Origin of the sequence: Marinobacter sp. MBR-99, from assembly GCF_040547575.1 — a bacterium.
Taxonomy (GTDB): Bacteria; Pseudomonadota; Gammaproteobacteria; order Pseudomonadales; family Oleiphilaceae; genus Marinobacter.
Window position 1 is genome coordinate 1 of the sequence record NZ_JBEPPY010000012.1, and the last position, 114,962, is coordinate 114,962.

106 protein-coding genes, 6 tRNA genes and 1 other RNA gene (1 of these 113 running past the window's edge) are annotated in these 114,962 nt (G+C 56.1%); 32 read left to right on the forward strand and 81 right to left on the reverse strand.

The genetic code is table 11. The features are described from left to right. Nucleotides 1-78: 78 nt before the first annotated feature. From ABIE59_RS20000 to umuD, 6 genes are all read right to left on the reverse strand, one after another. The gene (locus ABIE59_RS20000) at nt 79-255 is read right to left on the reverse strand and encodes a DUF7380 domain-containing protein (protein WP_502915352.1); all 177 of its coding nucleotides are present in this window, start codon (nt 253-255) and stop codon (nt 79-81) included. Between the two features lie 393 nt (nt 256-648). Next, nucleotides 649-1,263 (reverse strand): tyrosine-type recombinase/integrase, encoded by a 615-nt coding sequence (locus ABIE59_RS11600; protein ID WP_354447034.1) that lies wholly within the window; start codon nt 1,261-1,263, stop codon nt 649-651. A gap of 161 nt (nt 1,264-1,424) precedes the next feature. Further along, complete coding sequence (locus ABIE59_RS11605) at nt 1,425-1,739, reverse strand: HigA family addiction module antitoxin (RefSeq protein ID WP_354447036.1); 315 nt, start codon at nt 1,737-1,739, stop codon at nt 1,425-1,427. Nucleotides 1,740-1,751: 12 nt separating this feature from the next. Continuing rightward, a complete protein-coding gene (locus tag ABIE59_RS11610) occupies nt 1,752-2,030 on the reverse strand; it encodes a type II toxin-antitoxin system RelE/ParE family toxin (RefSeq protein WP_011786639.1) in 279 nt (92 codons plus the stop codon). Between the two features lie 284 nt (nt 2,031-2,314). Further along, complete coding sequence (gene umuC / locus ABIE59_RS11615) at nt 2,315-3,601, reverse strand: translesion error-prone DNA polymerase V subunit UmuC (protein ID WP_354447038.1); 1,287 nt, start codon at nt 3,599-3,601, stop codon at nt 2,315-2,317. Nucleotides 3,602-3,632: 31 nt separating this feature from the next. Further along, entirely contained in the window at nt 3,633-4,076 is a 444-nt protein-coding gene (umuD, locus tag ABIE59_RS11620) for a translesion error-prone DNA polymerase V autoproteolytic subunit (protein ID WP_354447040.1), read from the reverse strand. 128 nt (nt 4,077-4,204) lie between these two features. On the opposite strand from umuD, the gene ABIE59_RS11625 reads away from it, so the two are divergent. The 5 genes from ABIE59_RS11625 to ABIE59_RS11645 all read left to right on the forward strand — a co-directional run bounded on the left by ABIE59_RS11625 (nt 4,205) and on the right by ABIE59_RS11645 (nt 8,496). Then, nucleotides 4,205-4,363 (forward strand): hypothetical protein, encoded by a 159-nt coding sequence (locus ABIE59_RS11625; protein ID WP_354447042.1) that lies wholly within the window; start codon nt 4,205-4,207, stop codon nt 4,361-4,363. Nucleotides 4,364-4,920: 557 nt separating this feature from the next. Next, nucleotides 4,921-5,709 (forward strand): hypothetical protein, encoded by a 789-nt coding sequence (locus ABIE59_RS11630; protein ID WP_354447044.1) that lies wholly within the window; start codon nt 4,921-4,923, stop codon nt 5,707-5,709. Nucleotides 5,710-5,791: 82 nt separating this feature from the next. After that, nucleotides 5,792-6,181: a hypothetical protein gene (locus ABIE59_RS11635; protein WP_354447046.1), complete on the forward strand. Its 390-nt coding sequence runs from the start codon at nt 5,792-5,794 to the stop codon at nt 6,179-6,181. 171 nt (nt 6,182-6,352) lie between these two features. After that, nucleotides 6,353-6,835, forward strand: a complete 483-nt coding sequence (locus ABIE59_RS11640; RefSeq protein ID WP_354447048.1) for a hypothetical protein — start codon at nt 6,353-6,355, stop codon at nt 6,833-6,835. Nucleotides 6,836-7,254: 419 nt separating this feature from the next. Beyond that, the gene (locus ABIE59_RS11645; RefSeq protein WP_354447050.1) at nt 7,255-8,496 is read left to right on the forward strand and encodes a site-specific integrase; all 1,242 of its coding nucleotides are present in this window, start codon (nt 7,255-7,257) and stop codon (nt 8,494-8,496) included. Nucleotides 8,497-8,588: 92 nt separating this feature from the next. Here the strand turns inward: ABIE59_RS11645 and ABIE59_RS11650 are convergent. The 3 genes from ABIE59_RS11650 to ABIE59_RS11660 form a co-directional block, all read right to left on the reverse strand. Beyond that, nucleotides 8,589-8,662: transfer RNA gene (locus ABIE59_RS11650), tRNA-Cys, on the reverse strand. 54 nt (nt 8,663-8,716) lie between these two features. Beyond that, nucleotides 8,717-8,792: transfer RNA gene (locus ABIE59_RS11655), tRNA-Gly, on the reverse strand. Nucleotides 8,793-8,997: 205 nt separating this feature from the next. Next, entirely contained in the window at nt 8,998-9,729 is a 732-nt protein-coding gene (locus ABIE59_RS11660; protein ID WP_354447052.1) for a murein L,D-transpeptidase catalytic domain family protein, read from the reverse strand. 281 nt (nt 9,730-10,010) lie between these two features. Between ABIE59_RS11660 and ABIE59_RS11665 the strand changes: the two genes are divergently transcribed. The 4 genes from ABIE59_RS11665 to ABIE59_RS11680 are packed head-to-tail and all read left to right on the forward strand — an operon-like array spanning nt 10,011 to nt 13,572. Next, entirely contained in the window at nt 10,011-11,162 is a 1,152-nt protein-coding gene (locus ABIE59_RS11665; RefSeq protein ID WP_502915353.1) for an ABC transporter permease, read from the forward strand. A gap of 12 nt (nt 11,163-11,174) precedes the next feature. Next, a complete protein-coding gene (locus ABIE59_RS11670; RefSeq protein WP_354447266.1) occupies nt 11,175-11,990 on the forward strand; it encodes an ABC transporter ATP-binding protein in 816 nt (271 codons plus the stop codon). Continuing rightward, entirely contained in the window at nt 11,990-12,928 is a 939-nt protein-coding gene (locus tag ABIE59_RS11675) for an MlaD family protein (protein ID WP_354447054.1), read from the forward strand. Before ABIE59_RS11670 ends, ABIE59_RS11675 begins: the two co-directional genes overlap by 1 nt. Next, nucleotides 12,925-13,572, forward strand: coding sequence for an ABC-type transport auxiliary lipoprotein family protein (locus ABIE59_RS11680; RefSeq protein ID WP_354447056.1), 648 nt, complete (start codon nt 12,925-12,927; stop codon nt 13,570-13,572). Before ABIE59_RS11675 ends, ABIE59_RS11680 begins: the two co-directional genes overlap by 4 nt. Here ABIE59_RS11680 and pgsA read toward each other — a convergent pair. From pgsA to ABIE59_RS11705, 5 genes are all read right to left on the reverse strand, one after another. Beyond that, nucleotides 13,566-14,120: a CDP-diacylglycerol--glycerol-3-phosphate 3-phosphatidyltransferase gene (pgsA, locus tag ABIE59_RS11685; protein WP_354447058.1), complete on the reverse strand. Its 555-nt coding sequence runs from the start codon at nt 14,118-14,120 to the stop codon at nt 13,566-13,568. The two genes, ABIE59_RS11680 and pgsA, sit on opposite strands and share 7 nt — an antisense overlap. Nucleotides 14,121-14,127: 7 nt before the next feature. Then, nucleotides 14,128-15,987, reverse strand: coding sequence for an excinuclease ABC subunit UvrC (gene uvrC / locus ABIE59_RS11690; RefSeq protein ID WP_354447060.1), 1,860 nt, complete (start codon nt 15,985-15,987; stop codon nt 14,128-14,130). Next, nucleotides 15,971-16,630 carry a UvrY/SirA/GacA family response regulator transcription factor gene (uvrY, locus tag ABIE59_RS11695; RefSeq protein WP_354447062.1) on the reverse strand — a complete coding sequence of 220 codons (660 nt, stop codon included), beginning with the start codon at nt 16,628-16,630 and terminating at the stop codon, nt 15,971-15,973. The genes uvrC and uvrY overlap by 17 nt, the downstream gene beginning before the upstream one ends. 107 nt (nt 16,631-16,737) lie before the next feature. Then, complete coding sequence (locus ABIE59_RS11700; RefSeq protein WP_354447064.1) at nt 16,738-16,998, reverse strand: hypothetical protein; 261 nt, start codon at nt 16,996-16,998, stop codon at nt 16,738-16,740. Between the two features lie 73 nt (nt 16,999-17,071). Then, complete coding sequence (locus ABIE59_RS11705; RefSeq protein ID WP_354447066.1) at nt 17,072-18,691, reverse strand: methyl-accepting chemotaxis protein; 1,620 nt, start codon at nt 18,689-18,691, stop codon at nt 17,072-17,074. A 157-nt stretch (nt 18,692-18,848) separates the two neighbouring features. Between ABIE59_RS11705 and ABIE59_RS11710 the strand changes: the two genes are divergently transcribed. Then, a complete protein-coding gene (locus ABIE59_RS11710; protein ID WP_354447068.1) occupies nt 18,849-19,553 on the forward strand; it encodes an AzlC family ABC transporter permease in 705 nt (234 codons plus the stop codon). Then, the gene (locus ABIE59_RS11715) at nt 19,546-19,881 is read left to right on the forward strand and encodes a branched-chain amino acid transporter permease (protein ID WP_354447070.1); all 336 of its coding nucleotides are present in this window, start codon (nt 19,546-19,548) and stop codon (nt 19,879-19,881) included. The genes ABIE59_RS11710 and ABIE59_RS11715 overlap by 8 nt, the downstream gene beginning before the upstream one ends. 8 nt (nt 19,882-19,889) lie before the next feature. On the opposite strand, the gene ABIE59_RS11720 is transcribed toward ABIE59_RS11715, so the two are convergent. From ABIE59_RS11720 to ABIE59_RS11730, 3 genes are all read right to left on the reverse strand, one after another. Then, nucleotides 19,890-20,288, reverse strand: coding sequence for a DUF1330 domain-containing protein (locus tag ABIE59_RS11720; RefSeq protein ID WP_354447072.1), 399 nt, complete (start codon nt 20,286-20,288; stop codon nt 19,890-19,892). Nucleotides 20,289-20,444: 156 nt separating this feature from the next. Next, nucleotides 20,445-20,586, reverse strand: a non-coding RNA gene (locus ABIE59_RS11725) — RtT sRNA. Between the two features lie 31 nt (nt 20,587-20,617). Further along, nucleotides 20,618-20,708, reverse strand: a tRNA-Ser gene (locus tag ABIE59_RS11730). Between the two features lie 167 nt (nt 20,709-20,875). On the opposite strand from ABIE59_RS11730, the gene ABIE59_RS11735 reads away from it, so the two are divergent. Both ABIE59_RS11735 and ABIE59_RS11740 read left to right on the forward strand, forming a co-directional pair. Then, a complete protein-coding gene (locus ABIE59_RS11735) occupies nt 20,876-21,406 on the forward strand; it encodes an isochorismatase family protein (RefSeq protein ID WP_354447074.1) in 531 nt (176 codons plus the stop codon). A 19-nt stretch (nt 21,407-21,425) separates the two neighbouring features. Beyond that, nucleotides 21,426-22,079 (forward strand): cupin domain-containing protein, encoded by a 654-nt coding sequence (locus ABIE59_RS11740; protein ID WP_354447076.1) that lies wholly within the window; start codon nt 21,426-21,428, stop codon nt 22,077-22,079. Between the two features lie 73 nt (nt 22,080-22,152). On the opposite strand, the gene ABIE59_RS11745 is transcribed toward ABIE59_RS11740, so the two are convergent. The 5 genes from ABIE59_RS11745 to ABIE59_RS11765 form a co-directional block, all read right to left on the reverse strand. Continuing rightward, on the reverse strand, nt 22,153-22,518 hold the full coding sequence (locus ABIE59_RS11745) for a DUF7352 domain-containing protein (RefSeq protein WP_354447078.1): 366 nt from the start codon (nt 22,516-22,518) through the stop codon (nt 22,153-22,155). A 104-nt stretch (nt 22,519-22,622) separates the two neighbouring features. Further along, complete coding sequence (locus ABIE59_RS11750) at nt 22,623-23,510, reverse strand: LysR family transcriptional regulator (protein WP_354447080.1); 888 nt, start codon at nt 23,508-23,510, stop codon at nt 22,623-22,625. Between the two features lie 9 nt (nt 23,511-23,519). Next, on the reverse strand, nt 23,520-24,701 hold the full coding sequence (locus tag ABIE59_RS11755) for an MFS transporter (RefSeq protein ID WP_354447082.1): 1,182 nt from the start codon (nt 24,699-24,701) through the stop codon (nt 23,520-23,522). Nucleotides 24,702-24,704: 3 nt separating this feature from the next. Beyond that, the gene (locus tag ABIE59_RS11760) at nt 24,705-25,532 is read right to left on the reverse strand and encodes a CheR family methyltransferase (RefSeq protein ID WP_354447084.1); all 828 of its coding nucleotides are present in this window, start codon (nt 25,530-25,532) and stop codon (nt 24,705-24,707) included. Nucleotides 25,533-25,569: 37 nt separating this feature from the next. Next, nucleotides 25,570-26,499, reverse strand: a complete 930-nt coding sequence (locus ABIE59_RS11765) for a chemotaxis protein CheV (RefSeq protein ID WP_354447086.1) — start codon at nt 26,497-26,499, stop codon at nt 25,570-25,572. Nucleotides 26,500-26,691: 192 nt separating this feature from the next. Between ABIE59_RS11765 and flgA the strand changes: the two genes are divergently transcribed. From flgA to ABIE59_RS11780, 3 genes are all read left to right on the forward strand, one after another. Continuing rightward, nucleotides 26,692-27,393, forward strand: coding sequence for a flagellar basal body P-ring formation chaperone FlgA (gene flgA / locus ABIE59_RS11770; protein ID WP_354447088.1), 702 nt, complete (start codon nt 26,692-26,694; stop codon nt 27,391-27,393). Nucleotides 27,394-27,521: 128 nt separating this feature from the next. Further along, a complete protein-coding gene (gene flgM / locus ABIE59_RS11775; RefSeq protein ID WP_354447090.1) occupies nt 27,522-27,848 on the forward strand; it encodes a flagellar biosynthesis anti-sigma factor FlgM in 327 nt (108 codons plus the stop codon). Nucleotides 27,849-27,855: 7 nt separating this feature from the next. Next, nucleotides 27,856-28,326: a flagella synthesis protein FlgN gene (locus ABIE59_RS11780; RefSeq protein WP_354447092.1), complete on the forward strand. Its 471-nt coding sequence runs from the start codon at nt 27,856-27,858 to the stop codon at nt 28,324-28,326. 69 nt (nt 28,327-28,395) lie between these two features. On the opposite strand, the gene ABIE59_RS11785 is transcribed toward ABIE59_RS11780, so the two are convergent. Then, a complete protein-coding gene (locus ABIE59_RS11785) occupies nt 28,396-29,142 on the reverse strand; it encodes a cyclic di-GMP-binding domain-containing protein, MshE-related (protein ID WP_354447094.1) in 747 nt (248 codons plus the stop codon). Nucleotides 29,143-29,344: 202 nt separating this feature from the next. Between ABIE59_RS11785 and ABIE59_RS11790 the strand changes: the two genes are divergently transcribed. The 3 genes from ABIE59_RS11790 (at nt 29,345) to ABIE59_RS11800 (ending at nt 32,565) form a co-directional block, all read left to right on the forward strand. Continuing rightward, on the forward strand, nt 29,345-29,941 hold the full coding sequence (locus tag ABIE59_RS11790) for a peptidylprolyl isomerase (protein WP_354447095.1): 597 nt from the start codon (nt 29,345-29,347) through the stop codon (nt 29,939-29,941). 5 nt (nt 29,942-29,946) lie between these two features. Next, entirely contained in the window at nt 29,947-31,818 is a 1,872-nt protein-coding gene (gene mnmC / locus ABIE59_RS11795) for a bifunctional tRNA (5-methylaminomethyl-2-thiouridine)(34)-methyltransferase MnmC2/FAD-dependent 5-carboxymethylaminomethyl-2-thiouridine(34) oxidoreductase MnmC1 (RefSeq protein ID WP_354447097.1), read from the forward strand. A gap of 114 nt (nt 31,819-31,932) precedes the next feature. After that, nucleotides 31,933-32,565 carry a CBS domain-containing protein gene (locus tag ABIE59_RS11800; protein ID WP_354447099.1) on the forward strand — a complete coding sequence of 211 codons (633 nt, stop codon included), beginning with the start codon at nt 31,933-31,935 and terminating at the stop codon, nt 32,563-32,565. An 18-nt stretch (nt 32,566-32,583) separates the two neighbouring features. On the opposite strand, the gene ABIE59_RS11805 is transcribed toward ABIE59_RS11800, so the two are convergent. From ABIE59_RS11805 to ABIE59_RS11825, 5 genes are all read right to left on the reverse strand, one after another. Beyond that, complete coding sequence (locus tag ABIE59_RS11805; protein WP_354447101.1) at nt 32,584-35,271, reverse strand: hypothetical protein; 2,688 nt, start codon at nt 35,269-35,271, stop codon at nt 32,584-32,586. A gap of 151 nt (nt 35,272-35,422) precedes the next feature. Next, nucleotides 35,423-37,459, reverse strand: coding sequence for an NAD-dependent DNA ligase LigA (ligA, locus tag ABIE59_RS11810; protein WP_354447103.1), 2,037 nt, complete (start codon nt 37,457-37,459; stop codon nt 35,423-35,425). Between the two features lie 24 nt (nt 37,460-37,483). Then, the gene (zipA, locus tag ABIE59_RS11815) at nt 37,484-38,545 is read right to left on the reverse strand and encodes a cell division protein ZipA (RefSeq protein WP_354447105.1); all 1,062 of its coding nucleotides are present in this window, start codon (nt 38,543-38,545) and stop codon (nt 37,484-37,486) included. A 121-nt stretch (nt 38,546-38,666) separates the two neighbouring features. After that, entirely contained in the window at nt 38,667-42,158 is a 3,492-nt protein-coding gene (gene smc, locus ABIE59_RS11820; RefSeq protein ID WP_354447108.1) for a chromosome segregation protein SMC, read from the reverse strand. A 1-nt stretch (nt 42,159) separates the two neighbouring features. Further along, the gene (locus tag ABIE59_RS11825) at nt 42,160-42,840 is read right to left on the reverse strand and encodes a GntR family transcriptional regulator (RefSeq protein WP_354447110.1); all 681 of its coding nucleotides are present in this window, start codon (nt 42,838-42,840) and stop codon (nt 42,160-42,162) included. A gap of 284 nt (nt 42,841-43,124) precedes the next feature. On the opposite strand from ABIE59_RS11825, the gene ABIE59_RS11830 reads away from it, so the two are divergent. Then, a complete protein-coding gene (locus ABIE59_RS11830) occupies nt 43,125-44,051 on the forward strand; it encodes a GGDEF domain-containing protein (protein ID WP_354447268.1) in 927 nt (308 codons plus the stop codon). Between the two features lie 12 nt (nt 44,052-44,063). Here ABIE59_RS11830 and rluB read toward each other — a convergent pair whose 3' ends face one another. The 13 genes from rluB to sdhC form a co-directional block, all read right to left on the reverse strand. Next, nucleotides 44,064-45,086: a 23S rRNA pseudouridine(2605) synthase RluB gene (gene rluB / locus ABIE59_RS11835; RefSeq protein WP_354447112.1), complete on the reverse strand. Its 1,023-nt coding sequence runs from the start codon at nt 45,084-45,086 to the stop codon at nt 44,064-44,066. Nucleotides 45,087-45,125: 39 nt separating this feature from the next. Further along, complete coding sequence (gene scpB, locus ABIE59_RS11840) at nt 45,126-45,794, reverse strand: SMC-Scp complex subunit ScpB (RefSeq protein WP_354447114.1); 669 nt, start codon at nt 45,792-45,794, stop codon at nt 45,126-45,128. Between the two features lie 14 nt (nt 45,795-45,808). Beyond that, the gene (locus ABIE59_RS11845; RefSeq protein ID WP_354447116.1) at nt 45,809-46,636 is read right to left on the reverse strand and encodes a segregation and condensation protein A; all 828 of its coding nucleotides are present in this window, start codon (nt 46,634-46,636) and stop codon (nt 45,809-45,811) included. 36 nt (nt 46,637-46,672) lie between these two features. Beyond that, complete coding sequence (locus tag ABIE59_RS11850) at nt 46,673-47,887, reverse strand: tryptophan--tRNA ligase (protein ID WP_354447118.1); 1,215 nt, start codon at nt 47,885-47,887, stop codon at nt 46,673-46,675. A 195-nt stretch (nt 47,888-48,082) separates the two neighbouring features. Continuing rightward, nucleotides 48,083-48,955, reverse strand: coding sequence for a succinate--CoA ligase subunit alpha (gene sucD, locus ABIE59_RS11855; RefSeq protein ID WP_011784666.1), 873 nt, complete (start codon nt 48,953-48,955; stop codon nt 48,083-48,085). Next, nucleotides 48,955-50,121 carry an ADP-forming succinate--CoA ligase subunit beta gene (sucC, locus tag ABIE59_RS11860; RefSeq protein WP_354447120.1) on the reverse strand — a complete coding sequence of 389 codons (1,167 nt, stop codon included), beginning with the start codon at nt 50,119-50,121 and terminating at the stop codon, nt 48,955-48,957. The genes sucD and sucC overlap by 1 nt, the downstream gene beginning before the upstream one ends. A 196-nt stretch (nt 50,122-50,317) precedes the next feature. Next, nucleotides 50,318-51,760 carry a dihydrolipoyl dehydrogenase gene (lpdA, locus tag ABIE59_RS11865; RefSeq protein WP_354447122.1) on the reverse strand — a complete coding sequence of 481 codons (1,443 nt, stop codon included), beginning with the start codon at nt 51,758-51,760 and terminating at the stop codon, nt 50,318-50,320. Between the two features lie 35 nt (nt 51,761-51,795). Further along, nucleotides 51,796-53,013 carry a 2-oxoglutarate dehydrogenase complex dihydrolipoyllysine-residue succinyltransferase gene (gene odhB, locus ABIE59_RS11870; protein WP_354447124.1) on the reverse strand — a complete coding sequence of 406 codons (1,218 nt, stop codon included), beginning with the start codon at nt 53,011-53,013 and terminating at the stop codon, nt 51,796-51,798. A 25-nt stretch (nt 53,014-53,038) separates the two neighbouring features. Then, nucleotides 53,039-55,876 (reverse strand): 2-oxoglutarate dehydrogenase E1 component, encoded by a 2,838-nt coding sequence (locus tag ABIE59_RS11875; protein ID WP_354447126.1) that lies wholly within the window; start codon nt 55,874-55,876, stop codon nt 53,039-53,041. 316 nt (nt 55,877-56,192) lie between these two features. Then, the gene (locus ABIE59_RS11880; RefSeq protein ID WP_058091183.1) at nt 56,193-56,897 is read right to left on the reverse strand and encodes a succinate dehydrogenase iron-sulfur subunit; all 705 of its coding nucleotides are present in this window, start codon (nt 56,895-56,897) and stop codon (nt 56,193-56,195) included. A gap of 15 nt (nt 56,898-56,912) precedes the next feature. After that, nucleotides 56,913-58,685, reverse strand: a complete 1,773-nt coding sequence (sdhA, locus tag ABIE59_RS11885) for a succinate dehydrogenase flavoprotein subunit (RefSeq protein ID WP_354447128.1) — start codon at nt 58,683-58,685, stop codon at nt 56,913-56,915. 3 nt (nt 58,686-58,688) lie between these two features. Next, entirely contained in the window at nt 58,689-59,033 is a 345-nt protein-coding gene (sdhD, locus tag ABIE59_RS11890; protein ID WP_354447130.1) for a succinate dehydrogenase, hydrophobic membrane anchor protein, read from the reverse strand. Further along, complete coding sequence (gene sdhC / locus ABIE59_RS11895) at nt 59,027-59,401, reverse strand: succinate dehydrogenase, cytochrome b556 subunit (RefSeq protein ID WP_058091197.1); 375 nt, start codon at nt 59,399-59,401, stop codon at nt 59,027-59,029. The genes sdhD and sdhC overlap by 7 nt, the downstream gene beginning before the upstream one ends. Before the next feature lie 477 nt (nt 59,402-59,878). Here sdhC and gltA point away from each other — a divergent pair, with 477 nt between their 5' ends. Together gltA and ABIE59_RS11905 are read left to right on the forward strand one after the other, a co-directional pair. Then, nucleotides 59,879-61,153 (forward strand): citrate synthase, encoded by a 1,275-nt coding sequence (gltA, locus tag ABIE59_RS11900; RefSeq protein ID WP_061332175.1) that lies wholly within the window; start codon nt 59,879-59,881, stop codon nt 61,151-61,153. A 105-nt stretch (nt 61,154-61,258) separates the two neighbouring features. Next, nucleotides 61,259-62,128: an NAD(P)-dependent oxidoreductase gene (locus ABIE59_RS11905; RefSeq protein WP_354447133.1), complete on the forward strand. Its 870-nt coding sequence runs from the start codon at nt 61,259-61,261 to the stop codon at nt 62,126-62,128. Nucleotides 62,129-62,165: 37 nt separating this feature from the next. On the opposite strand, the gene topA is transcribed toward ABIE59_RS11905, so the two are convergent. The 3 genes from topA to fadB form a co-directional block, all read right to left on the reverse strand. Continuing rightward, nucleotides 62,166-64,805: a type I DNA topoisomerase gene (gene topA / locus ABIE59_RS11910; RefSeq protein WP_354447135.1), complete on the reverse strand. Its 2,640-nt coding sequence runs from the start codon at nt 64,803-64,805 to the stop codon at nt 62,166-62,168. Between the two features lie 264 nt (nt 64,806-65,069). Then, nucleotides 65,070-66,245, reverse strand: coding sequence for an acetyl-CoA C-acyltransferase FadA (fadA, locus tag ABIE59_RS11915; RefSeq protein WP_354447137.1), 1,176 nt, complete (start codon nt 66,243-66,245; stop codon nt 65,070-65,072). Between the two features lie 32 nt (nt 66,246-66,277). Next, nucleotides 66,278-68,425, reverse strand: coding sequence for a fatty acid oxidation complex subunit alpha FadB (fadB, locus tag ABIE59_RS11920; protein ID WP_061332171.1), 2,148 nt, complete (start codon nt 68,423-68,425; stop codon nt 66,278-66,280). Nucleotides 68,426-68,739: 314 nt separating this feature from the next. Here fadB and ABIE59_RS11925 point away from each other — a divergent pair, with 314 nt between their 5' ends. Then, entirely contained in the window at nt 68,740-69,558 is an 819-nt protein-coding gene (locus ABIE59_RS11925) for a hypothetical protein (protein WP_354447139.1), read from the forward strand. A 126-nt stretch (nt 69,559-69,684) separates the two neighbouring features. Then, entirely contained in the window at nt 69,685-70,116 is a 432-nt protein-coding gene (locus tag ABIE59_RS11930; protein WP_354447141.1) for a universal stress protein, read from the forward strand. 55 nt (nt 70,117-70,171) lie between these two features. On the opposite strand, the gene ABIE59_RS11935 is transcribed toward ABIE59_RS11930, so the two are convergent. From ABIE59_RS11935 to ABIE59_RS11955, 5 genes are all read right to left on the reverse strand, one after another. Beyond that, nucleotides 70,172-70,840 carry a DUF6901 family protein gene (locus tag ABIE59_RS11935; protein WP_354447143.1) on the reverse strand — a complete coding sequence of 223 codons (669 nt, stop codon included), beginning with the start codon at nt 70,838-70,840 and terminating at the stop codon, nt 70,172-70,174. After that, entirely contained in the window at nt 70,837-72,774 is a 1,938-nt protein-coding gene (locus tag ABIE59_RS11940) for an ATP-binding cassette domain-containing protein (RefSeq protein WP_354447145.1), read from the reverse strand. The genes ABIE59_RS11935 and ABIE59_RS11940 overlap by 4 nt, the downstream gene beginning before the upstream one ends. Before the next feature lie 5 nt (nt 72,775-72,779). Next, the gene (locus ABIE59_RS11945; protein WP_354447147.1) at nt 72,780-73,577 is read right to left on the reverse strand and encodes an MOSC domain-containing protein; all 798 of its coding nucleotides are present in this window, start codon (nt 73,575-73,577) and stop codon (nt 72,780-72,782) included. A 133-nt stretch (nt 73,578-73,710) separates the two neighbouring features. Next, nucleotides 73,711-73,786 (reverse strand) — tRNA-Gly (locus tag ABIE59_RS11950). Nucleotides 73,787-73,893: 107 nt separating this feature from the next. Continuing rightward, on the reverse strand, nt 73,894-74,496 hold the full coding sequence (locus ABIE59_RS11955; protein ID WP_354447149.1) for a DUF924 family protein: 603 nt from the start codon (nt 74,494-74,496) through the stop codon (nt 73,894-73,896). Nucleotides 74,497-74,588: 92 nt separating this feature from the next. Between ABIE59_RS11955 and ABIE59_RS11960 the strand changes: the two genes are divergently transcribed. The 3 genes from ABIE59_RS11960 (at nt 74,589) to ABIE59_RS11970 (ending at nt 76,063) form a co-directional block, all read left to right on the forward strand. Next, a complete protein-coding gene (locus ABIE59_RS11960) occupies nt 74,589-74,966 on the forward strand; it encodes a sirohydrochlorin chelatase (protein ID WP_354447151.1) in 378 nt (125 codons plus the stop codon). 28 nt (nt 74,967-74,994) lie between these two features. Continuing rightward, nucleotides 74,995-75,900, forward strand: a complete 906-nt coding sequence (locus ABIE59_RS11965; RefSeq protein ID WP_354447153.1) for a TIGR01777 family oxidoreductase — start codon at nt 74,995-74,997, stop codon at nt 75,898-75,900. Nucleotides 75,901-75,987: 87 nt separating this feature from the next. Continuing rightward, a tRNA-Glu gene (locus ABIE59_RS11970) sits at nt 75,988-76,063 on the forward strand. 30 nt (nt 76,064-76,093) lie between these two features. On the opposite strand, the gene ccoM is transcribed toward ABIE59_RS11970, so the two are convergent. Beyond that, nucleotides 76,094-76,243 carry a cytochrome c oxidase subunit CcoM gene (gene ccoM, locus ABIE59_RS11975; RefSeq protein WP_354447155.1) on the reverse strand — a complete coding sequence of 50 codons (150 nt, stop codon included), beginning with the start codon at nt 76,241-76,243 and terminating at the stop codon, nt 76,094-76,096. A gap of 256 nt (nt 76,244-76,499) precedes the next feature. On the opposite strand from ccoM, the gene ABIE59_RS11980 reads away from it, so the two are divergent. Genes ABIE59_RS11980 through pta form a run of 3 tightly spaced genes read left to right on the forward strand, consistent with a single transcriptional unit; the run spans nt 76,500 to nt 82,310 of the window. Next, nucleotides 76,500-78,920 (forward strand): bifunctional diguanylate cyclase/phosphodiesterase, encoded by a 2,421-nt coding sequence (locus ABIE59_RS11980; protein ID WP_502915355.1) that lies wholly within the window; start codon nt 76,500-76,502, stop codon nt 78,918-78,920. A 21-nt stretch (nt 78,921-78,941) separates the two neighbouring features. Continuing rightward, a complete protein-coding gene (locus ABIE59_RS11985; protein WP_354447159.1) occupies nt 78,942-80,129 on the forward strand; it encodes an acetate/propionate family kinase in 1,188 nt (395 codons plus the stop codon). A gap of 27 nt (nt 80,130-80,156) precedes the next feature. Beyond that, a complete protein-coding gene (gene pta, locus ABIE59_RS11990; RefSeq protein WP_354447161.1) occupies nt 80,157-82,310 on the forward strand; it encodes a phosphate acetyltransferase in 2,154 nt (717 codons plus the stop codon). Between the two features lie 36 nt (nt 82,311-82,346). On the opposite strand, the gene der is transcribed toward pta, so the two are convergent. The 13 genes from der to trmJ form a co-directional block, all read right to left on the reverse strand. Next, entirely contained in the window at nt 82,347-83,768 is a 1,422-nt protein-coding gene (gene der, locus ABIE59_RS11995; RefSeq protein ID WP_072677175.1) for a ribosome biogenesis GTPase Der, read from the reverse strand. A 63-nt stretch (nt 83,769-83,831) separates the two neighbouring features. After that, nucleotides 83,832-84,998: an outer membrane protein assembly factor BamB gene (gene bamB / locus ABIE59_RS12000; protein ID WP_354447163.1), complete on the reverse strand. Its 1,167-nt coding sequence runs from the start codon at nt 84,996-84,998 to the stop codon at nt 83,832-83,834. Next, nucleotides 84,998-85,654, reverse strand: a complete 657-nt coding sequence (locus tag ABIE59_RS12005; protein ID WP_354447165.1) for a YfgM family protein — start codon at nt 85,652-85,654, stop codon at nt 84,998-85,000. The genes bamB and ABIE59_RS12005 overlap by 1 nt, the downstream gene beginning before the upstream one ends. A gap of 42 nt (nt 85,655-85,696) precedes the next feature. Beyond that, a complete protein-coding gene (gene hisS / locus ABIE59_RS12010; RefSeq protein ID WP_354447166.1) occupies nt 85,697-86,977 on the reverse strand; it encodes a histidine--tRNA ligase in 1,281 nt (426 codons plus the stop codon). 44 nt (nt 86,978-87,021) lie between these two features. After that, nucleotides 87,022-88,140: a flavodoxin-dependent (E)-4-hydroxy-3-methylbut-2-enyl-diphosphate synthase gene (gene ispG, locus ABIE59_RS12015; protein ID WP_354447167.1), complete on the reverse strand. Its 1,119-nt coding sequence runs from the start codon at nt 88,138-88,140 to the stop codon at nt 87,022-87,024. 33 nt (nt 88,141-88,173) lie between these two features. Next, a complete protein-coding gene (locus ABIE59_RS12020; protein ID WP_354447168.1) occupies nt 88,174-89,154 on the reverse strand; it encodes a RodZ domain-containing protein in 981 nt (326 codons plus the stop codon). After that, the gene (gene pilW, locus ABIE59_RS12025) at nt 89,144-89,950 is read right to left on the reverse strand and encodes a type IV pilus biogenesis/stability protein PilW (protein ID WP_354447170.1); all 807 of its coding nucleotides are present in this window, start codon (nt 89,948-89,950) and stop codon (nt 89,144-89,146) included. The genes ABIE59_RS12020 and pilW overlap by 11 nt, the downstream gene beginning before the upstream one ends. 36 nt (nt 89,951-89,986) lie before the next feature. Then, entirely contained in the window at nt 89,987-91,096 is a 1,110-nt protein-coding gene (gene rlmN / locus ABIE59_RS12030) for a dual-specificity RNA methyltransferase RlmN (protein ID WP_354447172.1), read from the reverse strand. Nucleotides 91,097-91,158: 62 nt separating this feature from the next. Then, entirely contained in the window at nt 91,159-91,587 is a 429-nt protein-coding gene (gene ndk / locus ABIE59_RS12035; protein WP_011784632.1) for a nucleoside-diphosphate kinase, read from the reverse strand. Between the two features lie 66 nt (nt 91,588-91,653). Next, the gene (locus tag ABIE59_RS12040) at nt 91,654-92,802 is read right to left on the reverse strand and encodes an IscS subfamily cysteine desulfurase (RefSeq protein WP_354447174.1); all 1,149 of its coding nucleotides are present in this window, start codon (nt 92,800-92,802) and stop codon (nt 91,654-91,656) included. 20 nt (nt 92,803-92,822) lie between these two features. After that, on the reverse strand, nt 92,823-93,320 hold the full coding sequence (iscR, locus tag ABIE59_RS12045; protein ID WP_354447176.1) for a Fe-S cluster assembly transcriptional regulator IscR: 498 nt from the start codon (nt 93,318-93,320) through the stop codon (nt 92,823-92,825). Nucleotides 93,321-93,398: 78 nt separating this feature from the next. Beyond that, the gene (gene cysE, locus ABIE59_RS12050; RefSeq protein WP_354447178.1) at nt 93,399-94,178 is read right to left on the reverse strand and encodes a serine O-acetyltransferase; all 780 of its coding nucleotides are present in this window, start codon (nt 94,176-94,178) and stop codon (nt 93,399-93,401) included. Continuing rightward, on the reverse strand, nt 94,171-95,031 hold the full coding sequence (gene trmJ / locus ABIE59_RS12055; RefSeq protein ID WP_354447180.1) for a tRNA (cytosine(32)/uridine(32)-2'-O)-methyltransferase TrmJ: 861 nt from the start codon (nt 95,029-95,031) through the stop codon (nt 94,171-94,173). The genes cysE and trmJ overlap by 8 nt, the downstream gene beginning before the upstream one ends. A gap of 192 nt (nt 95,032-95,223) precedes the next feature. Here trmJ and ABIE59_RS12060 point away from each other — a divergent pair, with 192 nt between their 5' ends. Beyond that, the gene (locus tag ABIE59_RS12060; protein ID WP_354447182.1) at nt 95,224-96,024 is read left to right on the forward strand and encodes an inositol monophosphatase family protein; all 801 of its coding nucleotides are present in this window, start codon (nt 95,224-95,226) and stop codon (nt 96,022-96,024) included. A 90-nt stretch (nt 96,025-96,114) separates the two neighbouring features. On the opposite strand, the gene secF is transcribed toward ABIE59_RS12060, so the two are convergent. The 18 genes from secF to ABIE59_RS12150 all read right to left on the reverse strand — a co-directional run bounded on the left by secF (nt 96,115) and on the right by ABIE59_RS12150 (nt 113,973). Continuing rightward, nucleotides 96,115-97,068 carry a protein translocase subunit SecF gene (gene secF, locus ABIE59_RS12065; RefSeq protein ID WP_354447184.1) on the reverse strand — a complete coding sequence of 318 codons (954 nt, stop codon included), beginning with the start codon at nt 97,066-97,068 and terminating at the stop codon, nt 96,115-96,117. After that, nucleotides 97,061-98,935: a protein translocase subunit SecD gene (gene secD, locus ABIE59_RS12070; RefSeq protein WP_354447186.1), complete on the reverse strand. Its 1,875-nt coding sequence runs from the start codon at nt 98,933-98,935 to the stop codon at nt 97,061-97,063. The genes secF and secD overlap by 8 nt, the downstream gene beginning before the upstream one ends. Nucleotides 98,936-99,028: 93 nt before the next feature. Continuing rightward, the gene (gene yajC, locus ABIE59_RS12075; protein ID WP_502915357.1) at nt 99,029-99,391 is read right to left on the reverse strand and encodes a preprotein translocase subunit YajC; all 363 of its coding nucleotides are present in this window, start codon (nt 99,389-99,391) and stop codon (nt 99,029-99,031) included. Between the two features lie 42 nt (nt 99,392-99,433). Further along, nucleotides 99,434-100,555, reverse strand: a complete 1,122-nt coding sequence (gene tgt, locus ABIE59_RS12080) for a tRNA guanosine(34) transglycosylase Tgt (protein ID WP_354447272.1) — start codon at nt 100,553-100,555, stop codon at nt 99,434-99,436. 14 nt (nt 100,556-100,569) lie between these two features. Further along, entirely contained in the window at nt 100,570-101,655 is a 1,086-nt protein-coding gene (gene queA / locus ABIE59_RS12085; protein ID WP_354447188.1) for a tRNA preQ1(34) S-adenosylmethionine ribosyltransferase-isomerase QueA, read from the reverse strand. Nucleotides 101,656-101,695: 40 nt separating this feature from the next. After that, nucleotides 101,696-101,782: transfer RNA gene (locus ABIE59_RS12090), tRNA-Leu, on the reverse strand. Between the two features lie 82 nt (nt 101,783-101,864). Further along, entirely contained in the window at nt 101,865-103,112 is a 1,248-nt protein-coding gene (gene flgL / locus ABIE59_RS12095) for a flagellar hook-associated protein FlgL (RefSeq protein WP_354447190.1), read from the reverse strand. Between the two features lie 15 nt (nt 103,113-103,127). Continuing rightward, entirely contained in the window at nt 103,128-105,158 is a 2,031-nt protein-coding gene (flgK, locus tag ABIE59_RS12100; RefSeq protein ID WP_354447192.1) for a flagellar hook-associated protein FlgK, read from the reverse strand. 6 nt (nt 105,159-105,164) lie between these two features. Beyond that, complete coding sequence (flgJ, locus tag ABIE59_RS12105; protein ID WP_354447194.1) at nt 105,165-106,160, reverse strand: flagellar assembly peptidoglycan hydrolase FlgJ; 996 nt, start codon at nt 106,158-106,160, stop codon at nt 105,165-105,167. 8 nt (nt 106,161-106,168) lie between these two features. Next, the gene (locus ABIE59_RS12110) at nt 106,169-107,263 is read right to left on the reverse strand and encodes a flagellar basal body P-ring protein FlgI (RefSeq protein WP_354447196.1); all 1,095 of its coding nucleotides are present in this window, start codon (nt 107,261-107,263) and stop codon (nt 106,169-106,171) included. Then, on the reverse strand, nt 107,260-107,961 hold the full coding sequence (gene flgH, locus ABIE59_RS12115) for a flagellar basal body L-ring protein FlgH (RefSeq protein WP_354447198.1): 702 nt from the start codon (nt 107,959-107,961) through the stop codon (nt 107,260-107,262). Before flgH ends, ABIE59_RS12110 begins: the two co-directional genes overlap by 4 nt. 3 nt (nt 107,962-107,964) lie before the next feature. Then, nucleotides 107,965-108,753 (reverse strand): flagellar basal-body rod protein FlgG, encoded by a 789-nt coding sequence (flgG, locus tag ABIE59_RS12120; RefSeq protein WP_354447200.1) that lies wholly within the window; start codon nt 108,751-108,753, stop codon nt 107,965-107,967. 78 nt (nt 108,754-108,831) lie between these two features. Further along, entirely contained in the window at nt 108,832-109,584 is a 753-nt protein-coding gene (locus tag ABIE59_RS12125) for a flagellar basal body rod protein FlgF (protein WP_354447202.1), read from the reverse strand. 73 nt (nt 109,585-109,657) lie between these two features. After that, complete coding sequence (locus tag ABIE59_RS12130; RefSeq protein ID WP_354447204.1) at nt 109,658-111,559, reverse strand: flagellar hook protein FlgE; 1,902 nt, start codon at nt 111,557-111,559, stop codon at nt 109,658-109,660. Nucleotides 111,560-111,587: 28 nt separating this feature from the next. Then, entirely contained in the window at nt 111,588-112,265 is a 678-nt protein-coding gene (locus ABIE59_RS12135) for a flagellar hook assembly protein FlgD (RefSeq protein ID WP_354447206.1), read from the reverse strand. A 17-nt stretch (nt 112,266-112,282) separates the two neighbouring features. Next, on the reverse strand, nt 112,283-112,732 hold the full coding sequence (flgC, locus tag ABIE59_RS12140; protein ID WP_354447208.1) for a flagellar basal body rod protein FlgC: 450 nt from the start codon (nt 112,730-112,732) through the stop codon (nt 112,283-112,285). Between the two features lie 32 nt (nt 112,733-112,764). Then, nucleotides 112,765-113,163 carry a flagellar basal body rod protein FlgB gene (gene flgB, locus ABIE59_RS12145; RefSeq protein WP_354447210.1) on the reverse strand — a complete coding sequence of 133 codons (399 nt, stop codon included), beginning with the start codon at nt 113,161-113,163 and terminating at the stop codon, nt 112,765-112,767. 234 nt (nt 113,164-113,397) lie between these two features. Then, nucleotides 113,398-113,973 (reverse strand): nitroreductase family protein, encoded by a 576-nt coding sequence (locus ABIE59_RS12150; RefSeq protein WP_354447212.1) that lies wholly within the window; start codon nt 113,971-113,973, stop codon nt 113,398-113,400. Nucleotides 113,974-114,193: 220 nt separating this feature from the next. Between ABIE59_RS12150 and ABIE59_RS12155 the strand changes: the two genes are divergently transcribed. Beyond that, a protein-coding gene (locus ABIE59_RS12155) for an adenylate/guanylate cyclase domain-containing protein (protein WP_354447214.1) crosses the window boundary here: on the forward strand, nt 114,194-114,962 show its 5' portion. It continues 671 nt past the right edge of the window; only the first 769 of its 1,440 coding nucleotides appear in the window; the start codon lies at nt 114,194-114,196; its stop codon lies off the right edge, out of view.

Genomic DNA, 114,962 nt, shown 5'->3' on the forward strand with positions numbered 1-114,962 from the left:
AGGATCAATTAACCAACACCTAACCGCCAAGGGTGGGTCAGTTTTAAACCGGCGATATTGCCAAAAAGTGGGTCAGTTTTAACCCGACGTTGACACTTTAGCGTGATTTGGCTTTCCCGCTTCATCCATTTCCTTTGCAGACTTTTGCAGACAACTCATAACTGAAGAGTACCCATAGTGTTTCTCGGGGGATACGTCATAACTCCAGTTGCATTCAATGAATATTTCGCGAGTCATCTCTAAAGACGTTGCCATATATTCCCTTCCGTTCAGACCTCAAAGCTCAATCACACCGTGCCGCATAACAGCAGTCAGGCAGCGCGCTTGATCATTGCAGAAATTCGACTGCGTCATGATTATGGAGTTTGAACCATCCATCGCGCTGTACATAAATCGATAAAACAATAGCTTAGCCGAGCATGGCCCTCTCTGCCATGTAATCATTCAGCGTCCGCAATTTGCTCCGCCAATCATACTGGATGAAATGCCTGCGATTATCTTGGAGACTCTGGAGAAAGGCCCCGACTCGAATGTTCGCTTTTGTTTAGACAATGGAGGGGCCCTGGCCGAGCCCGAAATTGCTCATCGCCTGACTCCGAGAGAAGTTTCGATCACCAGTGATCTACGCTTGAGGGCAGCTTTACCCCATCAAATCTCAATACTCTCCGCGATCTCCAAAGCATCCTCCACCTCGACACCAAGGTATCGCACGGTACTGGACATATTTGTGTGTCCCAATAGCAACTGCACCGCTCGAAGATTCTTGGTCTTCTTGTAGATCAATGTCGCTTTGCTACGTCGCATTGAGTGGGTTGCGTAGACTGAAGGATCAAGTCCAATGCTGGTAATCCATTTTTTTACGAGACGGGCATATTGATGAGTAGTGATGTGGTCAAACTGTCTCATCCGACTCGGCCACAGATAATCCATACCTGTAAGACCGCGCAATTTGATCCACACCTCAACCGATTCGCGCGTCTTTTTCGTTATCTCAAACTGGACAGGTTGACTGGTTTTCTGCTGAATGACTTGGGCCCTATCCAGTACCTCTCCGTTTCTGGAAATATCTCGAACCAGAAGCTTAACCATATCGCAGGATCGGAGTTTGCAATCAATCGCCATGTTGAACATCGCCAACTCGCGGATGTTCTTTGCGATTTCTAATCGAATACGTATAGCCCAGATCTGTTCCAGTTTGAGAGGAAGCTTTTGGCCCACGAGCTTTCCCTTATTCCAGGGAGATTTGCCAATTGGAAATGTCATGGTGTAGCCCTCTTTTGAGGGATAGGAACCATAAGTATGGTTAAAAAGCCTGTTTTCTGCTGGCCAGGCTTAAGTAGAGGGAACCCCGATCAGCCAGCGCCGAAGGGAGAGCCTCGGCGATCGCTTACGTCTTGGAGACCAAGAGCGGCAAAGAGTAGAGTTCAGGCAGCGTGATGGTCAGGCTTACGAGGGGTAATCAGTTTATTGATTTGGTCGGCTTTCTCCTCACGGGCACGGCGCAAATCGTAGTCAGTCTGCAAATTGAGCCAAAACTGCTCGGTAGTCCCAAAGTAACGGGCCAAACGCATGGCCGTATCCGCGGACACACCACGACGCTCGCGAACAATCTCGTTCAGGCGCTGTGCAGGAACATAAAGTTCTTTTGAAAGCGCATTCACACTCATGCCAAGAGGCTCAAGGTAATCCTCAAGTAAAATCTCTCCTGGATGGATAGGGCGCATACCTACACTAACCATTGCGCGACCTCCTTAGTGGTAATCAACAATCTCCACGTCTTCCGCCCCTTCATCTGTCCAGCGGAAACACAACCGCCACTGGTCATTGATCCGGATGCTGTGTTGCCCCTCTCTGTCTCCAGAAAGCGGCTCAAGTCTATTCCCGGGCGGAGACTTTAAATCTTTAAGAGCTTCAGCGCTTAGCAGCTGCTGTAACTTACGCTCGGCCGTTCGCTGGATTGCATTGAAACGCCGAGTCTTACCTGTTTTTACAAGCTCCTCTGTGTGCTTGCACTTAAAGCTCTTGATCATGATTACCCACCTTATAACGCTGCACGTTAAACGTGAAATACGATTTGGTTATAATAACACAATTTTTTATAATATGTGGAATCACGAAACACTTGGCGGGGGCGTTGCAGTTTACCACGAAAACGCATCATCCGGTTGCACTTGCGAACCATACAAAAAGGCCCGCGAAAACGGGCCAAGAAAAAACAAACCAAACTTACCAGGCAGTAAGCGGTTCAATAATTAGGGGCAGGTCAATCGCACTGAGGACTTACCCCGGTCCACTGAATGTTCGCTTTTGTTTACTAACGAACCTTTGGCAAATCATCCCATCGAGTCGTATACGCCGGCGACAAATGCCTCCGCCGCATCGCATAGGCGGCAGGCCCGGCCTCTCTGGCCATGTAAACCGTAGCCCTGGATTTTCGGTTAATGGCATCCATCACGGCCATCAGGCGTTCCGATCTCGCAGCAGCCGGTGTCGATTCAGGGTTGAATTCAAACAGATCCTCCTGAATACCCGCCTCTTGCACCAGATCACCCAGCATGACCCCGGCTTTGGCGTAATCGACTCCATCCTTATACATCGGTCGGAGCAGGTTCAAGGCCTGCTGCACAATAACTCGGGAATCCTGGCTAGGTTGGATAAGCTTCACACTGGCGCTGCGTGAATACTGCGGTGCGCTGGCCTTGAATGGGTTGGTTCGGATGAACACCATCAGCTCTCCGGCATACTGCTCGCCTCCTCGAAGCTTCGCGGTAGCGCGTGTAGCAAAGTGCGCAACGCCTTCCTCCAGGTCGCTCAGCTTCTGCAGGGGCTGGCCAAAAGATCGGGAGCACATGATTCGCTTCTTTGGGGATGGCACATCCTCCCACGCCACACAGGGAATGCCGTTAAGCTCCTGGGCGGTGCGTTCTAACACGACAGAGAACTGTTTTCTCAGCGTCGCCAGATGGGTATCCGCTAGCTGTAACGCTGTGACAATGCCCATGGCCTGCAGCCTGGCACTGAGCTTTCGGCCGACACCCCAAACCTCCTCAACCGGTACCCTAGCCATCAACCGCCGTTGCCGCTCAGGATTCGTCAGATCGACCACACCTTCGGTCGCCGGGTATTTCTTGGCGGCATAGTTGGCCAACTTGGCCAATGTGCGCGTGGGAGCGATACCCACACAGACCGGCAAACCAATGTTCTGGTAAACAGTGTTTTTGACCTCCCGACCAAACTCCTCGAAAGAGGCCACCCGGTCAATGCCGGTGAGCTCCAGAAAGGCTTCATCGATTGAATAGACATCCACCCGTGGGGCCAGGGCCTCGAGTGTAGTCATAACCCGCCGGCTCATGTCGCCGTAGAGCGTGTAATTGGAGGAGAATACCTGGATGCCGTATCGACGAATCTCGGATTTGATGTGATGAACCGGCACGCCCATCTTGATCCCTAGCGCCTTAGCTTCTTTCGAACGGGCGACCACGCAGCCGTCGTTGTTGGATAACACAACCACAGGCGTATTGCGCAGATCCGGACGGAACAGCTTCTCGCAGGAGGCGTAGAAATTATTGCAGTCTACCAGCGCAAATACAGGCTGCCTCATTGCACCTTGGTCTCTCTCAGACACACAGACATCATCCCTGCCCTCCCCGCTTCAGTGACCGGATCACATTGGTCACCACCCCAAACACTTCCATCACCATATCACCCTCAATGGTGATGGGCTGGTACGCCGAGTTTCGTGGAAGGAGGCGAACGGGCGGAGGCGTCAGGTGCAATTGCTTCACCGTCATCTCACTCTCCAGACTGGCGATGATGATGTCGTCATGCTTCGCTCTCAGCGATCGATCCACCACCAGAACATCGCCGGGATAAATACCGGCGTCGATCATGGACTCTCCCTGAACCCGCACGAAAAACGTGGCGGCGGGATGCTGAATGCACAGCTCGTTCAGGTCGATGGTTTTCTCAACGTAGTCTTCCGCTGGTGACGGAAAGCCAGCGGAGACCCGCTCCAGAAACATCGGGATATTTAGCCGTGAGATGGATTGGTAGTCGCCAAGCAGAATGCAGGACATGCTTTACACCGGTTACTGGTTGAATATACAGTATTTTGGCGAGACAATATCAGCGGGTCAACCCAACATTGGGCACAATGCCCTATACTCGGAATAGTGCAGCTGCCAGGAAGGCGGGAGGAGTCTGTATGAAAAGCGTAATACTGATGTTTGTTGGGGGCTTGCTGGGCGGCCTGATCGGGCCAGTGACGGCGCTGGTGGGTGTGGCAGCCGGTTATGTGATTGGTCGCGCTCTGACGCATTCGGTTGCCCCGAAACCCTCAGAAGAAGGCTCTGCCTGCCGCTAACGTTAATCTGTTAGGCATCTTTCTTTTAATCAATCTACTACACCAGATCCGCCACTGGTGCCTCTACCCCCGCAGCCCGCATCCCCCTGCTTCACTCTACCCGTGAGTCGGCTTTTCCATCCCGAGAAGGCGCCCCGAGAGACACCGTCTCGCGGGTGCCAGGTAACATAAGGCAAACCAAGGAAAGGGAAGGAAAAGACAGGCGCCTTGGGTGCCGGCCATCTCAAAGGTTTCGGGCATGGTATTTTTGTAGGATTCCGTGGCAGATCTGGTGTAGTAAACATCACCATTTGTGGTCAGGGCTTGCGAGTATTTGAGCTCGATGAGGTAGTTCCAGCGAAGCCTGCCTGCCCCCTTGCTAATTCTGGGAGGCCGATATACTGGACGAGTCTTAGTCAAACAAGCCAGGTATTGCCATGCCAAGACAAGTCGACTGTAAAGCTCTGCCCCACGAGCTTATCTTCACTCTTTCGGATACCTTCCAGAAGATGTCAGAGCAGGGATTTGCTGTTGTATCCGCCCTCGAGTCCGACCACGTGGCCGGTTAACCAGTGTATGTGCCCACCTACGGAAACAGCGATACCGAGCACACCTCCCACGAGGCTCGACAGGTGGCAATTCGTTTGATGACGCAACTGACCATTCGGGCCAGCTCACACCGGATCCCGGACGCCGGGATTATCTGCAGTTCTCCGGAAACTGTTATTGCGAAAGGCGCCTACAACGCCGCTAAAGACGCCTTCAAGCAGGCGGTCCTGGACATCCGACAGTTCCATAAACGTAGCTCGACACCCGCAAGTCGGATTACCCGACTGATCGAGAACGAGATCCGGGATAAGGGTTATCGAAGCGAAACACTTCGCCGGGCGATGAACGCCGTGCGCATTGCCGACCTGGACCTCAAGCGGTGTTACACCCGCATACGAATCATGCCATCGAATCTCCAGGTCTTTAGCTGGACCTGGACGACTAAACATGCGCGGATCATCAAGTTGAACCACGAAGAGGCCATGCTGCTGGCGTCAGAATGGCCTGACCAGCGCACCGCAGCCATCGCTGTTGATCTGATTAACCGACGCTGCGATCCCGGCGCGCCGTTGGCCAGAAAAATCCCTTTACCAAATCAGCTACGGGCCAACTTCGCTTACCGCGAAGATGGGAAAATAGTCCGGGCGTCTGCGCCTATATCTGGTGTCGTGGTTGCACAGCAGAAGAACATGCCCAGGAAGCTCTGGCGTCCAGATCCAGGATCTTCCAATAGCCAGCCACCACGTCTCGCCAGACAGTCCAGCCTGGAGGCAACGCCCATTGTCGATGCACTATGTCTGTACCGCTATGTTCGATGATCCACTCCCGCCCCCAGGTACACAGGAAAAGGCTAGGTGCTATGGCGCTCGGGCGGCTTTGACTGTCGAGGCCACAACCCTGATGCAAAGAGGAACGCCGGTAGGTTGGACCGTAAATTTCGATGTGGCGCCCAGAAACGGGGATTCGATCGATTGGTGCCGCAAGATTACCTTGCAGCTCAGTGAAACCGAACTCCCAGTTCTGGCGGCGGTGTGTCTTGGGTATCTTCCCTTCGCCGATTTCAAGCGGCCTCAAAAAGGCCTTCATATCGAACGACAGCCCGGCAAACTCTATCTTTCCGCGACTCAGGGACCGGGTACCGCATACTCGCTACCAATTCCTACTGGCCAGACTTTTTTGATCGGCACTCTGGTTCTGAAGCAACTCAGTAAACACGTAAAAATGGACGACAGCCCCCTCCTTCTGGCATCGCTACGTGGCGCTGCGGCGCTGCACTCGGTGAAAGTTTAAAGGGGTATTTTTGATTGAAAACCGAGGCTCCGTGGGGCGCTTGGGCTTTTTGCTCACTGGGGTATGCTGTCAACGGTCGATCGTAAAAGTCAGACCTTTTCTCTCGATCAAAGGGACCGGCTATAGATTTGCCGGAGCCAACACCTAGAAATCAAAAGAGGTTCAAATCCGATGAGAACCATCATTTTAATAATCGCCGGCGCCGTGTTCGGTGGTTTAGAAAGCCCATTTTTTGCGATTATTGGAGGCATTCTGGGGTTTCTCATCGCCCGCTCCACGTCTTCATCAGTTCTCCGGGACAATCGGAGTTACTGCCACAGCTCATCCTCGGCGCATCTCCTGGATCCGCTTCATACAAATAGCTTCCCTGATGACGATGACTGGCAGCTGGATTCCTCGTATGACAGGCCAGACAACCCACAGCAGTTTGATACTGACCTGCATTCACCATTTTCTAACGATTCAGACCTAATGACCGACAGAGTTTCTCACCTGGACGTTTTTGACGATATAGGATCATCCATCAACCCCACCACCGGGCTTCCGATGATGGGTGACATCGAAGGCGGATTTGATGTCGGCGGGAACCTTTACGGTACGGGGGCAGATGACATGTTCAGCTCGTCTTTTGTAGATGACGATCCCATGCGATGACGCGGAACCCACGATTCGACGTCAAGGAACGCCCAATGTCGTCAAAAAACACAGCGCTACGCCGCCAAAGGCGTCACAACACCGGTAATTTAATACTACAAGAACGGGCAATAGCAGCTCGTTCGCGCAAACGGTTAAAAAGCAGGCTTAGCGCCGGAGGGTAAAGCCATGCGGCTGGTCTCAATCGAAACCTTTATTTCAATCGTCTACGGCGAGGACGACCATCCTCCCTCCGTCTCAACAATACGACGGCGCTGTCCCACAATTCCAGGGGCTTTTAGGGACGGCAAGCGTTGGCGAATTGACATCGACATATTCTTCTCGGTCATGCGAAGCCGTGCTTGGGGGGGCACAACTGAAGCAGAAGACGACGAAGACCTGGCAGTCGTCATGAAGATTGTGAAGCAGACGGGATAATTATGGCACGCCGTCGAACCCTCAAACACCGATCCCTGGCGCAGTATCCAGGGCTATACATTCGAGAAGATAATGGCGTCTATTATGTGCGCCATCCGATTACACGGATCCAGGCGAGCCTTGAAACCACAAATCGAAGTCTGGCTATTCGCCGTTGGGCAATGCTCCAGCAGATCTGGGAACAAGACCGAAATTCATACGACGTGAACGAGGTGGCACTAAAACTCTCTACAACCTCGCAGGTAGAAGCTGATCCGGAAATCACCCTCGCCAAATATCTGCGTAAATGGCGGACGGAGGTCCTCGGACACGGGTACAAGGACGGTAAAATGGTCTGGGGAGAGTGTCACGTACTCAGCCAGAGGGGGCGAAATCGCGGCAAACCAATCGCCTTGGCGTCACGCAGGGACTACGCAAGCGATGCCCAACAACTTGAAGCGAGGGAAGAGTCAGATTTCTTCCTCTCCGACCCACAGATTCTCAGGCGTATACGGCGATTGCTGTCTCCCTGGCTTACCAAACCAACGCATTACAACGGTCTTCGTAACACCCTCAGCCGGGTGTTAATGCATGCTGTCCAGGACGGGGTGATTGATCGAAATCCTATACGGGACATCGAGAAAATCAGCGAGCCAAAACGCGAGGTGCTGATCCCTGATGATGTATACGTCAAGATCACTGAACAGCTGTGCAAACACCGATTAAACAAACGAATCAAAGATGGCACATGGCGAGCCAAGATTTGCGACCTGATATACATGATGTCACAGCAACCCATTGACGTTTTCGGACTAAAGGAAGAACAAATAAAAGATGACGAGGGCGAATTTGGTGAAATTCACTTTGCCCGCCATAAGACTGGTGTCCCGATTGTAATTGAGATGAATAAAGAACTTAGCGACTTGATTGAATGGTTCCGGAATTGGAAGCGTGACCAGGAAATAATCTCACCATATTTGATGGTCTACCCACGTTATTTCGGCATGCGGAGCCGAACCAAACCAGTGCGTCACAAATTTATGCAGACCAGCTGGGCAGAGGCCTGTGAGGCAGCCGGATTTAAGGGCCTGTATCAGCTGCGGGATCTACGGAAGAAAGGTCTTACCGATGAGTTCATATCTCAGGGTGAAAACAATAAAGGCGGGCACGAATCGCCGCAAATGCGGAAACATTACCGATTGATCCGACCACCTGAGCGGTCAAAATCGACGCTAAAATCGCTGAGAGATACGGACAAATCATGAAAGGTTTGTCGCGAAATTGTCGCGGAATTGTCGCGACCAATACGCTGGTAAGGCTGTAACGATTATAAGCCATTGAATAAAAAGGGTAAAAATGGAGGCGCGGGTCGGAATCGAACCGGCGTACACGGAGTTGCAGTCCGCTGCATAACCACTCTGCCACCGCGCCGGGTAAGCCTGGATTCTGGCTTATGCTCTCAGGAGGCGTGAGAGACTCGGAAACTGGAGCGGGAAACGAGATTCGAACTCGCGACCCCAACCTTGGCAAGGTTGTGCTCTACCAACTGAGCTATTCCCGCTCTTCGTCTAGAGGCTTTGCCTCGTCAACGGCTGCGTATTCTACGGATTCCGCCGGGGGCGTCAACACCTTTTTTTCAAGTTTATGTTTTTACGGCAATTGTGCACAAACTTTAGTCAACACCCGACTATTCAACGAGCGCACCGCCGAAAGAACTGGTCGAGAAGCACAACCTGCACTTCCCGACCGGTGATTCCTAAACCAACTCAGCTATTGCCACCACGGGCCGCGCGGTTGCCGGCAACCTGGGTGGCACTGTCGCAGTTCAGGAAACTGGAGGTCTGCAGCCAGTTCTGGTCAGGGTAGTATTTGAAGACCAATTGGCCACCTTTGAGGTTGTCCACCACGGTTTGCACCACTTTCTGATCCACTGCCGGGCAGCCATGGCTGCGGCCGATGCGCCCGTACTGTTCTACCCAATTGGTATTCACGTAATCCGCACCATGTATTACGATGGCCCGCTGCCTCGCCAGGTCGTTGATACCCGGTTCAAGCCCATCCAGGCGCAGTGAGTAACCATGCATGCCACGGTAAGATTCACTGGCCTTGAACAGCCCGATGCTTGACTGGTGGCTACCCTCGATATTGGAAAAGGCGGTCGCCTCTTCATTACCTGAGTTTCTGCCGTGGGCAACAAGATCCCTCAACAGAAGCTCGCCCTGCTCCAGGTCAAAGATCCACATGCGCTCCTGACTGGAATGCAGGGAAAAGTCAATCACCGCCAGCCGCTCAGGCATGGCGACACCATTGGAAATGGCACAATGAGTGGCTTTGAATGCCGCCTCGAGCACTTCCGGGTTCAGCTTGGGCGCAACACTGGCAAGGCGGGCAAGCAACTGGTCATCCAATGACTGAGCCTGGGCAGGAACCGCAATGGCAAGTGAAACTGCCAGGCCTGAAAACAATGAAAAAAAGCGTCGATTGTGATGCTTGGGCATGCACGTTACCTCAGGGTTCAGGAAGATAAGCTACCTGCTTGAAAAGATGCCTTATTCTACCAGAGAATTTTGAGACGCCGTTCATTCCGTACAATTTTTAACCGTTCCCATACAAATACCGGGGGCTTGAACCTTCGTTACCATCGCATAGCAGGGGCCCAACGTCAGCGGCAAGATCATTGGCAACGTTATGGAAAACCAAAGATAGTGGCAGACCAGTTCCGGAATCTTTAAGCTTGAGAGTATCTTTTCTGCATACCGGACAAGGATTAACGGCACCTGTGGCGACTGATTCCGGCTATTCCACGACAGCACACCGCGACAACCCCGGTAAGCTTGACTGCAACGGTGACACCCTGACCGTATCCGGCAGTTGGACACTTTCCCATTATTCATTACTTAACCAGCGGGTAACCGAGCTTCAGTCCATTGGTGCCACGATCAACAACATTGAGCTTGGTAAGCTAAGCAGGGTTGATACCGCAGGCGCAGCGCTGATTGCCCGGTTAGTGGGCCCGGAACATCTTCTGAGTTTTATGGAGAAGGCCAGCCTGCCAGATGAGCAGCGGCAACTTCTGATCACCGTTGCCGAGGCGATGGCAGGCGCACCCTGGCAGCCCGCCAGGAAAAACGCACTGCTGGACTTTCTGGCCGACATCGGAGAGAAGGTAACCGCCATTGCCCGGCTGCTTTGGATGCTTGCAGGCTTTATCGGTCAAACCCTCGCCACCTTGTTTTATATACTGCCCCGGCCCAGGCGCTGGCGTATCACACCGTTTGTGGCTGCCGTGCATGATACCGGGCTGAATGCCCTGCCTATTGTTGCCTTACTGACCTTTCTGGTAGGCGCGGTTGTCGCCTTTCTTGGGGCGACTGTGCTGGAAGACTTCGGCGCGACCATCTATACCGTCAATCTCGTGGCATTCTCTTTTCTACGGGAGTTTGGCGTACTGCTGGCGGCCATATTGCTGGCCGGGCGCACCGCCAGCTCCTTCACTGCTCACATTGGGGCCATGAAGGTCAATGAAGAGCTCGACGCTATTCGTACCCTGGGGCTGAACCCGGTGGAATTGTTGGTCGTACCGCGTGTACTGGCCATGATGGTCAGTCTGCCAGTGCTTACCTTTATTGGCATGATCTCCGGAATGGTTGGTGGTGCGACCGTCTGCGCACTGGTGCTCGACATACCGCCAAGCCAGTTTATGGCCATCGTGGAACGGGATATTGCCCTGAAGCACTTTCTGGTGGGTATAGGAAAAGCTCCTGTGTTTGCCTTCCTGATTGCGGTCATTGGGTGCCTCGAAGGCTTCAAGGTGGCGGGCAGTGCCCAGTCGGTGGGTGAGCACACCACCTCCAGTGTGGTTCAGTCGATCTTTATGGTGATCCTGCTGGACTCCATAGCGGCGTTGTTTTTCATGGAAATGGGCTGGTAAATCATGGCGGAAATGAAGCCTTCGAGCGCCCAGAGTTCGTCAACACCGGTGATCCAGGTGCGGGGACTGTGTAACAGCTTTGGTGATCATGTGGTTCATGAGAACCTGGATCTGGACCTGTATCCGGGAGAAATTCTGGGCGTTGTTGGCGGGTCCGGCACCGGCAAATCGGTTTTGCTGCGCAGCATTGTGGGCCTCAATATGCCCTCAGAAGGCCACATCCAATTATTTGATGTCGATCTCACAGAACTTTCAGGCGCACAGCGGTCAATTTATGAGCAGCGATTTGGTGTGCTTTTTCAGGGTGGCGCCCTGTTTACCTCGCTGAACCTGGTGCAGAACATATCGCTCCCGCTGGTAGAGCATGCGGGGCTAACCCGCCCGGAGGCCGAGGAGTTGGCCCGAATGAAGCTTGCCCTGACCGGCCTGCCAGCGGATGCCGCGCTGAAATACCCTGCCGAGCTTTCCGGTGGTATGGTGAAACGAGCCGCCCTGGCCCGCGCCCTTGCGCTTGACCCAGAGATTCTGTTTCTGGATGAACCAACTGCGGGGCTGGACCCCATAGGCGCCGCAGCGTTCGACGAACTGATCGTAACCCTTAGAAATGCCCTTGGGCTGACGGTATTTCTTGTTACCCACGATCTGGATACGCTGTACACAACCTGTGACCGGGTCGCGGTATTGTCTCAAAGAAAAGTACTGGTGGCGGACACCCTTGAAAACGTGGCCAACACAGACGACAAATGGATACAGGAATACTTTCATGGCCCCAGGGGGCGGGCCGCAATTGATGCACACAACCGGCTGACCAGACAGGAGCCCGTTTAATGGAGCCAAAGGCCCATCATGTTATTATCGGACTGTTCACGCTGGCTGCAGTAACCGCTGCCTTGGTGTTTGCGCTCTGGCTGGGCAAATCGACTGCTGATCGCGAATGGGCGTACTACCAGATAGGCTTTGACCATCCGGTGGGTGGGCTGTCAAAAGGCAACCCTGTGTTATACAGCGGCGTTCCGGTTGGCGATGTGCTCGAATTGTCCCTGGCGCCAGACAACCCCGCCCATGTTCGGGTGCTGGTGCGCGTGGACAGGGGCATACCGATTCGGGAGAACACCCGTGCGGGGCTGGTTCTTGCAAATATCACCGGCAGCATGAGTGTCCAGTTTACTGGCGGCACAACAGACAGCCCGGTACTTCAGGGCAACCGTGATAACCCGCCGCTCATCGAAGCACAACCATCGGCCTTTTCCAACCTGCTGAACAACGGTGAGGCCATGATCTCCAGTGCTGAACAACTCTTAACCAGCATGAACCGCTTGCTCGCATCAGAGAACCTTGAGAACGTATCGGCTATTCTCGATAACACCCGTCTGGCCACAGAATCATTGCTCGCCAATCGGGAAGAGTTGCTTGCCCTGATGGCTCAGTTCGACACGGCCGCAACCCGCGCAGAGGAAGCGGCCATCAAGGTTTCGGATACATCAGACCGCGCCCGCCAAACTCTGGAGCAGGAAATTACACCGGTTCTGGAGTCCATGAGCCTGGCGCTATCCACGTTGCAGCCTACCCTCCACAGACTGGACCGGCTGACCGAAGACAACGAACAGATATTGGATGCCGGGATTCAGGGCCTGGGCGACATCACGCCGGTATTGCGGGAAATGCGGAACACCCTCCGCACCCTGAATTCGTTCACCCGCAGACTGGACGCAGACCCAATAGGCACCCTACGCGGCGGCCCCAACCTCCAGGAGTTTGAGCAATGATGATCCGGTTCCGAAGGTTGGCGGTTTATATTTCCATAGCCACACTCACGACTGCCTGCACAGTGTTCCCGACACCGGAGCCGCCCCGGGCACTGGATCTTGCCCCCTATGCCTCCCAGTCAATGCACGAGAAGCCCCGGCCGGTGTCACTGAGAATTGACACCCCACTGGCCTCAGACCCGCTGGACAGTGCAAGGATCTTGCTCAAACCTTCCCCCTACGAATTTCAGGCACTGCCAGCGGTAAGGTGGCGGGACAGCATTCCCGTGGTGGTCAGGGACTATGTGCTACAGAGTTTCCGATACAGCGGCGGTTTTGCCAATGTCGTTACCGACACAAGCCCGGCCTATGCGAGTCATACCCTGATCTCCGAACTGTCGGCATTTCATGCGGAGGACAGGCAGGGCGAAGGCGTGATGGTGGTAGCAGAGTTACATGCCGAGATCATGAGCAATCGAACCAGGCGGAGCTTATGCAATACAACCCACCGGGTGAACCAGCGCGCCAGAAACACCTCCGCGGACGATTTGATGGAAGCTTTCAGTGAGAGTTCCCACGCCCTGGCAGAAGCCTTGAATCGGTGGGCTTACGTCTGTCTGGCGGAAGCCAGTCCGGACGATAAGTCACCAAAGGCTGATCAGTGATCGTTGTCCGGGAAAAGATCAGGCCAGGCAGCCTGCAGGTACAACACCATTGACCACAGTGTCAGAACCGCCGCCAGATACAAAAGCCCTATCGAAACATACGCCAGCAACTGCCCCGGCGGAAACGCCAGCAGGCCAACAATGGCGACCATCTGGGCGGTGGTCTTTATCTTACCGATATAAGACACCGCCACACTCGCCCGACTGCCCATCTCCGCCATCCATTCTCGCAAGGCGGATATGACAATTTCACGGCCGATGATGACCGTAGCAGGAATCGTCAGAAGCACGGCTGCATGCTCCTCAATCAACACCGCCAACGCCACTGCTACCATCAGTTTATCGGCGACAGGATCAAGAAACGCACCAAATGGCGTGCTCTGATCAAGCTTGCGGGCCAGGTAGCCATCCAGCCAGTCTGTGATGCCCGCCAGTGCGAAGATAACGGCACTGGCCATGTAGCTCCATTGCATGGGCAGATAGAAAACAACCACGAATACCGGAATCATCACGATTCGGGACATGGTCAGTATGTTGGGTAAATTCATGGTGTTCCTATTCATCGTGCAATGCCGCGTAGATGGATTCAGCCAGTGATTTGCTGATGCCTTGCACTTTGGTCATTTCATCCACACTGGCTTTGCGAATTTCCTGTATGCCGCCAAAGTAACGGATAAGTTCCCTGCGACGCTTGGGCCCAACCCCTTCGATACCTTCAAGGGTAGACTGCCGACGTTTTTTATCCCGGCGAGCGCGATGGCCGGTGATGGCGAACCGGTGGGATTCGTCCCGAATATGCTGAATCAGATGCAGCGCCGGCGAATCCGCGGGCACCCGGAAGACATCACCGGTCATAGCATCAATCAACTGCTCCATTCCAGCTCGGCGGGTTACCCCTTTGGCGACGCCAATCAGAGGAATGTCAGAGATCCCAAGTTCTTCAAACACTTCCCGGGCAATGTTCAACTGCCCCTTACCACCGTCGATAAACACCAGGCTCGGGCGCTTGCCCTCACCATTAACCAGCCGGCGATATCGGCGAGTCAGCACCTGCCGCATCGCGGCATAATCGTCACCAGCAGTCACACCTTCGATGTTGTATAGCCGGTAATCGCTCTTCAGGGGCCCATTCTCGTCGAAAACCACACAAGATGCGACGGTATTTTCCCCGTGGCTGTGGCTGACGTCGAAACATTCCATGCGTGCCGGGGTTTCTGCCAGCTCCAGCAGGTCCCTCAGGGCAAGCAGTCGCCGGTAAACGGTTTCCTTACTGGCCAGGTGAGTCAGCAAAGTCTGGCGGGCGTTGGTCATGGCCAGTTCCAGCCAGCGCCGGCGTTCGCCACGCACATTGCCGCGAATACGTGTTTCGCGGTTGGCGGCCTCACTCAGTGCTTCTGCCAGCAGCGCCTCACCTTCAACCGCCACGGGCACCAGAATATCCCTTGGAATTTCCCGGCGGGTATCGCCGCCAAAATAGTACTGGCCCAGAAACGCCGCAAGCAGTTCACCTTCCGACTGCTCCAGGGAAAAACGAGGGAAATAGTCCTTGGTACCCAGAACCCGGCCACCGCGAACGATGACCACCACCACACACACCACTCCGGCATCCTGGGCGATCGCGATAACATCGGCATCGCCACCCTCACCGTCTACCGACTGTTGCTCCTGCACATGGCGCAGGTGGTTGATCTGGTCGCGGTAAGCGGCCGCTTTCTCGAATTCCAGGTTCTTCGACGCCGCCTCCATGGCATTCATCAGGTCATGTATGATCGCCGGGTTCTTGCCTTCCAGAAACATGGTTGCGTGGCGAATATCCTGCTGATAGTCCTCGGAGCTTATGTACTCGACACAAGGTGCGGTACAGCGGTTGATCTGATACTGCAGACAGGGGCGGTTTCTGTTCCTGAAATAGCTTTCACTACATGACCTTATACGAAAAACCTTCTGCAGAACATTAAGGCTTTCCTTGACAGCCCCGGAGCTGGGAAAAGGGCCGAACCAGGTACCACCACCCTTCTTGGTGCGCCCCCGCCGGAAGGTCAGCGACGGGTAATCACTGTGAGACGACAGATAGATATAGGGGTAAGACTTATCATCCCGAAGCAGGATGTTGTAGGGCGGCCGCAGGGATTTAATCAGGTTCTGTTCAAGCAGCAGGGCTTCGGTTTCGCTGCCGGTGATGGTGACTTCGATGGAAGCAATCTTGCCCACCAGAGCCTCGGTTTTCGGGGCCAGGCCGGTTTTGCGGAAATAACTGCTGACGCGTTTCTTGAGGTTGCGGGCTTTGCCCACGTACAGCACGCCACCGGTATCATCGTACATACGATAAACACCCGGGCGTTCGGTTAATTGCTTCAGGAAGTCTTTGCTGTCAAACATCCCGACAGTTTCTTCGGGTTCAGACCTTGTCGGCATCCAGCAATCCAAGCCGTACCGCCATCAGTGCCAACTCGACATCACTTGAGATCTCGAGTTTCTCGAAAATACGATAGCGGTAACTGTTGACGGTTTTCGGGCTCAGGCAGAGCTTGTCGGAAATGTCCTGCACTTTCTGGCAATCCACCACCATCATGGCGATCTGCATCTCTCGCTCAGACAACCGCTCAAAACGGGATAGCTCCCCGTCTTCCTCTCGGTCACCACCCAGCGTTTTGAGGGCCATTTTCTGGGCGATTTCCGGGCTGATGTATCGCTGGCCGGAGTGGGCCTTGCGGATAGCCCGAACCATCTCCTGAATATCAGCCCCCTTGGTGATATAGGCCGTAGCACCGCTCTGCATAACCCTGGCGGGGTATGGGTCATCGGCGCAGGCCGTCACGACGATAATCCGGATAGAATCATCAATGCGCAGTATTCGCCGGGTTGCTTCGAGGCCACCAATGCCAGGCATCCGAATGTCCATCAGGACAATATCCGGGCGGTCCTTGCGCACAAACTCAATCGCATCCTCACCGGATGAGGCCTGGCCAATCGCTTCAATATCGGGATTGTCAGCCAACATACGGGTTATACCGGAGCGCACCAGCTCGTGGTCATCAACAACCAGTACCCTGATCAAATGTCACCTCGCCATCAGGTATGAAAAAACAGACTGATTGTAACGTTTAGCAAAGCCTACGGGTAGGCACCGCTGGCAAAAGCCTGCCGACAAATCAAAAATAGCTTTCAGACTGCGGTGGGAGGGCTACCAAGGCCGGCCGTGTTTTCGACCGGATCAAACCAGACCACCAGATCACCACGGCGCACGGCACACAGCACACGTTCCCGCTCTGCCAGTGGATTTTCAGTGTCATTCAACCCATGGTAACGGGTGCAGTACTCCTCTGCCAGCCCTTGCAACTGGTCATCAGTGAGCAACTCGGCATCGACCACGAATTTCTCTTCCCGAGGGTCCGCTTCCGGCTGCTGTGCTGCTTCGTCACTCATAAAACCTCCAATCAGTCGCCGTATGTTACGGTTTTATGGCGGCAACCAGAACCCCCGTTGTTGGAGACACGTTCTATTGATTCGTGGAACGGGTTCGAAAGCCCGACGCCAACTGCCGCATAGACACAGATTCCTGCCTGAGCGATTCACTCACCTTCCGCGCGTTATCAACGTTCTCCGTCAGGGTGTCTGCGCTGGCAGACAAGGAGACAGCCCGACGGCCCACTCTTCCGATTTCCTCGTGCTGAAGAGCAATGGAGCTACGGATATGATCGCTGTGCTGCTCCAGCTCATCGAACTGGTTCTTCAAGCGCTCCAGGTGGGTTTTCAGCGCCAGGAGGTTGGTCTGATTCAACTCTCCCGCCTCTCGCATCTCTGCCAGCAGAGCATCGACACTACCAACGCCCATTACCAGGTCTTGGACCCACTGGCGAATGTTGCCGGTGGACTCGGCCGTCCTTCGCGAAAGCGTGCGCACCTCGTCTGCCACCACTGCAAATCCCCGACCATGCTCGCCAGCCCGAGCGGCTTCTATGGCGGCATTCAAGGCCAGCAGGTTAGTTTGCTCGGCAATATCGGCAATCACTCCGATCACCTGTTCGATCTTGCCCGTCGAGTCATTGAGGGCGTGAATCGATTCCGACACCCGTGCAATCACCTCAATCGTATGCTCTGCCGCCTGCTCACTGTTCCGCAGACCATCCTGCACTTCTGCGTTGGCAACCACGGCCTGCCGCACGGTAACTGCGGACATCTCCGTGGCTTGCTCGATACGAGACGCCTGATCTGCAATCGAGGTCATTGATGTATTGACATCACCAATTTGCTGGCCAGTTTGCTCTGCCGCACGCTGCAAGGCCTCAGCCCCGCCATCAAGTGCCGCGGAACGTTCATCCAGTCCTGCCGCTGCGCGTCGGATATCACCAATGAAATCTTCGAACCGACGCACCAGACCTTCGAGCGCGCCTGCAACACCAGCCACTTCGTCGCGACCTCCCAGCACCGGCGTTCGTGACAAGTCAGACCGGGATTCCATTTCCATCAATTCCCGCTCCATATATTGAAGCCTGAGAATGACCGAGCGCCGAAGCCAGAGCGTCATAGCCACCACCACCAACAGAAACGCCAATGAACCGCCGAGAAGAAGGATTCGCTGGCCGCCGAGGAAGGCGAGCAGATCGTCTGCCCCGGCTGACACGTCATCCCGGCTCGTGGCCTGCTGCTGGTTAATGGCAGCCAGCATTGGTTCTAGAGCAGGAAAAAGCTGAAAATCGACCACCTGGCCTACCCGGTAGTAACTTTTCTCCCGGATACCCTCCTCCATGGCGGCCATGAGGACCAACACCCGATCAAACTCACCCTGATGACTGCTCGCCCAGTCGCTCAAACGCTCAGCGTCACGCACACGCTTCCAGTGATTGCGCAACGCCGTATCCAGGTACTCAAACTCTGCCTCAATTTCATCCCACAACAGCAACTGCGCCTTTACCTTGAAAGCCAGGTCCTGAAGCCTGCGATGGTCATGCTCAAGGTCCATAAGCACCCAGGTGTCCTGCAGGTTGTTGCGCATAAGATTCTCCGAGGCATCCTCCGCCTTGAGAATGATCATCCACGACAGAACCGCCAGGCCGGCTACAGCGATAAGGGACAAAATGGCAAAAAACAGAATGCGGGAGCGAACGGTGGACAGCATGACAACTCCAGTGGGGTAATTACCCGTGGAGGGTATGCCTGTTTTATGACACTTTTATTGCGCCAAGCGCGTCAAATAGTTGAATACGCCATTAGGCCCACTTCAAAAGCCCGGCCCAATTCACTATCATCGCCGCTTTGATAACGTTTGGATGCTAATGAACCAGAACGCCTTCCGACTGACACTGCCGATCCTGTTTGGTTATCTGCCATTGGGCATGGCCTTCGGCGTGCTGTTCACAACGCAGCTGGACTATGCCTGGTGGGTTGCGCCCCTGATGGGTCTGGTTATCTACGCGGGATCTGGCCAGATACTCGCTGTCAGCCTGCTGGCCGCAAGTGCCGGACTGCTGGAAGTGGCTGTTGCCATGTTCGTACTTAACGCCAGGCACCTGTTTTATGGGCTTTCTCTTTTGGGGCAGTTCCGCGGTGCCGGCCGGCGCAAGGGCTATCTGATTTTCGGCCTTACCGATGAAACCTATTCCCTGCTTACCAGCCGGCCAAGGACATCAGACCGCCAACATGAACAGGCCGTTGATTTCAGGATTACGTTGTTCAACCAACTGTACTGGATAGCGGGCTGCGCCCTTGGTGCCCTGCTTGGTGAACTGGTCGCTTTCGACAGCACCGGAATTGAGTTCGCCCTGGTTGCGCTTTTTATCGTCCTGACGATTGAGCAGTACAGAGCCCTGGGCGAAACCTTTCCGCTCTGGGCGGGTGCATTGTCGGCTGGCCTGGCCATGTTGCTGGTACCGCCAGCCCATCAGTTGATTGCCGCCATCACCCTGGTAACAACCGCTCATCTACTCCATTACTGGAAGCACCACAAACGGACAAAGAGCAGTGAGGTCAGCCATGGCTGAGCAGTATTATCTGGCGGCCTTTATTGCCGTATCCGCCGGCGCAACCTTTGCGACCCGTGTAGTGCCATTCCTGTTCTTCGAGCGCCACACCGAACATCCACTGGTAAAGCACATCGGTCGATTTCTGCCGGCGGCTGTGATGGCGCTGCTTGCGGTAATTTTTCTTCAGCGGTCGGCAAACTGGAGCGCCAGCGCACCAGGGCTGGACGCCTTGCTGCCGGGGTGTCTGGTGGTGATCATCCACTTGTGGCGGCGCAATGCACTTCTCTCTATAGCGGCGGGCACTGCCGCGTACATGACCATTCAGCAGGCGGGCTGGCTCACTTAATTCAGGGCCTACCCTTCGACATTGGCCACCAGCCTGGAATCTTCCAGAGCCGCCGTGCGGTGCTTGACCACGCCCTTGTACTCCGGGCTTTCAATCATTGCCAGAAAGGCATTGATGGAGGGATAGCGTACCAGAAGAACCTGATCCCAGGACTCATCTGGTGGAGCGATCAGCGAGCCCACGGAGCGGCCTGACCAGATCACTTCAGCGCCAACGGTGCGAACACATTCTGCGGCTTCTTCCATATACCGCTTGTAGGCATCACGGCCTGAACAATCGTGCGCGTCATCCTGGTAAGCAGCCCGGTCACGGAACCGTAAAAGATTCAGCATTACGACGGGCTGATCTTTAGGGGTTTCCTGCAAAACTTTGCGGAGCTCTTCCTGAGATGGATTGATCGTCGCCATGCTTGTCCCTGTTCATGAGTGTGGAAACGTTACGGTACATCGAATCCGTGTTACGAACAGTAAACCAATTTACTGGAATATGCACCCGTTCTGGATTAGCGCGGTAACGACAACATGAAAACAAAAAACCCCAGCATTGCTGCTGGGGTTTCATATTGGCGGAGAGGGAGGGATTATTCGGCCCTTCGGGCCTCTCCCCCTTCGGGACCGTCGTCGCTTTGCTCCGACGTTCCTCCGGCTGCTACGCAGCCTACGGTCGAACCCGCGAGGATTCTCACCCGCCCTCACAGCCAATAAAAAACCCCAGCATTGCTGCTGGGGTTTCATATTGGCGGAGAGGGAGGGATTCGAACCCTCGATACGCTATTAACGTATACACACTTTCCAGGCGTGCGCCTTCAGCCACTCGGCCACCTCTCCAATAAACTGTTTCAAATCAGCGATGTCGTCGCTCATTTGAGGGCGCAAACTTTAATGGTTTTGGGGGCGTTTGGCAACTGTCTCCGGTTAGATTCCCGAAAAATTTGTTTGATCGGGGATAATTGCTCATTCTTGTAGTCAGATTCATTAATCCGGAGTGAATAACCATGCTGATGAAGGCCGAACAATCCACGCTGCTGCTTGTTGATGTCCAGGAGCGCCTGATGCCGGCCATAAGCCAGGGCGCGGAAGTAGCTGATCGTTGTACACTGCTGGCCACTATCGCCGGGCTGCTGGAGGTGCCAGTGGTTGGCACGGAGCAGCTACCCGAGAAGCTGGGGTCGAATATTGAGTCGGTGCGGGAGCTGTGCAACGTCACGGTGGGCAAGCATCATTTTGATGCCTGCCCGGATGGTCTGATCGATCAGCTACCCGAGGGGCGCCAGCAGATTGTCATCGGCGGCTGTGAAACCCACGTATGTATGCTGCAAACGGCGCTGAGCTTACTGGATGCCGGCTACAAAGTCTGGGTGGTGGCAGATGCCACCGGCTCCCGTAACGACTTCGACCGGGATGTGGCGCTTGACCGCCTGCACCAGAGTGGCGCCCGGATTGTCACCACCGAGATGGTGGCCTTCGAGTGGATGGTGCATTGCAAGCATCCCCGATTCCGGGACATTCAGGCGCTGATCAAATAACCGAACCAATGAGGCGTTCATGCTGAATATGGATTTCTCCCAACGCGTGGTGATTCGCACTGCCGAGCAACCCTGGGTTGCCAGCCCCGCCGCCGGGGTTGAACGCAAACCCCTGGCCCGGGAGGAAGCCGAACGGGGGCACGCGACCAGCGTGGTGCGTTATCTGCCGGGCTCCGCTTTTGCCCGCCACGAACACCCCCAGGGCGAGGAGATCCTGGTGTTAGAGGGAGTTTTCTCCGATGAAACCGGCCATTACCCCGCGGGCACCTACCTGCGCAACCCACCGGGTAGCGGGCATGCGCCATTCAGCGAACAGGGCTGCACTTTATTGGTGAAACTGCATCAGTTTGATGAACGGGATACGGCCACGGTTCGAGTCGATACCAACACCGCGGAATGGCTGCCGGGTATTGGTGGACTTCAGGTAATGCCATTGCATGAGTTTGAACACGAACACGTGGCCCTGGTGAAATGGCCCGCCAATGAGATGTTTCAACCTCACCGGCATTTCGGAGGCGAGGAAATCTTCGTGTTGAGTGGAGAATTCTGCGACGAACACGGGCGTTACCCTGCAGGCACCTGGATGCGCAGCCCCCACCTGAGCCAGCACCACCCGTTTGTTGAGCAGGAAACGGTGATTTGGGTTAAGACTGGTCACCTGCCCCTGGTTTGATCTAAACAAAAACGGCCCCTTGAGAGGGGCCAAAAGAGAGTGCTATCCCGACGACAACATCAAATCTGCCTGGTCAGGAGGCGTAATTCGCACGCCAGTCGGACTGACCATACGAATCGCTGCCGAACCGTTCGTGGCCGTTTCCAATCGCCATCCCCTCACCGGCCGGCACTTCAAATACGTGGTAAGCCTCTGGCCCAAAGGGATCGAGCGCGGTATCCAGATATTCATACGCATCCGGTACCGGGTCTCCGGACATGGCAACTCTGAATTGCCGCTCCACCGTAGGTACTGTGACACTCAGAGGCTGCTGCACCCAGAGAAAAACCGCCTTCTGGGCGACCAGATACTCACACCTGACCACTTTGAACCCCTCACGAAGGGTTAATGTGGTCGGCTCCTTTCCAGGCTCAAGACGGAACTTGTGAATGGTTTTCATGGCGGGACTCCTTCAGAGGTTGCCAGACACAGCTTCATAGTGCACCGCCATGAACCTCGATAAAATAAGATTTATTGAGCAAAAAACATCGGTATTATCGATGATCAGTCAAAACCACTGCAGATGGCCCGCACACCTTCATGGGCAACCTTCCGGCTTCGGGTAATGGCATAGAGCTGGTCGGTGACCGCCTTGACAGGAGCAATTTCCACCACCTGATACTGGCGACAGACTTCTTCTTTGATCGCCGTTGGCGCAGCAAACACACCCAGCCCTTCCCGCCCGAAAACCTTGATTAACGCGCTGTCGTCCACTCTCGCCACCAGATCCATCCTAACGTTGCTGATGGTCAGCCAGTTCATCAGTTTCTGGAAATAAGGCGCATCAGTGGCGTTGGCAAGTAACGGCTGATGATTGAGAGAGGCCGGAAAGCCGTCCCGGAGGCGCTCGGCCATATCCGGCGCGGCAAACAAACTTATGGTAGATGACGTCAGTGGATGGACGGCAAAGCGTTCGTTTACCGCCTCAGCCTGAGGCATCCGATCTGTCAGCACTACGTCCAGCTCTTTACGCTTGAGGCTGAGCAGCAAATCTTCAGCACGGCCAGTTCGGCAATCCAGGTTGACTTGCCTGTTCAACTTCAGGGCTGGCTGCAACAACTGAAAGGCAATGAGTTTATGGATCGATGCCGAGACCCCGGCCGCCAACCTCAGCGGGCGATCGGTAGGGGCCAGGCGTAAGGTTTCAGACAGCTCGCCGGTCAGTGCAAAAATATCGTTGGCGTAGGACTGAACCATCTGGCCCAGCTCGGTCAGGATCAAGCGCCGCCTTTCCCGGCTGAACAACTGCCCTCCGACCGATTCCTCGAAAGTGGCAAGCTGGCCACTCAGGGTTTGCGGCGCCAGGTCGAGCAGCTCGCTGGCTTTGGCAATAGAGCCCTCACGGCTGATGACCCAGAAATAATAGAGGTGCCTGAGATTAAGCTGATCCATGACGTAAACCTAGTTTGTGGTCGCTCTTCGTGACCGCAGCAACCAAACCGACATCAAAACACTGTGCAACACCAATAATGGTACCGCCACCAGTAGCAGGCCCGCCCAGCCAATCGAAGCCAGCACTGCACCGGCACTCAATGCGGCTGTTGCCTGCGCCGTGAACACCATCATGTCATTCAGGCCCTGCACGCGGAATCGCTCAGACTGCTCGTAGCCCTGGGGCAACAGCGTTGTTCCGCCAACAAACAGGAAATTCCAACCTACGCCAAGAAGCAGCAAAGCCCAAAGATAATGATGAAAACTGATACCGCTGGCTGCCAGCAGGATACAGCCCAGGTACGCCAATAAGCCCAACGCCATCATCAAAGGGATACCAACAACCCTGGTCAACCAGCCAGAAATCAAAGATGGAAGGTACATAGCCATGATATGTAGCTGGATAACCCGTTTTGCGGCATCCAGATCGTGCCCTGCCATTTCAGTCATGCTCAATGGGGTGGCGGTCATGATGAAGCTCATCACCGCGTAACCAATCGCCGCACCGCTGATTGCCGTCCACACCAAGGGACTTGCCAGAATCTCCCTGAGTGGCCGCCCCCCGCCAACTGCGGTTTCCGGTACTCGCTCTGCCTGTGCCTTGTAGCCGAGCGCAAGAATGACAAACGCCAGGGCCTGAACCACGGCCAACCCGGCCCAACTGTACAGAAACGGGTAGGCTTCAGACTGACTACTGCCCATGCCAGCCACTTCAGGCCCCAACCAGGCGGCAACAAGGCCACCGAGAAGCACCCTTGCAGCCGCGGAGCCTGCCATCCCTGGTTCAACCGATTCCATCGCCGCAAAACGATACTGGTGCACCACCGCCAGGCCCACACCACCGAGAACGGCAGCAAGACACATCAGGGCAAAGCCTGACTGCCAGGAAGCGTAGACGCCCAGCAAACCGGCAAGAACGCCCGAAACAGCGCCCACTAGCATCACCTGCTTACGCCCTATCCTCTCCATCAACCAGGTTGCTGGTTTGATAGCCACAACGGTACCAACCACCACTAGCCCGACCGGTAATGTGGCCAGCTCTGGTGCAGGTGCCAGCAGTCTTCCCTGAATGGAGCCAATAAATACGATGAAAGGCGCGGTGCACATGGCCAGCGCCTGGGCTGCCACCAGCACCCAGACATTCAATGGCATGGGCTATTTCTTCCTGTAGATGATGCCGGGGTGGCACTGAACCATTTCGTATAGATTCGGCAGGCCATTGAGGGATTCAGAGGCGCCCAGAATGAGATAGCCGCCAGGGTTGAGAGCCCCGTGCAATCGAGTCAGGATGTCTTTCTTGAGATCTGCGGAAAAATAGATCAGCACATTTCGGCACATGATGATGTCGAACTTGCCGAGCATATATCGCTCAAGCAGGTTGAGCTCCTTAAACTCCACCATAGCCTTGATTTGTGGTTTTATCTGCCAACCACCATTGGCCGATGGCGTGAAAAACTGTTTCTGGCGCTCAGGTGAAAGCCCCCGACCGATGGCGATCATCTCATACTCGCCCCGCCGAGCCACTTCCAGTACGCTTTTGGATATGTCCGTTGCGGTAATCTTCACGTCCCGCAATTTTCCCGGCCGATTACGCCGAAACTCATCCACCACCATCCCCACTGAGTAGGGTTCCTGACCGGTCGAGCAAGCGGCAGACCAGATACGAAGCGGCTGTAACGAGTTGCGTTCGGCAAATTCCGGTAACAGCTTGTCCTGTAGAATGCGGAACGGGTGATTGTCACGAAACCAGAGGGTTTCGTTGGTGGTCATGGCGTCAATGACCAGCTCACGCAACCCGCTGCGCCCCGCACGCTTCAGGCGATCAAGAAGTTCACCCAACGAATTGAGATTATTTTCTTCAAGAATCCTGCGTAATCGGCTCTTCACCAGGTACTGCTTGTTGTCACCCAACAGAATGCCACAAGCGTCCTGCAGGAATGTCTTGAAGGCTTCGTATTCCTGAGGCGTAATGTCCGCTTTCATTAGATCTCTATCGTGGGTAAGTCCATGAGCCGAGGCATCAGTTCTGGTCAATGATTTCCATTACTCGCTCGGCAAGTTCGTCCGGGCTGAATTTCGCCATGAAATCATCTGCGCCAACCTTCTTAACCATCGCCTGGTTAAAGACACCACTCAGGGATGTATGAAGCATCACATACATGCCGCTGAGCGCCGGATTCTCTTTAATTCTGGTAACGAGGGTGTAACCGTCCATTTCCGGCATTTCCACATCGGAAATGATCAATGACAAGTGGTCTCGGGCATTGGAACCATCCCCCGTGATCTCCTTGAGATAGCTCAACGCCTGTTTACCGTCATTTTTGGTGACCACTTCCATTCCGATCGCGGTCAGGCAGCGTTCGATCTGGCGCCTCGCCACAGACGAATCATCAACAACCAGTACCGGCAAATGCCCGGGAACACGCTCCGAGCTGCGAGTTTTCAGCTCTTCGGTGACATCTTCCCTGAGCGGAGAAACTTCTGCAAGAATCTTTTCTACATCTATGATTTCTACAAGTTTGTCATCAATCTTGGTGACCGCCGTCAAGTACACATCCTTGCCAGCCCCCTTGGGTGGCGGGAGGATATCTTCCCAGTTCATATTCATGATCCGGTCGACGCCAGTCACCAGAAAGCCCTGAGTTTTGCGGTTATACTCGGTAATGATAACAAAGCTTGTTGCCAGCTCTTCCTGTGGAATGCCTGCCATGCCAATGGCCATGCTCAGGTCGATGATGGGGATGGTCTCGCCACGGATATGGGACACGCCCCTAACCACCTGGCGGCTGTTAGGAATCGATGACAGCTTCGGGCATTGAAGAACCTCCTTCACTTTAAAAACGTTAATCCCGTAAAGCTGCCGCCCCCGCAAACGGAACAACAACAGCTCAAGCCGGTTCTGACCAACCAGCTGCGTACGCTGGTTAACGCTGTCCAACACCCCTGCCATAACTTTCTACTCCCGGCATGCCAACGATCGGCACAGAATTTGCTCAGTTATTATCAAACAACTTGCTTACGCGAACCCGGACCAAAACATTGACGCCCGGTGTCCAATCAAGGTTAACGGCCCAAACGCCATTTTCCTTAACGGAACTCGCATAAATAGGCCTAACTGACAGCATAGGACAAAGCAGTGCAGATGCGAACCATCTTTTTAGCGACATTTTGCCTATACAGCCTTAGCCTGAATACCGTCGCAGCGGCCACCACCGCAAGCGAGATACGGGATGCCGCAGCCGGTTTTCTTGAGGCCTGGGCCGAGGAGCAGCGCCAGGATCAGTTCGATGTCATCTTCACCATTGGCAACATTGACAGCAGGCTGAGCCTGGCTGCCTGTGAACAGGCTCTGGAAACCGAATTTACCAACGACCCCCTGCGGACAACATCACCATCGGTCATGGTGTCCTGTGTGGGTGAGCGCCCATGGCGCATGTATGTCACTGCCTCCGTCGAAGTGCACGGCCCTGCCCTGGTGGCAGCGCGGCCTCTCGCCCGGGGCGAGCGCATCACCACAGAGCTGGTTCAGGAAAGTCAGGTGCAGATCAACGCCAGCCGCAGAGGTATCCTCACAGATGCCGAACAGATATCCGGCATGCTGGTGCGGCGCCCCGTCAATGCCGGGTCGCTTCTCACCCCGGATCTGCTTGAGGCGCCGAATGCCGTTGAGCGGGGTGATCATGTTATCATCACCGCCAAATCCTCGGCGTTCGCAGTCAGCTCCCGGGGCAAGGCGCTGGCAAGCGCCAGCGTCGGCGAACAAGTGATGGTTGAGAATCTGCAGTCATCACGCACGGTTCGTGCAACGGTCACGGCCCCGGGCCGGGTGGAAATTGCCATGTAACGGCAAGCCAATGCCCGGCGGCAAAATTTTTCCGTTTTTTCCTAAAGGTTGGCTTAACGCTGCCGATAACGAGATATAAACCCGATTTCGCCACCTTTGAGGGTGGCCACAGGCAAGCAGGTATCCTTATGTCAGTTGACTTAAATGGAATTGGCCCCGGCCAGGTCAACACCACCAGAACCACGGCCGACAAAGCAACCGGCAACCAGAGCACGCCCTCCACGGCTGGAGAACAGGCGAAGGCTCAAAGCACGGCTGCCCGCGGTGATAACGTCAGTCTCAGCAATCAGGCCAAGAACCTGAAGCAGCTCGAACAGAAGCTGGGTGATTACCCGGAGATGGACGACGACCGCATTGCGCAGATTCGAGCCGCACTGGAAGATGGCACCTACAAGATTGATGCAGAGAAACTGGCCCAGAAAATGCTTGAGATGGATAAAAGCATTTTCGGGTGAGTAAAACATGGCTGCAATCGATGAATTGAAGACCCTTCTCTCAGAAGACATCCGCCAGCTGGAAACACTGGCGGACCTTCTAAACCGGGAAAAACAACTCCTGGCCTCCTCAGACATAAAACTGCTTCAGGAAGTCACCGTTGAGAAGAACGGCGTTCTGGCTGATATACGGGAGCGTGCAAAACAAAAGATTCGCCTTCTTGTCAGCATGGGGTATCGCCCGGATGCCGGCGAACCCTCCAGGTTTATCCGCGCCGGTGGCATGGAAGACCTCTACCAGCTCTGGAAAACCGCCGATGGGCGCCTACGTGCCTGCCAGGAGCTGAACCAGAACAACGGTCGTGTTGTCGGGCACCTCCAGAAGCGCCTGACCAGGCTCACCGACATTTTCCGTGGCGCCTCTGCCCAGCAGAAGCTATACGGTGCCAAGGGCGAGCAAACCAGCGTATCCAGCGGCAATATTCTGGCCAGCGCCTGACCGAGCCGGCAAACAAAAACGCCCGGATGAGCTGTCCGGGCGTTTTTCGTCAGAATCACCTTAACCGCATTAACGGGTGTAGATCGTCATCTGGGAATCCGGATGGAACTGTATGTTGTGAATACTGACGTTGCCCATGGAAGGGGCCTGGTTGCCGCTCACCCGGATATTATCCATACGGATCTCCTCAATCCGCTCAGGGAACGCCAGCCTCAAGGCGCCATCCTCTCGAATGGAATACCGTGGCTCGCCCTCCCGGTAGTGAACACCAGAGATGGTCAGATCGGAATCCAGGAAACTGAGCATTGGCACAAAAATGTTGGCTGCGAGTTTGATTCCCTCTACTGAGTCCAGTCCGGCGAGCTCCGGATCATCGACACCACCGACAGCATTTCCCGGCATTGCGGAAACCGTTTCGATACGCGCCAACAAACCCACACTGCTTTGAGCTGTTACGCCGGCCATATCGCTTTCAGACAGAGGCGCAAAGCCGCCCCCTTCATATAACTCACCTGCTTGTGCAGGCATGGATGCAGCACTGGTATTGCCGGCCGCCAGCGACACCAACGGCTGAAACGGCAGTGTCACCATGGTAACCAGCGCTGCCGCATTGCGATACCGGGCCTGGTGCTTGAGCACACGATGCAGTTCTTTGTCAGTCACCCAGCCAGAGGCAATCAACACCTCGCCCAGGCGCTGCCCGGTTTCCCGCTGCAACAGCAACGCCTGGTCCAACTGCCCTTCCGACAAATAACCACGATTGACCAACAACCGGCCAAGCCGGGACTTCTCTTCAAACCCCTTACGGATTCTCACTCGACTCCTCCCGCATTCACAGTGATCACCGTACAACCCGGCCCGGTATTGATAATGGTTAAAGCGTAGTCCAATCACCTCGCCTACGCTGTTCTGATTTGCACTTATTCAGGTAAGGATCTGTTAAGATCTTCGCTAATTTTGTTCTGTCCGGATTATCTCAGGATTCCCGATAACAACTGAAACTGTGAGAGCTTCTGAAATGACAAATATCGTAAAACCCACATCAACTGTGATGTCAGTCCTGTTTGCCGCAATCCTTGCCGTGATGCTGACCACCCCGATTCAGGCCGAAGAACTGCCGAAGGTTCGCTTTGTCACCTCTGAAGGGGCCTTTGAGCTTGAGCTGCGCCCTGACGTAGCCCCGAAAACCGTGGAGAATTTCCTTTCGTACGTCGAAGACGGGTTCTATGACGGCACGATTTTTCACCGGGTAATTCCCGGCTTCATGATCCAGGGCGGCGGGTTTACCGAAACCATGGCCCGCAAACAGACCAAAAACCCCATCGTCAACGAGGCCACCGCAACCCTGCCCAATCTCCGGGGCACCGTGGCCATGGCCCGCACCAGCTCCCCGAACTCTGCAACCTCTCAGTTCTTTGTTAACGTCGCCAAAAACGATTTCCTGAACGCTGGAGTGCGAGGTGCAGGCTACGCGGTCTTTGGCAAGGTCACCGAAGGCATGGGCGTGATCGACAAGATTGCCGGCGTCCAAACCGGACATCGCCAGGGCATGGCGGATGTTCCGGTTCAGGCCGTCGTGATCGAGAAAGTGACTCTGGTTAACACTGAAGACTGAGCACCATGCTTTCCCCCTGCCTGCCGCCGGCCATGGAGCCGGCAGAACTTGTCTGGCGCGACGGCGTGCCCGAATCCACCCGGTTTGGAGACGTATATTTCAGCAGGGACAACGGCCTGGCAGAAACCCGATACGTTTTTATCGGTCATAACGAATTACCAGATCGTTTCCGACAGGTGCCAGAGACCGGCCACTTTGTCATTGCAGAAACCGGTTTTGGTACAGGACTGAACTTTCTCGCCGCATGGGCCGAATGGTCGAAGCAGCGACCGGCCCCGGATAATGCCATCCTGCACTTTGTCTCGGTGGAACGATTTCCCCTGCGCCGCCAGGATCTGGAGAAAGCGCTGTCTTACTGGCCAGAGCTCCAGCCGCAGGCGGCGGAGTTGATTGAATCTTACCCGCCATTGATCAAGGGCACCCACCGGTTGGTACTGGCCGGTGGCCGGGTGCGGCTCACCTTGTATTTTGGCGATATCCTCGACGCCTGGAAGGATCTCACATTTACTGCTGACGCCTGGTTTCTCGACGGTTTCGCTCCGTCGTTGAACCCGGGCATGTGGCTGGACGATGCCATTTCATTGATCACTGGTCACAGCAAACCCGGAACCACACTGGCTACCTTTACCGCCGTTGGCCGAGTGCGACGCAGCCTGGCCGACGCGGGTTTCGAGATCGCCAAAGTGCCCGGTTTTGGCCGAAAGCGAGAAATGCTTGCGGGCGTTTACGCATCGGGGAAGGTGTCCGGGCAACCTCAGAGAGCGGGCATCGTCGCCATTATCGGTGCCGGGATTGCGGGAACCCTGCTTGCCCGCAACCTGGCGGACCGTGGCACTCGAGTGCTGCTGCTCGACCAGGCTCCCCACGCCGGCTCAGCGGCATCAGGCAACCCCCAAGGCGCCCTCTACGTGAAACTTGGCGTGGAGTACAACACCCAGACTGAGCTTGCCGCCACCGCCCTCAGCTTCAGCCAACGTTTCTACCGCCCCTGGCAAAACCAGTTCTGGCACCCAACAGGACTGCTGCAACTGGCAACCGATGATCAGGAAGCCAGTCGTCAGCAGCGTTTCTGCGATCGCAATGATTATCCGGAGGAATTGCTGGAATCTGTGGATGCAACCCGGGCGAGCGAACTGGCAGGCATTCCCGTTAATACCGGTGGCCTCTGGTTTCCCGGTTCTGGCTGGCTTGAGCCTGCGCAGGCATGCCAGCAACTTGCAGAGCACCCCATGATTGAAACACGGTTCGGTTACCAGGTCGCCAGCCTTCTGCCGTGCAACAATCAATGGTGTATTCGTAGCCACTCCGGAGAAGATTGCCGTGCAGACGCTGTGATTATTGCCGGAGGTCACGACAGCGCCGCGTTAGTACCTGTTGCGGATGAACTCCGCCTGAAATCGATCAGAGGGCAGATTACCGAACTGCCGGAATCAGACTTCAATCTACCCGAAGCCGTCATCTGCGGGACCAAGTACCTGAATCCCGTTCACGGTGGCAGCGCCGTCACCGGAGCAACCTTCGACTTAAAAGATAATACCCCGCACCCTACTCTAGCCGGTCACCAGGAGAATCTTGAAGAACTGCAGCGTACACTGCCCTCTGTCTCCAAGGGGGGGCTGCCTGACCCGGATCAGCTAAAAGGGCGAGTAGCCTTTCGTTGTACCACCCACGATTACCTGCCTGTGGCCGGGATCATGCTGGATACCGAAGGGAATCACCTGGAAGACCTGTATCTGCTAACCGGCCTGGGCAGCAAAGGCCTGGTCTGGGCGCCGCTGCTCGCAGAGTATCTGGGAGACGTTATCAGTGGCCAGCCTCACTGCCTGCCGATGCCACTGAAAAAGCGACTGGAAACCAGACGGCTTTATCGAAATTGACGCTTACCCAGGCGTAATGAAGCCGGTCTACAGTTTTCTGGTATTCAGCCGTTACCATTAGCGTAGCTGCTCTGCATTGGGGAGTTGCAGCAGTCAAATCGGAGAGGTACTGGAATGTCTATTCACGTCAGTGAGCCTGGGCGACCCATCGGCACCCGGCTGCCGGAAGCCTTGCGAAGCCGTCGCGTTGGCGACGTCACCGAGCTGACTGAGTCCGGTGCGATTTCACCGGGTCACAGCGAGGCAACAGACGCAGAGTTTCAGCAGGCCGCTAACAGCGGTCGACACCGTGCGCTGCAGGAATATGGCACGGCAGCAGCAGGAGAGCGGAGGGAAGAGCGCTTGTACCTGCCGGTTTCCGCTATTTGCTCTCCCGCACTGTATTCGGTGCCAGCCACGGCCTCCATGGGTGAGGCAATGTCCAGCATGGAAGACAACGGCGTGCACCACCTGGTCATCCTGGCCGAGCAAAACGTTGCAGGCCTTATTGACCTGCGCTGGCTGCTATCCTGGCTACACGACAACCCACCGCAAGCGGTAAATCAGAGCCTGTCTCAGGTTGAGCTGCCAGCGTTCCTGACCGCCTCTCCGGAAACCGACGCGCACCAGCTCGCGCGGCTTATGCTTGCACACCAATTGAATGCGGCACTGATCGTTGACGCGAAAGGTCAACCATCAGGCATTGTGACCAGCACCGACTACCTGAAGCTTTATGCCAGTGCCAGCCGGCACGAAGGGGCAGTCTGATCACGCCCATCCGAGCCTTTACGGACCGGTAGAGGTCAAAGCCCCTCCCTCCGGGCCAAACAGACGAATCTCCAGGTCACCATCCCGATCCACCAAGGCGGTAATTTCATCATCTCGGTAGTTTTTCAGCCTTAACACACTCAAGCCCTCAACCTCAGGCTGAGTACGCCAGCTCCGATATGCCGCCTCTTCATCTCCGCGATTCAGCCTTGCCAGGATACCATGACGGGTTGACGGGGCCCCGGACTCGCCAGCGAAAACCCCATCGGTGGAACCAGCAATAACGATATCGCCGTTGAACAGCAGGCCCTGGCTAAGCTCTACGGGGGCAGTGTCATTTTGATCATTGGCCGACAGCGCAGTACCTATGGCACCGGAAGTGCTGTAACCGAGAGCGAATCCGGCCCGGCTGTTCTTGCGCGTGCGTATCAGTTCGGCATCGTCATCTTCATTCACGTCCACCCGATACTCAAACGGCCCGTCACCGATCAGCCAGGCACTGCCATCGCCATAAAACCCGTGTCGCAGAACCTCAGCAGACTCCTCACCAACCTGATAAACCGACACAGCTCCAGCAGCACTGCCACTGAAGAAGAAGGGACCAGTAACCGCCGTACCGTCGATCGATGATGGGGCAAAGCCAAACAGTAGCGGACTGAGAGCAGCGACACTGCCGCCGACCACATTATCATCACCACCAGAGCCTACCTGTCGTGTCCAGGCGACTGTTGGTACCAGCGTATCGCCATCGGGTATGGTATCGATTCTGGTCAGGAATGCGTCGATACCACCAGCGGACGACTCGCCACTCCAGACGCCGTCGGTTTCGCCAGCAATTGCAACGTAGCCACTGCCCGGGTGGAGGCCTACCCACCGAACACGGTCCTGACCGGAGGTGCCCATCCGGAGCAGGTCATCCCAGCGCAACTGGTACTCGCCCTCGCTGAGTCGATAAACACCGACAATCACATTATTGCCGGCCCCGGCATCGCCGGAGCCGATCAGCTCGTCAGTAGTGAATGCCACGGCCATTTCATATCGGGTGACCCTGACCGTGTCCTCAGTCACTCGGCGCTCCGCCACATCCACGAATACGTCAGGGCGTGCTGAGACATCCGCAAGACCGGCAACAACCAAAGGATCGCCCAGCAAGGCTCCCGTCTGGTCATGAATGCGCACCTGAACCTGGCCGTTTTGAGTCCCAGCCACAAAGTACCGACCGCCATGGCCGATGGCAAAGTCCGTCGGCACAAACCCGTCGTCCCAGACAACAGGCGATTCCAGGCGATTGAAACTGAGCCTGAGCAGGCTATCGCTGGCCCCTCTGGCGTAATTCTCCCGGCCAGCCTGGAACCGGCTGTCCACCGCCAGGTTCGCAAGCCGGTCGTGCAGGTCCTCCGGCGCTGAATAACTCTCACTGGCACGAACATCGAAAAGCAACTCATCCTGACCAACGGGGAAGCTCAAGGTATTGTTCTCAACCCCGTCCTGCTCGATGACAAACTCGGTTCCAAGCCGGGCCGTGGAACCCTGGGCATGCGTCAAACGCACCATGACCGTGTCTGCCCGATCACCAGACAGCGTGGCGCGATACTGCCTTGCTGCTCCGGTGTTGAGAGTATCCCTCTGGCCGCCTTTCAGGGTTTCGATGGCCACCACCGGTTCATTGTCTTGAATGGTCAGGTTGGTGCGCACACCATTGTTTGAAGCGCCGAGGGAAGCTATGCCCGTGCGCACTTCCGTTAGATGAAGCTGCGCCAGTTCTGAGGGTTCAGGAATGGTGTCGTCGATGACTTCCAGTGGAATGTAGCACTCGGTAATACCCGGCTCGAGGATAATCAACCCTCTGTCCAGAATGCCGGCGTCATTCTCGTAATACTCAATGTACGTGAGTTCCTCGCCCTGCTCGTCTACCGGGAACGCGCTGTTGCTGCCCCGGGCCACAATGTCGTTACCGATGATGGCACGGCCGAGGTTATCACTGCTGTATTCGCACCTCTGGTGCGAGGGAGTTTGCTCATCGTCGCAGTTATTCTCATCGAACTCGGAACGCAGCTCGAACGCGATCGATACCTGTGTCACCGAAGGTTGGTCCAAAAGAACCTTTGCGAAGACACGATGGGTTGGCGAGGTGACTGCCTTGGTCTCCTTGAACGAGCCATCGTCGTTGTACAGGTCAATCTCATAGTTATGCTCCCCGACAACGTCCAGTGCTGGCAGTTCGCACCGGGTTCGGGAGCTGTCGGGTATTTCCGGGCTTTCGCCCTCAGTGAACGCCGGCGCTTCCAGCGACACTACGTTCCGTTTGACCTCGATATCAAAGGGCTGGAACCCAGCCATGCGGCCATCGGTGGTGACGATATCGATATTGTCGTTTCGGCCCAGGTCGGCTTCACCTCTCGCCCCACCGGAAAGACCCGGAACACCGCGCATGATGATGCCCTGCCGGGCTTTGTTGCTGGTATCTTCCAGCGCGAGCCAGGACGGCGCGTTCGTCAGTGAGTAATCGAGAATACTTTCGCCGCCATAGGCGCCCCAGTTGTAGTAATACTCCACACCCAGGTAGGCGTTGGTGGGCGGCGCGCCAAGCAGCGTGGGCTGGTCGGGGTCCTTCTCGGTTTTACAGCCGGCAGACGCCAGTACGATCAGGGCCAGACCCAGGAGCCGGCCAGAAAAGAAGGTGCGAGGGAGCAGATCGGCGCGCATGCAAAAATCCGTTTCATGACGTTGTTGTTATGGCGGTGCCACCGGGGATTTAAGCTCCCGGTTTACACACCGTTACAGATCAACGCCATGGTAGCCAATTTGTGCCCTGCCGGATCTGCGCGAGTTCTCAGATTCACCTGCCGGGCCCGTATCAGCCTGCCACACCATGTTCTTTCAATAACGCGAAAAGCCCGTCTTCATCCAGGACAGGCACTCCCAGTTGTTCCGCCTTGGCCAGTTTGGAGCCAGCAGCCTCACCGGCCACCACACAGGCGGTTTTCTTCGAAACGCTGCCGGCAACCTTGGCCCCCAGCTTCTCCAGCTTTTCCTTCGCCTGGTCCCGGGTCATCTGCGACAGGGTGCCGGTCAGTACCCAGGTTTCGCCGGCCAGCGGTTGAGCTTCGGCCGGGACAACCTGTTCTTCCTGCCAGGTCACGCCTGCGTCTTTCAGGGCCTGCAGGGTTTCCTGGTTGTGGGGTTGGTCGAAGAAACTACGGATATGGCCAGCCACGATCGGCCCAACATCAGGCACGGCCTGCAGAGCCTCCTCCTCTGCCTCGGACACGGCTTCCAGCGTGCCGAAATGAGAGGCAAGCGCCTTGGCGGTGGCCTCTCCGACTTCCCGAATACCCAGTGCATACAGGAAACGCCACAACACCGGCTGACGGGAGCGGTCAATCGCGGCAATCAGATTGGCGGCCGATTTGTCCCCCATCCGCTCCAGGCTGGCCAGTTGAAACCGGGTTAGCCGGTACAGGTCCGCCACGGTAGTGACCATGCCTTCATCCACCAGAACTTCAATAAGCCGGTCGCCCAACCCTTCGATGTCCATGGCCTTGCGAGAAGCATAGTGGCGGATGGCTTCCTTGCGCTGGGCCGGGCAGAACAGACCGCCAGAGCAACGGGCGACAGCTTCCCCTTCTATCTGGACGATATCCGAATCACAGACCGGGCAATGGCTGGGCATGACCACTTCAGTTGCGCCCTCAGGGCGTTTTTCCGGGACCACCTTCACCACTTGCGGAATGACGTCTCCGGCCCGGCGGATGAACACCGTATCGCCGATGTGCACATCCAGCCGGCGAATCTCGTCCATGTTGTGGAGTGTCGCGTTGGAGACAGTCACGCCACCCACAAACACCGGCTTGAGCCGGGCAACCGGCGTGACGGCTCCTGTTCTGCCTACCTGAAACTCCACATCTTCGATAACGGTGAGCTCTTCCTGGGCGGGGAATTTGTGGGCAATGGCCCACCGGGGCGCCCTGGACACAAAACCCAGCTGCTGTTGCAGATCAAGTCGATTCACCTTGAACACAATGCCGTCTATTTCGTATGGCAGGGTGTCGCGCTTGGCCATCAGCTCCTGGTAAGCCTCAAGGCAGGCATCAACTCCCACGGCTTTACGCATTTCCGGGTTGATGCGGAATCCCCAGCTGCGAACCCGCTGCAGGCTGTCCCAGTGGGTATCAGGCAGCAGGCTTTGGTCGGTGACCGCCATGCTGTAGGCGCAAAGCTCCAAGGGGCGCTTGGCGGTGACTGTTGATTTCTTCTGGCGCAGGCTGCCGGCAGCGGCGTTCCTGGGGTTTACAAAGGTCTTTTCGCCTTGCTCGGCAAGCCGCTGGTTCAGTTGCTCGAACCCGGCCTTGGGCATATAGACCTCGCCCCGAACCTCCACCAGGTCCGGGAAGTTGTCGCCCCGTAAGGTCAGGGGGACCGACGGAATGGTGCGGATGTTGGCGGTGATATCCTCACCGGTATAGCCGTCACCGCGGGTGGCCGCCCGCGTCAGTACGCCCTGCTCATAATGCAGGCTGACTGCAAGACCATCAAGTTTGGGCTCGCAGACATACTCCACCAGGTCTTCGGTTGCCAGTCGATCCCGCACACGGCGATCAAAATCGCGCAACTCATCGTCACTGAACGCATTGTCCAGAGACAGCATGGGCAAACGATGGGTAATTTCTGCAAAACTGGTTTCCGCGGCGCTGCCAACGCGCCGGGTGGGCGAGTTGTCCGAAGCAAGTTCCGGGTAGTCTGATTCCAGGGACTGAAGTTCCCGGAACAACCGATCGTATTCGGCGTCGGGTATCCTGGGGTCATCAAGAACGTAATAGTAGTAGTTATGATCGTCCAGGGCTGCGCGCAACTGCTCCACGCGCTGCCGGATATCTGCAGAAACCTGGCTCATCGGATCGCTTGTCCTGATTAAATGTTATACCCGATGGGAACGCTGTTTACGTTCAAATTCACGGATACGCTGCCGGCAATGCTCAATCGTCTGGGGAGTCATTACGCTGCGGCGCTCATCTTTCAGTTCACCGCCCATATTCCGTACAACGCATTGAGCTGTTTCGAGCATGAATTCGAATGCCTGCATGGCATTGGAGGGCCCAGGCAGGCTCATGAAGAAACTGATCCCGGGGGTGCTCATGGTCGGCATGTCCTGGGGCCGGAAGGTTCCTGGCTCTACCGCGTTGGCAACACTGAACTGAACGGGTGTGGTGGTGTCAGCGCCTTCATGGCGGTGGTAGATGTCCATGTCACCATATTCAAGACCACAGGCCTCGAACAGCTTTTTCAGGGTCGTTCCCGGGAACTGCTCTCCGTTACGGGCCAACACGTTAATCACCAGCACTTCCCGGGCTTCCGGGCGATTAGCGCCGGCCAGAGGTTGATTCTTGCGCGGGCTGGGTGCCGCTTCCCGACGCGCGGTGTCCTCCTCTACCTCGGTGGTCACCACCGGTGGCTCATTCACTTGAGTTCTCGCAGCGGCCACGGGCTCTGGTTCGGGTTTGGGTTTGGGCGCCTGCTTGGGTTCTGGCTTATGTTGGACCTCAGATACCCGGGGAGGAGAGGCTTCCGCATCGTAAGCATCCGGCGCCTCATCTGGCACGGGTTCCGAAGCGCGCTCTGCTCGGCTATTCACAACTCTGGCCTCGCCCAGGACGCCGTCGTCAACGCTGTCGTCAGTAGCGCCCCAACCCGACTCGAGCGTAACGTCGTCGTCATCCGAACTGCCGAAATGTTCAGATGTGTCCCGCTTAAGGTAACCGCGCTCTTCGAGGGTGCCCCTGGATACGGTTCGAGCTCCACCGTTGGGGAGTTCGGGATTGTAATCATCGTCCAGCGGTGAATCTTTGAGATCATCCGCCCCCATTCCCGAGGAGATTGCCATGGATTCCTTACGGGCGCGGCGCATCCGCCGAACACCGTCAATGACGATTCCAAGAATAACCAGGGTACCTATGGCAATTAACCATTCCCTAAGTGACATAGTGCTGCTGTCCTGTTTGCAGTTCGGAACGTTGCTACTCTAAGAAAAGCCCGTAATGAATACAACGCACTCCGGGCCGAGATGGCGTTATTGTCATGGTTGACGGCTTTTTCGCCAACCCTCAGGCCTCCGCCAGGGCCGCCGCCTCGTCTACATCCACAGACACCAGCCGTGAACAACCCGGTTCGTGCATGGTTACACCCATCAACTGGTCCGCCATTTCCATGGCAATCTTGTTGTGGGTAATGTAGATGAACTGTACCTGTTTGGACATTTCTTTCACCATATTGGCGTAACGGCCAACGTTGGCATCGTCCAGCGGGGCGTCCACCTCATCCAGCATACAGAAAGGCGCCGGATTGAGCTGGAAAATAGAGAATACCAGGGCTATCGCGGTCAACGCTTTTTCGCCACCCGATAACAGATGGATGGTGCTGTTCTTCTTGCCCGGTGGCCTGGCCATGATCGCTACACCGGTTTCCAGAAGATCTTCACCGGTGAGCTCCAGGTAGGCATTACCGCCACCAAACACCTTGGGGAACAACGCCTGCAACCCACCATTGACCTGGTCAAAGGTTTCCTTGAAGCGCTGGCGGGTTTCCCGATCTATCTTGCGAATAGCGGTATCCAGCGTTTCCAGGGCTTCCATCAGGTCATTGTGCTGCTCGTCCAGGTAGGTTTTGCGCTCACTCTGGACCTGGTATTCCTCAATGGCTGCCAGGTTAATGGCCCCCAACCTCTGGATGCGGCTACCGATCTTCTCCAGTTCTTCGGCCCAGGTTTTCTCATCGGCATCTTCCGGCAGCTGGCCCAGCACTTCCTGGAGCTTTACATCCAGCTCCTTGAGCTGCTCGATGTGGTTACCGGACCGGATTTCCAGTGCCTGGGATTCCATCTTGAGCTTTTCCAGTCGGGCCCGTATCTCACCTACCACATGCTCGGTGCGGCTGCGGCCTTGCTCTCGCTCCCGTACTTCGCGGTCAATATCTTCCAGGGCGTCCCTGGCGGCTGAAAGCTTCTCCTCCTCCGCCAACCGGCGCTCCAGAAGCCCCTCGAGTTGAAGCTGCAGGTCTTCCAGTGGCTCTTCAGCGCTCTCTCGGGTCTCCCGGAGCATATCGAGGCGCTCTTCCAGCCGTTCCTTTTGCATTTGCATGCGTTCGATGGTCTGTTTCAAGCCATCACGCTGGCTTTGCAATGACTGCAGTTGCAACTGTAGCTGATGGGCATGGTCCCGATCGTGGCGGGCTTCCTGGCGAAGCCTGTCCAGGCTTTCCCGTAGGGTGTCACGCTGCTCCAGCAGGCGCTCTTTCTCTTCATCACTGTCCTCGGTTGAGGCCAGTGCCATGTCCCACTCTTCCCGGGCGGATTCGAGGTCCTCTTTTTGCTGCTCAAGGCTACCGACCACATCTTCGATGTCATCCCGGATACGGGCAAGACGGGCATCAATCTGTTCAGCCCGGGCTTTCAAACCACTGACTTTTGAAGACAGCGCACCGAGCTCACGCTCAGCGTCACTTAAGCGGCTCTGGGCCTCTTCCCTCGCCGCCTCGGCACGCTCGCCCTGTTCCTGGAGCAGTTCCAGTGATTCCAGCGCTTGCGCAAGTAACTCTTCCGCCTCTTGCAGGCTTACCTCAAGCTCACTCACTTTCTTCTGGCGCTCAATGACACCGACCTGTCCGGCGTCGGAATCGGGCATCAAAACCCAGTTGCGGGCAACCCAGACCCCCTCAGGTGTAATCAGGCTGTCACCGGCCGAAAGTTGGGCCCGGCGGGCGAGTGCATCACTGGTGGAGTCTGCTGTATCAATTCCGGTAAGCAGATGACTGATGGCATCCACGCCATCCACCTTGGCCGCCAACCCGCCAACCCGCCTTGGTTCAGCGCCCGAAGACACCAGCGCAAGGCCTTTTGGCGCGCTGCCCAGGGCTTCAACAAGGTGGTCAAATCCCGGCAATGCAAGCCCTTGGCTAAAGCGGCCAATCACCTGCTCTACGGCAAACTCCCAGCCATCCTCAATACGCAACGCGGCGGCGACCCGGGGCGCATCCGACAAACCGTTGTCCCGCAACCAACCCTGCAAGGTGTCGTCATGGCCACCCATCTGTTCATCCAGCAAGGCCGTCTGGGAGTCCAGGGCGGCTTTCAGGCTGTGCACCTGTTGCCGCCGTTCGGCAACAGCCTGCTCTGCTTCACGCAGTTTCTGCCGGCTCTGGTATACGTCGTCCTGCAGCGCCTGAATGCGCTCCGCCGCCTCTTCTCGCTGTAACTCCAGGGTTTCCTGCTGTTCCAGCAGCTCATCGAGCTCCGCACGGTCCAGTTGCTCTTCCAACAGTGCCTGCTCGTCCAGTAGTTTGCCGTGGCGGTTCTGTAGTTGGGCTATGGCGTCTTCCAGCGACCGGATTCGGGATTGAGCAAGTTCTGCCTGGCGCCGCGCGTCGGATGAACGGGTGCTGAACTCCTCCCACCGGTGCTGCCAGTCACTCATGGCGTCTTCAGCCAGCTGGAGTTTTTCTCCAGACTCTTCAGAACGCACGGCCAGGGCTTCCTGCTCCGGCTCGATCATATCGAGCTCTTCCTGAATGCCCGCCAGCTTTTGTTCATCCTGCTCAAGCTCACGCCCCAGTTCCCGCTGGTTGGCCATGGCCTGATCCAGCTCTGCGGCGGTCTGGCGGCTGCGCTCCCGCTGGTGCTCCAGGCTTTGTTCGATACGGGCAATGTCGGCGCCGGCTTCGTAGTAGCGGGCCTGGGCCCGATTGAAATGCTCGGTGCGCTCGTGGTGGTCTTCCCGGAGCGATTCCAGGGAAGTTTCGAGGTTGACCCTCTCGGTCAGCAGTTTTTCCAGCTCGAGCTCGGTATCCCGAATCTTTCCGCGCCAGGACTGTAGATCATTATCCAGCGCCTGCCATCGCAGCACGGTGAGCTCTGCCTTTTTCTGCCGCTCTTCCTGCTTGTAGGCCTTATACTTTTCAGCCGCGGCCGCCTGCCGCTCCAGATGCTGCAACTGGCGACCCAACTCTTCACGCAGGTCAGTGAGCCGCTCAAGGTTCTCCTGGGTGCGCTTGATCCGGCTCTCGGTCTCGCGCCGCCGTTCCTTGTACTTCGAGATCCCCGCGGCTTCCTCGATATAAACCCGCAATTCTTCCGGCTTGGCCTCAATCAACCGGGAAATCATGCCCTGCTCAATAATCGCATAGCTGCGCGGGCCAAGGCCGGTGCCCAGGAACAGATCGGTGATGTCCCGGCGGCGGCACTTGGCGCCGTTCAGAAAGTATTCTGACTGCCCCTCCCGTGACACCCGGCGCTTTACCGAAATCTCGTTGAACTTGACAAATTCACCAGGCGCGGTGCCGTCACTGTTGTCGAACACCAACTCAATGGACGCCTGGCCGACAGGCTTGCGGGCACTGGAGCCATTGAAGATGACGTCCGTCATGGATTCGCCCCGCAGATACTTGGCGGAGCTCTCGCCCATCACCCAGCGCACGGCGTCAATGATGTTGGACTTGCCGCAACCGTTAGGCCCCACCACCGCTGTCATATTGGACGGGAACGGTACCGTGGTCGGGTCAACAAACGACTTGAAGCCAGCCAGTTTGATGGACTTCAGCCTCATATCAGGCGTTCTCCTCCGTGAGAATGCTTAGGACCTGTGCTCTCTGATGTTCACCGAAATCCTGGATAACACGCTCCAGAAGCGCCGAATCGCCTTTCACTGCAGCGTCTGCCAGGTGCCGGAAGAAAGTGCCGGTTTCGGCAATCTCACTTCGGAAATGCTCAAGGGCGACGTAGTAGGTACGACTGATGGCGGGCCGAAAGTTTTCGAGCGTTTCTTCAAGAAACGGGTTTTCAACCAGCCGGAAAGCGTAACGCATAACACCAAAGCCGGCGTCGATCACCTGCTCCGCCGCATCACTTGCATTGGAATTGAGAGCATCAATCACCGCCTGCATTTCCTTGACCTGGCTCATCACACCACCAAGTTCGGAACCCGACCAGCGCTCAAGCACCTTGCGCCCGAGCATGCACAGTAGATCAATGTAGATATCGTAGAGCGCGTTAACCGAGTCCGGCGTCAAATCAGACACCACCGCCCCCCGCCGTGGAAAGATTTCCACCAGATGCCGACGCTCAAGAATGAGTAACGCTTCGCGCACCGAGCCACGGCTGACGTTCAGCTCACCGGCCACTTTCAGCTCCTGAATCCGCTCCCCCGGCTTGAGATCACGAACGATGATCCGTTGGCCGATATGCTGCGCGATCTGCTCTGAAAGGCTCTCCGGTGCCTGAAATCTCATAAACCTGATGCTCTCTTGTTATGACAGGACATGGTCAAGCGCAGAAGTTTATCACAGCCTCCAGCCAGCCCCACCCCTTGTCTGACATTTTGATTGCAGGTTTTGCACCAGCGGCAACGACCTGCCGGAAAATTGGCGCTTTCGGACAATCACACCACCAGAATCTCAAACAGAAATAAAGAAAACATTATATCTAATTGTTTATATTGAACTTATATCCGATGGCACAGTTCATGCTGGTTACACCGAAACTATACCCGTTTCCTGAAGCAGAGCGAGCCATTGTGAAAAACCTGACTTCGATTCAGCCGTCAAAGACGCAGCCGGCCCGACTGGCCGCCCTGAAGCAGTCGTTTCATGACTGGAACCAGTCACCTGATGTGCTCTCCAGGCTCGCCAAGCGACTGTCCACCAGCCTGTCACTGGAAACCCAACTGGGAATTATCGCGGAGGAAATCGCACAGACGATCCCCTTTGATGCCCTCAACTACCGGCACCGGATTGCCAGGCAAGACTTTGTATTTTCAACCGGCATGGGCGGACCCCATCGATGTGAATACCGCCTCACGCTTGAAGGTAGTCACTACGGCACACTCTCCTTCCACCGCCGGCAAAAGTTTACGGACGAGGAACTGACAGGGCTTGAGATGATGCTGTCCGCAGCCATCTGCCCACTGCGCAATGCCTGTCAGTTCATTGCCATTGAGCAGGCCGCATTGACGGACGCCCTGACCGGCATTGGCAACAAACGCGCCCTTGATGAAGCCCTGTTCCGAGCCAGAGCTCTCGCCGACCGGCATGGCGCTCCCTGGAGCCTGATCCTGTGCGATCTCGACCACTTCAAACTGATTAATGATAACCACGGGCACGTGGTTGGGGATCATATTCTGGCCAAGACGGCCGAAAAGCTGGAACAGGCAATTCGGAATTCCGATACCGTTTACCGGTTTGGTGGCGAAGAGTTCGCCGTATTACTGCCACACACCACTGAGCAGGAAGCACGGGATGTTGCCGAGCGCATTCGCCTGGCGATCGAAGGGATTCGGGTGGATGGTGGTGAGACGCCGCTGACGGTTACCGGCAGCTGTGGTGTGGCTACGCATCTGGTTGACGAGGCTCCGGAGCAGTGGCTGGCACGGGCGGATGAAGCGCTATACCGGGCAAAAGCGCAAGGCCGCAACTGCACCCGCGTTTTTGCCAGTATATCCTGACCCAAACAAAGGTTATTGGCCCCGATTGTTGCGGGCCGGCTTACTTGATCCAGCCTTTGTCTTTCGATCGTCGCGCTTCGGCTTGGCCGGCGCAGAGTCACTCACCTGCCAGGTCCCCTTGCGAGCGCGCTGCAGGGATTTTCCAGGACTTTTCCGGCGCTTACGATCGTGGTCGGCCTGCTCCCCGGGGGTCTTTTGCGGAACATCCACTGTAGAAAGCCCAACGGCTTTACTCAAAGCATCCACACCTTTCTGATCCAGTTCCTCCCACTTGCCCAGAGTCAGGCGACTTGGCAAGAAGATGGGCCCGTAACGTACTCTCTTGAGCCGGCTGACCCGAACTCCCTGAGACTCCCATAGCCGCCTGACTTCCCGGTTTCTCCCTTCCATCAAAGTAACGTGGAACCACTGATTGATGCCACTGCCGCCGGCTGGTGCCAGATCGGAGAACCTGGCCATGCCATCATCCAGCAACACACCTTCCAGCAAACGCTGCTGCATGGCGTCGTCTACCTCACCAAATACCCGCACGGCATATTCCCGGTCAATCTGGCTCGACGGGTGCATCAGCCGGTTGGCAAGCTCGCCGTCGGTTGTAAACAAGACTAGCCCGGTGGTATTGATATCCAGTCGTCCGATCGCTATCCAGCGCTGGTCTTTCAGACGCGGCAGCCGGTCAAACACGGTTGGCCGGCCTTCGGGATCTTTCCGGGTGGTAACTTCGCCTTCGGGCTTGTTGTAAATCAGCACCCTGCGAACCACCTGGGCGGCGGCGGACACATCCAGCTGCTTTCCATCCAGTTCGAAACGGTCCTCCGTGGTGGCCTTCTGGCCCGGCTCCGCTGGCTGGCCGTTAACCTGCAACCTCCCGGATTCCATCCACCCTTCAATCTCTCGGCGAGACCCAACACCCGCTCTTGCGAGCAGTTTCTGAATGCGTTCAGGGCCCGCCGTCAGAGCCTTATCTCCCTGAGATGCTCGGGTTCTCGAACCTGGTTTTCCAGGGCCTTTTTTTCCGGGGCTAGATGCCGCCATGTAATACGTCCTTACCGATTAACCAATGTCTTTTTGACATCAGTGAAGTGTCTGTTCCGATTCAGCAGCCCGACCGTTTCCGGATTCCCCGGGGCCATCACTGCTGTCATTCCGGGAGGATTCAAACTGAATCTCTCCCTGTATGTTCTGTTCAATCTCCCGGCCAATTTCTTCGAGATCACGCACTTCTGACAGCGGCGGCAATTCGTCCAGCCCTGTCAGGTTAAAGTAATCCAGAAATTGCCGGGTGGTGGCATACATTGCCGGCCGACCTGGCACATCACGATGGCCAACCACCCGCACCCACTCTCGCTCAAGCAGGGTTCGGATGATATTGCTGCTTACCGTAACGCCGCGAATGTCTTCAATCTCACCTCGGGTGATGGGCTGCCGATAGGCGATCAGCGCCAGGGTCTCCAGCAGTGCCCGGGAATACCGCTGGGGTTTTTCTTCGAACAAACGCCCAACCCAGGGTGCCAGCTCTTCCCTCACCTGAAGTCGATAACCGCTGGCCACCTTCTTCAGCTCAAACCCTCTCCCCTCGCAGGCTTTGTCGAGCTGTACCATCACATGCTCCATAACCTGACGGGATGGCCGCTCCTCTTCAACAAACAATTCTCTGAGCTGTTCCAGGGAAAGGGGTTTTCCAGCCGCCAGCAGAGCTGCTTCGGCAATCGCCTGAATACGCGCAAGATGTTCTTCGTTCATAATCTGGCCATCCCCTAGCTGGCAGACCGGGCGCGCACGTGAATCGGGCCCAGAACCTCTGCCTGTACAATTTCAATCAGCTGTTCTTTCACCAGCTCGAGCGTTGCGAGAAACGTCACCACTACACCAAGACGCCCCTCCTCAATGGTAAACAGGCTTTCAAACGTGACAAACCGGTCTCCCTGGAGCACTGAAAGAATATGAGACATTCGCTCTCGGGTAGACAGCCGCTCTTTCTCAACATGGTGACTGGTGAATAGATCCGCCCGCTTGAGCACCCCATGCAATGCCAGCAACAGCTCATTCATGTCGACTTCCGGGTGCGGCTGTGACGAAGGCAACTTGGGCAAGGCGGCAGAAGCCGGGAAGGTATCTCGCTCCATCCGCGGCATTCCATCAATGTCTTCAGCGGCCTTCTTGAATCGCTCATACTGCTGAAGCCTGCGAATCAGCTCGGCCCTGGGGTCGACTTCCTCATCATCGTCCGTTTCGTGGCGGGGCAGCAGCATTCTGGACTTGATTTCCGCCAGCGTGGCCGCCATCACCAGATATTCCGCCGCCAGCTCAAATCGCATGGCTTCAACCGCACCAATGTAGTCCATGTACTGGCGGGTGATTTCACTCACATCGATATCCAGGATGTTCATGTTTTGCCGGCGTATCAGATACAGCAGCAAATCAAGGGGCCCCTCGAAAGCCTCAAGGAAGACCGCCAGGGCGTCTGGCGGAATGTAGAGATCCTTGGGAAGGTCAACCAACGGCTTACCGGAAACCAGAGCCAGCGGCACCTGCTCGCCGACCTCAGCCGGGGCGTGTGTCAACTCGTCAGTCTCGTCGGTCATGGCCTCTCCAGCCGTTGCAGTGACTACCGGGCGAACTCAGCGGTAGCTGAGGCCCATGGCAGCGCGTACTTCTTCAAGGGTATCCCGGGCCGCATCCCGTGCATGCTCACGGCCTTCTTCCAGAATCGAGCGAACCACATCCGGGTTCTTCTCATAATCCCGTGCCCGATCGTGAAGCGGTCGCTGTTCTTCAATCACTGCATCGATCAGCGGCTTTTTGCAATCCAGGCAACCAATGCCGGCGCTGCGACAGCCCTGCTGTACCCAATCACAGGTCTCGGCGTCTGAGTAGACCTTATGCATACTCCATACCGGGCATTTCTCCGGGTCACCCGGATCGGTGCGCCTTACCCGCTGCGGGTCTGTCTGCATGGTGCGGATTTTCTGGGAAACACTGTCTGGCTCTTCCCGCAGGCCGATGTAGTTGTTGTAGGACTTGGACATTTTCTGGCCATCCAGGCCCGGCATTTTCGACTCCGGGGTTAACAACGGCTGGGGCTCCGGCAATATCACCTTACCACCACCTTCGATATAGCCGTACAACCGTTCCCGATCACCCAGTGATATGTTCTGCTGCTCTTTCAACAGTGCCCGTGCGGTTTCCAGGGCGTCCATGTTGCCCTCTTCCTGATACCGTTTCTTCAGGTTGCGGTAGAGTTTGGCGTTTTTCTTACCCATTTTGACGATGGCCGCCTCCGCCTGCTCTTCAAAACCGGGCTCGCGGCCATAGATGTGATTGAAGCGGCGCGCAATTTCCCGGGTAATTTCCACATGGGAGACCTGATCGGCACCCACGGGCACTTTACCGGCCCGGTACATCAGGATATCCGCGGTCTGAAGCAGCGGATAACCGAGAAACCCGTAAGTTGCCAGGTCTTTCTCCCGCAGCTTTTCCTGCTGATCCTTGTAAGTAGGAATGCGCTCCAGCCAACCCAGCGGCGTAATCATAGAGAGCAACAGGTGCAGTTCCGCATGCTCCGGCACCTGAGACTGAATGAACATGGTCGACGACCCCGGGTTGACGCCTGCCGCCAACCAGTCAATAACCATGTCCCAAACGCTTTGCTGGATACCGGAGGTGTCATCGTATTGCGTGGTCAGGGCATGCCAGTCTGCCACGAAGAAGAAGCACTCATACTCGTGCTGGAGTTTCACCCAGTTTTTCAGCACACCATGGTAGTGGCCGAGGTGAAGCTTGCCGGTCGGTCGCATACCGGACAAAACCCTTTGCTGGGAATCTACAGAACTCAAAGCACGAACTCCTTATTTCTGTTTATTAGGCGCCTGATTTCACCACTGGAGGTGGCTCGGGAAATCAGGCTGACCGGGCATTATAGTCTTTACACCTCGCTGCGTTAAGCAAAGCGATATAAAACGCCGGCGCCATAACGCAAAACCCCCGGAATTCTCGCGAATCCGGGGGTTTTGGTGAAGGTTATGGCAAGCTTACCAGCCAGTCACTTCCTTCAGGGCCTTACCAATCTCGGCCAGGCTGCGCACGGTTTTAACGCCGGCATCTTCCAGGGCAGCAAACTTCTCGTCTGCAGTGCCCTTACCACCAGAGATGATGGCGCCCGCGTGGCCCATACGCTTGCCAGGAGGTGCAGTGACACCAGCAATGTAGGAAACCACCGGCTTGGTGACGTTCTCTTTGATGAACGCAGCCGCTTCTTCCTCAGCGGTACCACCGATTTCGCCGATCATCACGATGGCTTCGGTTTCCGGGTCTTCCTGCAGCAGCTTCAGAATGTCGATGAAGTTGGAGCCAGGAATCGGGTCACCGCCAATACCGATACAGGTAGACTGACCGTAGCCGAAGTCAGTGGTCTGCTTGACCGCTTCGTAGGTCAGGGTGCCGGAACGGGATACGATACCAACCTTACCCTTCTTATGGATATGGCCAGGCATAATGCCGATCTTGCACTCGTCCGGAGTGATTACACCCGGGCAGTTCGGTCCGATCATGCGAACGCCTTTACGGTCAACGTATTCTTTGGCGTACAGCATGTCGATGGTCGGGATACCTTCAGTGATACAAACGATCAGCTGAATGCCGGCATCGGCCGCTTCGATGATGGCGTCTTTACAGAACGGAGCCGGAACGTAGATGACGGTCGCTTCTGCACCGGTCTTCTCTACCGCTTCACGTACGGTGTTGAACACCGGCAACCCCAAATGCTCAGTGCCGCCCTTACCGGGGCTGACACCACCAACCATCTTGGTACCGTAGGCAATAGCCTGCTCAGAGTGGAAGGTACCCTGTGCGCCGGTAAAGCCCTGGCAGATAACCTTGGTGTCTTTGTTGATCAGGATGCTCATTATTTACCCCCTGCGGCTTTAACGACTTGCTCTGCGGCGTCCGCCAGACTGGTAGCGGCGATGATGTTCAGGCCACTGTCCTTGAGCACCTTGGTGCCCAGTTCGGCATTGTTGCCTTCGAGACGAACCACAACGGGCACTTTCACGCCCACTTCCTTGACCGCACCGATGATACCTTCGGCGATCATGTCGCAACGAACGATACCGCCAAAGATGTTGACCAGAACGGCCTGCACAGCGTCGTCAGACAGGATGATCTTGAACGCTTCGGAAACGCGCTCTTTGGTCGCGCCGCCGCCTACGTCCAGGAAGTTAGCCGGCTGGCCACCTGACAGCTTGATGATATCCATGGTACCCATGGCGAGGCCGGCGCCGTTTACCATACAGCCGATGTTGCCTTCCAGTGCTACGTAGTTCAGTTCCCACTTGGCCGCTTCGGCTTCGCGAGCATCTTCCTGGGAAGGATCACGCATTTCGTGGATTTTCTTCTGACGGTACAGTGCATTGCCGTCAATACCGATCTTGGCATCCAGGCAGTGCAGATCGCCAGCCGGAGTGATCACCAGCGGGTTGATCTCTACCAGCGCCAGATCGCGCTCTTCAAACAGCTTGGCCAGGCCCAGGAAAATCTTGGTGAACTGGCCAATCTGCTTGCCTTCAAGACCCAGCTTGAACGCCAGTTCACGGCCCTGGTAAGGCTGAGCTCCAACCAGAGGATCGATTTCGGCTTTCAGGATCTTCTCGGGAGTCTCTTCAGCAACCTTCTCGATTTCAACGCCGCCTTCGGTGGAGGCCATGAAAACGATACGACGGGTGCCACGATCAACAACCGCGCCCAGGTAAAGCTCCTGATCGATGTCAGTCAGGGATTCAACCAGAATCTTGCTTACCGGCTGGCCATTCTCGTCAGTCTGGTAGGTCACCAGTTTCTGGCCCAACCACTTCTGGGCGAACTCACGGATGTCTTCTTTGTTCTTGACCAGCTTTACGCCGCCGGCCTTACCGCGGCCACCCGCGTGAACCTGAGCCTTGACAACCCATGCGTCACCGCCAATTTCAGTGGCGGCGTCAACAGCTTCTTGAGGCGTATCGCAGGCAATGCCCTGGGATACTGGCAGGCCATACTCAGCGAAAAGCTGCTTGCCCTGATATTCATGCAAATTCATAGTTAATGTCCCGTCTATTGATGGAGGATAACCACGTACGGAAATGAACCCGCTGGCACGCCGCCCTTGGCATGCCAATCGCGAATTCGTTCTGGCGGGCAAGGGATCGCCTGAACCCACCGGTTACGCACACAGAAAGCTGCCTTTGTGATGGCAGCGGGGCGCCGACATTGGCGCCCCGGATTCCGGTGTTGCGTTACTTCTTCTTGCGACGGTTAGCGACGTGAATCGCACCGCCAGCAACAGCCAGGGCCGCTTCGTGCACTGACTCTGACAGAGTCGGATGCGCAAAACAGGTCAGGGCCAGATCTTCTGCACTGGAACCGAATTCCATGGCAATGACGCCCTGGGCAACGATCTCAGAAGCCTGAGGACCAACAACATGGAAGCCCAGGATACGATCCGTCTTCGCATCTGCGATGATCTTGACCATACCGGCGGCCGCATTCGCCGCCATAGCACGACCGTTGGCCGCAAACGGGAAGCTGCCCACGTTGTATTCTTCACCTTCAGCCTTCAACTGCTCCTCGGTCTTGCCGACCCAGGCCACTTCCGGGAAGGTGTAGATCACGTTCGGGATGCAATCGTAATTCACCTGCGGCTTATGGCCGGCAATGCGCTCAGCAACCATCACGCCCTCTTCAGACGCTTTGTGTGCCAGCATCGGGCCACGAACAATATCACCGACCGCCCAGACACCCGGCGCTTCGGTTTTACAGTGATCATCTACAAAAATGAAACCGCGCTCGTCCATGGTCACGCCGGAATCCTCGGCCAGGGCGCCATCAGTGTATGGTCGACGGCCAACAGCAACGATCAGCTTGTCGAACTTTGCTTCCTGCTTGCCCTTGGAATCTTCGTAGCTGACGTTCACCAGTTTGCGCTTCACCTCAGCACCGGTCATACGGGCACCGGTAATAATGTTCAGGCCCTGCTTCTTGAACTGCTTGAGCGTATCTTTGGCGACCTGCTGGTCCACCGCCGGGAGGAAGCTGTCCTGAGCTTCAAGAATAGTCACCTCTGAGCCCAGACGAGCCCAAACGCTACCAAGCTCGAGACCAATCACACCGGCACCAATAACGCCCAGGCGTTTGGGTACTTCAGTGAACTCCAGCGCACCTTCGGAATCAACGATGTACTCGCCGTCAAAAGGAGCAGGCGGAATCTCGATCGGCTTGGAACCGGTCGCCAGAATGACGTTGTCGGCTTCGTAGGTCTTGGTTTTGCCATCCTTGTCGGTAACTTCCACCTTGCGACCAGCCAGCAACTTGCCATGACCGTGAATGGAGGTGACACCGTTAGCCTTGAACAGCCCGGCAATACCGCCGGTCAGTTGCTGCACGATGCCGGACTTGCGCTCCATCATTTTCGCCACATCGATATCGACACCTTTGGTCAGGATACCCATGGACTCGTAATCGTGGCTGGCTTCCTCAAACTTGTGAGTCACCTCAAGGAGCGCTTTGGACGGAATACAACCCACGTTCAGGCAGGTGCCGCCGAGCACCTGGCTCTTACCGTCTTTGCTTGTCCAGGACTCCACGCAGGCCGTCTTCAGGCCAAGCTGGGCCGCCTTGATCGCAGCAACGTAACCGCCGGGGCCGGCACCAATGACAATAACATCGAACTTATCGGACATAATCTTTCCTGTTATCGAATTCGTTGAGTGTCAGCTTACACATCCAGCAGGATACGGGCCGGGTCTTCCAGCATTTCCTTGATTGCAACCAGGAACTGCACCGCTTCCTTACCGTCGATCATACGGTGGTCGTATGACAGCGCCAGGTACATCATCGGAAGGATCTCGACCTTGCCGTTCACCGCCATCGGGCGCTCCTGGATTTTGTGCATACCCAGAATCGCTGTCTGCGGCGGGTTCAGGATCGGCGTGGAGATCAGTGAACCGAAGATACCACCGTTGGTGATGGTGAAGGTGCCGCCGGTCATGTCTTCGATGGCCAGCTTGCCTTCCTTCGCCTTGGTACCAAACTCGACAATCTTCTTCTCGATATCAGCCAGACCCATGGCGTCGGAATCACGAAGTACAGGCACCACCAGACCACGATCCGTGGATACGGCAACACCGATATCCTGGTAGCCGTGGTAAACCATGTCGTTGCCGTCGATAGAGGCATTCACCGCCGGGAAGCGCTTGAGCGCCTCGGTGGCCGCCTTGGTAAAGAACGACATGAAGCCCAGCTTGATGCCGTGGCGCTTCACAAAGCTGTCCTGGTACTGCTTACGCAGCTCCATGATGGGCGCCATGTTCACTTCGTTGAAGGTGGTCAGCATGGCTGCTGTCTGCTGGGCATCCACCAGACGCTTGGCAATACTGGCGCGCAGGCGGGTCATCGGAACACGCTTCTCCGGGCGCTCACCCTGGGCTACATTTATCTCAGGCATGGTAGCCGGCTTGGCTGCGGCGCCACCGGAAGCCTTACTGCTGTCCACATGGTTCTGCACGTCTTCCTTCGTCACGCGACCGTCTTTGCCGGTGCCTTTCACCGCAGCCGGATCCACGTTGTTCTCTTCCGCCAGCTTACGTGCCGCCGGGCTCAGGATGGCATCGCCGGAAGTTGCAGCCGGGGCTTCTTCTTTCGGTGCCTCAGCCTTGGCTTCAGGTTTGCTCTCTGCAGGCTTGGATTCACCCGCAGCGCCTTCCTTGAATTTGCCGATCACCTCACCGCTTTCGCAGGTGTCGCCTTCGCCCTTGAGAATTTCTTCGATGACACCATCAGCCGGCGCAACCACTTCGAGCACAACCTTGTCGGTCTCGATATCGACAATCAGCTCGTCACGGGAGCAGGCCTCACCGGGCTGCTTGTGCCAGGTCGCGACAGTGCCTTCGGCGACCGACTCAGGGAAAACGGGGGCTTTAATCTCTGTTGACATTACGGATCCTTAGTTCGGTAGCTCGTCAGATTTCAAACGCGTCGTTAACCAGTTTCTTTTGCTCTTCGATGTGAACAGACATGTGTCCACAGGCAGGAGCAGCAGAAGCCTCACGACCGGCATACTGAAGGTATAATTTGGGGTTCAGGCGCTGCAGCGCGTTACGCATATGATGCTGACTGCAGTACCAGGCACCCTGATTCATCGGTTCTTCCTGACACCACGCCACATGCTTGAGCTTGGGGTACTGGGCCAGGAGCTCGTCCAGATCATCACCCGGGAATGGGTACAGCTGCTCGATCCGGACAATAGCCACGTCGTCACGCTCATCCGCTTTCTTCTTTTCCAGAAGATCATAATAGACCTTGCCGCTGCACATGATCAGACGGGTAACCTTCTTGGGATCGGAAGGCTCCTTCTCGGGCAGTACGGTCTGGAAGGTACCGGAAGTGAGATCATCGAGGCCGGAAATGGCTTCTTTGTGTCGCAACAGGCTCTTCGGCGTGATGGCCACCAGCGGCTTACGCAGCGGGCGCTTAACCTGCCGGCGTAGCATGTGGAACACCTGAGATGGTGTCGTGGGCACGCACACCTGGATGTTGTGCTCGGCACACAGCTGCAGGAAACGCTCCAGACGGGCCGAGCTATGCTCTGGCCCCTGCCCTTCATAACCATGCGGCAGCAGCAGCGTCAGACCACACAGGCGGCCCCACTTGTGCTCACCGCTGGTCAGAAACTGATCGATAACCACCTGAGCACCGTTGGCAAAGTCACCGAATTGCGCTTCCCAGACAATCAAAGCGTCCGGCGTGGTGGTCGAATAGCCATATTCGAATGCCATCACGGCTTCTTCAGAAAGCAGCGAGTCGTAGATATCGAACTTGGGCTGGTCGTCTTTCAGGTTCTGCAGCGAAATATGGGTGGACCCGTCTTTCTGATTATGCAAAACAGCGTGACGGTGGGAGAATGTGCCCCGCCCTACGTCCTGACCGGTCAGGCGAATAGGATGACCTTCGTTCAGCAAGGTGGCGTAGGCCATCATCTCGCCATAGCCCCAGTTCAGTGACAGTGCACCGGCGGTCATCTTTTCACGATCGTTAACGATCTTTGAAACCTGGCGCTGAATACTGAAACCCTCGGGCACTTCAGTCAGCTTTTTGCCCAGCTTCTGAATGGTTTTCAAAGCCACACTGGTCTTGCACTTGGCGGTCCACTCATGGCCAAGGTACGGAGCCCAATCCACATAGAGTTCTTTGTTGGGCTCTTTCACCAGCGACTTGACCACGTGATCGCCCTTATCGAGCGCATCGCGGTAGTCGGTTTCCATTTGCTTGGCTTCGTCTTCCGTGATGATGCCTGCTTCAACCAACTTGTCTGCATAAATGTTACGAGTGGTTTTCAGCTTGCGGATCTTTTCATACATCAGCGGCTGGGTAGCGGCCGGCTCGTCGGCTTCGTTGTGACCACGACGGCGGTAGCAAACCAGATCAATGACCACATCCCGCTTGAACTCATTGCGGTAATCCATGGCCATCTGGGTAACAAACATCACCGCTTCAGGATCGTCTGCGTTTACGTGCAGAATCGGAGCCTGAACCATCTTGGCGACGTCTGTGCAGTATTCGGTGGAGCGAGCGTCTTCCTGCTTGCTGGTGGTGAAACCAACCTGGTTGTTGATCACAATGTGAATGGTGCCGCCCACGCCGAAGCCCCGGGTCTGGGACATCTGGAAGGTTTCCATCACCACACCCTGACCAGCAAACGCTGCGTCACCGTGCATGACAATCGGCACAACCTTGCTGCCATCGGTATCGCCACGGCGGTCCTGACGGGCGCGCACAGAACCCACCACGACCGGAGATACAATTTCCAGGTGCGACGGGTTGAACGCCATGGCCAGGTGCACTTCGCCACCCGGAGTCATCACGTTGGACGAGAAGCCCTGGTGGTATTTGACGTCACCTGAACCGGAAGCCGCCAGCTTTTTGCCCTCGAATTCGTCAAAGAGCTCTTTCGGATTCTTGCCGAGGGTGTTAACCAGCACGTTCAAGCGGCCGCGATGCGCCATACCCAAAACGATTTCTTTAGCGCCATAGGAGCCTGCACGCTGGATAAGCTCATCCAGGCATGGAATCAGGCTTTCACCACCTTCCAGGCCGAAACGCTTAACGCCGGGGTAACGGGAGCCCAGGTACTTTTCAAGACCTTCAGCTGCAGTCAGGCGCTCCAGAATGTGCTTACGGGTCTCAGCTTCGTATTCAGGGCGGGAGCGCACCGGCTCCATACGCTGCTGGAACCAACGTTTGATGCGAGTGTCCACCACGTGCATGTATTCGGCACCGATGCTCTCGCAATAAGTCTGGCGCAGGCCTTGCACGATGTCGCCGAGCTTCATCGCTTCGGAGCCGAAGTTCAGGGAACCGGTCTGGAATTCCAGATCAAGATCCGACTCGCCCAACTCGTGGAAAGACGGCTCGAGATCTTCAACAGGCTCACGCTGCCAGACCCCCAGAGGGTCAAGCCTGGATTCCTGATGCCCGCGGAAACGGAACGCGTTAATCAGTTGAAGAACACGAATCTGCTTTTTATCGGCATCCGAGGTGGCACTGGCAGGTACGCCACCGCTGGCCAGGAAACGCTGATTACGGGAGATATGTTCAAACTGTTCGCGGATGGTCGAGTGGACAATGTCGCGGCCATGATAGCCATCAACACTGGGAAGCTTGTCGAAATAACTTCGCCACTCTTCAGGAACGGCGTTGGGGTCTGTCAGGTAGGTTTCAAAAAGCTGTTCAACATAGGCCAGATTGCCACCTTGCAGGTGGGAAGTCTGCCATAACTGCTCCATGATGCTTTCGTGCATTTTGAATAGCTCACCTTGGGCTGGTGCGGGGGAGCCGGTATGGTCGGCCAGGGGTAATTCACAGTCAATACGGGTTATTACGGCATGACTTTGGCCACCACACCCAGCAAGGATGTTTTCCGTCCCCAGTGATTTTTATACTCGGCAACACTGCCCGGCATCCTGGATAAGTCGACCGAAGCAGCGGGCCTAAGTTTGCACCCCGTTAAGACCTTTGACTATAAGCCTTTGGTTGAAGGCCCCGCATAATGCGAGGCCTTCGGGGTACTAACTGGTGTCGAAACACCAGTATAGCTGGTGCTACAGAATTTGCCGCTCAGGTAGCGCGCTGCAGCAACAGATTCCGAATGTGGCCAATTGCCTTTGTGGGGTTCAGGCCTTTCGGACATACACTGACACAGTTCATGATACCCCTGCAGCGGAATACGCTGAACGGGTCATCCAGGTTGGCCAGACGCTCCGCCTGGGCGGTATCACGGCTATCCGCCAGGAAGCGATAGGCCTGCAGCAGGCCGGCCGGGCCGATGAACTTGTCCGGATTCCACCAGAACGACGGGCAGGACGTGGAACAGCATGCACAGAGAATACACTCGTATAGGCCGTCCAGCTTCTCACGATCTTCCGGAGACTGCAGGCGCTCAATGGCGGGTGCCGGGGTGTCATTCACCAGGTACGGCATCACCTTTTCATACTGCTTGTAGAAAAGGCTCATGTCGACCACCAGGTCCCGGATCACCGGCAAACCAGGCAGCGGGCGCAGAACCAGCTTGTTGTTCTTGACCACATCCGACACCGGAGTGATACAAGCCAGGCCGTTCTTGCCATTCATGTTCATGCCATCAGAGCCACAGACACCTTCCCGACAGGAACGGCGATAGCTCATGGAAGGATCCCTTTCCTTCACCAGGTTCAGAACATCAAGGACCATCAGGTCTTTACCTTCCGGAATCTCAACCTCTACATCCTGCATGTAAGGGGCATTATCGGTTTCCGGATTGTAGCGATACAGGCTTACCAACATTTTCAGGATACCCCCTTAGTAGGTCCGGACTTTCGGCTGGAAAGTCGGAACCGTTTTCGGTGCAAAGTTCACGTCACGCTTGCCAACACGCTTGTCCAGCGGGAAGTACATGGAGTGCTTGAGCCAGTTCTCGTCGTCACGCTCAGTGAAGTCGTTACGGGCGTGGGCACCGCGACTTTCCTTACGTTCGATCGCAGACTTGGCGGTGGCGTATGCAACTTCGTACAGGTTATCCAGCTCGAGCGCTTCAATACGCGCGGTGTTGAATGCCTTGCTGGTATCGGCCAACTTGGTTTTACGTACACGCTCGCCGATTTCTTCCAGCAGCTTGATACCCTTCTCCATGCTGTCGCCATCGCGGAACACGCCGAAGTAGAGCTGCATGCAGTTCTGCAGATCCTTACGGACCTTGGCCACATCCTCGCCTTCAGAAGCGCTGTCGAGACGCTCCAGACGGGCCATGGCGCGTTTGATGTCTTCTTCGCTGGCACCATCAACCTCAAAACCGCCGCGCAACTGCTCTTCAATGTGCAGGCCGGCCGCACGTCCGAAGACCACCAGATCCAGCAGAGAGTTACCACCCAGACGGTTGGCGCCGTGTACTGATACGCAGGCAGCCTCGCCGCAGGCAAACAGGCCGGGAATCGGTTTATCGTTGCCGTTTTCGTCCTGAGTCAGCGCCTGACCACCCACGTTGGTGGGAACACCACCCATCATGTAGTGACAGGTCGGAACAACCGGGATCGGCTCTTTAACCGGATCAACGTGCGCAAAGGTACGGGACAACTCACAAATGCCCGGCAGGCGCAGGTTCAGGGTTTCTTCACCCAGGTGATCCAGCTTCAGCAAGACGTGATCCTTCTCGGGACCACAACCACGGCCTTCCAGAATTTCCAGAACCATGGAACGTGCAACCACATCACGGCCAGCAAGGTCTTTGGCGTTCGGAGCATAACGCTCCATGAAGCGCTCACCCTCGGAGTTGATCAGGTAACCACCCTCACCCCGACAACCTTCAGTAACCAGTGTGCCAGCGCCATGGATACCGGTCGGGTGGAACTGCCACATTTCCATATCCTGCACAGGGAAGCCTGCTCGCAGCGCCATGCCGATACCATCACCGGTATTGATCATCGCATTGGTGGTGGAGGCATAAATGCGACCAGCACCGCCGGTGGCAAGAACAGTGGCCTTAGATTTGATGTAAGCCACTTCACCGGTTTCGATCTCGATGGCTACGACACCAACCACTTCATCCTTGCTGTTCTTGACCAGATCAACCGCATACCACTCATTAAGGAAGGTGGTACCGCCCTTCAGGTTGGCCTGGTAAAGGGTATGCAGCAAGGCGTGACCGGTACGGTCCGCCGCAGCACAGGTACGAGCGGCCTGGGTGGGGTTATCCGGACCCTTGGACTGTCCACCGAACGGACGCTGGTAGATACGGCCCTGCTCGGTGCGGGAGAACGGAAGCCCCATGTGCTCCAGTTCGAATACTGCCTGGGGGCCCACAGAACACATGTATTCGATGGCGTCCTGGTCACCGATATAGTCGGAGCCCTTGACGGTATCGTACATGTGCCAGCGCCAGTCATCGTTAGGATCGGCGCTTGCAATCGCACAGGTAATACCGCCCTGGGCGGATACGGTGTGCGAGCGAGTCGGGAATACCTTTGTGATACACGCAGCTTTGACGCCAGTCTCGGTCAACTGCAGGGCGGCTCGCATACCGGCACCGCCACCACCGATAACAATCGCGTCGTAAGACATGGTCTTGATGTTAGCCATCGATTAAAGCCCCCAAAGAATCTGAATGCCCCAGATCAGGTACACAAACATGGTCAGCCCGCATAGCGCCTGAACCAGGAAACGGGGCGCCATGGATTTGAGATAATCAGTCGTTACGGTCCACAGACCTACCCAAGCATGAGCACCCAGGGAAAGCAGCGCCATCAGGGTAAAAATCCGGAACCACGTCTGATCAAACAGTGCGCTCCAGGACTGGTAATTGACATCTGTCGTAACCATGAAGCCCAGAAGAAATACTGTGTAAATAGCCAGTACGTAGGCGGTGACACGCTGGATCAGCCAATCAAAAACGCCACTGCGGCCGAGGTTAGTTACGCTGCTTACCATACCCAGACTCCTGCCAGAATGATGAGAACAATGGAAACCACAACAGTGATCTTCGCGGCGAGGCGACCGCTCTCAAGCTCTTCTGCAATACCCATGTCCATCAGCAGGTGCTTGATGCCCGCTACCAGGTGGTACAGCAGAGCAGACAGGATGCCCCAGATAATCAGCTTCGCCAGGAAGCTGTCCAGCAGTTCGCTCACCCGGGCGAAACCATCTTCTCCGGACAGGGAGAGATCCAGGCCGTACAACAGGAAGGCAACACCAACAAAGATGATGATGCCGCTGATGCGATGCAGGATCGACGTGATGGCAGGCAGCGGGAAATGGAACTTGCCGAGATCGAGATTTACTGGTCGTTTGCTATTCACAGCGCTCTCACACTCTCTCTTGGTTCCGCAGTACCGAAAAACGGATGCGGATGGTTGGTATGTTGGGATCGGAGCATCGATACGAAACCGATAACCGATTGGTTCAGGAGGGCGGATGGTAACCCGGTAGCTTGCTATGCTGAAGCATGCACTGAGGTTCATCCCCGATTCCGGGCTACGGATTATAAGGAGACACCCCGGTAATTACAAACTTGCAACAACGCCCAAAGCCTTGACTACAGGCGCCCCACACCCTCTATAAGCATTATTGACAAATTCAATTTCACCCGTTCAGCGCTGTTATTCCGGATATCCCTCATTTACAGGCAAAACTTTAATTGCTGCTTTTCGAGCCTTGTGCATTGACAAAAAAGGCTGACGCCCTATATTTTGCCGCCAGTTTTGCGATAATACGCGCTTTCTGGCGCATCTACATATGCAGAAAAGCTGTTACAGCTAATCAAACAGGAGAGCACCATGACCGACAGGAAAGCCACGCTCTCGGTGGGAGATAAGTCCATTGAGCTACCGGTTTATTCCGGCACCGTCGGCCCTGACGTTATCGACGTACGCGGCCTAGTCCAGGAAGGCGTTTTTACCTACGATCCGGGTTTTGTATCCACTGCAGCCTGCGAATCCGCCATCACCTACATCGATGGCGCCAAAGGTGTTTTGCTGCATCGCGGTTACCCGATTGACCAGCTGGCAGAGCAATCTGACTTCCTTGAGGTGTGCTACCTGCTCTTGAATGGTGAGTTACCCAGCGAAGACGAGAACAAGCGCTTCCATGACACCATTAAAAACCACACCATGCTGCACGATCAGATGCGCAATTTCTTCAATGGCTTCCGCCGTGACGCGCACCCGATGGCTATAATGTGTGGCGTTGTAGGCGCCCTGTCGGCGTTCTACCACGACCAGATGGACGTAACCGATCCCAAACAGCGTGAAGTAACGGCCCACCGCCTGATTGCGAAAATGCCAACCATTGCAGCCTGGTGCTACAAATATTCCGTTGGCCAGCCGTTCATGTATCCGCGTAACGACCTCTCCTACGCTGAAAACTTCCTGCACATGATGTTTGGCACGCCGTGTGAAGAGTACAAGCCGAACCCGGTGCTTGCCAACGCAATGGACAAAATCTTTATTCTGCACGCCGATCACGAGCAGAATGCCTCTACATCTACTGTCCGCCTGGCCGGCTCTACCGGCGCCAACCCCTACGCCTGTATTGCTTCCGGTATTGCGGCGCTTTGGGGCCCCGCTCACGGTGGCGCAAACGAGGCCGTTCTGGACATGCTGGCTGAGATCGGTGACGAATCCAACATTGAGACGTTCATCGCCAAGGCCAAGGACAAAGACGATCCTTTCCGCCTGATGGGCTTTGGCCACCGGGTGTACAAGAACTTCGACCCGCGCGCCAAGGTTATGGCGCAAACCGCTCACGAAGTGCTGAGCGAACTGGGCCTGGAGAACGATCCACTGCTGAAGATCGCGCAGCGTCTGGAGAAGATCGCGCTGGAAGACGAATACTTCGTGAAGCGCCAACTTTACCCGAACGTCGACTTCTACTCCGGCATCATCCTGAAGGCCATCGGTATTCCAACGTCCATGTTTACCGTTATCTTCGCGATGTCCCGCACCATTGGCTGGTTCTCACACTGGAACGAGATGGTCAGCGGCAACTACCGCATTGGCCGCCCGCGCCAGCTGTATACCGGCTCGCCAAAGCGCGACTATCCGAAGAAGTAATCAGTTCGGATTGCCCGGAAATGAAAAAAGCCGCTGACCCAGCGGCTTTTTTCGTATCATGGCAATACAAAACTCTCCCAATCCAACGATGACAAGGAGCAGACCATGGCAACCATCGCTTTTATCGGGCTCGGCGTAATGGGCTATCCGATGGCCGGTCACCTGGCCCGGGCCGGCCACGACGTATCCGTGTGGAACCGCAGTGGCGCAAAGGCTCAGCAGTGGGCGAAACAATACCCAGGAAAAGCCTGCAACAGTATTGCAGACGCGGTCAACAAGGCCGATGTGGTACTGACCTGCGTTGGTGCCGACAAAGACCTCAAAGAAGTCTACACAGCCCCTGAGGGGATCATCAGCAATACGCCGGCCACCGCCATTCTGGTAGACCACACCACGGCCTCTGCCGGCATTGCCGAGACATTGGCTGAAGCCGCGCAGGCCAAGGGTCAGGGTTTCATTGATGCCCCGGTATCCGGTGGCCAGCAAGGGGCTGAAAACGGGCTTTTAACCATTATGTGCGGCGGCAGTGATGAAGATTTCCGGAAGGTTCAACCGATACTCGAATGCTATGCCCGGGCACTCAACCTGATGGGCCCTGTGGGCAGCGGGCAGAAAACGAAGATGGTGAACCAGATTGCCATTGCCGGCCTGGTTCAGGGCCTGTCAGAAGCCCTGCACTTTGCGGAACAGGCAGCACTGGATGTACGCAAAGTAGTTGACGTGATTTCCAAGGGGGCCGCGCAGTCCTGGCAGATGGAAAACCGCTCCGGCACCATGATTGACGGCGAATTCGAGCACGGCTTCGCGGTCGACTGGATGCGCAAGGATCTGGGGATCTGTCTTGAAGAAGCCCGAAAAAACGGTTCGAGACTGCCGGTCACGGCGCTGGTAGACCAGTTCTACGGGGATGTTCAGGAGATGGGCGGAAACCGATGGGATACCTCTTCTCTGATTCAGCGGCTTCGTAAGAAGTAATGATTAGCCACGGACACTCACGTCCGTGGCTAAGAAATCATTTCTTCTTGTCTCTGGGCACCCAGCGGCCGTTTTCGTACCAGGCGGACCAGCCGGTGGCCTTACCGTCCTGTTCCGACATCACGTACTGCTCTTTGGACTTCCGGCTGTAACGGATCACCGTCGGGTTACCCTCGGGGTCTTTCTCCGGGGCGTCCATCAGGTAATCGTATTTCGGATCGATTTCCTTCCGGTGTGGTTTGATTTCCATCACCAGCGGCGGACGGGTCTCCCTGTTCTTGGGGAACTTGCTTGCTGCCAGGAACAGGCCGGAAGCGCCGTCACGCAGTACGTAGGTGTCATCCACTTTCTGGCACTGCAGCTCCGGCATGGGCACTGGGTCCATCTTGGGGGGAGCCGGCTCGCCGTTCTTGAGCAATTTCCGGGTGTTCTTGCACTCCGCATTGGTACATCCGAAATACTTGCCAAATCGACCGGTTTTCAACTGCATTTCCGAGCCACACTTATCGCATTCCAATGTCGGCCCGTCATAACCCTTGATGCGGAAACTGCCCTCCTCGACTTCGTACCCAGAGCAATCCGGATTGTTACCGCAAACGTGCAGCTTGCGTTTCTCATCAATCAAATAACTATCCATGGCAGTGCCACACTTCGAACACCGGCGCTTCTTGCGCAGCAGGCGGGTTTCACCCTCGCCTTCCACATCCTCGTCGGCACTGACCACTTCGTCGCCAGAGACCAGGTTGATGGTGGTCTTGCAACGCTCCTTGGGCGGCAATGAGTAACCGGAACAGCCAAGAAACACGCCGGTGCTGGCCACGCGAATCTGCATATTACGGCCGCAGCTGGGGCAGGATATGTCTGTCTCTGTCGGGGTGTTGGCACGCATGCCGCCATCAGACTTCTCAGCGCTTTCGAGCTGATTGCGGAACTTGGCGTAGAAATCGTTCAGCACTTTCTTCCACTGAACATCACCCTCTGCGATTTCGTCCAGCTCACCTTCCAGGCGCGCAGTGAAATCGTAATCCATGAGATTCGGGAAAGACTCCGCCAGCCTCTCAGTCACTATCTCGCCCATCTTTTCAGCATAGAAACGGCGATTCTGAAGCCGAACGTAGCCACGGTCCTGGATGGTAGAGATGATCGAAGCGTAGGTGGAAGGCCGGCCAATACCTTGTTTTTCCAGCTCTTTAACCAGGCTGGCTTCGGTATACCTTGGAGCGGGCTTGGTGAAGTGCTGGGTTGGGTCCAGCTTTTTCAGATCCAACGCCTGGTCCACTTTAATATCCGGCAGAGCCACATCTTCATCTTTCTTCGCAGACTGGGGCGCCGCTTTCAGGAAACCGTCAAATTTGACGATACGACCACGGGTACGCAGCTCATAATCGCCATTGGCGACCACAATCGAAGTACTCAGGAATTCGGCGTCTGCCATCTGACAAGCAATAAACTGACGCCAGATCAGGTCGTAGAGCTTCTCAGCGTCTTTTTCCAGGCCGCTTATATCCGTTGGCCGGCGAGACACATCAGTAGGACGAATCGCTTCATGGGCCTCCTGAGCGCCTTCCTTGCTGCCATACAGGCGGGGGCTATCCGGTAAATAGCGATCTCCGAACTGCTTCTGGATAAATTCACGGCAGCCCGTTACCGCATCCTGACTCAGGTTGGTGGAGTCAGTACGCATATAGGTAATGAAACCGGCTTCGTAAAGGCGCTGTGCCAGCATCATGGTTTTCTTGACACTGAAGCCCATGCGATTGCTCGCCGCCTGCTGGAGCGTGGATGTAATAAACGGCGCCGACGGGCGTGAACGGGTCGGTTTGTCTTCCCGCTTCGAAACCCTGAAGCCGCCGGATTTCAGGCGATCGACGTGCTCTTTGCTCTGAGCCTCGCTAACCGGACGATAGGGTTTGTCATTGTAGCGCGTAACCTCGAACCGCACCGGGTCTGCAGAACCATCTGCGGTCAGATCCGCATGCAGTTGCCAGAACTCTTCCGGTACGAACTTCCGGATTTCCCGTTCCCGCTCAACAATCAACCGAACGGCAACAGACTGCACCCTGCCGGCAGAGAGCCCTCGGGCAATCTTTGCCCATAGCAGCGGAGACACCATGTAACCCACAACACGATCCAGAAATCGGCGAGCCTGCTGGGCATTTACACGGTTGTTATCGAGGTTTCCAGGGTCTTTGAACGCTTCCTGAATGGCTCGTTTGGTAATTTCATTGAACACCACCCGGCGATACTTTTGAGGTTCGCCACCGATGGTCTCCTGAAGGTGCCAGGCAATCGCCTCCCCTTCTCTATCCAAATCCGTTGCGAGGTAGATGTGGTCGGCGGACTTGGCCAGCCGCTTGAGCTCGCTGACAACCTTTTCTTTGCCGGGCAGTATCTCGTAACGGGCGCTCCAGTTGTCGTCAGGGTTTACGCCCATACGGGCAACCAGCTGCTCCCGTGCCTTACGCTTCTTGTGCTCGGCTTTTTCTTCCGGGCTCATCTTGCGGGTGGCGGCGGCCTGCTTTGCCCGTTCTTTCGGGTCTGACTGGCTGCCACTGCCACTGACAGGCAGGTCACGAATGTGGCCAACACTGGACTTCACAATAAAATCCGAGCCCAGGTACTTGTTGATGGTCTTCGCTTTCGCTGGTGACTCGACAATAACGAGACTTTTACCCATATCGGAGATCTGTATCCTTGGCGATAAATCGGTTAATAGCTGAACAAACCGCAAACTCGCATAAAAATCAGGCAACTGGAAAACATAGAGCTGCCATTGTGTATAGGCCCACTGTTTTACAGGGTCAAGAATTGCAAGACAACCCATTCTTTGATTTCAGTCAGCCTTTTTTTCAAATACCGGCAGCAGACACCAGCCCCTGAAACAGGAAGGCCCGGCAAAAGCCGGGCCTCCTGATGAGCGTTACTGATTCGGATCAACCGATCAGAGGCGCTCCCACACAGTGGCAATGCCCTGACCAAGACCGATACACATGGTGGAAACACCAAGCTTACCGCCTTTGGCCTGCATCACATTCAGCAGTGTGGTGGAGATGCGGGCACCAGAGCAGCCCAGCGGATGGCCAAGGGCAATCGCGCCGCCGTTCAGGTTGACCTTCTCTTCCATTACGCCCAGCAGTTTCAGGTCTTTCAGGACCGGCAGGGACTGGCCAGCGAAGGCTTCGTTCAGTTCCCAGAAGTCGATATCTTCGACTTTCAGGCCTGCACGCTTGAGCGCCTTCTTGGTAGCCGGAACCGGACCGTAGCCCATGATCGCGGGATCACAGCCGGCAACTGCCATGCTGCGAATCTTGGCGATCGGCTTCAGGCCCAGGGCTTCTGCCCGCTCGGCTGACATCAGCACCATCGCAGCGGCACCGTCGGTCAGCTGCGAGGAAGTACCGGCAGTCACGGTACCGTTCTTCGGATCAAACGCCGGGCGCAACTGAGCCAGTGACTCAGCCGTGGTCTCCGGACGAATGGTCTCGTCTTCTTCGATCAGCTTCACAAAGCCATTTTCGTCATGACCTTCAACCGGAACGATTTCGTTCTTGAAGCGGCCTTCAACGGTAGCTTCGTGAGCCAGTCGATGGGAACGGGCACCGAACTCATCTTGCTGCTCACGGGTAATGCCATGCATTTTGGCCAGCATTTCTGCAGTCAGGCCCATCATGTTGGAGGCCTTGGCACTGTACTTGGACGCCGCCGGGTTGTGGTCAAAACCGGCCGTCATGGGTACGTGGCCCATGTGTTCAACACCACCAACCATGAATACATCACCGTTGCCAGTCTGGATAGCCTGGGCAGCCGTGTGGATGGCGCTCATGGCGGAACCACAAAGGCGGTTAACGGTCTGGGCAGCAGACTCGTGAGGAATACGGGTCAGCAGGGAAATCTGCCGTGCCACGTTGAAGCCCTGCTCCTTGGTCTGGTTCACACAGCCCCAGATCACATCTTCTACTTCTTTCGGGTCGAGCTTCGGGTTGCGCTCAAACAGTGCTTCAATCAGCGCAGCGGACAGAGTCTCGGCGCGAACGTTGCGGAAACAGCCGTTTTTGGCACGACCCATCGGAGTCCGCACGCAATCGACGACGACAACGTCTCTCGGATTAAGGCTCATAGATCTTTCTCCGTTCGGAAATCTCGTTAGGGTTAGCCAAAGAACTTCTTGCCGGTCTTGGCCATTTCACGCAGCTTCTCGGTCGGCGCGTACAGCGGGCCAAGATCTGCGTACTTATCTGCCAGTTCGACGAACTTGTCGACGCCCATGTCGTCGATGTAGCGCAGAGCACCACCACGGAACGGAGGGAAACCGATACCGTAGATCAGGCCCATGTCTGCATCGGCCGGGTCTTCAACAATGTTGTCTTCCAGGCAGCGAACGGTTTCCAGGCACAGAGGAATCATCATGCGGGCGATGATTTCTTCTTCGTCGAAGTCCTTGCTGCCATTAACCACAGGCTCGATGAGCTTGTAGGTTTCTTCGTCAACAACTTTCTTCGGCTTGCCCTTTTTGTCTTCTTCGTACTTGTAGAAGCCCTTGTCGTTCTTCTGACCGTAACGGTTGTTCTCGAACATCACGTCAATGCCAGACTTGAAGTCGGCCTTCATGCGATCCGGGAAGCCCTCTGCCATTACCTCGTTGGCGTGCTTGGCAGTGTCCATACCAACAACGTCGAGCAGGTAAGCGGGGCCCATGGGCCAGCCGAACTTTTCCATCACCTTGTCGATCTTCTGGAAATCAGCACCGTCACGCAGCAGCGCGGCAAATCCACCGAAATACGGGAACAGAACACGGTTAACCAGGAAGCCCGGGCAATCGTTGACTACGATCGGTGTCTTGCCCATGGCCTTGGCGTAAGCAACAGTGGTCGCGATGGCGCGGTCACTGGTCTTCTCGCCACGGATAACCTCAACCAGCGGCATCATGTGCACCGGGTTGAAGAAGTGCATGCCACAGAAGTTCTCCGGACGCTTCAGGTTCTTGGCCAGAAGGTTGATGGAGATGGTAGAGGTGTTGGAGGTCAGGATGGTGTCTTCGCGAACCGCGTCTTCAGTTTCACGCAGAACCGCGTCTTTAACCTTCGGGTTCTCAACAACCGCTTCAACGACCAGGTCAACGCTCTTGAAATCGCCGTAGTTCAGGGTTGGCGTGATGTTGTTCAGAACATCGCCCATCTGGCCGGCGTCCATCTTGCCCTTGGCAACACGCTTGGACAGCAGCTTCTTGGCCTCATTCAGGCCCAGCTTGATGCCGTCCTGATTGATGTCCTTCATGACAATCGGGGTGCCTTTCAGTGCAGACTGGAACGCCACACCGCCACCCATGATACCGGCGCCCAATACAGCAGCCAGTTTCACGTCGGACGCTTCTTTTTCCCAGGCGCTGGCTTTCTTCTTCAGGGCCTGATCATTCAGGAACAGACCAACCAGACACGCGGCAACGTTGGTCTTGGCCATCTTGGCGAAGCCCTTGGCTTCCACTTCGATCGCCTTGTCGCGGGTCATGCCGGCATGCTTCTGCATGGTCTTGATGGCTTCCACCGGCGCCGGGTAGTTCTTGCCAGCCTTGCCGGCCACGAACGCCTTGGAAATCTCGAACGCCATCATACTTTCCATAGCGTTCAGTTTGATCTTGCCTTTCTTCTCTTCGCGGCGGGCCAGGTTATCCAGCTTGCCTTCGTTGCACTGGTTGATAATGGCAACAGCGGCGGCGACCAGCTTGTCTGCTTCAACCACGGCATCAACGGCGCCCACTTTCAGAGCGGCATCGGCACGGTTTTCAGTACCACCGGCAATCCACTCAACCGCGTTGTCCACACCCACCAGACGGGACAGACGCACAGTACCGCCAAAGCCCGGGAAGATACCCAGCTTCACTTCCGGCAGACCAACCTTGGCCTTGGGAGCCATAACACGGTAGTCGGTGGCCAGACACATCTCAAAACCACCGCCCAGAGCGATACCGTTGATAGCGGTAACCGTCGGGAACGGCAGATCTTCAATGGCATTGAAAACTTCGTTGGCCTTCAGGTTATTAGCAACGAGGTCTTCCTCGGAACCTGCAAACAGCTCGGTGAACTCGGTGATATCCGCACCGACAATGAAGCTGTCCTTGGAGCTGGTTACCACCAGGCCCTTGAGGTTCTTCTGGGATTTGAGTGCTTCAGCTGCGGCGCCCAGCTCTTCGATGGTGAGACGGTTGAACTTGTTAACTGACTCGCCTTGCAAGTCAAAGTCCAACTGAGCGATCCCGCCTTCGATCTCTTTAACCGTGATGGCTTTACCTTCGTAAATCATCAACTGATCTCCAGTCTGTGTTTGGAACTGCTGACAACCGGTTGGCGAAACGCCGAGCCGACTGCCTGTGCAGCGAGATTTCGGTCACTGCCCGATCATTCGATCCAAAAAATTCATACAGTCGTTTGAATCGCGAGGACACACGATGAAAAAAAAAGACGCATTTGTCAATTTGTTTCTTGATGAAACCTGAAGAAAAAAGGGAGTACAGCCTGTAAGAGCCGGAAACTACTTGATTAGCCGGCAGAGTTACTTTAACTTCGAGATGCGACTTTAGTCCACAATAATAAAACAGTATTACGGAGACTCATCCGATGAAAGACGCTCGCCTGCGCATTCAGTCAATGCTTGCCGCACTGTTACTACTAACCCTGACCGCGTTTGGCGCCCAGGCACAGAATACCGGGGCAGACTTCCTCTCTGATCTGCACGATTTCCGAATCAATAACTACCTGGCCCTGGACTCGTTCTATGCATTCAGCGCCAACGGTGACACGGAAGCCCTCAATCGTATCGTAGGCAGCATCAATGCCTCCAATAACGCGATGAACGCCGTGATCGCCAGCACCAGTGGTGTTCTGTCGCCACAGCAAGTCGAAGGGCTCAATCAGGACTTTGACCGGTTCAAGGAGCTCATGCGTGGCAACATCAACGTCGTCCGGGACATGGGCTATCCTGACCTGCGCCTGATGGCGGATCTTGCGAACATGGCATCCAGCATGAACGAGCGTGCCACAGAGCTTTACGGTGTCGCTCAGGAAAACAGTGGCGCACAGGCGGACGCACGGATTGAATCTGCTCGCTCTGCTGCTGTGGTGATGGCGCAAATGATGGCCAGATACTCAGCGCGTACCCACTCATCAGTGGCCCAAACCTTCCAGGGGGCCTCAGACGAAGCATCACTGGATCAACAGGCCCTGATATTTGACCGCTTGCTGGCCCGGGTACAATCCGGCTCTGCCAGCGCCGAACTGAAGGCAGCTATCGATGATGTCAGCTCCAAATGGCAGTTCATTCGCGGTTCTTATATCAATTACAACGAAAATAACGTGAGCTTCGTGATAGACCGCTACTCCAAAGGCATCATTCGCAGCCTGACCACCACCATCGAAATTCTCGAGAATAACGCCTGATATCCCTTCGGGCGGACTACCGGTCCGCCCGATTACCCCTTCCTGTTGATGCCCGTCAGAATCCCGCTACACTTTTTCGTATAAAGTGTTGATACTGACTATCCAAATTCGCAAAGGAGTGACTGAATGTCGACCTATAACAAGATGCTGGTTGCCATTGACCTGACAGAAGAAGCACCGCAGGTTCTCAACAAGGCGAAGGCCATCTGCGATGCTTACGGAGCCGAGCTTTTTCTCGTCCATGTCGTCGAGCCAGTAGGCTATGCCTACGGTGGTGATATCCCGATGGACCTGACGGAACTGCAAGACCAGTTGGACAAAGCCGCCCGGGAGCAACTGGCCAAGTACGGTGACCAATACGGCGTACCGACCAGCCACCAGATCGTTACGGTTGGCCGGCCGGAATCCGAAATCCATCGCCTGGTAAAAGATCAGGGAGTTGACCTGGTGATCGTTGGCAGCCATGGCCGTAAGGGCTTCCAGTTGCTCCTGGGTTCAACTGCCAACGGAGTGTTGCACGGCACTGAGTGTGACGTTCTGGCTATCCGGATTCATTAAAGGCCTGGACGTAAAGAACGGCCCCAATGAATGAGAGCCCGGGCAAAGGGGGGGCTTAAGCCTCCCCTTTCATTCTTGCCTGCAGTTTCCTGAGCTGGCTTTCCAGCGACACACTGACACTCGACGCCATGGAAAAGAAATTCAGCAGCGCCTTAAGGTTGCTGTCTCCCTTACAGACGGCATGAATCCTTTGCCAAAGAGCCTGATTCACAAGTTGGAGCCGCTGATTCCGCTCCACCAGCCCCTTCAGTTCCCAGTCAGCCTGTTCCTGATTCCGTTGGGCAAACAGTTGCTGCAATAGATAGTAGCCGACGCTCCGCATAACAAACTCGTCGCTGTTGGCGAATGGCAAATGATGCAACGCCATCGGCTTGAGCTCTGACAGAACAGGGCAACCACTGGTTGCCATCTTTAACCCGAGCAACGAGCGCAGGGCCTCTTCCAGCGTTGTCTGCTTCGAATAGGTGCGGCGCTCGTCTGCAACCTCCACATTCACCTTCTGGTAGGCATCTTCAGCCTGAAACGCCTCAACTACCGGCAGGATCTCAACTGCAGCCGGGCAGTATTCCACCTCCCCGGCTTTCAGGGGGCAATTCGAGCATTTGCAGTGCTCAAGTCTGACCCAGGCGGGGAGCCCCGAGGCCGGTGACTTTGCCGGCTGACCGGTGACGTTGAACTCTATGTTTCGTCCATCAAGAAATTTGAAATTATAATTGATATTCATTGACTCGCCTGCTCTTCCAGCTCCATCCACCGCTCGATAACCGACTCCAGTCGGGTTTCCCTTTCCGACAACTTTTCAAGAGTGGCTGAGACTTCGTCCGGTGGGCCTGAATAAAAGTCCGGGGCAGAAATTGACTCCTGAAGTTCTGCCACCTCACGTTCCAGCGCCTCAATCTTGCCCGGCAACTGCTCAAGCTCCAGTTTAAGCTTGTAACTCAGTTTTGCAGCCTTTGGTTTTGCCGACTGCGACACAGTCTCTGACAACGACTGCGTATTTTTGTTCGAACTGTCGGACTTATCACGCTTGTCCTGCTTGTCGGGCCGGTTCCCTGAGGTCTCCGAGGGAAATCTGCCACCTTGGCGACGCCAGTCTGTGTAGCCACCAACGTACTCTCGAACAGCACCGGAGCCGTCCAGAAAGATTGTGTCAGTCACCACGTTATCGAGAAACTCCCGATCGTGACTGATCACGATGACTGTACCGTTAAAGTTCCCTAATTGCTCTTCAAGCAATTCCAGAGTTTCGACGTCCAGATCATTGGTGGGTTCGTCCAGCACCAGTATATTCGCAGGCTTGCTAAACAGCTTGGCCAGCAGCAGCCGTGCGCGCTCACCACCGGAAAATACCCGGACCGGGGAGCGGGCACGCTCCGGAGTAAACAGGAATTCCTGAAGATAGCCCAGCACATGCTTGCTCTGGCCGTTGATATCGATAAATTCACGGCCTTCAGCCAGGTTATCAAGGGCATTGCGGGACAGGTCCAGCTCACCCCGGAGCTGGTCAAAGTATGCCACCTGCAGATTGGTACCCAGCCGGATACTACCCTCGGTAGGCTCAAGCTCGCCCAATAACAGCCTGACCAGAGTGGTTTTGCCGGTGCCATTCTCCCCGACCAGACCAATTTTGTCGCCCCGGATCACCGTCAGGTCCATGTCGCGCACAACCTGGTGGCCGTCCGGATACGAGAAACCGGCCAGGCGTGCCTCTGCCACCAGCTTGCCGGATTTTGCTGCCTCTTCTACGGAGAAATTGGCAGTGCCTCCTCGCACCCTGCGCTGTCGATGCTCCTCTCGCATGGCCTTCAGGGCCCGCACTCGCCCCATGTTCCGTGTCCGGCGGGCCTTGATACCCTGGCGTATCCAGGCTTCTTCCTGTTTCAGGCGCTTGTCGAACAAGGCATTCTGGCGCTCCTCGTCTTCCAGCGCTTTCTCCTTGAGCTCAAGATACCGGTCATAACTGGCCGCAAAACTGATGAGCTGACCACGGTCGAGTTCCACTACCCGTGTAGCCATGCGACGGATAAATGCCCGATCATGACTGACAAACAGCATCGCCCCACGAAACTGGGTCAAGGCGTCCTCGAGCCAGGCGATTGCAGGTACATCAAGGTGGTTGGTTGGCTCATCCAACAACAGGATATCCGGCTCCGCAACCAAAGCCTTGGCCAGCAAGACCCGGCGCTGCCAACCACCAGACAACGTATTGAGGCAGCGGTCCGGCTCAATGCCATACTGACCCAAAATGGTGTTCACCTTTTGATCAAGACGCCAGCCATCCAAAGATTCGAGACGCTCCTGTACCTTCATCAGGCTATCCATAGCAGCCTCGTCGGCACTCTGGGACAGACGATGGAACTCCGCCAACAACTCGCCGATTTCCGGAAACGCCGAAGCGACCACATCATAGGCAGTCCGGGCATCATCCGAAGGCAGGCTCTGCGGCAGAACCGCCAGCACCGAGCCTTCCTCGAGACGGACAACACCAGCATCCGGAGTCACTTCGCCACTGACAATCTTCAGCAAAGTCGACTTGCCCTCACCGTTACGCCCGAGGAGGCACACACGCTCCCCCGGGTCAATCATCAGGGTTGCCTCATCCAGCAAGGGATGCATGCCGAAAGCCAGGGAGATTTTTTCCAGTGATAACAAAGGCACCTTGATCAAGACTCCTGTTGGGAAATTTCTACAGCATCACCGACCGACAGCCGGCCATAGCCCTGATGGACGGCATTCTGCCCAAAGATCACACCATCCACGGTTTTTCGATAACGAGAAAGGGTTCTGAGCGGCTCGGCATCAGTATCTTTCAGGCCGGTATCCGGATCCACCGTAGTCATGACGCATCGGGAGCAGGGTTTTGAGATCGTAAACCGGGTTTCACCCACTCTGACGCTTTGCCAACGATCCTCAGACCAGGCCTCAGCCCCCGAAATGACTACGTTCGGCCGAAAACGGCGCATTTCTACCGCGTTGTCCAGTCGGCTATTGAGCTCATCGAGCGAAGCCTGATTCGTTATCAGCAAGGGGAACCCGTCGGCAAAACCAACCCTGCGGTTTTCCGGAACCCGAACAGGATCTACGCGGCGAAAGCTGTCATCCGGCATATGGACAAAGCGAAGTGACCGGCCAATATAACGGCTGATAGCTTCATCGGCCTCCTCCGGGCCGGTCACCGCCTTCACAGTATCCCGCCATACCGTAACCTCAACCTGGCGATCCCCGGGCCTCAGGGTAATGTCACCCTGCCCCGGAATGTCAATTTCGACACCTTCTGGCCCAAGCCGGGTTACCACCTTAGCCAACAGCGGTTCCTGCCTCTGGGTTATAAACTGCCCCTGATCATTCACCAGCATCCAGCGCCGGTCGCCGGCAGGTCCGAATTCATCCAGTTCGAGGGATGAAACTTCGATACCGGACAGGGACTTGACCGGGTAAATAAAGAGGGATTGAACGCGCATGGTGACCACCCTTGTAAGTCAAAGGTTAGGGATGGGAGTTAGCGAGTATAACCGACGAGTCCGCCTGAATGGGGGAGAAATGCGGCATCAGAAACAAAAAACCCGGCCTGATAGACCGGGTTTTTTCTGAATCTGGAGCGGGAAACGAGATTCGAACTCGCGACCCCAACCTTGGCAAGGTTGTGCTCTACCAACTGAGCTATTCCCGCTTGATGCCAGAGGGCGTTGCCTCTCAACGGCTGCGTATTCTACTGATCAGCGTTCGGCCGTCAACAATTTTTGTGAAAAATTTGTGATTACCCTGAACCGCACCGTTTTACTGCCCAAATCGGCGCCCACCAGCCAGATACGCCTGCTCGGCCTCCGTCGATGTTCGCCCAAGTGCCTTGTTGCGATGGGGGAAGCGGCCAAACTGGCGCACAATCTCCCGGTGGTCAATGGCGGACTGCAGGAAGCTTTCCAGGAACTCCTCGAGCAATCCGCTGGCGCTGGCCACCAGTTGCTCGTAACACGCTACCGACAAATCCTGATCTCTCTTGAGTTCCGAGTGCTGCATAGGCATGTACAGGAATGCCCTATGAATCAACGGCAACTCCTGGTCCTGGCCCTTTTCCATCGCCTGCCTGCTGAGGTTACGGGCGAGCCGGTCACTGTCAAACGCCAGCGCACCACCACGGAAGATGTTGCGGGTAAACTGATCGAGCAACAGTATTTCGGCCAGCGCACCACCAGCTTCGCTGCGCCAATGGTCCAGGCCCTGTTCAGAAGCAAAGAGAACCAGCGATAAAAAGCGCCTGCGAATTTCCTGGTCAAACTTCCGATCGGATCGAAACCAACGGTTTCGGTGGTCCGCATCGGGTAGTCCGTGCTCATCCAATTCACCAAACCAGAAATCCAGAAGCTCTTTCCAATCGAACATTTACCGACTCCCTGTTACATTTAGATCAGCGGGTGTACAGGATCCTATTTGCTTACGACAGAATCTGTCCATTTGACCACCCAGGAGCAATCATGACCAATTCTCACCAAATTATCCTGTTGGCCCATGGCAGCAGTGACCGACGCTGGTGTGAAACGTTTGAACAACTGGCGGCACCCACGCTCAAGTCGGTCGAAAACGCGGCTATCGCCTACATGGAACTCGCAGAACCCTCGCTGGAAGCCATCGTGAGCCAGGGCAAAGCGGCTGGCACTGACCATTTTACGGTGGTTCCCCTGTTTCTGGCGGCGGGCCGACATCTTCGAAAAGATGTACCGGCAATGATCTCAGAACTGGAAAGCCAGCATGGCGTTCAGATCAAGTTGGCGCCACCTATCGGCCAGAACCCTCAACTGGGTGATGCCATCCGGGATGTGGTACTTCAGGAACTTGAGCACAACGATTCCTGAACCTTTCAGCTGACAGGAGGAAAAGATCATGGAGAAGAGAATCCTGATTACCGGTGGTACGGGCTTTATCGGAACCGTTCTGTGCCGGGAGCTGATCAGCAAAGGATATACGCTAACAGTGCTCAGTCGACAACCGGCAGAAGCCGTGCGCGCACTGTGTGGCCGGGTTGAGGCCACGTCAGACCTGAAACTCCTTAAGGGGCATCAAGGCTACCATGCCGTCATTAACCTGGCCGGAGAAGGGATCGCCGACAAACGTTGGACGGCGTCCCGAAAACAGGCCCTGCGGGACAGCCGTATCAGCCTGACCCGGACTTTGGTTGATGTATGCAAAAGCTGGCAAAGCCCGCCTGAAGTTTTGGTATCTGGTTCTGCTGTGGGCTTCTATGGCGACCAGGGAGACCATCTGGTAACAGAGGATACCCAGCCACATCCGGAGTTCACCCACGAGTTGTGCCGAGACTGGGAACAGGCAGCACTGTCTATAGAGGAGCTGGGCACCCGGGTATGCCTGTGTCGCACCGGCATTGTGACTGGTAGAGGTGGCGGCTTCCTGCAGAGAATGATATTGCCCTTCCGGCTCGGTCTTGGCGGCCGCCTTGGCGGCGGATATCAGTACATGCCCTGGGTGCACCGGGATGATGTGGTGTCAGGGCTGATGTGGATGCTAGAGAACCCTCACGCCCGCGGAGCCTATAACATGGTAAGCCCTCAACCGGCCACTAACCGGGAGTTCACAAAAACTCTTGGCCAGGTTGTAGGCCGGCCCACAGTGTTCCCGGCTCCGGCGCCGTTGCTCAGGCTGGCATTAGGTGAAATGGCAGGGTTGCTGCTCACAGGGCAGAAAGCGGTACCGGCGAGATTGCAGAACGAGGGATTCCAGTTTAAGTACCCGGAATTGAAGACAGCACTCGAAGATAGCGTGGCACGCTGATTATTTTTCAAAATAATCGTTGACAGGGGAAAAGCCGTTACTTAATATACGCGCCACCTCGACGAGGCAAGTTGTTGAAAACGTTGCGTCCCCTTCGTCTAGTGGCCTAGGACTCCGCCCTTTCACGGCGGCAACAGGGGTTCGAACCCCCTAGGGGACGCCAATTTTCAACCACCCATACGTCGCTCGGTGGTTATCCACCATGGCCTCTACGGTGGCCTTCGTGCTTATCTCCTCCATGCTCCTTCTGGTCCTTCACCACAAAAATCCCTACGCCAACGAAAAATCCAACCACCAGCAATACGGTTGCGATACCAGCGATGACCACAGCGTCCATATACATAGTTTGTACTCCTGCTCTATCTGAAACTTGACCAAACTCAGGTTACGCCCGGGCGACCAGCCCCGTATTGATCTGTGTCAAAGGCAACTATCCCCTCTTTCAATTCCAAAACTGCGAAACACAGCCCGAATTATTCTGTTATTTCCTGCATTTGCAGCGCATTCGACATAAACTGCTGCTATAGTCGGTGACATACTAGGCACTTACACTTACGCACCTTATGCCCGACATCCGATGCGATAGCGAAGTTAGCGACATGCGAGCATTCATGCCCAGATTGAGGCGTATTCGCAAAGCCTCTCCTCTCTCTTTCAGGCTCCTGGCATGGATCCTGTTGTTCAGCACTGCCTTCACGCTTCTGGCCGCAGGTGTGCAGATCTATTCTGATTACCGCAAAGACCTGTCGCTGATCGAAGAACGGATGGAAGTGATTGAGTCCGGCTACGCTTCAAGCCTGGCCAGAAGTCTCTGGGCCCTCGATCAGAAACTGCTGCAAACCCAGATGGAGGGCATCCTGAGCCTGCCGGACATTATCCACCTCCGGCTCCGAATCGAGCCTGATTCCGAACTTGTGATGGGAGAAATCCCCAGACAGGCCGATACCCTTGTCCATCGTTTCGAACTCGTTCAGCGGGATGGAAATGAATTCCTGCTTGGGGAACTTGAGATAACCGCCAACCTGGAACGGGTGTATGGGGAACTCCAGCGAAAGGTCGGCGTTATTCTGGCCACGCAGTTCCTGACCGTCTTTTTTGTTTCAGTCCTTATCCTGTGGATCTTCCAGCACCTGGTAACCCGGCATCTCACCGCCATGGCGCAATACACCAAGGATCTGTCACTGAAAAACCTGTCCAGGCCTCTGGTGCTGGACCGCCCGGACAGCACAGCCAATGGTCGAGACGAGCTGGGCATGGTGACGGACGCCATTAACCAGATGCGGGAGAGACTGAATGAAGATGTCGCCCGGCGCGAGCGGGATGCAGCCGACATCCTCAAGTTTTCCAAGGCCATTGATCAGAGCCCTTCATCAGTTCTGATCTGTGATCGGCAATGGCGAATCGAGTACGCTAACCGTAAGTTCAGCCAGCTAACCGGCCATACCATAGACGACATCATCGGCAAGCATCCGTCACATCTGATTGAGAACAATATGGACAGCCAGGACGCACGCCACCTTTGGCAGTCCATCAGGCTCCAGGTACAGCGGGTTGGCGTGTGGCAGGGCGAGGTCAATAGCGTCCGGCGCAATGGTGAGCGCTATTGGGAGCAGCTGGTGGTCACCCCTATCCGCGATAATAATGGTGACACCAACGGCTACCTGATCCTCGGCGAAGACATCAGCATCCGTAAGCGCTATGAACAGCAATTGTTGCGCCAGGCCAATTACGACATATTGACCGGCCTGCCGAACCGGATGTTGGCCCTGGATCGCCTCAAGCTGGCGCTGGCCCAGGCCCGCCGCGACAATTCCCAGGTGGGGGTCATGTTCCTGGACCTCGACAATTTCAAACATATCAACGATACCCTGGGCCACGATGCCGGCGATACCCTGCTCGTGGAAGCCGCCCGTCGTATCTCCAGCTGCCTCAGGGGCACCAGCACCGTAGCCCGCCTGGGTGGGGATGAATTTCTGGTTATCCTTCCGGGCCTTACCGGAGCGGAGGCCTCATGCCAGGTCGCGGAAAGGATCCTGAAAACCTTTTCCCCCGCGTTTGTTCTCAATGGTCAGGAAGTCTTTGTGACAACCAGTATCGGGATCGCCATTTTTCCCACGGACTCCGATAACAGTGGCACCTTGCTCCAGCATGCCGATGCCGCCATGTACCAGGCCAAACACAAAGGAAAGAGCGCCTACGCCCAGTTCACGCCGGAAATGACCGAAGTGTCCCACGAGCGGCTTCAGATGGAGTCTCATATGCGTAAGGCGCTGGAGTTGGGAGAATTCGAGCTCTATTACCAGCCGATAGTGGACACCGCGTCTGGCTCATTGATTGGCGCTGAAGCTCTGCTACGCTGGAACAACCCGGCCATGGGCATGGTCATGCCCGACCGCTTCATTCCGCTAGCTGAGGAAACCGGCCTGATCATTCCTATCGGCGAATGGGTTATCGAGGAGGCCTGTAAAGCCGCTGTCGCCTGGCGAGCCATGACCGGCCTCCACGCCCTTTCAATTGCGGTTAATGTATCGCCCCGACAGTTCCGGGATCCCGGCTTCACCGATGCGGTTATGCGCTCCCTTAACGCCAGTGGTCTGCCGCCGGAGAGCCTTGAGCTGGAAATTACCGAGAGGCTCATTCTTGATAACACTATTGAAACCGCTGACATTCTGCGGCAACTGGACAGAACCGGAATCCGGCTATCGGTTGACGACTTTGGAACCGGTTATTCAGCCTTGAGTTATCTGAAGTCATATCCGTTCGACACACTCAAGATCGACAAGTCCTTCATTCAGGATGTGTTGAACGAGAGTGGCGACGCCTCACTGGTGCGTGCGATCATCAATATGGCTCACAGTCTGGGACTGAAAGTCATCGCCGAAGGCGTCGAAGAAGAGGGGCAAACCCACTTCCTCAAGCATGAAAACTGCGACTACTCTCAGGGCTACTTCTACAGCCGCCCGATGCCCGAGCAGGATTTCATTCAGTGGCTGGAAACCAACCATCGAGCCAATCTCTGAATCACCAAAACGGCACCAAGCATGGACGAAACAATACTGGTCGTGAACTGCGGCAGTTCTTCTATCAAACTCGCGCTGTTCAACAACCACCATCAGAAACAGGCCTCTGCACTGGCTGAGCGGCTGAACAAACCGGATGCAATCGCAAAGATTTCCGGTGACAGTAAGCCGGTCGCCCTACCCGCAAACGCATCCCATGAACACGCCCTGCAAGCCCTGGTAAACGCTTTCTACGACCGCAAGCTGTTAAGCCGAGAGCCTGCTTCGATTGGACATCGGGTGGTTCATGGTGGTGAGGCCTTTCGGGAGGCAGCGCTGATCGACGACAATACCATAACGGCCATTGACGAATGTGCCTCGCTGGCACCGCTTCACAACCCGGTCAACCTGGTTGGCATCAGAGCCATGCAGCGACTGTTTCCGGATGTACCGCAGGTGGCGGTTTTCGACACCGCTTTCCATCAGAGCCTGCCCAAGCGGGCCTTCCTGTATGCCCTGCCTGAACACTATTACCGGGAATGGGGTGTCCGGCGCTATGGGTTTCACGGCACCAGCCATCAATTCATGGCCAATGAGGCGGCGCGCCGCCTGGGCAAGACGCCAGCGACGACGTCTATCATTTCAGCGCATCTCGGTAACGGCTGCAGCATCACAGCCATCGATAACGGCATCAGCAAAGATACCAGCATGGGGCTGACACCACTGGAGGGGCTGGTAATGGGCACCCGCAGCGGCGATGTCGATCCAGGGCTGTTTGACTACCTGGCCGGGCGCGGTATCAGCGCCAGTGAGGCCCACAGAGTTCTGAACCAGGACAGTGGATTGCTCGGGCTGTCTGGCCAGACCAATGATATGCGCTCGCTGTGCGAGCTGGCTGACCATGGCCACGAACCCTCACAACTGGCCATTGATGTATTCTGCTTTCGCCTGGCGAAATATTTTGGTGCCATGATGGTCTCCCTGAACCATCTGGATGCTCTGGTGTTTACCGGTGGCATCGGAGAAAACAGTGCCAGAGTCAGAGCCCAGACGGTCGAACACCTGAAACTACTCGGCATTACACTCGATCCGGACCTGAACAACCATCACGGCCAGTACAGTGAAGGCCACATTGGCGACCCGGATTCCCGTTTTCCGGTAATGGTCATCCCAACCAATGAAGAATTGGTGATTGCCAGAGAAGCCATCCGGCTTGCTAACGTAAACTGACATTCAAGGACGTCATCAGGAACCATTATGGCTAAGAGTCTGTTTATTGCCCCGACTTCCCTCGATTCAGGCCTCACTTCTGTCTGCCTTGGCCTGTTGAGGGCTCTGGAGCGCGAAGGCGTTAGCGTTGGGTTTTACAAGCCTTTCAGTCAATCGGTACATCAGGGCGAGGCCCGCCATAACGAGGGGAAGGATTCCTCGGTTGAGTTTGTCCGCTCTCGCAGCCATGTACAAACACCCGACCCTCTCCCCCTCAAGCAGGCCCAGCAACTACTGAACCACGGAAAGGCGGATCTGCTTCTGGAGACCATCGTCGGTGAGTACCAGAAAGTCGCCAATGACTTCGATGTGGTTATCATCGAAGGCCTTGTGCCAGACCGAAGCGAGGCCTACATTGCCCGACTGAATGTGGAAGTGGCTCGAAACCTGAATTCCGAAGTTATCCTCGTCAGCACCCCGAGAACCTGCACGGCTTCCGAACTGGACGAAGAGCTGGATTTCTCCGCCCGAATTTTTACCGCCCCGTCAGATCCGGACGTCATCGGCGTTATCCTGAACAAAGTGGGCGCCCCTGAAAAAACGGGCATCGCCCTTGACCAGCAGCCTGATCACCAACATCAGGAGATTCACTATCAGGAAGCCTGTTCGGTGTTCAACTCAGGACGCTTCCGCCTACTGGGCGAAATCCCCTGGCAACCGCACTTGCTGGCACCCCGGGTTTCCGACGTCGCCAGGGAGCTTGCAGTCCCGGTACTCCATGGCGGCCAGATGCATTCCCGGCGGGTACAGCGCGTGTCTGTGTGCGCCCGCACCATCCGGAACATGACCGACATCCTCAAGCCAGGCACCCTGCTGGTCACCCCGGGCGACCGGGAAGACATTGTTGTGACGACAGCGGTAGCAGCACTCAACGGTGTGCCGCTTGCCGGCTTGATGCTTACCGGGGGCATGATGCCGGATGACCGGGTGATTGACCTGTGTCGGCGGGCGCTGGAAACCGGCTTGCCAGTACTCAGCTCATCAACCAATACCTATGAAACCGCCCACATGCTTGCCAACCTGTCGGCCACTATACCCATCGACGATCCCGACCGGATTGAACAGGCCATGGAGTCTGTCGCTACGCGAATTGATACCGACTGGCTGCAGGAGCACCTGAAGGTACAGCGTCAGGGGCGTCTGTCGCCACCGGCTTTTCGTTATCAGTTGTCTGAGCGCTCCCGGGCCGCCAACAAACGCATTGTGCTGCCTGAAGGTGCGGAACCCAGAACCGTTCAGGCCGCCATCATTTGCCACCAGCGTAAACTTGCCCGCTGCGTTCTGATCGGCGACCCACGAGAAATACGATCCGTTGCCAGTTCCCAAGGCGTTGAATTGCCCGAAGACCTTGAGATTCTGGACCCTCAGTCCGTCCGGCATCGCTATATTGCGCCCATGGTTGAACTGCGAAAACACAAAGGCCTGACCGAAGATATGGCAGAAGCCATGCTTGAGGACAACGTGGTGCTGGGTACCATGATGGTCGCCATGGATGAAGCCGACGGCCTGGTCTCAGGAGCGATTCACACCACCGCCAATACCGTTCGACCTGCATTACAACTCATTAAAACTCATGATCACGCCAAAGTGGTTTCGTCGGTGTTCTTCATGCTGCTGCCCCAACAGGTGCTGGTTTACGGTGACTGCGCCATCAACCCGGACCCGAACGCCGAAGAACTGGCTGACATCGCCATCCAGAGTGCGCAATCCGCCGAGGCCTTTGGCATCGAGCCGGTGGTTGCAATGATCAGTTACAGCACCGGGGAATCCGGTACCGGCGCCGATGTAGATAAAGTGAGGGAAGCCACTCGTATTGCCAGGGAACGCCGCCCGGACCTGTTGATAGACGGCCCGTTGCAGTACGACGCCGCAGCCATCGAGAGTGTCGGCAAGGCCAAGGCGCCGGACAGCAAGGTGGCCGGCAAAGCAACCGTCTTTGTATTCCCGGATCTGAACACCGGCAACACAACCTACAAGGCTGTTCAGCGCAGTGCCAATGTGGTCAGTGTTGGTCCGATGCTGCAGGGCCTGAGAAAACCGGTGAATGATTTGTCGCGGGGAGCGCTGGTGGAAGACATTGTCTTCACAATTGCCCTGACGGCAGTGCAGGCGCGCCAGGTAGAGAGTGCCGGGTTGGCGTAACGCCAACCCTTTACAGAATGGGCACGGCCAGGCAGATCAGCGCTTGACGCTCTTCTGCCGTGTTTTTCGTACACGGCGCCCCTTCTTGATGTCGTTGTCTTTTTTCACTTTCTGGCGCGGCGTCAGGCGGTCCACCTTGGTGGCGAAGGGGTTTTCACCGGACCGAAACTCGAACCGAATGGGTGAGCCCACCACCTTCAGTACCTTTCGGAAGGTATTCTCCAGGTACCGTTTGTAGGCACCGGGCAACGAATCCACCTGGTTACCATGCACCACCACCACTGGCGGGTTGGAACCACCCTGATGGGCATAGCGCAGCTTGATACGCCGACCATGAACCATCGGCGGCTGATGCTGGGCCACGGCATCCTGCAGGATGGCGGTCAAGCGATTGGTTGGCCACTTGGCCATTGCAGACTCATAACAGGCCTGCACAGACTCGTACATGGTGCCAACACCGGTACCGTGCAAAGCCGAGATGTAATACTTGTCGGCGTAGTCCAGAAAGTCCAGGCGGCGCCCCACCTGCTCTTTCACCTTTTCACGGTCCTCCGGATCCATGCCATCCCATTTGTTAATGGCAATCACCAGCGAGCGGCCCGCATCCAGTACAAAGCCGATCAGGTGCATATCCTGGTCAACGAGCCCTTCCCGGGCATCAATCACCAGAATAACCACATGGGCGTCATCTATGGCCTGAAGGGTTTTGATGATGGAGAACTTCTCCACCACTTCTTTCACGTTCTTCCGGCGCCGCACACCTGCTGTATCAATGAGGGTGTACTGATGGCCGTGCCGCTCATAAGGGATATACACGCTGTCCCGTGTGGTGCCGGGCATATCGTAGACAACCACTCGCTCCTCACCCAGCATCCGGTTGACCAGAGTCGACTTGCCTACGTTGGGGCGACCGACCACACCAATGCGAATACCCGGGTACCGATCAGCCCGGTCCTGCTCTTCAACGTCCACCGGCTCAGGCAGCAGAACTTCCAGTAGCGAGCGGATACCCCGGTTATGGGCGGCCGCAATCTGGAAGGTGGACTCAAAACCCAGGGAGTAGAAATCGGCGGCGGCGACATCCGGGTCCTGGCCATCGGTCTTGTTCACCACCAGGTGCGCCTGCTTGCCGGAACGGCGCAGATGATCTGCAATCATCTCATCACCGGCTGTCAGCCCTGCCCTGCCGTCGACCAGAAACAGGACGATATCGGCTTCCTCGACGGCCTGCATGGACTGCCGGGCCATCTCTGCGTCCAGCCCCACCTCGTCACCGGTCAAACCACCGGTATCGATGACAATGAACTTCTGCCCCTCGTATTGACCCTCTCCGTATTTCCGGTCACGGGTCAAACCCGGAAAATCCGCCACCAGCGCGTCGCGGGAGCGGGTCATCTGATTGAAAAGAGTGGACTTACCCACGTTCGGGCGTCCAACCAGGGCAATAACTGGGGTCATAATGTTCTGCTATATAAAAAGGTCAAAAGCCCGGCTCATGCCGGGCTGATCATGTGAACGGTGTTACTTTTTTGGTGTCAGGCTATAAACCGCCATTCGCCCACCGTTGCCGTAAACCAGCAGGTTACCATCTTCAATCACCTGAACCGGTACGCGGATACCGTCACTGTCGAACTTCAGCTGGCCCTGCAAGGCGCCATCCTCCCGGGAGAGTGCGTGCAGGTAGCCCTCGTAATCCCCGGTAACCACGTAGTCACCGCTGGCCACGGGCCGGGTGACCTGGCGCCAGGACAACCGATCCTGAACCCAGAGTTCGCGGCGGTCGCTGCCCCGGTAAGCAATAATGTCGCCATTCGCCGCCGCCAGGAAGATGCTGCCACCACCGATACTTGGCGAGTAGAAACTTGAAGCACGGCGGCTCCAGATTTCCTGCCCGGAGCGAATATCGACCAGCGCCAGCTTGCCCTGGTACCCGGCCACCATAATGGCTGATTCCAGGACCAGCGGCTGGCCACCGATATCCACCAGCCGCTCCAGTTCTGTACGGCCCTGTGGTTGCCCAACTTCGTATTGCCAGACCGGCTGGCCAGCATCCGCGGTGAGCGCGATAACACGGCCGTTAGCGAAAGAAGCAATCACAATATCGCCGCCCACCAAAGGGGCCGCCGCCGTCCGCATCGACAGTACCGGTACCTGGCCGTCGTATTGCCAGAGACGTTCGCCATTAGTCGCATTGAAACCGATAACGCGGCCATCGGTGGTTTGCGCAACCACCAGTGAGCCATTGGACTGGGGCGCAGCAAGACCTTCGGTCGGTAATGAGGCCCGCCATAACTCCTCGCTGGTTTCCCGTGACAAGGCAACCAGTTCGGCATCGCGGGTGATGTAATACAACTGGTTACCGTCGCCACCGAAGCCGGCAAAAATCCGGTCTTTCGACCGCCGCTGCCAGAGCGCCTTGCCATTCCCGGGCTCGACCGCCACCAGCAGGCCATCGGCAGAGGCTGCATAGATCACGTCGCCGGCGTACAGAGGTGCCAGATGCAGAAACTGACCATCGTGCCCCTTGCCAACTGACATGGTCCAGATGCGCTTGAACTCGACGGTGGCATCAATTTCAGGAACCGGCACCGGCCGCTCAAAGGTATCCTTGGTGCTACAACCGACCAGCAGTAATAGCATCAGGGATGCGAGATGAAACCGAACAAACCTGTTGCGAGTTACCCGCATCAGGCCCCCTCCCCGACACCGAGGTCAGAGAGCTTTAGTTCGAGTATACCGCTGCGGCCCTGTTGGTTTTGCTCACGTGCGGCGAGATAGGCATCACGGGCGCCGTCGGTGTCGCCTTTAGCGAGCAGAATGTCGCCACGCAATTCAGCGAAGACACCGGCGAACGCATCGGCGCTGACGGCACTATCCAGCGTTGCCAGGGCGTCATCGTACCGCTCGGCAGCAAACTGTGCTCGGGCCAGTCGGTTACGCACAACCAGGCTCAGGGCCGGATAATCCGCTGCCTTGTCCAGGGCCCAGTTCAGTGAGTCGATGGCGGCCTCGGCGTTGCCGTCCACCATCATCTGTTGGCGAGCCAGTACCAGGTTGCCATAGATGGCGTAGGCGCTCTTGCCATAGTCGTTGCGAAGGGTCTCGGCAACAAATGCGACGGTATCGCTGGCATTCTCGTCGGATTCATCGGCAAAGGCATTGAGCAGAGTGGCAAACTGGTTAGCCGCTTCCGCACGCTGCTGAGCCTGGTGGTTCTGCCAGGCCTGCCAGCCGAATACGATGGCCAGCGCAGCACCGATACCAATCAGCAGAGAACTGCCGTTTTTCTTCCACCAGTCTTTGATCGCCTGGATCTGTTCCTCTTCGGTGCGCAACTCAGCCATGTAAACTCCTGTTCATCAATAATGTTGCTGTTCTTGTGAAATTCATTGTGCAAGCCGGTTGGCGAGCGCCTGGGCCAGTTCACTGCGGGCAATGTCCTGCTGCGGCTCGTCGTCGCGCAGGGGCTTCAGGCCAACATTGCCACTGGAAAGCTCATTCTCGCCGAGAATGACCGCGTAGCGGGCGCCGCTGCGGTCCGCCTTCTTCATCTGGCTCTTGAAACTGCCGCCGCCACAGTGAGTGACAATCACACTACCGGGCAGCGCGCTGCGAAGTTCTTCAGCAATCGCCATCGCCGGGGCGATCACCTTGTCGCCCATAGCGGTTACGTATACGTCGGCATGGTTGTTAACGTAATCAGGCACCAACTCCAGGGTTTCCAGCAACAGGATCAGTCGCTCCAGCCCCATAGCAAAGCCCACCGCCTTGGTTGGTTTGCCACCCAACTGCTCAACCAGGCCATCGTAACGGCCTCCAGCACACACGGTGCCTTGTGCACCGAGGCTGTCGGTAATCCACTCGAAAACCGTTTTGCCATAGTAATCCAGGCCCCGAACAAGGGCCGGGTTTACGCTGTATTTCACGCCGGCGGCGTCCAACAGCCCCTTCAATTGCTCAAAGTGGGCCCGGGATTCGTCATCCAGGTAATCATCCAGACTTGGCGCCCCTTCCAGGATTTTCCGGGTTCCGGCATCCTTGCTGTCCAGAATCCGTAACGGATTCGTGGTCAACCGGCGCTTACTGTCGTCATCCAGCTGACCCCGGTACTGGTCCAGATAATCGACCAGGGCCTGGCGGTAGACTTTCCGGGCTTCACTGGTGCCAATGGAGTTAATCTCAAGGCGCGTGTGCCCGGCAAGACCAAGGGCCTGCCACAGCCGCGCCGTGAGTATCAGCAACTCAGCGTCTATATCCGGACCATCCATGCCAAAACATTCCACGCCAATCTGGTGGAACTGGCGGTAGCGGCCTTTCTGGGGGCGTTCGTGGCGGAACATCGGGCCGGTATACCAAAGCCGGCGGGTCTGGTTGAACAGCAAGCCATGCTCTTCGGCGGCCCTGACGCAACCGGCTGTACCTTCCGGGCGAAGGGTCAGGCTGTCGCCATTCCTGTCGTCAAAGGTGTACATTTCTTTTTCGACGATGTCAGTTACTTCACCAATCGAGCGCTTGAACAGTTCGGTCTGTTCAACCACCGGCATGCGGATTTCCTGATATCCGTATTGCCCAAGTACCTGACGTACCGTTGACTCTACATACTGCCAGACGGGGGTCTGCTCCGGCAGAATATCGTTCATTCCGCGGATTGCCTGAATCTTAGCCAAGTTAAAACCCTGATACTTTGATGAATGATGTCGAATTGGACGGCTCAGTCTGCAGACCGGGCAATCACGGATTCTTCCTGCTGCTGCCGCTCTGCAACTTTTTCCCGGATGATTCGCTCCAGGTCATCCGTCAACGTCGCATTGTCCAACTTCTGATTTGGCTTTCCGTCCAGATACAGAAGGTTTTTCGGCGTACCGCCCGTCAGCCCGAGGTCCGCCACCTTGGCTTCTCCGGGACCGTTCACTATGCAACCAATTATGGCCACGTCCAGGGAGGTATTGACGTCTTCCAGGCGAGCTTCCAGATCGTTCATGGTCTGGATCACATCGAAGTTCTGTCTGGAGCAGCTTGGGCAAGCGATGAAGTTGATACCACGGCTGCGCAAACGCAGGCTCTTGAGAATGTCGAAGCCAACCTTGATTTCCTGCACGGGGTCGGCGGCCAGTGATACCCGAATGGTGTCGCCAATACCGTCCATCAGCAACATGCCAAGGCCGATAGAGGATTTCACTGTGCCAGAACGAAAGCCACCGGCCTCGGTAATACCAAGGTGCAGCGGCTGTACAATCTGGGAGGCAATCTTCCGGTAGGCATCAACGGTCATAAATACCTCTGACGCCTTCAGGCTAACCTTGAAATCCTGGAAATCGTGTTTATCCAGAATATCGATGTGCCGCATGGCAGACTCTACCAGGGCCTCGGAGGTGGGCTCACCGTACTTGCGCTGCAAGCTCTTTTCCAGAGAGCCGGCATTGACTCCAATTCGGATAGGGATATTTCCATCCCGAGCGGCACTGATGACCGCATTCACACGATCATCCCGACCAATGTTACCGGGGTTGATGCGCAAACAGTCAACACCAAGTTCGGCCACTCGTAAGGCAATTTTGTAATCGAAGTGAATGTCGGCAACGAGTGGCAGAGATACGCGCTTGCGAATCTGCCCGAACGCTTCAGCGGCCTCCATGGAGGGTACAGACACACGGACGATATCGGCGCCAGCCTCCTGCAACGCTGCAATCTGGCCAACAGTCGCCTCTACATCACAGGTGTTTGTGTTGGTCATGCTCTGAACCGCAATCGGCGCATCGCCACCAACCGGCACATTGCCCACCATGATCTGGCGGGATTTACGTCTTTTTATCGGGGATTCGTGTTTCATTTGCTGGAACCAACAGTTATTCAGGCGTTCGGATCAAAGTTCGAGGGTGAACTCTGACCGGTTGTTCACTACGCGAAAATCACCAATATTCAGGGATTCACCCTGGAATTGAATGGACTCGACGGCGCTCATAGCGCCGATTACCACCGTCAGCGGTGCTTCACCGGTGACATCCAGTCGCTCTCCGCTACGACGCAAAGCACTGACCAACCGTCTTCCTTCGGCATCGGTAACCTGAACCCAGCAATCTCCAGAAAAGGAAATCTGCAGCCGACCCTCGGTTGTTGCCGCTGGTGCGCGTAATTGCGTTTCCTGCCGGATGGGCTCCGTCGACTGAGTCACTGCAGGAACACGGTCAGCGGGCAACTCATCCAGATCCGCACCGGTTAATTCAGGCTCCAGCGGGTCTGGCACAGGTTCACCGGTCATATCGGCCAAGGCGTCATCGGATAACGGCTGTTCTGGCCCGCTTAATTCATCATCCGGGCCTGCAACCGGTGGCACATCATCAACCTCGGTTACCACAGATTCCTCGTCCGGCGCCACTGTCTCTGCAGGGGATTCGGGCGCTGGGGACGGTTCACGGCTTCCTTCCTGCTGCGCCAGATATCCTGCGATCAGGTAGACCACCAAAGCCACCACCAACAACACCACGAGGAGCTTGGCAACCTGCCGCTTTCGACGTTTCTTGCGTTCAATAGAAACCAGCGGACTTGACTGGTGCTCCAACTCTTTCTGCTGGCGAGCCGGCTCCAACTCCCTATTCAGGTCGGCGATAATAGCGTCTGCATCCAGCCCCACCTGGCGGGCGTAGGCACGTACATACCCCTTGAGAAAAAGCTCACTGTCTATTTTGCTGTAATCGCCGCTTTCAATGGCCTGAATCACAGACGGCCGGAGGTGCTGTTCATCTGCAATGGCCGACACGCTCAATCCAAGCCGCTCACGCCCTTGCCGAAGCTGTTCCCCGACGGGCTCTGCCGTCACCTGATCTGGCTCCACATCACCGGTCATTGGCAATCAACACCCTGTATTGTTCGTATTCCAAAGAATCTGGGTAATCATTCCGGAGCAACATCGCCAGGCTCACTTCCTGATCACGATCGTTAAAATGACGCGCTATCCGAATACCCGTATACAGGCTCTCTGCGGAGTGTGACAGGCGGGTATTACGCTGAATCATGGTTTGCAGGCGGCTGTAATAGCGAGAGGCCTCGGTAAAATCCCCTTTCTCAACCAACACCCTGGACAGGGAAAGCAGGGTCCTTGCCTCACCGCGAGTCAGTTCCACCGCACGACGATAGGCGCCCTCGGCTGCATCCGGGTTACCAAGCCGCTCCTCGGTCATGCCCAGATTGTAGAAAACCGCTCCGCGTTCCCGATACCCGGTGTCGCGTGACGCAACACTGAATTGATCCCTGGCTTCGGAGAACCGGCCATTGCTGTACAGAAAAGCCCCGTAGTAAACCCTCGCACGGGAATAACCGGAATCCTGACTGATGGCCCGTTTGAAGCTACGCTCAGCCAGTTCCGGCTCGCCTTCAACATTGTAAACCAGGCCCATAGCTGCCAGAGCTTCGGAGCTGTTCGGCGAAAGCTCCAACGCTCGTTCGAGGTGATGGCGCGCACGCTCTATATTGCCCTGTCCAATATAGGCTGTTGCGAGTTGCACGTAGTTGCTGACCGCCTTATCACGGTCCGCTTCCCGGGAAAAGCGACTGTCGGTTGTGGTCACACAACCGGAGAGAACAAGACCGAACAATAGAACAGCCGTTGCGAACAGATGCGAGCTTTGTGCTTTTCCTTTCACGAAACACCTTACCTTAGTCGCTTCCGCGTTGTTGAATCAGGGATTTACCTGTTGTACCGCAATGTATCTCTGGCTCCTGCGAGTGCGGTCCTCAACCCGGCCGACCAACTGCCCACAGGCCGCGTCAATGTCATCACCTCGAGTAGTACGAATTGTGGTTACGTGACCGGCTTCGTTCAGTACCTTCTGGAACCGCCTGGTGGCGTTCATGCTCGGCCGTTTGAAATCGCTTTCCGGAAACGGATTAAACGGAATAAGGTTAATCTTGCACGGCAGGCCTTTCAACAGGACCGCAAGCTCCCGGGCGTGTTCCGGCTTGTCATTGACGCCTTCAATAACCGTGTATTCTATGGTCGCTTTGCGTTTATCCGGCAACCGGGCCAGGTACCGCCTGGTCGCTGCCAAAAGCTCCGCTATGGGATACTTTTTATTCAACGGAACCAGAGTGTTGCGCAACTCATCATTGGGTGCATGAAGCGAGATGGCCAGTGAAACATCGGTAACCTCGCCTAACCGATCCAGGGCAGGCACCACGCCCGATGTGCTCAGGGTGACCCGACGCTTGGAAATGCCGTAGGCCAGATCTTCCATCATCAGGTTCATGGCATCGACGACGTTGTCGAAGTTAAGCAGAGGCTCTCCCATACCCATCATGACGACGTTGGTTATCGGACGATCATTTGGATCAAACGGCATAAAGGCCCTTCGGGCAACCCAGACCTGACCGATAATCTCGGCTGCTGTGAGGTTACGGTTGAAGCCTCGTTTGCCGGTGGAGCAGAAAGTGCAATCAAGGCTGCAGCCAATCTGGGAAGATACGCAAAGGGTGCCCCGCTCGCCGTCCGGAATCAGCACGGTTTCAACGCTGTTCCCATTATCCATGCGCATCACCCACTTCCGGGTGCCATCTTTGGAGGTTTCGTCGTAGACCACCTCCGGACCGCGAACTTCAGCAACGTCCTTAAGCCTTTCACGCAGCAGGCGGCTCATATTGGTCATTTGATCGAAGTCATCAACGCCGCGCTGATGGATCCACTGCAGCACCTGCTGCGCCCGGAAGCGCTTTTCACCCAGGGTCTCAAAGAACGCCTCAAGCTTGGCTTTGGGCATCCCCAGGAGATTGACTTTTTCGGCAGTGCCAGTCATGCAATAACCTCGATCAGATAACCAATCCAGGGGTGGCATTCACCACCCCTGAACCAACAACATCAACCGCGCGGGCAGATCTCGTTGTCATTGAAGAAATACGCCACTTCACGCTCAGCGGAAGCTGCTGAGTCAGAACCGTGAACTGCGTTGGCATCGATGGATGATGCGAAGTCAGCGCGGATGGTGCCGGCTTCCGCTTCTTTCGGGTTGGTAGCACCCATCAGCTCCCGGTTCTTGAGAATGGCGCCCTCGCCTTCGAGTACCTGAACCACAACCGGGCCAGACGTCATGAAAGCAACCAGATCGTTAAAGAACGGGCGCTCTTTGTGCTCAGCATAGAAGCCTTCTGCCTGCTCCTGGGTCAGGTGCATCATCTTGGCAGCGACGATTTTCAGATCGGCTTTCTCGAAACGGCTGTAGATTTCGCCGATAACGTTCTTGGCGACCGCGTCAGGCTTGATGATAGAGAGCGTACGCTCGTTTGCCATGGTATTTCTCCAGTCAGGTTCATGAAAATTCAGAGGTGCGATTATACGCAGTCCGGGTGCGACTGCCTACCGCACGGCACGAAGTCGGGTAACAACATCAATTATTTGCGAACTGGCAAAATCCATTTCCTCTCCGGTGCTGAACCGGCCAAACGAAAAACGAAGGGCGCGGTGGGCCAATTCATCACTCAAACCTATGCCTCGCAGCACAAACGAAGGCTCAACAGTCGCAGAAGCACAGGCAGAACCAGAAGAAACTGCAAGGTTTCTCAGCCCAAGCATCAAAGATTCAGCCTCAACACCCTCGAATGACAGATTGACAATACCCGGGACACGATGTTCCCGACTGCCATTGAAGTGAACGCCATCAAGCCCTTCGAGCCCGGCGAGAAATCGTTCCCGAAGCGATTCCAGGCGGGACATTTCTTCATCCAGGCCCGCACCCGCCAGCTCAAATGCCCGTCCCATACCAACAATCTGATGAGTAGGAAGAGTACCAGAGCGCATCCCCCGCTCATGGCCACCACCATGCATCTGGGCCTCAAGACGCACATCAGGGGAACGGCGCACATAAAGCGCCCCGACACCCTTGGGGCCATAGACCTTGTGGGCCGACAGCGACAGCAGGTCTACGTTCAGCTCGCCTACGTCTACCGGGAGCTTGCCAGCAGCCTGGGCGGCATCAACATGCAACAGTATGCCGCGCTGACGGAGCTGCTCACCGATGGCGGCAATGTCGGTCACACAGCCCAGCTCATTGTTCACCATCATCAGGCTGACCAGCACCGTATTGTCGCGCACCGCGTCCATCACGGCCTGCGGGCTGACACGGCCATCTGAATCGGGGCGCAGCCAGGTCACTTCAACGCTGTTCTGTTCGAGCCACTTGCAGGTATCAACAACCGCTTTGTGCTCTATGACCGAGGTCACGACATGAGCTTCTTCACACCCGGCAACCACACCCTTGATGGCCAGGTTATCGGACTCGGTTGCACCGGATGTCCAGACAATCTCCCTTGGGTCGGCGTGAATCAAATCCGCGACCTGGCGGCGGGCATTTTCAACCGCCGCTTCCGCTTGCCAGCCGTATCCATGAGAACGGGAGGCGGGATTACCAAACACCCCATCCAGGGTCAGGTAGTTCATCATCTCTGATGCAACAGACGGATCAACGGGCGTTGTGGCCGCGTAGTCCAGGTATACGGGCTTTTTCATAGTCACAGGAATGTTGGTTATCAGGCAGTGGCCTGGTCAATCAGGCGTTGGGTATTGATTGCGTCAGAGTCATCATCCGAGTGTTTCCGGTTCTGGCGATCCGCCACCTGACGGATCTCGCGCTTCCGCATCAAATCCCCCAGACTGATCTCACTCAGGAACTGGTGGATCTGATCACTCAAATCAGACCATAAATGGTGGGTAAGGCACTTTTCGCCCTTCTGGCAATCGCCCTTATTACCGCAACGGGTGGTGTCAAGCGATTCGCTGACCGCATCCACCACTTCAGCCACAAACACGTCGTCTGCCGGCCGGCTCAAGCGGTAGCCACCACCCGGGCCGCGCACACTCACCACCAGGTGCTGGCGACGCAAACGTGAAAACAGCTGCTCCAGATATGAAAGGGAGATTTCTTGCCGGGCTGAAATGTCTGCAAGACTTACCGGCCCCTGGCTTCCATGCAGAGCCAGATCCAGCATCGCCGTGACAGCGTAGCGGCCTTTGGTGGTCAGCTTCATATTCTCAGCCCCAATGATGGGATTGAATCTCGATTCGCAGCGCTGAGTATGAATTGACCTACCAAAACAGTCAAGTATTCAACCCCTGCCCTCGTTATCTGCCTCATCGCGCACGCAGTCGAAATCTTCCTCATGCAAGGGCGGCAGCTCGCCATTCTGGTATTCACTGTTCACCTTGCGGAGCGCTTTGCACATGGTTTCAATGCGGTCGTCCACCGCGTGCATATGATCAAGGAGCGAACGCATAGCCCGGGCAACCGGATCCGGCATCTCTTCGGTCACACCATAGGCGTCGAACCCCATACGCTCTTCCATCTCCTTGCGTCTCACGTCATCGTCGGAGTGGCGCTTCACAATCACGCGGCCAGGGATACCTACAACGGTTGCACCCGCTGGCACTGCCTTGGTCACTACGGAGTTGGAACCAATCTTTGCACCGGGACCCACCTCAAACGGTCCAAGAATCTTCGCCCCAGCCCCGACAACCACACCATCTCCGATGGTCGGGTGGCGTTTGCCTTTATTCCAACTGGTTCCACCCAGGGTAACGCCCTGGTAAAGGGTGACGTCATCGCCAATAACCGTGGTTTCCCCGATAACCACCCCCATGCCATGATCGATAAAAAACCGCCGGCCGATGGTTGCACCCGGATGAATCTCAATGCCGGTAAACCAGCGTGCCAGTGTGGAAACTGTGCGCGCCAACCACTTCAAACCAAGATTCCAGAGCCAATGGGAAAAACGGTGAAACAGCAATGCATGCAGGCCCGGGTAATTGGTCAGCACTTCAAAGGTGTTCCTTGCCGCCGGATCCCGGTGAAATACGCTTTTGACATCTTCCCTCAAACGCTCAAACATGGCCTTTTTCCTGCCCCTCATCCACAGCGGTTTTCTGCTTATCATTACCCGGCAGAGTTCCGGCAGCCTTTTGTACGGATGTCAGAATACCCCGAAGGATATTGATTTCCATCTGATCAAGCCTTGCGCGCTGGAACAATCGCCGCAAACGGGTCATTAGCTGTCTGGGGTTGGTACGGCGATGGAACTCCACATCCACCAACACCTGCTCCAGGTGACTGAAGAACCCTTCCACCTCCTGAACCTCTGCCGGCGGCACATCCCAACCACGGTCACCGGGACCAACCATGGCCTCAAGATTGGGACTCGTCCCATTTTCTTCAAGGCTCTGCAGGTAATGCATGCGCAACTCATAGCACACAACCTGCACCGCCATAGCCAGATTCAGGGAACTGTAGTCTGGATTCGACGGAATATGAATGTGATAGTGGCAACGCTGAAGCTCGTCGTTGGACAATCCGTGGTTCTCTCGACCAAATACCAGTGCAACCCGACCTTGCTGGCTGTACTCACCGGCCGTCGCTGCTGCCTGGGGCGGAGCTATCACCGGCCAGGGGACCTTCCGGCCCCGGGCACTCGTTCCCATTACCAGAACACAATCCGCCAACGCTTCGTCCAGCGTGCCAACAACCTGAGCCCTGTCCAGAACATCTGACGCCCCAGCAGAGCGCGCATAAGATGCTTCATCCGGGAACGATGCAGGGTTAACCAGCCACAAGTTTCCAAGCCCCATGTTTTTCATTGCCCTTGCAACCGCGCCAATGTTGCCGGAATGCGAAGTTTCAACCAGAACGATCCGGACTTGGTCGTTGAAGGTGTCAGAACCTTCCTGTGGCAATGCGGGCTTGTGCATAATCTTCGGACCTATGACTGAACAGACGATAAGTAATGGGGAGGAATCATAGCAGAAACCCGCACCACCCTGCTCTCCGGAGTTGCCGAAACGCCGTGGTATCCGTGCATTTGCTGAGCCAAAAAACGTACAAGCGCGGGTTGTTTTTGCTATCATACCCGGCCTTCACACACCCGGATAATGAACACTCAGATGCAACCAGCAATTAAAATGGCCCTGCGCGTTGCCCGCCAGGGATCAGATTACCTGAAAGCACATTTCGAGCGACAGGAACCCAACGGCAAGGACGAAGCCGAGCGCTACCGCCAGCTCGAACGGGTTGAGAAATCCATCTATGACAACTTCACCGAGCAACTGGAGAAAGCGTATCGGGATCACACCATCGCACCGATGGGCGAAGCTGATGCCGCTGGCAGCGAACGCAGCTGGCACATTTTCCCGGTACTCGGCCGCGAGAACTTTGTTCGTGGTATTCCGGAGTTTGCTCTGGCACTGAGCCAGAAGAAGAATAACCGGACCGAAAACCTTTTGCTGGTTAACCCGATAACCGGCGAAGAGTATTCTGCCAGCCGCGGCCACGGTGCTGCCCTTAACAGCCGCCGGGTGCGCACGTCCGAAATCAAACTGCCCGGCAAGGCGGCCTTGGCGACCAACCTCCTGGACCAGGCTCGCAAAGGCGACGACCCGATGATCTGGGGCGAAATGGCCGCGGTACTCGCTCGCGAAAGCGCCATGTTCCGCACCTCTGGCTGTATCGCTCTTGACATCGCACGTGTTTCTGCCGGCCTTTTGGACGCCGCCGTTGTTTTCCGCCCGGAAGCCAGCGACCTGGATCTTGGCGTTACCCTGGCCATGGAGTCCGGCGCCCTGACGGGAGACTTCTCCGGCAATCCGTCTGCCGGCAACGCGCGCCAATTGGTTGTTGCCAACCCCAAGCTGTTCCGGGAAATCCTTAAAGTTCTGCACCCGTTCCGCGGGCGCCTGCCCCGCTGATCTCCCGGGCAACAAAAAACCGCCACTCCCTCTCGGGACTGGCGGTTTTTTGTGCCTGAATGAACGGGAGGCAAGGCCTCCCTCACAGAATCACATGCGGTTGAGCCACTCGGGTGGCTGCTCTTCTTCAGCTTCTTCGCCCGCGCCCTCTTTCGTCGGCACCATCAGATCTTCACGAGTAACACCCATGACCATCAGCATGTTGGCAGACACATAGATAGAAGAGTAGGTACCCACAATCACACCGATGATCAGAGCCAGCGCGAAATTATTGATAGCCTCACCGCCGAAGAAATACAGGGCTAGCAGGACCACCAAGGTGGTACCGGACGTATTGATAGTACGTGTGATGGTCTGGTGAATAGACTCGTTGATGATATCCCACGGTTCACCCACTCGCATTTTCCGGAAGTTCTCCCGGATACGGTCCGCAACAACAATGGTGTCGTTCAGCGAGTAACCGATAACCGCCAACAACGCCGCCAGCACGGTCAGGTCAAAGGTCCACTGGAACAACGCAAACACGCCCAGGACAATAATGACGTCGTGAGCCAGCGGAATCACCGAAGCGATACCAAACTTGAACTGGAAGCGCATACCCACGTAGATCAGCACCACCGCCAGAGCAATCAATAGCCCAAGCCCACTGTCTTCTTTCAGCTCATCACCAACCTGAGAACCCACGAACTCTGAACCCACCAGCTCGATCTCGGCACCGGTAGCGGCCAGCATTTCGGCCACTTCACGGGCTAACTGATCGTTCTCTGCTTCCGCCATGCGGATCAGGATGGTGGTATCAGCGCCGAAGTTCTGAACAACGAACTGTTCGTAGCCAGCCTCGGTCAGTTGCGCCCGGATATCGTCAAGGCTCGGCGCCTCCGCATACTCAAGCTCAACGGAGGTGCCACCAGTGAAATCCATACCGAAGTTCAGACCACGAACACCCAGCAGAGCCAGAGAGACGACCACAAGCGTGATAGAAAGGACGGAAGCTATCTTCCGCAACCCCATGAAATCAAACGGTTGTTTCTGTGCATCAGCCATTAGCCAGCTTCCCCCCGATCGATAATTTCTCGACCCTACGGCCGCCGTATACAACGTTCACAATGGCGCGACTAACCACCAGGGCGCAGAACATGGAGGTCAGGATACCGATGCTCAGCGTGACGGCGAACCCTTTGACCGGGCCCGAACCCATGGCAAACAGAATCACTGCCACCAACAGCGTGGTAATGTTGGCGTCGAAGATAGAAACAAAGGCTCGACCATACCCCGCATTAATCGCACTTTGAGGAGGTGCCCCGGATTTTAGCTCTTCCTTTATCCGTTCGAAGATCAACACGTTGGCGTCAACCGCCATACCTACAGTCAGCACGATACCGGCAATACCCGGCAGGGTGAGTGTGGCAGAAAGGATGGACATACAGGCCAACAGCAACATCAGGTTCAGAGTAAGAGTAACGTTTGCCACCACCCCGAAACCACGATAGAAAACCAGCATGTAGATCAACACCAGGGCAAAACCGAAAGCCACAGAGGTTACACCTGCGTCAATGTTCTTCTGCCCAAGGCTTGGCCCGATGGTCCGCTCCTGCACAAAGTACATGGGAGCCGCCAAGGCACCGGCCCGCAACAAGAGCGCGAGTTCTGCGGCTTCTGGTATTGAATCCAGGCCGGTGATGCGGAAACTGCTACCCAGCGCTGACTGAACCGTTGCCAGACTGATCAGCCCTTTCTCGACAATACGCTTTTCGACTTCCTGAATCTCACCGTCCACTTCGCGAGCTTCGGTCTCGGTACGGAATTCGATGAACAATACCGCCATGCGACGGCCCACATTATTGCGGGTGGCGCGATTCATCAAATCGCCGCCAACGGAATCCATCGTGATGTTTACCTGTGGCTGGCCATTCTCATCAAAGGCCTGCTGGGCATTGGCGACATTGTTACCGGTGGCGATTACGTCCCGTTCGAGGCGAGCTGTCCGCTGCGGTGTATCACGGAATCCGAACTGCTCTGTTTCTGCAGCAGGCGCATCCTGGCGGGCCTCCATCCGGAATTCCAGGTTAGCCGTCGCACCCAGAACACGCTTGGCCTGGGCGGTGTCCTGAACACCCGGTAATTCAACAATAATTCGGTCTGCACCCTGGCGCTGCACCAGCGGCTCAGCCACACCCAGTTCGTTAACCCGATTCCGGATGGTAGTCAGGTTCTGCTCCAGGGCGTATTCCTGGATATTCCTCACTTCAGCTTCAGAGAGGGTCAACGCCAACAGGAACTCACCGTCGCGGGTGCTTTCGTTGAGCAAAAACTCGTTGTACTGCCGGCGTACCAGATCAAAAGCAGCGCTGCGGGAATCGGAATCCCGGAAACTGAGGACAATCTCCCGACTGCCTTCCACATCCCCACCCCGGTAGCGAATACGCTCATCCCGAAGTTCTCTCTTGATCTGCCCGGAGAACGCTTCCAGACGCTGGCTCACCGCCGTATCCATGTCTACTTCCAGCAGGAAGTGAACACCGCCACGCAGATCAAGGCCGAGCTTCATTGGGCCCGCACCGAGGCTGCGCAACCATCCAGGCGTTGAGGGAGCCATGTTCAGTGCCACCAGATAATCATTACCCAGGGCGGCCTGAACTGCCGGCCGAGCCCGCAACTGAGCATCGGAGCTGTTCAGGCGAATCAGTGCGTTGCGGTCCTCAAGAGAACTCTCCTTGACTTCGATTCCGCGGCTCTCGAGGGCGCCCAGGGCGCGGTCCAGAACGCGCTGGTCTACTTCGGTGCTGCCACGAGCGCCGGTAACCTGTATGGCGAAATCGTCAGGAAAAAAATTCGGTAACGCGTAAATGAACCCGATGACCAGTGCGAACACAATGACCAGGTTCTTCCAGAGAGGATACTTGTTCAGCATGAGAATCCTTCGAGCCAGCTATGGCGCCGGCCTTGGTGTTTCAGCAAGTCAACACAAAACGGGCGACCAAAGGCCGCCCTGCGCACAACTGGCTCAGATGTCTTTCAGGGTGCCCTTGGGCAGTGCTGCCGCCACCGCCACTTTCTGAATCTTGATCTCTACGTTGTCGGCCACTTCCAGCACGATGAAGTCGTCCGCTACCTTGGTGATACGGCCGGCAACACCGCCTGAGGTCACCACCTCGTCACCTTTGTTCAGGCCGGACATCAGCGCTTTATGCTCCTTGGCACGCTTGGACTGCGGGCGCCAGATCAGGAAGTAGAAAATCAGGATAAAACCGGCGAAGAAGATGATCTGACCCATCACGCTCATGCCCTGGGCACCGGCATCCTGCGCCATGGCAAATGCAGGCATCAGAGACAGCAGACCAACGATGAGCAGTTTGATTGATTTCATTCAGGTTCTCCGTTTATTGACTGATATTGAGTTAGAAATTGATCAGGATTCGCCCAACGGCGGCACAGTTTCGCCACGTAAGGCATAGAATTCGCTTATAAAGTCGGACAATGTACCTGCTTCAATAGCCCCGCGCAATCCACTCATCAGGTTCTGATAAAAACGTAGATTGTGGATGGTATTGAGCTGGGAACCCAGCATTTCACCACACTTATCCAAATGATGCAGATAGCTCTTTGAGAAATTCTGACAGGTGTAGCAGTCACAACGTTCATCCAACGGGCCGGTGTCGTGACGATTCTTTGCATTACGAATCTTGACGATACCAGTGGAGGTGAACAGGTAGCCATTACGAGCATTACGGGTGGGCATTACGCAGTCAAACATGTCCACGCCCCGGCGCACCGCCTCTACAAGGTCTTCCGGGCGACCAACGCCCATCAGGTACCTGGGTTTGTCGGCCGGCATCTTCTGAGGCAAATGATCCAGAATGCGAATCATGTCTTCTTTGGGCTCCCCCACCGACAGACCACCGATGGCATAGCCATCAAACCCGATATCGGTCAGCCCCTGCAGGGATTGGTCACGCAAAGACTCATACATGCCCCCCTGGACAATGCCAAACAACGCCGCCGGATTGCCCTCATGGGCCTTCTTGCTTCGTTCCGCCCAACGAAGGGACAGCTCCATGGATTCCTTTGCCTGCTTCTCGGTAGCAGGATACGGTGTGCATTCATCAAATATCATGACAATGTCGGAACCGAGATCACGCTGCACCTGGATGGCAATTTCCGGCGACAACTCCACCTTTGAACCGTCTACCGGCGAGCGGAAAGTCACGCCCTGCTCGGTGATCTTGCGCATCTCACCCAGGCTGAACACCTGAAAGCCGCCGGAATCCGTCAATATTGGCCCTTGCCACTGGGTGAAATCGTGCAGGTCACCGTGGGCCTTGACCACTTCCGTGCCCGGACGCAGCATCAAGTGGAAGGTGTTACCCAGGATAATCTCCGCGCCGATTGCCTCGATATCTCTTGGCAACATCCCTTTAACCGTGCCGTAAGTACCAACCGGCATAAACGCAGGCGTCTCAACCGTTCCACGGGGGAAGGTCAGCCGGCCCCGGCGGGCCCTGCCGTCTTCACCCAGCTTCTCGAATGACATAAAACAGGAATTGCTCACAGGGATTCTCCACGAAATTCGGTCTGGTTTGCCCCGGCCAGCATGCCCCGGCTTGGCTCCTGGGCGGTCAGGAACATGGCGTCACCGTAACTGAAAAAACGATATCGCTGTTCAACAGCTTCCTGATAGGCAGACATGATATTACGGTAGCCGGCAAAGGCACTGACGAGCATGATCAACGTGGATTCCGGCAAATGGAAATTGGTGATCATGGCGTCAACCGTCTGAAAACGGTAGCCAGGGTAGATGAAGATGTCGGTTTCACCCCGGAAAGCCTGCAGACGCCCCGCCCGACTGGCGGATTCGAGCGAACGAACAGATGTAGTGCCAACCGCCACAACCCTTCCGCCTCGCGCCCTAGTGCGCTCCACCGCATCCACCACTTCCTGGGGGACATGGGCCACTTCGCTGTGCATAAGATGATCTTCAATCTTGTCGACCCGCACCGGCTGGAAGGTTCCCGCGCCCACATGAAGGGTTACGTAGGCAAACTCGATGCCGTTGTTTTCGAGGACCTCGAGTATTTCGTCGTCGAAATGGAGCCCAGCCGTTGGCGCCGCCACAGCGCCTGCTTCTTTGGCATAGACGGTTTGATATCGCTCCCGGTCAGACTGGTCATCATCCCGCTCCATGTACGGCGGCAACGGCATGTGCCCGATACGTTCCAGCACATCAAGGACCGGCTCACGGCCTTCGTAGACAAACCGGAAAAGTGCGTCGTCCCGGCCCACCATGCGCAGAGCAGAGCCATCTTCCAGGATCACCTTCTGACCCTCTTTCACGGCCTTTGAGGCACGGGCGTGGGCCAGCAATTCAAACTCACCCAGCAGGCGCTCCACCAGGATTTCAACACGACCACCAGTTTCCTTCTGGCCGAACAAGCGGGCCGGAATCACGCGGGTGTTGTTGAAGACCAGAAGATCGCCAGGCTGTAGCAGGCCGGGGAGGTCGGTAAAATTCAGGTGTCGGGTCTGGCCGGTAAGGCCCTCGAGCGCAAGCAGTCGGGACGCACTGCGTTGCTTGAGCGGGTAACGGGCGATGAGCTCGTCCGGCAGGTCAAAATGAAAATCGGAGACGTTCATGGGCCGGCTATTCACGATGCCGCAGGTTGCGGCCAATAAGTGGTAGCGGCGGGCGGACTCGAACCGCCACGGGTTTTACCCCAACGGATTTTGAATCCGTCGTGTCTACCAATTTCACCACGCCGCCATCGGAGAGTGGAAGGATTATACTGAGCCTGAATCTGAAAGCAACCGGGCGGAAGGCAAAAATGTCCTACCGCCTCAGCCAATTACAGACGATCAAATAAAGAGAGCCTGGAAATCTGTGCAAACGACTGTTGCGCCGCCTGTAACACAAAGCTCTGGAAGCTCAGGTTACTGATGGCCTCGGCATAGTCCACGTCTTGCAACTGCGAGCGTATTTCCTTGGTATAAAGCCCCGAATCCTCGAGAAATGACGAGGTGGACTCGATCGCATTCAACCGGCCACCCAGCTCTGTCTGCTTGAGAATGATGGATTCCTGGCCGTTGTCCAGGTTGATCAACGATTCCGCGATGAGCGCATCGTATTCGGCGCTGGATTTCGGTGTCGCCTTGTCGATGCTGTCCAGGCCGGCGATCAGCTTCTCGATGGTGCCAAAGATGGATTGTTTGTCGCTGATGCCCAGGGTGAATTCATCACCTTGGGCCGCATCGTTAACCGTCAGCCGAATACCTGCCACCACAAAATCCTCCCCGGGCACCGCTGGCGAAGGCTGTGTGGTCAGCAGCGTACCTGTGCGGGGGTCTTCCACCTCAATATTCAGGTTGCCGGCGCCGTCATCAATCACCCTGACCGTCAGGTCATCCGGAACCGCCGGGCTGAACGCATCCTTCAGATCTTTCGGTGCAATAAGCTCCAATTCAGAGACATAACCCTGGGCCGGAACCCCGGTACCGGTGCCATCATCCGAACCCGTAACAGATACCGCTGCAGGCACATTCACAAAAATACCTTTGCCATGGTCACTGATGGGCACCGTTACGCCGTCATCAATTTCCAACACCCGCTGCCCTTCATCACCCTGATAGGTCCAGGCACCGAAGTCGTCCTTGGCAAACGCCGGAGTACTGCCCTGGAAGCCGCTGAAGATATATTCACCGGAGGCATCCCGCGTGTTGGCAATGTTCGCCAACTGGCCCAGTCGTTCTTTCAGCTCGGCGGAAATGGATCGACGATCATTGGCAGACAACGAGCCGTTACCCGCCTGAACCGTCAGTTCCCGCACCCGCTGGATGATATCCACCGCACTGGCCAGGGTGCTCTCTTCCTGCTTGATGCGGTTATCGGCGAGGTTGGCGTTGCGCTCATAGGTTTCTATACGTTTGACTTCCTGGTTGAGCTTCAGAATGCGCGCGGCGGCCACCGGATCATCAGAGGGTCTGTTGACCTTCTTGCCAGTAGAAATCTGTTCCTGGGTTTTGACCAGGTTACTATTAAGATCCTGCAGCCGATTAATGCCGCCAGAGAAGATCTGCTGAGATGAAATACGGATCATGTTACCTACCTCACCTTACCGGAAGCTCTGCAGCAATGTGTTAAACAAGTCTTGCGCGACCGACATGACCTGCGCGGATGCGTTATACGCCGCCTGATACTGAATCAGCTTGCCCGCTTCCTCATCCAGGTTAACGCCTGAGACTGATTCGCGCTGATTGCTGGACTGCTCCAGCAAGGTTTTACCGGCTTCTTTATCCAACTGGCTCTGCCGAGTTTTTACACCAATATCCTCAACCAACCCAGCGTAGCCTTCGGTGAAACTCTGGCGACCGCCATTCAGGGTATTGGCCGTTCCGAAAGCGGCCAGTAACTCTGCATTACGGTTGTCGGAGATGCCGTTGCTGTTATAGCCGATGGTGAATACATCGCCGTCCGCCGGCTCGCCGGTCATTTCAAACTGGTAGCCCTGGTAGAGGTCGCCTGCGGTTGGGTCGTTACTGAAAATCGTGTTGATCCGCTGAGGATCATAGGCCAGATTCGCGGGGTTTAACGGGTCCCCGTTACCATCGAATATGGTGTAGGTAACGTCGGTGCCATCATTGCTGAACCTTATCTCCAATGGCCCATTCGCCAGCTCGCCCCGAGTTTCAAACCCCGGCAACAAGGCATTGGTGTTCGGATTACGAACATTCAGCATGGTGCCCTGATTGATCCTGGCGGTACCCAGGTTGGCATCATCTGCGCTGGCACGGATCGGGCTGGCAAAGGCCAGGTCTTCTTCCCGCAGAATGTTCAGCTTGATATTCTCGGCCGCGTTGCGGCTGGGCTGGATCAGATATTTATCACCGGCATTGAACTGCCCGCCTTCCACCCGGATGTTGAAACCGGGCATGGAAATCTCGGACTGCACCGGGTCCGGCAAACGGCCCTGGTTGACAGTTTTGCCGGTGGCAGCATCAATCAGCTCAAAGTTCCGGCCGTCGCCGCTGAACTGCAGTGTCCAGGTTCCTGCCGGTAACAGGCTGCTATCGGTAATCTCTACGGCCAACTGGCCATTCTTGGGTTCTGCGTTATTGGCATTGGGCACCACCCGACTGCGCTGAAGCCCGATGTCGTTAACGTCCGTAAAGAAGTTACTGCCCAGATCACCTTCAAGGTCCATCCCGATTTCATGCTGGTGGTTGATGGACGCGGAAATAGCAACAGCGAGCCGCCCGAGTTCATCAAACGCGGGCTTCAGGGCCTCCTGGTCAAACCGACGCAACCCGCCGAGTGTGCCACCGTTAATCTGCTCGTCCACCTGCAAAGTCCGGCCGCTGATGGTCAGGGTAAACTCCAGCCTGGTGGGATCTTCTGCACTGGTCCGGGTCGAGAATTGGGCGGCGTTTGCACCGGTCACCAACGACAGTCCGTTGGCGAGAGAGACGTTAACCTGACTACCCTCTGTCTGGCTGACTCGAATGCCTACCAATTCAGAGAGTTGCCGCAGCTTCTCATCACGCTGATCCATCAACTCCAATGGCATCTTACCCTGAGCAATGCCGGGGGATTCAGAAATGGCCAAGTTCAGATCCGCGATGCTTCTGATCAGCGTATTCGCGTCTTTGACCCCTTGCTGCATTTGGGTTTTGACCGACTCACGCTGCTGAATAAACTCTTGATTCAGCGCTTGGAAACGGTTTACCACCTGTTGAGCCTCGCTCAGCACGAGCTGGCGCTGAGGCAGCGATGCCGGGTCTTCCGCCGCGTTCTGAAGCGCCGCAAAGAAATTGTTCAGGGCGTTGTTGAGCCCGGTACTTTCGCCACCCAGCAGGTTATCCAGCCGGGTCAGCTCAGCGTTCAGGGCATTCTGTTCTCCGAACAGCGTGCTGTCTTCCCTCACCTGCTGGGTCAGATATTCGTCCGCCAGCCGGCGAATGTTGGAAATGGACACGCCGCTGCCGATGGTGCCCGCACCCGTGCGCCGCCCTTCCTGGGTGTCGAATTGCACCTCTTGCCGGCTGTAACCCGGAGTGTTCGCATTGGTGATATTGTTAGCGGTGGTGTTCAGCGCTGTCTGATGACTGAGCACCCCGGTCAAACCGATTCCGATCAAACCTGCCATGATGCTTTACTCCCTCGGCGCGCCGCTGTTCATGGACAGCGTCATCAGAGAATCCCTGTTCATAATCCGGCGAATTTTGGAACCATACTCCGGATCAGTTGCATAACCGGCTTCCTGAAGTTTGTCTGCAAAGACTTCAGGTTGGTCGGCTGAGGACAGCACATCCCGGTAACGGGGGTTGCTGTGAAGGAAATCCACGTAATCCCTGAAACTCGCCTCGTAATCCGGGTAGGCCCGGAAGTCGGCGCGCTCTTTCATGGGCACACCGCCACGGAATTCAGTGGTGGTGATGGTCACGGCGTCACCGCCCCAACGGGTATCGGCCTTGATGCCGAACAGGTTGAAACTGGGCTGATCGCCATCCCCTTTTATCATGTGGCGTCCCCAACCGGTCTCCAGGGCGGCCTGGGCCACCATCAACCTGGGGTCAATGCCGCTCTCTTTACCAATGCGCTCGGCAAATGGCATGAGTTCAGCGACAAAGTGCTCCGGTGATTCAAAGGTCAGCGGCAATTCTGCCGCCAGCGCGGTTTGCTCTGGCTGCTTTCGCTCCGCCGCCTGAGTCATTTCATCGATGGCCTTCAACTGCTCAGGCAAGTTGCGGGATATCGCAGGCACACTGCGGTCATAGTCCGCCAGTGTGGCCTTGTGTCCCGCCAGCCGCTCGCCATTACTGGCCATGCCGGGTACATCGCGGCTCAACTGCCTGACCAGCGCCTCAGCAAGACCTGTTCCGCTGCCGCCGGACATACTCAAGCTGACCTGGCTGTCGAACATGTCCCGGTAGAACTCGGATTCGTTGCTGTTGAGGTAGTTACCCTCTGCAAACGCCTCGCCAGCCTTACGCATGGATTTCAGCATTTCGGCCAGAAACAGGCTTTCGAATTGGCGTGCCACCTGCTCAAGAGCAGCCTGCTTATCCGATCTCGCCTGCGCTTTCAGGGCGTTCAGTCCACTGAAGTCGGTGTAAATCTCGGCCTGTTGTACGCGATAGTCCTGCATGGCTACACCTAGATCACAATCAGCTCGGCACGCAGAGCGCCGGCCGTTTTCAGGGCTTCAAGCACTGCCATGACATCCCCCGGTGCCGCACCTACCTGGTTCACAGCCTGAACAATCTCGTTAAGGGTGGTGGCAGGGCCAAACTGGAACATCCTGGCCGGGTCTTCAGTGACGGCTATCTGGGTATTCTGTTGCAGTGCAGTCTCACCCTGGGCAAATGGATTGGGCTGCACCACTTCGGGGTTTTCCTGAATGGTCACCGTCAGATTGCCGTGGGTGACCGCCGCCGGGCTGACTCGCACATTCTGGCCAACCACAATGGTGCCGGTGCGGCTGTTAATGACTACCCTTGCGGCCTCTTGAGCCGGTTCCACTTCAATGTTCTCGAGAATCGACAGGAAGCTGACCCGCTGCGACGGGTCCCGCGGTGCCCGCACGGAAATCGCTGTGGCATCGTGGGCATAGGCCATGTCTGGCCCGAGCGCGTCGTTGATGGCCTCCACTACCCGGCGGGCGGTGGTGAAGTCGGCCCGCATCAGGTTGAACGTGATGGTGTCGCCACGAGTAAACGGCGATTCCACTTCCCGCTCGATGGTAGCGCCGTTCGGAATACGGCCAACACTGGGCACGTTCACCGTAATGCGGGAACCGTCCTGCCCCTGAGCACCGAAGCCGCCCACCACAAGGCTTCCCTGTGCCATGGCATAGACCTGGCCGTCAGCGCCTTTAAGTGGCGTCATCAGAAGCGTGCCACCCCGCAAGCTGTCTGCGTTGCCAATGGATGACACGGTAATGTCCAGCTCCTGGCCGGATTTGGCAAACGGCGGTAAGGTCGCGCTCACGGTAACCGCAGCAACGTTTTGCAAGTTAGGGTTAACACCATCCGGCAGAGTGATACCGAACTGGTTCATCATGTTCCGGAAGGTCTGGTTGGTGAACGGCGCTTTATCACCGGTACCGTCCAGGCCCACCACCAGGCCGTAACCGATCAACTGGTTGTTACGAACGCCTTTGACCTTGGCCAGATCTTTCAGGCGGTCAGCCATCACCGGCGATGCACACACCGCCAGCAAGGCGAACACAGCAATCATTCTGCGCATCATAGCGGCCACCACTCACTGTTGAAGAACCGTGCCAGCCAGCCCATCTGGTTCGCCTGGTCAAAGTCACCGGTGCCGCCATAGGCAAAGCGAGCGTCCGCTACCCGGTTGGAGGCCACGGTGTTGTCCGGAGCGATATCCTGCGGCCGAACCAGTCCTGTCAGGCGGATATATTCATCGCCATTGGTTAATGACAGCCATTTCTCACCCCGGATACGCAATACGCCATTGGGCAGCACTTCTGTTACGGTTACCGTAATGCTGCCAGCCAAACTGTTGCTCTGGTCCGCTTCGGCGGAGCCGCTGAAATCCCGTTCGAAATTGGCCCGGGCGTTCAGTCCGATATTGTTTCTACCGAAAATACTCGGTTCAGGGAGACTCAGCTCCTGGTCTTTGGTAATGCTGGTTTCGGCGCTTTTACTGGCACGGGTGGATTCGCGCAGATTAACGGTCAGCACGTCACCGATGTTCAGTGCCTTGGTATCGCCATAAAGACTGTAGTTACGGGTCGGCTGGAAGATGGCGCCGGAATCCGGATCACGCTGCATCATGGCCTGTGCGCGCACCGGTGCAAACGCGGGATCGTCCGGCATGGCTCGGGGGCGGCTCATGGCTGTGCAGCCCTGAAGAACAATCAGCACACCCACCAGTACCAGGGTGGCAAACCGTTCTTTCTTGAAGGTGTGATGAATGATGTTCATAACTTACCCGATGTTATTGGTAATGAACTGGAGCATCTGATCGGTGGTGGAAACCACCTTCGAGTTCATCTCATACGCCCGCTGGGTGGTGATCATATTGACCAACTCTTCCACAACTTCGACGTTGGATGACTCAATCGTGCCTTGCTCAATGTTGCCCAAACCAGCCAGCCCTGGCTCACCCTCTGCCGGGTCGCCACTGGCGTTGGTTTCCTTGAACAGATTGTTGCCGATGGCCTGCAAGCCCTGAGGGTTGATGAAGTCCACCAGTGTAATCTGGCCAAGGTTGATGGGTGCCGCCTGGTCATCAGTCACTACGGTGACTGTCCCGTCTTTGCCGATGGTGATGTTAGTGGCGTCTTCCGGCACATTGATGTTTGGCTCCAGCGGGTAACCATCCGGTGTTACCACGTCGCCGTCGGCATTCAGCTGGAACTGGCCATCGCGGGTATAGGCAATCTGGCCATCCGGCAGCTCAATCTGGAAGAAGCCCCGGCCGTTGACAGCCAGATCCAGGGGCTGATCGGTGATCTGCAGATTGCCCTGGCTGAACTGCTTGGCAGTACCGACCACCCTCACCCCGGTACCCAGCTGCAGGCCAGACGGAAACTCGGTGTTCTCGGTGCTCAAACCGCCTGGCTGCCGGTTGATCTGATACAGGAGATCCTGGAAGACCGCCCGGTCACGTTTGAAGCCGGTAGTGTTCACGTTCGCCAGGTTGTTTGAAATGGTGGACATGTTGGTGTCCTGCGCGCTCAACCCGGTTTTGCTGACCCAAAGTGCTGGATGCATTGCTCTACTCCTTACCCGCCGGCTGCAGCGGCGATTCTTTGCCGCTTGTGGCCAGTGGATGTTGCGTTCTCAGTGTTATCAAAGGTTCTGCAACAGTCGTGCCGCAGCTTCGGAATTTTCGTTGGCCGTGGACATGACCTTCACCTGCATCTCGTACTGACGGGATAACTGCAGGTTGGCAATCATTTCTTCCACGGCATTCACGTTGGAGCTTTCCAGGAACCCCGTCGCAACGCGCATGGCAGCATCTGGTGGCTCCGGGCCATCCAGTGCCTGGTCCGGCTTGCGGCGGATAAATCCATCCAACCCTTTCTCAAGGGCATTGGCAGGCGGGTTCACCAGTTTCAGGCGATCCACTTCAACCAGCTGATCCGGCGGACCACCCACGGGCACAATAGAGATGGTGCCGTCTGCCCCCACCTGCAGGTTGTCAAAGGGCGGCAGGGCCACAGGCCCCCCATTACCCAACACCAATTCACCACTGGCGAGGCGAACCAGGCCGTTCACATCAACCTGAAGGCTGCCGCTGCGGGTAAACACTTCTTCACCCAGATCGTTCTGCACTGCCAGCCAGCCTTGACCCTCAACAGCGACATCCAGTTTGCGACCGGTATCCATCAGGGCACCGGCAGACAAATCTGTACCGGGGCGCTCGGTCATGGCGTAGGCGCGGGTGGGATGATGTTCACCAAACACAGGCATGCTGCGGGCCTGGGCAAAATCCTTTTTGAAGCCGGTGGTGTTCACGTTTGCCAGGTTATTGGCATGGGCACGCTGGGCCAGCATGTTCTGCTTGGCGCCAGACATTCCAATGTAAAGGGCTTTGTCCATGGGCAAACTCCTGCCGGAATTTTGACTGTTTCCAGTCATCCTGCAGGAGTCATGCCATGTTTATGGGAAGGCGTTATCGGAGGTTGATGATGGTCTGGGTGACCGCATCGGAGGTTTCAATGGTTTTGGCGTTAGCCTGGTAGTTGCGCTGGGCAATGATCAGGTTAACCAGCTCTGCCGAGAGGTCCACGTTGGACTCTTCCACCGAGCTTGCCTTGATGGAACCCAGGGTGCCAGTGTCTGGCGCGCCGATGATCGGCTGGCCAGACTCAAAGGTTTCTACCCAGGTGGTCTCACCCACCGGCGACAACCCATTGGTGTTGTTGAATGACGCCAACGCCACCTGCCCCAGGGACTTGGATTGTCCGTTGGTATACCGGGCGAAGATAACACCCTGGTCGGATACATCCAGGCCCGAGAGCCGGCCGGTGCTAAAACCGTTTTGGCGCTGGTCATTAACACCGAAAGCTGCCCCGTATTGAGTGGTGTTACCGAGATCGACCACAAACGCGGAAGTGGTTGGCGGTTCCGGGATCGGCGTTACCACTTCCTCGCCTGGCAGCGGAGGGCCATCAGCTCCGTTCGGTTCACCGTTTGGGTCTTTAGGGACCCAGTCTGCCACGACAATTTCTCCATTCGGGTCGCCGTTAATGGATTGAAGCGTGCCATCCTCGTTAAAGCGGGCCGTGTATGGCGAGGTTGCCGTGCCCGCTACCAGTTCGCCATCAATCTGCAGATAGACGGACCATTCACTGACCCCAATTCCGTTCCCTGGCGACGGATTTTTTACAAAGAACTGCGTCAGTTCATGGGAGTTACCAAGGCTGTCGAAAATAGTGGTTGAAGTGGCGTGGTTGTAGGTTCTCTGGTCCAGAGGGTTGAAGGAATTGGTGATCCTCAGGTCGCCGCCCGCGAAGGCATCAGCAACTTCACTGCTGACACCAGCAGCAACAATGTCCTGAACGGTGCGGTCCGACTGAATATTGATATCCCCCTGGAACACGTTCAGAGGCTGGCTCACACCGGCGTTGGCACTGGCGAAACTGATTCCCACGTTGGAGCCCCGGTTATCAATAACCCGAATATCATTGCCGCCATCAATCAACTGCGCCGACAGACTCGTCGCGCTCGATGCATTGATAGAGTTCACCAGGTCCTGAAGGGAATTCACACCGGAGAGCGAGATTGGCACATTCTGGCCGTCAAGCTCAATCCTGAACTCCGTGTCCGGCTCGGCCAGGGCGTTCTGCAGATCAGCAATCGAAAATTCCTGACCCAGGGTTACCGCAGTTGTCGCCGAAGCAGACAAACCCCGCTGCTGGTTAATAATGCCCGCAGCGTCTCGGGCAGTTGACCCGGCAGGAATGGTGATATCCGGGGAGTTTGTACCATCGGAGTAGACCACCCGAAATACATCGTCAGCCGCAATATTACCCACGGATACTGTCTGAAAATCCACCACCCGGCTCTCCAGCACAGTTTGGCGGGAGTCCAGGTTCAGGTCAGAGCGAAGGTTGGTGGTTCTGCGCGGCGCCAGGTTGTCGGTTTCAATCCGAAGATCACCCCGTATGCCAGACAAATTGCCATCGGCATCCGCCGTAAAACCCTGGACCCGCATATTCTGGTTGTTGGTTACGAAACCATCCTTGTCGATGCCAAACTGCCCGGCCCGGGAGTAGCGAATCTCGCCATTGTTGTTGAGTATAAAGAAGCCGTCACCGCTGATGGCCATGTCCAGGCCGTTGTCTGTAAAGCTGATGTTACCCTGCCCGAAGGACTGCTTAACGTCCTGGACCCGCACGCCATCCCCGATCGGATTGGTGCCGCCACTGAGAAAACCACTGGCATACAAATCGCCGAACTGCACCCGGCTACCCTTGAAACCCACGGTACTGGCGTTGGCGATGTTGTTGCCGGTGACATCCAGATCGACCGAAGCCGCCCGAAGGCCGCTCAAACCTGTGTTAAATGCCATGACTTATACCTCCTGGTCTGACACCGGATCAGTTAATTTGTTTGACATCGGACAGGGCAATAGAGCCCATACCGGCAAGATTGAGGGTGATGGAACCACCCTTGCCCAGAGACACGCTGTCCACATTGGCGCTGACCATGGTGCCCAACTGCTCAGGGCCGGACGGGTAAGAGCCCTGCGCGACGATCTGGTACGGACCAGGCGGCAAAGGATTGCCGTTGCCGTCCTCACCGTCCCACCGGAAGGAGACGACGCCAGCCTGGCTGCTACCCATATCAATCTGGCGAACCAGTTCACCGTTCTGGCTCATCACCAACAAGCGCAGACCGCCGGTAGACGCAGGCACCTCGATCGTGCCAGTAATCTCTCCATCATTGCCAAGAATACCCACGCTGGACGGCGCAAGTACGGTCTTACCAACCATCGCAGATGCCTGCAACGCCTGGCTCGACCGGAACTGCCCAGCCACATCCTCAACCGTGCTCGACAGGTTCTGCATTTCCTCCAGCGAACTGAACTGAGCCAACTGAGATATGAAATCGCCGTTGTCCTGTGGCTCCAGCGGGTTCTGATTCTTCAGTTGGGCAAGCATAAGCTCCATAAAGGCGTCTTTACCGAGTTCACTGCCACCACGGGCCTTGTCGTCCTGGTTAACCCTGTACTGGCTCAGTACGTCTGAGGCCGATGCGGAATTCACTGCACTCATGACTCACTCCTTACGATTTACTGCTGACCCAGCGTCAGGATTCGTTGCATCATGGACTTGGCAGTGTTCATGACGTCCACATTCATCTGGAAGCTGCGGGAAGACGACATCATGTCAGCCATTTCCTCAACCACGTTCACATTCGGATAGAACACGTAGCCGTCTTCGTTAGCGGCCGGATGGTTAGGCTCGTAGCGCATCTGGAGCTCGGCATCGCTTTCAATGATCCCTTCAACCCGCACACCGGCGCCGGGCCCTTCGTTCAGGCTGGTTCCGAAACCCTGATGGTCGGGGTTCAGCATCGCCTGCTGAATGGCCGCGAAAACCGGCTTGCGTGCGCGATAGGCGTTTTCTGTGCTGGAACTGGCAGTCTCGGCGTTCGCGATATTGGAAGCCGTAGTATTCAGCCGCAGGGATTGTGCGGTCATGCCGGAACCGGCGATGTCAAAAATGTTGCCCAGTGACATGGCAATCTCCTCAAATCGTAAATGACTGCGGCTTACTCACCCTTCAGGGCTTTGGTCAGTCCTGAAAACTTGCTACTCAAAAACTGGAAACTGGCCTGGTAGTCCATGGCATTACGCATAAAACGGCTCTGCTCTTCCTGGGCATCCACGGTATTACCGTCTATCGACGGCTGCTGCGGATTGCGGTAGAGCAGTTCACCATCGCTGCCCGGGCTGGAGGTATCCATGTGGCCATGGTGGGTGGTCGCCATTTGCAGACCGCTGACAGACTCCTGGGCCTTCTGCATCATCGCGCGAAAGTCGATATCTCTTGCCTTGTAGCCCGGGGTATCCGCATTGGCCAGATTGTTGGCGAGTACTTCAGCACGCTGCACCCGAGCCTGGAGTGCGTGCTCGTGGATACCCAATGCCCGATCAAATGTAATTGCCATGACTGCCTCCGGAATTCTGCACCGGCACCGTTTGAACGACGGCTTGCCGGAATTGCGTTCTGGAAGATTCAAAGCAAAGGTGGTGCCAGTTTCCGAGAGTGCTTGGGAGACGTGACTTTCAGAGGGATATGGTCAGAATTTGGGCGGCAATAGAATGAGGTTGATGGCAAAGGCGGCAAACCGTTTCCCTTAGCGGTTAAACGGATTGCCGTTATCACGATGGCTACAGGCCGGTTACCAGCTTTCCTGGCACCCGGGGCCACGCCAAACCTTGACGAAATCCCCGGTATCAGGGCGCGGCACTGGGGGTTTGTTGGCTGAAACCTTACCGGTGTAGAGGAAACCAACCACTGACTCACCCGGCTCCAACCCCAACCCGTCAAGAACCTCGGGATGATACGCCACCCCCCCGGTCCGCCACATTACCCCATAACCGGCATCCCGCAGGGCAAGGCCAAGAAAACTCATCCCGGCGGCAGCCGACATCAACTGCTCAACCTCCGGCACTTTCGGGTGCGATTTTGGTGTTGCAATACCCACAATCACCATCGGCGCCCTGAGTGGCGCACGCCGGGCTTTCTCGAGTTCCTGCTCACTGGCGTTATCGTTGCAGGCCCTGGCAAACAACTCTCCCAGAGCGTGCCTGGCATCCCCCTCCACCACTAGATAGCGCCATGGCCTCAGCAAGGCATGGTCTGGGGCCCGGGCAGCGCACTGAAACGCCACGTCGATAATTTGCCGGGGCGGTGCAGGAGTTTCTAAACGAGGTTCGGATGCTCTATCAAGCAGAAAGCGGGTTACGGACGTCATACTGGCTCACAGTCAGGATGTCTGAATCTCTTACCCTGAGGGCGAAGAAGCCTCAGTGAATTGTGGGTTATACTTAATACTGTTAACCTTTAGTCGTAACAGCGCATAAGAATAACGACCAACAACGATAACTTGTTCGGCAGCATACAATGAGTGACCAACAAATTTTTCGCAACTGCAGGATCGTACTTTCCTGCCAATGGGAAGACCCGGTTCTGACATGATGAGCGCACAGGCCGATTTGCGCAATGTCGCCAGCAGCGCGGGTAAACTCGCTTCCACGGAAATCCACGACCACACCGTGGCCATTCCCCCCATGCCGGACTACAACGGCCGAATCATAGCCTACACTGCAACGGCCGCGATTATTGTGACTGGAATCCTTCAGGGGGTATACCAGCAATGGCTGCTCTGGTTTGTGGCTGGAGCACTCACCTGGCCACACCTGGTGCACCTGGTGACCAGACGCACCTTTCTTCGCCGCTCACCGCGTATCCGGCAAAAAATGCTGTTTCTTGACTGCGTGATAGGTGGCACCTTCATCGGCCTTAGCGGCCTCATTGCCATTCCCTCAGTATCTGTTGTCTTGATGCTGATGTTCAGTTGCCTGATCGTCGGCGGTATTCGCCAATGGCTATTCGGCACGGCACTGATGTTTGCCTCACTTGCCGCTGCCGCAGCAGCCTTCGGCGTTGCCGACAGCCTGCAGTCGCCACTGCTGACCAGCATCCTGGCCCTGGCCTCTACCGGCGTCTATATCTGCGTAACCGCCTACTACTCCCACCAACAGGCCCGCACACTGTTGTTGGCAAAAACCCAGATCCAGAACCAGCGTGAACAGTCTATCGCGCTCTCCCACAAGCTATCCAAATACCTGTCGCCGCAGGTCTGGCAATCCATCTTTACCGGCGAGCGTGACGTTCGGCTGGAAACCCAGCGCAAAAAACTGGCCGTATTCTTCTCCGACATCAAGGGCTTCACCGAACTGT

Bases quoted from the DNA above. Each gene is read 5' to 3' on its own strand.
- ABIE59_RS20000 (WP_502915352.1), bottom strand. From the start codon at position 255: ATGGCAACGTCTTTAGAGATGACTCGCGAAATATTCATTGAATGCAAC.
- ABIE59_RS11600 (WP_354447034.1), bottom strand. From the start codon at position 1,263: ATGACATTTCCAATTGGCAAATCTCCCTGGAATAAGGGAAAGCTCGTG.
- ABIE59_RS11605 (WP_354447036.1), bottom strand. From the start codon at position 1,739: ATGGTTAGTGTAGGTATGCGCCCTATCCATCCAGGAGAGATTTTACTT.
- ABIE59_RS11610 (WP_011786639.1), bottom strand. From the start codon at position 2,030: ATGATCAAGAGCTTTAAGTGCAAGCACACAGAGGAGCTTGTAAAAACA.
- umuC (WP_354447038.1), bottom strand. From the start codon at position 3,601: ATGAGGCAGCCTGTATTTGCGCTGGTAGACTGCAATAATTTCTACGCC.
- umuD (WP_354447040.1), bottom strand. From the start codon at position 4,076: ATGTCCTGCATTCTGCTTGGCGACTACCAATCCATCTCACGGCTAAAT.
- ABIE59_RS11625 (WP_354447042.1), top strand. From the start codon at position 4,205: ATGAAAAGCGTAATACTGATGTTTGTTGGGGGCTTGCTGGGCGGCCTG.
- ABIE59_RS11635 (WP_354447046.1), top strand. From the start codon at position 5,792: ATGCAAAGAGGAACGCCGGTAGGTTGGACCGTAAATTTCGATGTGGCG.
- ABIE59_RS11640 (WP_354447048.1), top strand. From the start codon at position 6,353: ATGAGAACCATCATTTTAATAATCGCCGGCGCCGTGTTCGGTGGTTTA.
- ABIE59_RS11645 (WP_354447050.1), top strand. From the start codon at position 7,255: ATGGCACGCCGTCGAACCCTCAAACACCGATCCCTGGCGCAGTATCCA.
- ABIE59_RS11660 (WP_354447052.1), bottom strand. From the start codon at position 9,729: ATGCCCAAGCATCACAATCGACGCTTTTTTTCATTGTTTTCAGGCCTG.
- ABIE59_RS11670 (WP_354447266.1), top strand. From the start codon at position 11,175: ATGAAGCCTTCGAGCGCCCAGAGTTCGTCAACACCGGTGATCCAGGTG.
- ABIE59_RS11675 (WP_354447054.1), top strand. From the start codon at position 11,990: ATGGAGCCAAAGGCCCATCATGTTATTATCGGACTGTTCACGCTGGCT.
- ABIE59_RS11680 (WP_354447056.1), top strand. From the start codon at position 12,925: ATGATGATCCGGTTCCGAAGGTTGGCGGTTTATATTTCCATAGCCACA.
- pgsA (WP_354447058.1), bottom strand. From the start codon at position 14,120: ATGAATTTACCCAACATACTGACCATGTCCCGAATCGTGATGATTCCG.
- uvrC (WP_354447060.1), bottom strand. From the start codon at position 15,987: ATGCCGACAAGGTCTGAACCCGAAGAAACTGTCGGGATGTTTGACAGC.
- ABIE59_RS11700 (WP_354447064.1), bottom strand. From the start codon at position 16,998: ATGAGTGACGAAGCAGCACAGCAGCCGGAAGCGGACCCTCGGGAAGAG.
- ABIE59_RS11705 (WP_354447066.1), bottom strand. From the start codon at position 18,691: ATGCTGTCCACCGTTCGCTCCCGCATTCTGTTTTTTGCCATTTTGTCC.
- ABIE59_RS11710 (WP_354447068.1), top strand. From the start codon at position 18,849: ATGAACCAGAACGCCTTCCGACTGACACTGCCGATCCTGTTTGGTTAT.
- ABIE59_RS11715 (WP_354447070.1), top strand. From the start codon at position 19,546: ATGGCTGAGCAGTATTATCTGGCGGCCTTTATTGCCGTATCCGCCGGC.
- ABIE59_RS11720 (WP_354447072.1), bottom strand. From the start codon at position 20,288: ATGGCGACGATCAATCCATCTCAGGAAGAGCTCCGCAAAGTTTTGCAG.
- ABIE59_RS11735 (WP_354447074.1), top strand. From the start codon at position 20,876: ATGCTGATGAAGGCCGAACAATCCACGCTGCTGCTTGTTGATGTCCAG.
- ABIE59_RS11740 (WP_354447076.1), top strand. From the start codon at position 21,426: ATGCTGAATATGGATTTCTCCCAACGCGTGGTGATTCGCACTGCCGAG.
- ABIE59_RS11745 (WP_354447078.1), bottom strand. From the start codon at position 22,518: ATGAAAACCATTCACAAGTTCCGTCTTGAGCCTGGAAAGGAGCCGACC.
- ABIE59_RS11750 (WP_354447080.1), bottom strand. From the start codon at position 23,510: ATGGATCAGCTTAATCTCAGGCACCTCTATTATTTCTGGGTCATCAGC.
- ABIE59_RS11755 (WP_354447082.1), bottom strand. From the start codon at position 24,701: ATGCCATTGAATGTCTGGGTGCTGGTGGCAGCCCAGGCGCTGGCCATG.
- ABIE59_RS11760 (WP_354447084.1), bottom strand. From the start codon at position 25,532: ATGAAAGCGGACATTACGCCTCAGGAATACGAAGCCTTCAAGACATTC.
- ABIE59_RS11765 (WP_354447086.1), bottom strand. From the start codon at position 26,499: ATGGCAGGGGTGTTGGACAGCGTTAACCAGCGTACGCAGCTGGTTGGT.
- flgA (WP_354447088.1), top strand. From the start codon at position 26,692: ATGCGAACCATCTTTTTAGCGACATTTTGCCTATACAGCCTTAGCCTG.
- flgM (WP_354447090.1), top strand. From the start codon at position 27,522: ATGTCAGTTGACTTAAATGGAATTGGCCCCGGCCAGGTCAACACCACC.
- ABIE59_RS11780 (WP_354447092.1), top strand. From the start codon at position 27,856: ATGGCTGCAATCGATGAATTGAAGACCCTTCTCTCAGAAGACATCCGC.
- ABIE59_RS11790 (WP_354447095.1), top strand. From the start codon at position 29,345: ATGACAAATATCGTAAAACCCACATCAACTGTGATGTCAGTCCTGTTT.
- mnmC (WP_354447097.1), top strand. From the start codon at position 29,947: ATGCTTTCCCCCTGCCTGCCGCCGGCCATGGAGCCGGCAGAACTTGTC.
- ABIE59_RS11800 (WP_354447099.1), top strand. From the start codon at position 31,933: ATGTCTATTCACGTCAGTGAGCCTGGGCGACCCATCGGCACCCGGCTG.
- ABIE59_RS11805 (WP_354447101.1), bottom strand. From the start codon at position 35,271: ATGCGCGCCGATCTGCTCCCTCGCACCTTCTTTTCTGGCCGGCTCCTG.
- ligA (WP_354447103.1), bottom strand. From the start codon at position 37,459: ATGAGCCAGGTTTCTGCAGATATCCGGCAGCGCGTGGAGCAGTTGCGC.
- zipA (WP_354447105.1), bottom strand. From the start codon at position 38,545: ATGTCACTTAGGGAATGGTTAATTGCCATAGGTACCCTGGTTATTCTT.
- smc (WP_354447108.1), bottom strand. From the start codon at position 42,158: ATGAGGCTGAAGTCCATCAAACTGGCTGGCTTCAAGTCGTTTGTTGAC.
- ABIE59_RS11825 (WP_354447110.1), bottom strand. From the start codon at position 42,840: ATGAGATTTCAGGCACCGGAGAGCCTTTCAGAGCAGATCGCGCAGCAT.
- rluB (WP_354447112.1), bottom strand. From the start codon at position 45,086: ATGGCGGCATCTAGCCCCGGAAAAAAAGGCCCTGGAAAACCAGGTTCG.
- scpB (WP_354447114.1), bottom strand. From the start codon at position 45,794: ATGAACGAAGAACATCTTGCGCGTATTCAGGCGATTGCCGAAGCAGCT.
- ABIE59_RS11845 (WP_354447116.1), bottom strand. From the start codon at position 46,636: ATGACCGACGAGACTGACGAGTTGACACACGCCCCGGCTGAGGTCGGC.
- sucD (WP_011784666.1), bottom strand. From the start codon at position 48,955: ATGAGCATCCTGATCAACAAAGACACCAAGGTTATCTGCCAGGGCTTT.
- sucC (WP_354447120.1), bottom strand. From the start codon at position 50,121: ATGAATTTGCATGAATATCAGGGCAAGCAGCTTTTCGCTGAGTATGGC.
- lpdA (WP_354447122.1), bottom strand. From the start codon at position 51,760: ATGTCCGATAAGTTCGATGTTATTGTCATTGGTGCCGGCCCCGGCGGT.
- odhB (WP_354447124.1), bottom strand. From the start codon at position 53,013: ATGTCAACAGAGATTAAAGCCCCCGTTTTCCCTGAGTCGGTCGCCGAA.
- ABIE59_RS11875 (WP_354447126.1), bottom strand. From the start codon at position 55,876: ATGCACGAAAGCATCATGGAGCAGTTATGGCAGACTTCCCACCTGCAA.
- ABIE59_RS11880 (WP_058091183.1), bottom strand. From the start codon at position 56,897: ATGTTGGTAAGCCTGTATCGCTACAATCCGGAAACCGATAATGCCCCT.
- sdhA (WP_354447128.1), bottom strand. From the start codon at position 58,685: ATGGCTAACATCAAGACCATGTCTTACGACGCGATTGTTATCGGTGGT.
- sdhD (WP_354447130.1), bottom strand. From the start codon at position 59,033: ATGGTAAGCAGCGTAACTAACCTCGGCCGCAGTGGCGTTTTTGATTGG.
- gltA (WP_061332175.1), top strand. From the start codon at position 59,879: ATGACCGACAGGAAAGCCACGCTCTCGGTGGGAGATAAGTCCATTGAG.
- ABIE59_RS11905 (WP_354447133.1), top strand. From the start codon at position 61,259: ATGGCAACCATCGCTTTTATCGGGCTCGGCGTAATGGGCTATCCGATG.
- topA (WP_354447135.1), bottom strand. From the start codon at position 64,805: ATGGGTAAAAGTCTCGTTATTGTCGAGTCACCAGCGAAAGCGAAGACC.
- fadA (WP_354447137.1), bottom strand. From the start codon at position 66,245: ATGAGCCTTAATCCGAGAGACGTTGTCGTCGTCGATTGCGTGCGGACT.
- fadB (WP_061332171.1), bottom strand. From the start codon at position 68,425: ATGATTTACGAAGGTAAAGCCATCACGGTTAAAGAGATCGAAGGCGGG.
- ABIE59_RS11925 (WP_354447139.1), top strand. From the start codon at position 68,740: ATGAAAGACGCTCGCCTGCGCATTCAGTCAATGCTTGCCGCACTGTTA.
- ABIE59_RS11930 (WP_354447141.1), top strand. From the start codon at position 69,685: ATGTCGACCTATAACAAGATGCTGGTTGCCATTGACCTGACAGAAGAA.
- ABIE59_RS11935 (WP_354447143.1), bottom strand. From the start codon at position 70,840: ATGAATATCAATTATAATTTCAAATTTCTTGATGGACGAAACATAGAG.
- ABIE59_RS11945 (WP_354447147.1), bottom strand. From the start codon at position 73,577: ATGCGCGTTCAATCCCTCTTTATTTACCCGGTCAAGTCCCTGTCCGGT.
- ABIE59_RS11955 (WP_354447149.1), bottom strand. From the start codon at position 74,496: ATGTTCGATTGGAAAGAGCTTCTGGATTTCTGGTTTGGTGAATTGGAT.
- ABIE59_RS11960 (WP_354447151.1), top strand. From the start codon at position 74,589: ATGACCAATTCTCACCAAATTATCCTGTTGGCCCATGGCAGCAGTGAC.
- ABIE59_RS11965 (WP_354447153.1), top strand. From the start codon at position 74,995: ATGGAGAAGAGAATCCTGATTACCGGTGGTACGGGCTTTATCGGAACC.
- ccoM (WP_354447155.1), bottom strand. From the start codon at position 76,243: ATGTATATGGACGCTGTGGTCATCGCTGGTATCGCAACCGTATTGCTG.
- ABIE59_RS11980 (WP_502915355.1), top strand. From the start codon at position 76,500: ATGCGAGCATTCATGCCCAGATTGAGGCGTATTCGCAAAGCCTCTCCT.
- ABIE59_RS11985 (WP_354447159.1), top strand. From the start codon at position 78,942: ATGGACGAAACAATACTGGTCGTGAACTGCGGCAGTTCTTCTATCAAA.
- pta (WP_354447161.1), top strand. From the start codon at position 80,157: ATGGCTAAGAGTCTGTTTATTGCCCCGACTTCCCTCGATTCAGGCCTC.
- der (WP_072677175.1), bottom strand. From the start codon at position 83,768: ATGACCCCAGTTATTGCCCTGGTTGGACGCCCGAACGTGGGTAAGTCC.
- bamB (WP_354447163.1), bottom strand. From the start codon at position 84,998: ATGCGGGTAACTCGCAACAGGTTTGTTCGGTTTCATCTCGCATCCCTG.
- ABIE59_RS12005 (WP_354447165.1), bottom strand. From the start codon at position 85,654: ATGGCTGAGTTGCGCACCGAAGAGGAACAGATCCAGGCGATCAAAGAC.
- ispG (WP_354447167.1), bottom strand. From the start codon at position 88,140: ATGAAACACGAATCCCCGATAAAAAGACGTAAATCCCGCCAGATCATG.
- ABIE59_RS12020 (WP_354447168.1), bottom strand. From the start codon at position 89,154: ATGACCGGTGATGTGGAGCCAGATCAGGTGACGGCAGAGCCCGTCGGG.
- rlmN (WP_354447172.1), bottom strand. From the start codon at position 91,096: ATGACTGGCACTGCCGAAAAAGTCAATCTCCTGGGGATGCCCAAAGCC.
- ndk (WP_011784632.1), bottom strand. From the start codon at position 91,587: ATGGCAAACGAGCGTACGCTCTCTATCATCAAGCCTGACGCGGTCGCC.
- ABIE59_RS12040 (WP_354447174.1), bottom strand. From the start codon at position 92,802: ATGAAAAAGCCCGTATACCTGGACTACGCGGCCACAACGCCCGTTGAT.
- iscR (WP_354447176.1), bottom strand. From the start codon at position 93,320: ATGAAGCTGACCACCAAAGGCCGCTACGCTGTCACGGCGATGCTGGAT.
- cysE (WP_354447178.1), bottom strand. From the start codon at position 94,178: ATGTTTGAGCGTTTGAGGGAAGATGTCAAAAGCGTATTTCACCGGGAT.
- trmJ (WP_354447180.1), bottom strand. From the start codon at position 95,031: ATGCACAAGCCCGCATTGCCACAGGAAGGTTCTGACACCTTCAACGAC.
- ABIE59_RS12060 (WP_354447182.1), top strand. From the start codon at position 95,224: ATGCAACCAGCAATTAAAATGGCCCTGCGCGTTGCCCGCCAGGGATCA.
- secF (WP_354447184.1), bottom strand. From the start codon at position 97,068: ATGGCTGATGCACAGAAACAACCGTTTGATTTCATGGGGTTGCGGAAG.
- secD (WP_354447186.1), bottom strand. From the start codon at position 98,935: ATGCTGAACAAGTATCCTCTCTGGAAGAACCTGGTCATTGTGTTCGCA.
- yajC (WP_502915357.1), bottom strand. From the start codon at position 99,391: ATGAAATCAATCAAACTGCTCATCGTTGGTCTGCTGTCTCTGATGCCT.
- tgt (WP_354447272.1), bottom strand. From the start codon at position 100,555: ATGTCATTCGAGAAGCTGGGTGAAGACGGCAGGGCCCGCCGGGGCCGG.
- queA (WP_354447188.1), bottom strand. From the start codon at position 101,655: ATGAACGTCTCCGATTTTCATTTTGACCTGCCGGACGAGCTCATCGCC.
- flgL (WP_354447190.1), bottom strand. From the start codon at position 103,112: ATGATCCGTATTTCATCTCAGCAGATCTTCTCTGGCGGCATTAATCGG.
- flgK (WP_354447192.1), bottom strand. From the start codon at position 105,158: ATGGCAGGTTTGATCGGAATCGGTTTGACCGGGGTGCTCAGTCATCAG.
- flgJ (WP_354447194.1), bottom strand. From the start codon at position 106,160: ATGCAGGACTATCGCGTACAACAGGCCGAGATTTACACCGACTTCAGT.
- ABIE59_RS12110 (WP_354447196.1), bottom strand. From the start codon at position 107,263: ATGATGCGCAGAATGATTGCTGTGTTCGCCTTGCTGGCGGTGTGTGCA.
- flgH (WP_354447198.1), bottom strand. From the start codon at position 107,961: ATGAACATCATTCATCACACCTTCAAGAAAGAACGGTTTGCCACCCTG.
- flgG (WP_354447200.1), bottom strand. From the start codon at position 108,753: ATGCATCCAGCACTTTGGGTCAGCAAAACCGGGTTGAGCGCGCAGGAC.
- ABIE59_RS12125 (WP_354447202.1), bottom strand. From the start codon at position 109,584: ATGGACAAAGCCCTTTACATTGGAATGTCTGGCGCCAAGCAGAACATG.
- ABIE59_RS12130 (WP_354447204.1), bottom strand. From the start codon at position 111,559: ATGGCATTTAACACAGGTTTGAGCGGCCTTCGGGCGGCTTCGGTCGAT.
- ABIE59_RS12135 (WP_354447206.1), bottom strand. From the start codon at position 112,265: ATGAGTGCAGTGAATTCCGCATCGGCCTCAGACGTACTGAGCCAGTAC.
- flgC (WP_354447208.1), bottom strand. From the start codon at position 112,732: ATGTCACTGGGCAACATTTTTGACATCGCCGGTTCCGGCATGACCGCA.
- flgB (WP_354447210.1), bottom strand. From the start codon at position 113,163: ATGGCAATTACATTTGATCGGGCATTGGGTATCCACGAGCACGCACTC.
- ABIE59_RS12150 (WP_354447212.1), bottom strand. From the start codon at position 113,973: ATGACGTCCGTAACCCGCTTTCTGCTTGATAGAGCATCCGAACCTCGT.